Source organism: Opitutia bacterium KCR 482 (assembly GCA_029269845.2).
Lineage (GTDB): Bacteria > Verrucomicrobiota > Verrucomicrobiia > Opitutales > Intestinicryptomonadaceae > Merdousia.
Genome location: CP149973.1, coordinates 1152667 through 1268009 on the forward strand (window position 1 = coordinate 1152667; position 115343 = coordinate 1268009).

The 115343-nt window shown below is 55.9% G+C and carries 97 protein-coding genes and 3 tRNA genes (2 of these 100 only partly in view); 45 read left to right on the top strand and 55 right to left on the bottom strand.

The window, feature by feature from the left end; all coding sequences use genetic code 11:
• Positions 1 to 3, top strand: partial view of a cysteine desulfurase gene (locus P3B99_004765; GenBank protein WYJ06524.1) — the end only. 1221 nt of this gene lie to the left of the window's left edge; 3 of the gene's 1224 nt are visible here — the last part of the coding sequence; its start codon lies beyond the left edge, outside the window; its stop codon occupies positions 1 to 3.
• A gap of 92 nt (positions 4 to 95) precedes the next feature.
• On the opposite strand, the gene P3B99_004770 is transcribed toward P3B99_004765, so the two are convergent.
• The 4 genes from P3B99_004770 to ruvB form a co-directional block, all read right to left on the bottom strand.
• Positions 96 to 395 (bottom strand): hypothetical protein, encoded by a 300-nt coding sequence (locus P3B99_004770; protein WYJ06525.1) that lies wholly within the window; start codon positions 393 to 395, stop codon positions 96 to 98.
• A 51-nt stretch (positions 396 to 446) separates the two neighbouring features.
• Positions 447 to 4448, bottom strand: a complete 4002-nt coding sequence (locus tag P3B99_004775; GenBank protein WYJ06526.1) for a PEP-CTERM sorting domain-containing protein — start codon at positions 4446 to 4448, stop codon at positions 447 to 449.
• Between the two features lie 362 nt (positions 4449 to 4810).
• Positions 4811 to 5884 carry an FAD-binding oxidoreductase gene (locus tag P3B99_004780; GenBank protein ID WYJ06527.1) on the bottom strand — a complete coding sequence of 358 codons (1074 nt, stop codon included), beginning with the start codon at positions 5882 to 5884 and terminating at the stop codon, positions 4811 to 4813.
• Entirely contained in the window at positions 5884 to 6906 is a 1023-nt protein-coding gene (ruvB, locus tag P3B99_004785; GenBank protein ID WYJ06528.1) for a Holliday junction branch migration DNA helicase RuvB, read from the bottom strand. The genes P3B99_004780 and ruvB overlap by 1 nt, the downstream gene beginning before the upstream one ends.
• A gap of 58 nt (positions 6907 to 6964) precedes the next feature.
• Between ruvB and recF the strand changes: the two genes are divergently transcribed.
• Together recF and P3B99_004795 are read left to right on the top strand one after the other, a co-directional pair.
• Positions 6965 to 8038 (top strand): DNA replication and repair protein RecF, encoded by a 1074-nt coding sequence (gene recF / locus P3B99_004790; GenBank protein WYJ06529.1) that lies wholly within the window; start codon positions 6965 to 6967, stop codon positions 8036 to 8038.
• Entirely contained in the window at positions 8035 to 9009 is a 975-nt protein-coding gene (locus P3B99_004795) for an SAM-dependent methyltransferase (protein ID WYJ06530.1), read from the top strand. Before recF ends, P3B99_004795 begins: the two co-directional genes overlap by 4 nt.
• A 73-nt stretch (positions 9010 to 9082) precedes the next feature.
• Here the strand turns inward: P3B99_004795 and P3B99_004800 are convergent, their stop codons facing one another.
• The 8 genes from P3B99_004800 to P3B99_004835 form a co-directional block, all read right to left on the bottom strand.
• A complete protein-coding gene (locus tag P3B99_004800; protein ID WYJ06531.1) occupies positions 9083 to 10252 on the bottom strand; it encodes a lipid-A-disaccharide synthase in 1170 nt (389 codons plus the stop codon).
• Positions 10252 to 11205, bottom strand: coding sequence for a Gfo/Idh/MocA family oxidoreductase (locus P3B99_004805; protein WYJ06532.1), 954 nt, complete (start codon positions 11203 to 11205; stop codon positions 10252 to 10254). The genes P3B99_004800 and P3B99_004805 overlap by 1 nt, the downstream gene beginning before the upstream one ends.
• A 44-nt stretch (positions 11206 to 11249) precedes the next feature.
• Positions 11250 to 14087: an AsmA-like C-terminal region-containing protein gene (locus P3B99_004810; GenBank protein ID WYJ06533.1), complete on the bottom strand. Its 2838-nt coding sequence runs from the start codon at positions 14085 to 14087 to the stop codon at positions 11250 to 11252.
• Between the two features lie 4 nt (positions 14088 to 14091).
• Positions 14092 to 15957: a DUF4340 domain-containing protein gene (locus tag P3B99_004815; protein ID WYJ06534.1), complete on the bottom strand. Its 1866-nt coding sequence runs from the start codon at positions 15955 to 15957 to the stop codon at positions 14092 to 14094.
• Positions 15958 to 15967: 10 nt separating this feature from the next.
• A complete protein-coding gene (locus P3B99_004820) occupies positions 15968 to 17446 on the bottom strand; it encodes a GldG family protein (GenBank protein ID WYJ06535.1) in 1479 nt (492 codons plus the stop codon).
• A complete protein-coding gene (locus P3B99_004825; protein ID WYJ06536.1) occupies positions 17443 to 18204 on the bottom strand; it encodes an ABC transporter permease in 762 nt (253 codons plus the stop codon). The genes P3B99_004820 and P3B99_004825 overlap by 4 nt, the downstream gene beginning before the upstream one ends.
• Positions 18201 to 19238, bottom strand: a complete 1038-nt coding sequence (locus tag P3B99_004830) for an ABC transporter ATP-binding protein (GenBank protein ID WYJ06537.1) — start codon at positions 19236 to 19238, stop codon at positions 18201 to 18203. The genes P3B99_004825 and P3B99_004830 overlap by 4 nt, the downstream gene beginning before the upstream one ends.
• Before the next feature lie 117 nt (positions 19239 to 19355).
• Positions 19356 to 19715, bottom strand: a complete 360-nt coding sequence (locus P3B99_004835; protein ID WYJ06538.1) for an acyl carrier protein — start codon at positions 19713 to 19715, stop codon at positions 19356 to 19358.
• 114 nt (positions 19716 to 19829) lie between these two features.
• On the opposite strand from P3B99_004835, the gene P3B99_004840 reads away from it, so the two are divergent.
• Positions 19830 to 20579 carry an RsmE family RNA methyltransferase gene (locus P3B99_004840; GenBank protein ID WYJ06539.1) on the top strand — a complete coding sequence of 250 codons (750 nt, stop codon included), beginning with the start codon at positions 19830 to 19832 and terminating at the stop codon, positions 20577 to 20579.
• A gap of 344 nt (positions 20580 to 20923) precedes the next feature.
• On the opposite strand, the gene P3B99_004845 is transcribed toward P3B99_004840, so the two are convergent.
• Positions 20924 to 22063, bottom strand: coding sequence for an aminotransferase class V-fold PLP-dependent enzyme (locus tag P3B99_004845; GenBank protein WYJ06540.1), 1140 nt, complete (start codon positions 22061 to 22063; stop codon positions 20924 to 20926).
• A 150-nt stretch (positions 22064 to 22213) separates the two neighbouring features.
• Between P3B99_004845 and P3B99_004850 the strand changes: the two genes are divergently transcribed.
• Positions 22214 to 23461, top strand: a complete 1248-nt coding sequence (locus tag P3B99_004850; protein ID WYJ06541.1) for a hypothetical protein — start codon at positions 22214 to 22216, stop codon at positions 23459 to 23461.
• Between the two features lie 107 nt (positions 23462 to 23568).
• Here P3B99_004850 and P3B99_004855 read toward each other — a convergent pair whose 3' ends face one another.
• On the bottom strand, positions 23569 to 25149 hold the full coding sequence (locus tag P3B99_004855; protein ID WYJ06542.1) for a sigma 54-interacting transcriptional regulator: 1581 nt from the start codon (positions 25147 to 25149) through the stop codon (positions 23569 to 23571).
• Between the two features lie 67 nt (positions 25150 to 25216).
• Between P3B99_004855 and P3B99_004860 the strand changes: the two genes are divergently transcribed.
• The gene (locus P3B99_004860) at positions 25217 to 26254 is read left to right on the top strand and encodes a haloacid dehalogenase-like hydrolase (GenBank protein ID WYJ06543.1); all 1038 of its coding nucleotides are present in this window, start codon (positions 25217 to 25219) and stop codon (positions 26252 to 26254) included.
• A 113-nt stretch (positions 26255 to 26367) separates the two neighbouring features.
• A complete protein-coding gene (locus tag P3B99_004865; GenBank protein WYJ06544.1) occupies positions 26368 to 28413 on the top strand; it encodes a beta-galactosidase in 2046 nt (681 codons plus the stop codon).
• A gap of 69 nt (positions 28414 to 28482) precedes the next feature.
• Here the strand turns inward: P3B99_004865 and P3B99_004870 are convergent, their stop codons facing one another.
• The 6 genes from P3B99_004870 to P3B99_004895 form a co-directional block, all read right to left on the bottom strand.
• Positions 28483 to 29301, bottom strand: coding sequence for a hypothetical protein (locus P3B99_004870; protein WYJ06545.1), 819 nt, complete (start codon positions 29299 to 29301; stop codon positions 28483 to 28485).
• A gap of 939 nt (positions 29302 to 30240) precedes the next feature.
• On the bottom strand, positions 30241 to 31236 hold the full coding sequence (locus P3B99_004875) for a DUF6528 family protein (GenBank protein WYJ06546.1): 996 nt from the start codon (positions 31234 to 31236) through the stop codon (positions 30241 to 30243).
• Positions 31233 to 33206, bottom strand: coding sequence for a hypothetical protein (locus P3B99_004880; GenBank protein WYJ06547.1), 1974 nt, complete (start codon positions 33204 to 33206; stop codon positions 31233 to 31235). Before P3B99_004880 ends, P3B99_004875 begins: the two co-directional genes overlap by 4 nt.
• A gap of 116 nt (positions 33207 to 33322) precedes the next feature.
• Positions 33323 to 34156 (bottom strand): sugar phosphate isomerase/epimerase family protein, encoded by an 834-nt coding sequence (locus P3B99_004885; GenBank protein ID WYJ06548.1) that lies wholly within the window; start codon positions 34154 to 34156, stop codon positions 33323 to 33325.
• A 151-nt stretch (positions 34157 to 34307) separates the two neighbouring features.
• Positions 34308 to 35138 carry a sugar phosphate isomerase/epimerase gene (locus P3B99_004890; GenBank protein ID WYJ06549.1) on the bottom strand — a complete coding sequence of 277 codons (831 nt, stop codon included), beginning with the start codon at positions 35136 to 35138 and terminating at the stop codon, positions 34308 to 34310.
• Between the two features lie 460 nt (positions 35139 to 35598).
• Positions 35599 to 36420, bottom strand: a complete 822-nt coding sequence (locus P3B99_004895) for a sugar phosphate isomerase/epimerase (GenBank protein ID WYJ06550.1) — start codon at positions 36418 to 36420, stop codon at positions 35599 to 35601.
• 142 nt (positions 36421 to 36562) lie between these two features.
• On the opposite strand from P3B99_004895, the gene P3B99_004900 reads away from it, so the two are divergent.
• From P3B99_004900 to P3B99_004915, 4 genes are all read left to right on the top strand, one after another.
• On the top strand, positions 36563 to 37519 hold the full coding sequence (locus P3B99_004900; GenBank protein ID WYJ06551.1) for a TIM barrel protein: 957 nt from the start codon (positions 36563 to 36565) through the stop codon (positions 37517 to 37519).
• A 219-nt stretch (positions 37520 to 37738) separates the two neighbouring features.
• A complete protein-coding gene (locus P3B99_004905) occupies positions 37739 to 39928 on the top strand; it encodes a beta-galactosidase (protein WYJ06552.1) in 2190 nt (729 codons plus the stop codon).
• Positions 39929 to 40112: 184 nt separating this feature from the next.
• Entirely contained in the window at positions 40113 to 40496 is a 384-nt protein-coding gene (locus tag P3B99_004910) for a VOC family protein (GenBank protein ID WYJ06553.1), read from the top strand.
• Between the two features lie 178 nt (positions 40497 to 40674).
• On the top strand, positions 40675 to 41178 hold the full coding sequence (locus P3B99_004915; GenBank protein WYJ06554.1) for a hypothetical protein: 504 nt from the start codon (positions 40675 to 40677) through the stop codon (positions 41176 to 41178).
• A 305-nt stretch (positions 41179 to 41483) separates the two neighbouring features.
• On the opposite strand, the gene P3B99_004920 is transcribed toward P3B99_004915, so the two are convergent.
• The 8 genes from P3B99_004920 to P3B99_004955 form a co-directional block, all read right to left on the bottom strand.
• A complete protein-coding gene (locus P3B99_004920) occupies positions 41484 to 42695 on the bottom strand; it encodes a hypothetical protein (GenBank protein WYJ06555.1) in 1212 nt (403 codons plus the stop codon).
• Positions 42692 to 45964, bottom strand: a complete 3273-nt coding sequence (locus P3B99_004925) for a phage tail tape measure protein (GenBank protein ID WYJ06556.1) — start codon at positions 45962 to 45964, stop codon at positions 42692 to 42694. The genes P3B99_004920 and P3B99_004925 overlap by 4 nt, the downstream gene beginning before the upstream one ends.
• Before the next feature lie 12 nt (positions 45965 to 45976).
• On the bottom strand, positions 45977 to 46288 hold the full coding sequence (locus P3B99_004930) for a hypothetical protein (GenBank protein ID WYJ06557.1): 312 nt from the start codon (positions 46286 to 46288) through the stop codon (positions 45977 to 45979).
• 61 nt (positions 46289 to 46349) lie between these two features.
• On the bottom strand, positions 46350 to 47069 hold the full coding sequence (locus tag P3B99_004935) for a hypothetical protein (GenBank protein ID WYJ06558.1): 720 nt from the start codon (positions 47067 to 47069) through the stop codon (positions 46350 to 46352).
• Between the two features lie 15 nt (positions 47070 to 47084).
• A complete protein-coding gene (locus tag P3B99_004940) occupies positions 47085 to 47792 on the bottom strand; it encodes a hypothetical protein (GenBank protein WYJ06559.1) in 708 nt (235 codons plus the stop codon).
• A 25-nt stretch (positions 47793 to 47817) separates the two neighbouring features.
• Entirely contained in the window at positions 47818 to 48270 is a 453-nt protein-coding gene (locus P3B99_004945; GenBank protein WYJ06560.1) for a hypothetical protein, read from the bottom strand.
• A 4-nt stretch (positions 48271 to 48274) separates the two neighbouring features.
• Positions 48275 to 49018: a hypothetical protein gene (locus P3B99_004950; GenBank protein WYJ06561.1), complete on the bottom strand. Its 744-nt coding sequence runs from the start codon at positions 49016 to 49018 to the stop codon at positions 48275 to 48277.
• Positions 49011 to 49940 (bottom strand): hypothetical protein, encoded by a 930-nt coding sequence (locus P3B99_004955; GenBank protein ID WYJ06562.1) that lies wholly within the window; start codon positions 49938 to 49940, stop codon positions 49011 to 49013. The genes P3B99_004950 and P3B99_004955 overlap by 8 nt, the downstream gene beginning before the upstream one ends.
• On the opposite strand from P3B99_004955, the gene P3B99_004960 reads away from it, so the two are divergent.
• The 4 genes from P3B99_004960 to P3B99_004975 all read left to right on the top strand — a co-directional run bounded on the left by P3B99_004960 (position 49933) and on the right by P3B99_004975 (position 51984).
• Positions 49933 to 50079 carry a hypothetical protein gene (locus P3B99_004960; GenBank protein WYJ06563.1) on the top strand — a complete coding sequence of 49 codons (147 nt, stop codon included), beginning with the start codon at positions 49933 to 49935 and terminating at the stop codon, positions 50077 to 50079. The two genes, P3B99_004955 and P3B99_004960, sit on opposite strands and share 8 nt — an antisense overlap.
• Positions 50080 to 50197: 118 nt before the next feature.
• Complete coding sequence (locus tag P3B99_004965; GenBank protein WYJ06564.1) at positions 50198 to 50617, top strand: hypothetical protein; 420 nt, start codon at positions 50198 to 50200, stop codon at positions 50615 to 50617.
• Positions 50618 to 50632: 15 nt separating this feature from the next.
• Positions 50633 to 51229: a hypothetical protein gene (locus P3B99_004970; GenBank protein ID WYJ06565.1), complete on the top strand. Its 597-nt coding sequence runs from the start codon at positions 50633 to 50635 to the stop codon at positions 51227 to 51229.
• Between the two features lie 221 nt (positions 51230 to 51450).
• Complete coding sequence (locus tag P3B99_004975) at positions 51451 to 51984, top strand: hypothetical protein (GenBank protein WYJ06566.1); 534 nt, start codon at positions 51451 to 51453, stop codon at positions 51982 to 51984.
• A gap of 94 nt (positions 51985 to 52078) precedes the next feature.
• On the opposite strand, the gene P3B99_004980 is transcribed toward P3B99_004975, so the two are convergent.
• The 3 genes from P3B99_004980 to P3B99_004990 are packed head-to-tail and all read right to left on the bottom strand — an operon-like array spanning position 52079 to position 54393.
• Entirely contained in the window at positions 52079 to 53191 is a 1113-nt protein-coding gene (locus tag P3B99_004980) for a hypothetical protein (protein ID WYJ06567.1), read from the bottom strand.
• Positions 53191 to 53616 carry a DUF6876 family protein gene (locus P3B99_004985; protein WYJ06568.1) on the bottom strand — a complete coding sequence of 142 codons (426 nt, stop codon included), beginning with the start codon at positions 53614 to 53616 and terminating at the stop codon, positions 53191 to 53193. The genes P3B99_004980 and P3B99_004985 overlap by 1 nt, the downstream gene beginning before the upstream one ends.
• Positions 53617 to 53637: 21 nt before the next feature.
• On the bottom strand, positions 53638 to 54393 hold the full coding sequence (locus P3B99_004990; GenBank protein ID WYJ06569.1) for a hypothetical protein: 756 nt from the start codon (positions 54391 to 54393) through the stop codon (positions 53638 to 53640).
• Between the two features lie 290 nt (positions 54394 to 54683).
• Between P3B99_004990 and P3B99_004995 the strand changes: the two genes are divergently transcribed.
• The 3 genes from P3B99_004995 to P3B99_005005 are packed head-to-tail and all read left to right on the top strand — an operon-like array spanning position 54684 to position 59421.
• A complete protein-coding gene (locus tag P3B99_004995) occupies positions 54684 to 56291 on the top strand; it encodes a site-specific DNA-methyltransferase (protein WYJ06570.1) in 1608 nt (535 codons plus the stop codon).
• Positions 56292 to 56299: 8 nt separating this feature from the next.
• A complete protein-coding gene (locus tag P3B99_005000) occupies positions 56300 to 58933 on the top strand; it encodes a DEAD/DEAH box helicase family protein (GenBank protein WYJ06571.1) in 2634 nt (877 codons plus the stop codon).
• Positions 58930 to 59421 (top strand): hypothetical protein, encoded by a 492-nt coding sequence (locus P3B99_005005; protein WYJ06572.1) that lies wholly within the window; start codon positions 58930 to 58932, stop codon positions 59419 to 59421. The genes P3B99_005000 and P3B99_005005 overlap by 4 nt, the downstream gene beginning before the upstream one ends.
• 303 nt (positions 59422 to 59724) lie before the next feature.
• On the opposite strand, the gene P3B99_005010 is transcribed toward P3B99_005005, so the two are convergent.
• The 3 genes from P3B99_005010 to P3B99_005020 form a co-directional block, all read right to left on the bottom strand.
• A tRNA-Ser gene (locus P3B99_005010) sits at positions 59725 to 59809 on the bottom strand.
• A gap of 75 nt (positions 59810 to 59884) precedes the next feature.
• A tRNA-Ile gene (locus tag P3B99_005015) sits at positions 59885 to 59957 on the bottom strand.
• A 128-nt stretch (positions 59958 to 60085) separates the two neighbouring features.
• The gene (locus P3B99_005020) at positions 60086 to 60811 is read right to left on the bottom strand and encodes a tetratricopeptide repeat protein (protein ID WYJ06573.1); all 726 of its coding nucleotides are present in this window, start codon (positions 60809 to 60811) and stop codon (positions 60086 to 60088) included.
• A 195-nt stretch (positions 60812 to 61006) separates the two neighbouring features.
• Here P3B99_005020 and P3B99_005025 point away from each other — a divergent pair, with 195 nt between their 5' ends.
• On the top strand, positions 61007 to 62227 hold the full coding sequence (locus P3B99_005025; GenBank protein ID WYJ06574.1) for an acetylxylan esterase: 1221 nt from the start codon (positions 61007 to 61009) through the stop codon (positions 62225 to 62227).
• Between the two features lie 85 nt (positions 62228 to 62312).
• Here the strand turns inward: P3B99_005025 and P3B99_005030 are convergent, their stop codons facing one another.
• The 3 genes from P3B99_005030 to P3B99_005040 all read right to left on the bottom strand — a co-directional run bounded on the left by P3B99_005030 (position 62313) and on the right by P3B99_005040 (position 65626).
• Positions 62313 to 63206, bottom strand: coding sequence for a hypothetical protein (locus P3B99_005030; GenBank protein ID WYJ06575.1), 894 nt, complete (start codon positions 63204 to 63206; stop codon positions 62313 to 62315).
• 91 nt (positions 63207 to 63297) lie between these two features.
• Positions 63298 to 64701, bottom strand: a complete 1404-nt coding sequence (locus tag P3B99_005035; protein ID WYJ06576.1) for a carbohydrate porin — start codon at positions 64699 to 64701, stop codon at positions 63298 to 63300.
• Between the two features lie 61 nt (positions 64702 to 64762).
• Positions 64763 to 65626 (bottom strand): metallophosphoesterase, encoded by an 864-nt coding sequence (locus P3B99_005040; GenBank protein ID WYJ06577.1) that lies wholly within the window; start codon positions 65624 to 65626, stop codon positions 64763 to 64765.
• A 118-nt stretch (positions 65627 to 65744) separates the two neighbouring features.
• Between P3B99_005040 and P3B99_005045 the strand changes: the two genes are divergently transcribed.
• Positions 65745 to 65835 (top strand) — tRNA-Ser (locus tag P3B99_005045).
• An 85-nt stretch (positions 65836 to 65920) separates the two neighbouring features.
• Here P3B99_005045 and P3B99_005050 read toward each other — a convergent pair.
• Positions 65921 to 66403 (bottom strand): N-acetyltransferase family protein, encoded by a 483-nt coding sequence (locus P3B99_005050; protein WYJ06578.1) that lies wholly within the window; start codon positions 66401 to 66403, stop codon positions 65921 to 65923.
• A gap of 117 nt (positions 66404 to 66520) precedes the next feature.
• Here P3B99_005050 and P3B99_005055 point away from each other — a divergent pair, with 117 nt between their 5' ends.
• From P3B99_005055 to P3B99_005100, 10 genes are all read left to right on the top strand, one after another.
• A complete protein-coding gene (locus P3B99_005055) occupies positions 66521 to 67687 on the top strand; it encodes a fused response regulator/phosphatase (protein ID WYJ06579.1) in 1167 nt (388 codons plus the stop codon).
• A gap of 3 nt (positions 67688 to 67690) precedes the next feature.
• The gene (locus tag P3B99_005060; protein WYJ06580.1) at positions 67691 to 68104 is read left to right on the top strand and encodes an ATP-binding protein; all 414 of its coding nucleotides are present in this window, start codon (positions 67691 to 67693) and stop codon (positions 68102 to 68104) included.
• Positions 68101 to 68928, top strand: a complete 828-nt coding sequence (locus P3B99_005065) for an ABC transporter ATP-binding protein (protein WYJ06581.1) — start codon at positions 68101 to 68103, stop codon at positions 68926 to 68928. The genes P3B99_005060 and P3B99_005065 overlap by 4 nt, the downstream gene beginning before the upstream one ends.
• The gene (locus P3B99_005070; protein WYJ06582.1) at positions 68915 to 69712 is read left to right on the top strand and encodes an ATP-binding cassette domain-containing protein; all 798 of its coding nucleotides are present in this window, start codon (positions 68915 to 68917) and stop codon (positions 69710 to 69712) included. The genes P3B99_005065 and P3B99_005070 overlap by 14 nt, the downstream gene beginning before the upstream one ends.
• A 1-nt stretch (position 69713) precedes the next feature.
• On the top strand, positions 69714 to 71378 hold the full coding sequence (locus tag P3B99_005075) for a peptide ABC transporter substrate-binding protein (protein WYJ06583.1): 1665 nt from the start codon (positions 69714 to 69716) through the stop codon (positions 71376 to 71378).
• On the top strand, positions 71375 to 72301 hold the full coding sequence (locus P3B99_005080; GenBank protein ID WYJ06584.1) for an ABC transporter permease: 927 nt from the start codon (positions 71375 to 71377) through the stop codon (positions 72299 to 72301). The genes P3B99_005075 and P3B99_005080 overlap by 4 nt, the downstream gene beginning before the upstream one ends.
• Positions 72298 to 73131, top strand: a complete 834-nt coding sequence (locus tag P3B99_005085; GenBank protein ID WYJ06585.1) for an ABC transporter permease — start codon at positions 72298 to 72300, stop codon at positions 73129 to 73131. The genes P3B99_005080 and P3B99_005085 overlap by 4 nt, the downstream gene beginning before the upstream one ends.
• Positions 73128 to 74375 (top strand): aminoacetone oxidase family FAD-binding enzyme, encoded by a 1248-nt coding sequence (locus tag P3B99_005090; protein WYJ06586.1) that lies wholly within the window; start codon positions 73128 to 73130, stop codon positions 74373 to 74375. Before P3B99_005085 ends, P3B99_005090 begins: the two co-directional genes overlap by 4 nt.
• 278 nt (positions 74376 to 74653) lie before the next feature.
• A complete protein-coding gene (locus P3B99_005095) occupies positions 74654 to 75265 on the top strand; it encodes a YqaA family protein (GenBank protein ID WYJ06587.1) in 612 nt (203 codons plus the stop codon).
• A gap of 69 nt (positions 75266 to 75334) precedes the next feature.
• Positions 75335 to 76117, top strand: a complete 783-nt coding sequence (locus P3B99_005100) for an ROK family protein (GenBank protein ID WYJ06588.1) — start codon at positions 75335 to 75337, stop codon at positions 76115 to 76117.
• Positions 76118 to 76213: 96 nt separating this feature from the next.
• Here the strand turns inward: P3B99_005100 and P3B99_005105 are convergent, their stop codons facing one another.
• A complete protein-coding gene (locus P3B99_005105) occupies positions 76214 to 77338 on the bottom strand; it encodes a DUF5009 domain-containing protein (protein ID WYJ06589.1) in 1125 nt (374 codons plus the stop codon).
• A gap of 30 nt (positions 77339 to 77368) precedes the next feature.
• Positions 77369 to 78727 (bottom strand): acetylxylan esterase, encoded by a 1359-nt coding sequence (locus P3B99_005110; protein WYJ06590.1) that lies wholly within the window; start codon positions 78725 to 78727, stop codon positions 77369 to 77371.
• A 170-nt stretch (positions 78728 to 78897) separates the two neighbouring features.
• On the opposite strand from P3B99_005110, the gene nadA reads away from it, so the two are divergent.
• Positions 78898 to 79866 carry a quinolinate synthase NadA gene (gene nadA / locus P3B99_005115; GenBank protein WYJ06591.1) on the top strand — a complete coding sequence of 323 codons (969 nt, stop codon included), beginning with the start codon at positions 78898 to 78900 and terminating at the stop codon, positions 79864 to 79866.
• 105 nt (positions 79867 to 79971) lie between these two features.
• Here nadA and P3B99_005120 read toward each other — a convergent pair whose 3' ends face one another.
• The 4 genes from P3B99_005120 to P3B99_005135 all read right to left on the bottom strand — a co-directional run bounded on the left by P3B99_005120 (position 79972) and on the right by P3B99_005135 (position 86967).
• On the bottom strand, positions 79972 to 81984 hold the full coding sequence (locus tag P3B99_005120) for a right-handed parallel beta-helix repeat-containing protein (GenBank protein WYJ06592.1): 2013 nt from the start codon (positions 81982 to 81984) through the stop codon (positions 79972 to 79974).
• 208 nt (positions 81985 to 82192) lie between these two features.
• Entirely contained in the window at positions 82193 to 83737 is a 1545-nt protein-coding gene (locus tag P3B99_005125) for a sialate O-acetylesterase (GenBank protein WYJ06593.1), read from the bottom strand.
• Positions 83738 to 83748: 11 nt separating this feature from the next.
• Positions 83749 to 85320: a sialate O-acetylesterase gene (locus tag P3B99_005130; protein ID WYJ06594.1), complete on the bottom strand. Its 1572-nt coding sequence runs from the start codon at positions 85318 to 85320 to the stop codon at positions 83749 to 83751.
• A 90-nt stretch (positions 85321 to 85410) separates the two neighbouring features.
• A complete protein-coding gene (locus tag P3B99_005135; GenBank protein ID WYJ06595.1) occupies positions 85411 to 86967 on the bottom strand; it encodes a sialate O-acetylesterase in 1557 nt (518 codons plus the stop codon).
• 150 nt (positions 86968 to 87117) lie between these two features.
• Between P3B99_005135 and P3B99_005140 the strand changes: the two genes are divergently transcribed.
• Genes P3B99_005140 through P3B99_005150 form a run of 3 tightly spaced genes read left to right on the top strand, consistent with a single transcriptional unit; the run spans position 87118 to position 88444 of the window.
• Positions 87118 to 87387, top strand: a complete 270-nt coding sequence (locus P3B99_005140; protein ID WYJ06596.1) for a hypothetical protein — start codon at positions 87118 to 87120, stop codon at positions 87385 to 87387.
• Positions 87384 to 88136, top strand: coding sequence for a TlyA family RNA methyltransferase (locus tag P3B99_005145; protein WYJ06597.1), 753 nt, complete (start codon positions 87384 to 87386; stop codon positions 88134 to 88136). Before P3B99_005140 ends, P3B99_005145 begins: the two co-directional genes overlap by 4 nt.
• A gap of 53 nt (positions 88137 to 88189) precedes the next feature.
• Positions 88190 to 88444, top strand: coding sequence for a hypothetical protein (locus P3B99_005150; GenBank protein WYJ06598.1), 255 nt, complete (start codon positions 88190 to 88192; stop codon positions 88442 to 88444).
• Positions 88445 to 88524: 80 nt separating this feature from the next.
• Here the strand turns inward: P3B99_005150 and P3B99_005155 are convergent, their stop codons facing one another.
• The 6 genes from P3B99_005155 to P3B99_005180 form a co-directional block, all read right to left on the bottom strand.
• Positions 88525 to 89739, bottom strand: a complete 1215-nt coding sequence (locus P3B99_005155; protein ID WYJ06599.1) for an outer membrane protein transport protein — start codon at positions 89737 to 89739, stop codon at positions 88525 to 88527.
• 374 nt (positions 89740 to 90113) lie between these two features.
• Positions 90114 to 90785, bottom strand: coding sequence for a TetR/AcrR family transcriptional regulator (locus tag P3B99_005160; protein ID WYJ06600.1), 672 nt, complete (start codon positions 90783 to 90785; stop codon positions 90114 to 90116).
• A gap of 69 nt (positions 90786 to 90854) precedes the next feature.
• On the bottom strand, positions 90855 to 91361 hold the full coding sequence (locus P3B99_005165; protein WYJ06601.1) for a DUF2284 domain-containing protein: 507 nt from the start codon (positions 91359 to 91361) through the stop codon (positions 90855 to 90857).
• Entirely contained in the window at positions 91361 to 92866 is a 1506-nt protein-coding gene (locus tag P3B99_005170) for a sodium:solute symporter (GenBank protein WYJ06602.1), read from the bottom strand. Before P3B99_005170 ends, P3B99_005165 begins: the two co-directional genes overlap by 1 nt.
• A gap of 3 nt (positions 92867 to 92869) precedes the next feature.
• Positions 92870 to 93679, bottom strand: a complete 810-nt coding sequence (murQ, locus tag P3B99_005175; protein WYJ06603.1) for an N-acetylmuramic acid 6-phosphate etherase — start codon at positions 93677 to 93679, stop codon at positions 92870 to 92872.
• A 130-nt stretch (positions 93680 to 93809) separates the two neighbouring features.
• On the bottom strand, positions 93810 to 94949 hold the full coding sequence (locus P3B99_005180) for an AI-2E family transporter (GenBank protein WYJ06604.1): 1140 nt from the start codon (positions 94947 to 94949) through the stop codon (positions 93810 to 93812).
• 31 nt (positions 94950 to 94980) lie between these two features.
• On the opposite strand from P3B99_005180, the gene uvrA reads away from it, so the two are divergent.
• The 4 genes from uvrA to P3B99_005200 are packed head-to-tail and all read left to right on the top strand — an operon-like array spanning position 94981 to position 100010.
• Entirely contained in the window at positions 94981 to 97851 is a 2871-nt protein-coding gene (gene uvrA, locus P3B99_005185; GenBank protein WYJ06605.1) for an excinuclease ABC subunit UvrA, read from the top strand.
• A 51-nt stretch (positions 97852 to 97902) separates the two neighbouring features.
• Complete coding sequence (locus P3B99_005190; GenBank protein WYJ06606.1) at positions 97903 to 98760, top strand: MotA/TolQ/ExbB proton channel family protein; 858 nt, start codon at positions 97903 to 97905, stop codon at positions 98758 to 98760.
• Between the two features lie 9 nt (positions 98761 to 98769).
• Positions 98770 to 99180, top strand: a complete 411-nt coding sequence (locus P3B99_005195) for a biopolymer transporter ExbD (protein ID WYJ06607.1) — start codon at positions 98770 to 98772, stop codon at positions 99178 to 99180.
• The gene (locus P3B99_005200) at positions 99177 to 100010 is read left to right on the top strand and encodes a TonB family protein (protein WYJ06608.1); all 834 of its coding nucleotides are present in this window, start codon (positions 99177 to 99179) and stop codon (positions 100008 to 100010) included. Before P3B99_005195 ends, P3B99_005200 begins: the two co-directional genes overlap by 4 nt.
• Positions 100011 to 100205: 195 nt before the next feature.
• Here the strand turns inward: P3B99_005200 and P3B99_005205 are convergent, their stop codons facing one another.
• The 3 genes from P3B99_005205 to P3B99_005215 form a co-directional block, all read right to left on the bottom strand.
• The gene (locus tag P3B99_005205; GenBank protein WYJ06609.1) at positions 100206 to 101225 is read right to left on the bottom strand and encodes a DUF475 domain-containing protein; all 1020 of its coding nucleotides are present in this window, start codon (positions 101223 to 101225) and stop codon (positions 100206 to 100208) included.
• Between the two features lie 69 nt (positions 101226 to 101294).
• Positions 101295 to 102686, bottom strand: a complete 1392-nt coding sequence (locus tag P3B99_005210) for a diadenylate cyclase (GenBank protein ID WYJ06610.1) — start codon at positions 102684 to 102686, stop codon at positions 101295 to 101297.
• A gap of 3 nt (positions 102687 to 102689) precedes the next feature.
• Positions 102690 to 103076: an NADH-quinone oxidoreductase subunit A gene (locus P3B99_005215; GenBank protein ID WYJ06611.1), complete on the bottom strand. Its 387-nt coding sequence runs from the start codon at positions 103074 to 103076 to the stop codon at positions 102690 to 102692.
• Between the two features lie 104 nt (positions 103077 to 103180).
• Here P3B99_005215 and P3B99_005220 point away from each other — a divergent pair, with 104 nt between their 5' ends.
• From P3B99_005220 to P3B99_005230, 3 genes are read left to right on the top strand one after another with little or no spacing between them, the layout of a single operon-like run.
• Positions 103181 to 105394, top strand: a complete 2214-nt coding sequence (locus tag P3B99_005220; protein ID WYJ06612.1) for a RecQ family ATP-dependent DNA helicase — start codon at positions 103181 to 103183, stop codon at positions 105392 to 105394.
• Between the two features lie 54 nt (positions 105395 to 105448).
• Positions 105449 to 105613 (top strand): rubredoxin, encoded by a 165-nt coding sequence (gene rd / locus P3B99_005225; GenBank protein ID WYJ06613.1) that lies wholly within the window; start codon positions 105449 to 105451, stop codon positions 105611 to 105613.
• A 3-nt stretch (positions 105614 to 105616) separates the two neighbouring features.
• Positions 105617 to 106792 carry an FprA family A-type flavoprotein gene (locus tag P3B99_005230; GenBank protein WYJ06614.1) on the top strand — a complete coding sequence of 392 codons (1176 nt, stop codon included), beginning with the start codon at positions 105617 to 105619 and terminating at the stop codon, positions 106790 to 106792.
• Between the two features lie 154 nt (positions 106793 to 106946).
• On the opposite strand, the gene P3B99_005235 is transcribed toward P3B99_005230, so the two are convergent.
• Positions 106947 to 108419 (bottom strand): glycosyl hydrolase family 28 protein, encoded by a 1473-nt coding sequence (locus tag P3B99_005235; GenBank protein WYJ06615.1) that lies wholly within the window; start codon positions 108417 to 108419, stop codon positions 106947 to 106949.
• A 208-nt stretch (positions 108420 to 108627) separates the two neighbouring features.
• A complete protein-coding gene (locus tag P3B99_005240) occupies positions 108628 to 110655 on the bottom strand; it encodes an alpha-galactosidase (GenBank protein ID WYJ06616.1) in 2028 nt (675 codons plus the stop codon).
• 153 nt (positions 110656 to 110808) lie between these two features.
• Between P3B99_005240 and P3B99_005245 the strand changes: the two genes are divergently transcribed.
• The 4 genes in view from P3B99_005245 to P3B99_005260 are tightly spaced (at most 27 nt apart) and all read left to right on the top strand, a layout consistent with a single transcriptional unit that may run on beyond the window.
• Entirely contained in the window at positions 110809 to 111954 is a 1146-nt protein-coding gene (locus P3B99_005245; GenBank protein ID WYJ06617.1) for a Gfo/Idh/MocA family oxidoreductase, read from the top strand.
• A gap of 27 nt (positions 111955 to 111981) precedes the next feature.
• A complete protein-coding gene (locus P3B99_005250; GenBank protein WYJ06618.1) occupies positions 111982 to 113061 on the top strand; it encodes a Gfo/Idh/MocA family oxidoreductase in 1080 nt (359 codons plus the stop codon).
• A gap of 15 nt (positions 113062 to 113076) precedes the next feature.
• On the top strand, positions 113077 to 114795 hold the full coding sequence (locus P3B99_005255; GenBank protein WYJ06619.1) for a divalent metal cation transporter: 1719 nt from the start codon (positions 113077 to 113079) through the stop codon (positions 114793 to 114795).
• Positions 114795 to 115343: the 5' portion of an SDR family oxidoreductase gene (locus tag P3B99_005260; GenBank protein WYJ06620.1), read on the top strand. The gene runs 267 nt beyond the window's last position; the window shows 549 of its 816 coding nt (coding positions 1-549); the start codon lies at positions 114795 to 114797; its stop codon lies off the right edge, out of view. The genes P3B99_005255 and P3B99_005260 overlap by 1 nt, the downstream gene beginning before the upstream one ends.

Genomic DNA, 115343 nt, shown 5'->3' on the forward strand with positions numbered 1-115343 from the left:
TAAATTCAAACAGTTTTTGACAAATAAAAAAGCAAACGCCCGATTCCGCATTAAGGAATCGGGCGTTTTTGTTTTCGAATCGTAGAGATTCCGAACTAACCCATATAAAAAATCAGGAACGCCGCGTACATGCACGCAAGCGCGAGCATTCCCGACACTATCAAAATGTTTGTGGCAACTTTACGCTTCTTCTCGAACTCCGCGTAGGCGCGGAAGTCGAGCTTGTCGCCGCCGCTTTTTATGAACGCCTCCATTGCGTCGCCGTCCCTGTTGAACCTCAGAAGCGCGGCGCACAGCCCTATAAAGCACGACACTATCGCGGCGGGCACAAGCACTTCCGCCGAGAAAAACATCGACACTATGTCAGCCAAATTCGGCGATATGTTTGCGTTCATATTAAGAAAAAAAGGCGGCGGCAGACGCCAACCGCCCATTGTTAAACAATTCTACTTTCTGCGGCGGTACACAGCCAAGCCCAACGCCAACACGCCGAGAATCGCAGCATAAGTCGAAGGTTCGGGAATCTGCGAGAACGCGTATGAACTGAATCCGTCAACCATGATGCTTGCGATTTCGTCGGCATAGTCTATTGCCGTGTCGAGCTTTGTCCAAACGCCGTCCGCGCCCTTGTGCCACGCAAGCAGCTTGCTTGCGTCTTCAACCGCGCCGACGTGCGCGCTGAACACTACGGAATATGTGTTGCCGTTGTCGCTCAAATCGACGTCGAACGCCGCGAGAACGTCGCCCTTAATGCCGCCGAGGTCGGTAGAAGCCTTGATTTCGTTGACTGAGAGAGCCGCTTCGCCAAGCCCCGAAACGTCGAAGTCGAGCGAAAGCTTGTCGGAAAGTTTCACGCTCTGGACGTCGTTCGCGCCAGTGCCAACCGTGATTGCCGAAGACACGAAAGATTCGCTCTTGCCAGCCGTGAATGTTCCACCGCTGAGAATGCCGCCGTAAGCCTTGACCGCGCCTTCTTCGCCCGAATAGTTGGAGAGTGCGAATGTCGCGCCGTCGGCAAGCGTTCCGCGTTTGAGAGAAAGCGTGCCATTGTTCGCGACGGAGGCGTTTTCCAACGCGCCGTTTCCGAGCGCAACGCCGAGAGTAGCTCCGTTTGCAATGCTTACCGACTTCGCGCCGAGACCGTTATTTGCGTTCATCACGCCAGCGGAAACGATGAGCGATCCTTTGAAGTCAGCCATCGAGCCGTTGACGTTGAGCGAACCCGCGCCGAGTTTCGATAGCGTCGCCGATTCGACACCCGCGATAGAGTCGCTTGCGCCGCCCGTCGTGCCGATTGTAAGAGTTGCGCCGTCTGCGACGTTGAGCGAAACTTTCGCCGAAGCCGTGCTGCCCGCTTCGCCGTTGTCCATGTAGAGGAAACCGCCGTTTGTCGCAGTGTTGCCCGAGAATGTAGCAGACTTCGTCGCATTGAGAGTGAGCGTTTCGCCGCCTACATAAATCGCGCCGCCCAAGCCAGCCGAGTTGTTCGTAAACGCAGCGTCGTTGAGGACAACTTCCGCGCCTGCGCCGAGTGCTTTACCGCCCTTGAAACGTTTCACAACCGCGAGCGCGCCGCCCTTGCCCATGGAGGCATCGCCAGTATTTTCGGCTGAATTGCCGTCGAAGAGCGTGTCGGAAATGTTGACGATTTTTGCGGTGTCGCTTTGATTTTCCACATAAACCGCGCCGTTTGTGAGCTTAGAGCCGTTTGAGCCAATCGACTTGTTGCCGATGAACTGCGAGCCCTTTATATCCAAATTCTGCTTGTACGCAAACACGCCCGACGATTGGACTTGCGTTGCCGAAACAGTGTTGTTTTTCAGCACCGTGTTCACAACTTCGCCGCTGCCCGAACCGTTGTAATAGAGTATACCCTGAATTTTCTCGCCGTCGTTGCGGGTTATCGAGTTGTCTTCGATGGTCGTGCCGTCGAGAGCCATTTTGCCCGCGCCCCAGTGGAGGAATACGCCGTAGGAATTGTTGTTGATTGCGTTGCCCGAGAACGTCGAGTTCTTGAACGTGATATCGAGCGGCGCACTGCCGAGAACATTCACAAGATATTTTGAATCAATGTTTTTGCCGTCGAGGTTTGTGATGACTTCAAGCGTGCCCTCGCCGCCGAAGCTCATGGGTTCTGCCATATCGAATTTGAGGTTAGAGACGTTCGAGCCGTTTGTGAGAACTATGCTGTTGATGTTTTTGATTTTTCCGTTGAAGTCGCCGTCCCACTTGTCGCCGTTTTGCCAACCGCCGAAGGTGAGGATGCGCGTTCCCGCGACCGTGCCGCCGTCCTGACCCGCGCCGTCGACCGTGCCAGTGAAGTTGCTGTTCGAGACAAAGCGAATCGACGAATTGCCGATCACCTTGGAATCCGCGCCCTTGCCGCCGCCGTAAATATCGCCCTTGATGTCCGAATTTCCGTAGATTTCAATCTGCGTGTTGCCTTTGACCGTGTCGTTTTCGCCGCCACCGTAGACGTTGCCTGCAACTGTCGCTCCTTCGTAAGTTTGAACGTGGGTCTGCTTGTTTACAACCCCACCGTTTCTGCCACCGCCGTAAATGTCACCATTGATTACGCCTCCGTTGGCGCGCACCGCGGTCATACCCTCGACCGTGCTACCCTGCTGGCCGCCGCCGTAAACGTTGCCGTTGACTGTGCCGCCGTTGATATTTGTATAGGCGTTGTTCTTAACGACGCCGAACCTGCGGCTCCCGCCAAAGAGATTGCCGTTAACTGTGGCGTTGTCGTTGACCGAAAGCCAAGTATCCGTACCGACATAGGGCAAGTTGCCGCGCGTGTCGTTGTTTACACTGTTTGCGCCAGCGAAAACGTCGCCGTTGACCGTTGCATTCTCGGAAATTTTGATACTTACATGTTCTTTCACAGAACCGTAAGAACCGCCGCCGCCGATAATTGCAACACTTCCGTCGCCAACGACCGCATTGCCCTTTACGTTGACGTTGACATTGCCGCCAAGAACCATTTTTTCCTTGGCGATTTCTTCGCTTTCCTGCCTGTTTGTGTTGATTCCGCCACGAATTTGCCCGACTTTCGAATTGCCGTCAACGGTGATATAAATGTTGCCGTTGATGCCGCCGAATTTTGTTTCGTCCGCCTTATCGTAGGCATAGTTGGAACCGTAGATTTGATTTACAGTGGCGTCTTTTACACTAATCGTCGTATTGCCGTTGACCGTACCGCCAACGCCGTCCGCGCCGTAAATGTTGCCGACTTTGCCACCGTTAACTACGATAGTTGTCGCCCCATTGTGGACTCCGTTCAAGCCGCCGTAGATTGCGCCGATTTCGCCCGAATCGACAATAACCTGCGTATTGCCCTCGACCGTCGCGCCGTCCGCACCGCCGATTACGAGCGTGCCGATTTTCACGCCGTCCTCAACCTTTGCGCTTATGCCCTTAGCCGTCAACGCGCCTGCGCCTTTACCGCCCATAACTACATTGCCTGCGGAATCGCCGAGGACGGTCGTCTTGTCGAAGGTGTGGTTTACAAGGTCTGCCTGTGTGTATTCGTGGTTGCCGCCGAAGTAGATGTAGCCGCAATTTGCGTCGACCTTGCCGCCAGCGCGCGAATTATTGGCAATTATTGCCTTGTTGCCATACATAAACACGTTTCCGTTTGTTGTCGTGTCGGAATGGGAATCTATTGTTATGGTCTTTCTTGCGTCGCCCGCAGCACCCGCAAGTTCGAGTGTTCCGCCCGTATCGCCGACAAATACAACATTGTCGGCAAGTTTTGTTTCAAGCTTTATGGAAGAAGACTCTCTGGCAACATAAGAACCCGAAAAGTTCGAAATGTCGCCTTTAATCGCTACATTTGCGGGAGCGGCGTTTTCGAGGATTTTATCGCCCTCAAAATTGAGGTTTTCCCGCGTCCTTGCCGAAATTGTTCCTGCACCTTCGATTTTACCGTTAAGCGTGTAGTTGCCGTTTGTAAATGACAATTCCGTATTTTCTTCCAGATTAAAAGCCTTAATATTGGAGGGATTATTTGTGCCCGAAAGGAAATACGCTCCCGACCCCTTTCTGTTGCCCTGCTCGTTTACCGCGGTAAAAAGAGTGAGTGTTCCGCCGAAATTCGAGAAATTACTTTCTTGCGATATGTAAACGCCTCTGCCGAAACGGATTTCTCCCGCTCCCGAAACTTTTTTGACGTCATACAACCTGTATGTGTCTTGGTCGGAAGCTTTGACCTCGAAGATACCGTCAATCGACATACTGCCGACATTTACAACCGGACCTTTATGGAGTGTTCCGTCGGGCAAACCGCCGTCGCGATAATACGCGCCCGAAGCCTGCACATATTCTCCGTTCGCAATGTCGAAGCTTTCGACATCTTCGATAGACTCGACAGTTTTAGTAGGTTCTACCGCCATTGCCGCGCCCGCAAAGAGCGCGAATGTCGACAATACAATCAATGATTTTTTCATAGTTGCCACCTTGAATATTATGTTCTAATTTAAAATTGAATGGCGGAGCATAGTATTCAGAATACTATGGTTTTTCCCAATTTCACATTACATTGAAGCGCAGCAATTAAGATGAACAGATAAGCTGCAAAAAGACAACGCTGCCGTGCGGCCGCATTATTAAAGATTCACCACAACATACTAACGGTTAAGCACAAAAATCCGTCCGCTATAAAAATTATTTGACAGCAGTATTCTGAATACTATGTCCGTACAAATTGGTCAAAAAAAAATTTTTTCGGCAGTGCCGCAAAAAACGGAAAATCGGCGGGCGCGAAAGCGCGCGAGTGCGCCGAAAGCTGAAAGTCGGCGCGCGCCGCGAGTCAGGCCTTCGGGAAAAACTTTCTGGCGTGCCGCGCCAAGTCGGCCTCCGAATCGAGCGCGGTTTTGCCGTCGAGCCAGTCGCAAAAGTGCTTTGCGAAGTACGGGCTTAGCGCGTAGCCTTTCGAGCCGAAGCCGTTGAACGAAAGCAGCCGCGAATCGGCGGGGTGCGCCCCCAAGTGCGGGCGCGTCGTTGCGGTGCACGGCCTAACCCCCGCGCTGTGCGACACTACATCGAACGCGTATTTTTTGCCGAACATGTTGGGAGCCGCCGCCAGAAGCTCGGCGCGGGCGGCGTCGGTAGGCTCGGAGTCGAGGCGTTCCCTGTCCCAAGTAGAGCCGATTCGGAAGAGTCCGTCGCCGCATTTCATAATCCAGTTGCCCCTGTGTATGATATGCGGCGGAACTTCGGCGTCGGAGCGTATCGACAGAATTTCGCCCTTTGCGGGACGGTAGGGCAGCCACGAAAAATAGGGGTTTTTTTGCGCGCGCCAGCCCTCGCAGAAAACGATTTTCCGCGCGGAAAGCCCGCCGTACGAAAGCGTTTCGCCCGACGTGTCGAGCTTCGCATAGTCGAACCTTTCGCGGACGAGAACGCCGCGCGACTCGAAGTACTTTTTGAACGCCTCCATTGCCTGCTGCGTTTCTACCCACGCGGAATGCTCTATGAAAAACGAGCCGTTCGAGTCGTTGAGCGCGTCGAAAAAGCCCGCGGGGTGCGATTCGCCGAGAAATTCGGCGTAGTCGGGAAGTTCGGCGCGTGTTGTCCAAAGTTCGCGCTCTTCGGGCGAGCGGCATAGTTGGAGGATTTTTCTGTCGTGAAAAAACTCCGCCCCAAGCTTAGACTCCAACGCGCGGTAGAACTTTTTTGCGTAGGGGTGCGCCAGACCGCTCCGCCAGCTTTTGACAAGCCGCTTACCCGTTATCGGGTTAATGACGCCCGCGGCGACAAGGCAGGCGGCGTCGCGCCACGATTCGTCGAAAATTTCAATCTTTGCGCCGCGTTCGAGAAGCTCGAACGCAAGGCAGGAACCCGCAATGCCCTGCCCCACTATTATGTAGTCGAGCGTATCCATCAGAAAAGGTCGCCCTGCCGCGCGATTCCGCCAAGCCCGAGCACGCGCCAAGCCTTGTCGGTGAGCACGCGCCCCTGCGGGGTGCGCTTCACGAATCCCTCCTGAATGAGGTAGGGTTCGTGGACTTCTTCGAGAGTGTCGGCCTCCTCGTTGACGGCGACGGCTACCGTTCCAAGCCCGACGGGCCCGCCGCCGTAGTTTTGCGCCATGACGCGGAGCATGCGCTTGTCCATTTCGTCAAGCCCGTTTTCGTCGATTTCCAAAAGTTCGAGGGCGGAGACTGCGACGTCGCGCGTGATTTTCCCGCCCGCGCGTTCCTCGGCGTAGTCTCGCACAAAGCGTATGAGGTTGTTTGCTATGCGCGGAGTGCCGCGCGAGCGTCGGGCGATTTCGTCCGCGCCGTTTTTGTCGATGCGCACGCCGAGCAGGTCGCACGAGCGCAGGACGATTGAAACCAAATCCGCCCGCGAATAGTAGTCGAGCCGCGTTTGCAGCGTGAAGCGGCTGCGTAGCGGCGACGACAGCATGCCCGTGCGCGTGGTAGCCCCGATTAGCGTAAATTTCGGCACGTTCAGCCGCACGCTCCGCGCGTTCGGCCCCTGGTCAATCATGATGTCGATTCGGAAGTCCTCCATCGCGCTGTAAAGAAATTCCTCTACGGTGCGCGAAATGCGGTGGATTTCGTCGATAAAGAGAATGTCGCCCTCTTGGAGGTTCGTAAGAAGCCCCGCGAGGTCGGACGCCTTTTCTACGACAGGGCCCGAAGTTATGCGAACCTGCGCTCCCATCTCGTTGCCCAAGATGAACGCGAGCGTGGTTTTGCCGAGACCGGGGGGGCCGTGGAGCAAAATGTGGCTGAGGGTGTCGCCGCGTTTCTTCGCAGCTCCTACCATCACTTTCAGCCGCTCGACCGTCTTGGGCTGCCCCGCGAATGCGTCGAAGCCAGACGGACGCAGGGACGATTCGAAATCGTCCTCCCTGCGTTCGAGCGCGTCTTGGAGATAGTCGCTTCCTTTTTCCATTTTGCCGAAAATTTGCGTTGATGAAATTTGCGTCCACCCTACACTTCTTTCCGATTTTGTGAAGATTAATTTTGTAAGGCTCGAAAATTTCAGGAATGTGGAGTTTGCCGACGTGCGGCTCGACGCGCAAAGCGTGTGGATTCGCGGCAAAAACGCGCAGGGGAAGACCAACCTGTTGGAGTCGCTCGGAATGCTTTGCGCTCTGCGCTCGTTCAGGACATCGGACATGTCGGCAATAGTCGCGTGCGGCAAAGACGAGGCGCGGATTCTCGCGGGGGTTGAGCACGAAAAATTCGGCGAGTGCGAAATCCTGATTTCCGTTTCCGACAAGCGGCGCGTTTCGGTCAACGGCGAAGAGACCAAATTTTCCGACTTCATCGGCAAATTCCCCGCGCTCGCAATGGGCAACGAAGACATCAGGCTTCTGAGAGGCTCGCCCGAAAACCGCAGGAAAGACGCCGACATGTTCGTTTCATCGCTCGACGCCGAATATTTCGCCGCCCTCAAAACCTACCACGCCGCCCTCGCGCACCGCAACGCGCTTCTGCGCGGCGGCGAAACGGGCGAATCGGCGTACCTGCCGTTCGAAATTCAGATGGCGGAGGCCGCCGCAAAAATCCTGTCGGCGAGGCGCGGGATATTGGGAGAGCTCGGCAGGCGCGCTACCGAAAAATACGAAATCCTCGCGCGGGAAAACGGCGAAAGCGCGGAAATAAAAATCAGGCCCAACTGCGACGCCGAATCGCCCGCCGCCCTGCTGAAAATCCTCGCCGAACACAGGGCGAAGGACATCGAACGCCGCGCAACCTCGCACGGGCCGCACCGCGACGACTTCAAAATACTCGTCGGCGGCAGGGACGCGAAAACGTACGCGTCGGAGGGGCAGCAGAGGTCGGCGGTAATCGCGCTGAAACTCGCGCAGTTCGAAATTCTGCGCGACACTCTCGGCGTCCGACCGACCGTTCTTTGCGACGACATTTTGGGAGAGCTTGACGCCTCGCGCCGCTCCGCGTTCTGGTCTTGCGTGGACGCCGACGCGCAGATTGTGGCGACCTCCACAACCGACGCCCCGACCGACGCCGCAAGGGGCGTCTGGAAAACAATCACAGCCCGCGCGGGAACTTTCGAATGAACCCCGTTCTTGCAAAACTTTTCGGCGAACACGCCCGCGGGAACTCCGCAAAAATTCCGTGGGAAACTTTCATCGACGCCTGCCTCTACGACGCCGAATTCGGCTACTACCGCAAAGACAAACTGCGCGTGGGCGGCGACGGCGCGGACTTCTACACGTCGGCAAGCCTCAAAGAAAGGGTGTTCTCGGAGCTTGTGTTTGAGTCCGCAAAAAGCCTTCTGGCGGAGCGCGGCGCGGACATCGCAGGCTTCGAATTCTACGAAATCGGCGCGGAGCCGAACACGCGCATAATCGAAAACTCGAAAGTCGCGCGGCTCGGCGACCCAATCGAAATTCCGCCGAACGCCGTCGTAATTTCCAACGAGCTTCTCGACGCCCGCCCGTTCTCGCGCTTCCGCTTCGGCGGCGGCAAGTGGCGCAAGGGCTTTGCGGAAATCGAAAAGTCGGGCGGCGGATTCGGCGTTTGCGAAATTTTCGGCGAAGCGGACGCCGCCGAAACCGCAATGCTCGAAAAATATTTTCCCCGCGCGAAAGTGGAGGGGTTCAGGATAGACGCTTCGTTCGACGCCCTCGAACTCTTCGAAAAAATCTGCGCCCAAACGCGGCGCGGCGCGATAATTTTTGCCGACTATTTCAGAACCGCCGCCGAGCTTTCCGAACTGCCCTTCGGCACGGCGCGCGGATACTTCAAGCATGCGGATTTCGCCGACATCGCGCGGAACGCGGGCGACGCCGACATCACGTTTTCGCCGTGCTCCGACATGCTCGCAGACATCGCGGGCAAATGCGGATTTTGCGGAATTTCTACGGAGACGCAGGAGTCGTTTTTCATGCGGCGCGCGCGGGGAAAAATCCGCGAGATTGCCGAATCTCCCAACCCGCTCGACTTCCGCAAGCGCGAGCTTGCGCAACTGCTAAGCCCCGTCCACATGGGAGCGGCGTTCAGGGTGTTTTCGGCGGTAAAACTTTAAGCGTTCGACAGCGCGGAGGCGGGGAAAAAATTCGCCTACAACACGCGCAACTCCGCGCAAAGAAACCGCGCGGCTATTCCGAGACTCTCGCCAGCAGCCACTCTGCGGCGGACATTTTCGACGGAGCGCGGAGCACCGATTTCAGCGTGCCCGCGTAGGCAAGAAATTCCGCGCGCGCCGATTCGCCGAGGCAGCCGCGCATGTATTCGGCAAGCGGCTTCGGGGAGGCGTCGAACTGTATGAACTCGCGCCACGCGGGCTTGTCGAGAATGATATTTGCTATGCTTAAATATTTAATATTGACAAGCGCGCGCCCCACTATGTACGTCAGCGGGTTCGCCCTGTAAACAATCGCCCCCGGAATGCCCTCCAAAGAGCATGAAAGCGACATCGTTCCAGAGCTTGTCATCATCGCCTTTGCGGAGACAACTTCCGACTCGTTGGCAATCAGGCGCACGCGCGGGGCGACGTCGGGATTGCGCGAAAGCGTGTCTTCGAGAATTTTGCGGATTGCCTCCGTCGGGTACATCGCCACGGCGCGTTCTTCGGGGAGCATTCGCAACGCGCCGACCATCGTCGGGAAAATGCGCGAAACCGCGATTCCCCTGCTGCCCGCAAGCAGCAAAATTTCGCCGTTTGCGTCGTAGCGCACGGGCGGCTTGTATTCGGGCGAAAGGAAGGGGTGGCCGACAAACGAAGTTTCGAGGGTCGTGTCTGCGTAGCATTTTGTCTCGAACGGGAAAATCACCGCGAGCGAGTCGAGCACTTCCGCCATTTTGAAACGCCGTCCAGCCTTCCACGCCCAAATTTGTGGGCTGATGTAGTAGAGCATGCGCGTTCCGCCGCCGCCCTTTACGCTCACGCCGCGCTCTTTGAGCATTTTTGCGATGTGCAGGTTGAAGCCGGGATAGTCCACAAAGCACACGGCTTTGGGCTTGTATTTTACAATCCAGTCCACGACGGCTTCGGAAAGTTTTTTGAAAAACCCGTAGTTTTTGAGAACCTCGAACAGCCCGACGACCGAAAAGCTTGTCATGTCGAAGAGCAGCTGCGCCCCCGCGCGGGCGAGGCACGCGCCGCCGAACGCGCAGACTTTAAGGTCGGGATTTTCCGCGCGGGCGGCGGAGACCATGCGCTCCGCCTGTTCGTCGCCAGAATGCTCGCCCGCAATGACAAGCACGTCGCACGCGCCCCGTTCGGGCGCGGCAAACGAAAACGTCCTTGTGGCGAGAACGTCGGGCATTATACGGCGTTTTCCTCCGCCATTTGGGCGCGGATTTGGCGCGTGATTTCGAGCGCGACTTCGAGTGCGCTAAGCCCCAGCTTTGCGTCCACCTTCGGGCTTTTCTTGTTGACCACGCAGTCGGCAAAGCTTGCAAGTTCGGTTTTGAGCGGCTCGTGCCTTTCAATCGGCACTTCTTCGGGAATGATTTCCGTGGCGTCCTTGATTCTGATTACATGCCCCTTCTGGTTCATGTAGTCGAGCGACATGTACGTTCCCTTTTGGAAAATTCTGATTTCGCGCAGTTTTTTGAGGCTTACGCGGCTGACGTTGAGGTTCGCCACGCACTTGTTTTCGAATTGAATGCGTGCGTTTGCAATGTCCTCGCTCTTGCTCAGAACGTTGACACCCACTGCCTCGATTTTCGAGACGTGCGAGTTTGCGAGTTTTAGCACAACGCCGATGTCGTGAATCATCAAATCGAGCACGACGCCTACTTCCGTTCCGCGCGGGTTGAACGGCGCGAGCCTGTCGGCGGTGATGAAGCGCGGGTTGTCCACGCGCGATTCCATGAACTCCATGACGGGGTTGAAATGCTCTATGTGCCCCACCTGCACCACGAGGTTTTTCTCCCGCGCTTTTTTGACGATGAGTTCGGCGTCTTCAACCGACGTGCAGATGGGCTTTTCTATGAGGAGGTCGCAGCCCTGTTCGAGGAGCGGGAGCGCGACTTCCGTGTGGCGGTCGGTCGGGACGACGACGCTTACCGCATCGCACGCCGCGCCTAGCTCGGCGATTGAATCGAACACCTTGCAGCCCTCGTATTTCGAGGCAATCTCGATTGCGCGTTCGCGGTTGTTGTCGTAAACGCCGACAAGCTCCGTGGATTCAAGCTCCGCATAGATGCGGGCGTGGTGTTGACCGAGGTATCCGACGCCTACGACGCCGCAACGCAGTTTTCCGTCATTATTCATATGCCCGAAAATTACGCCGCCCGACCGCGCTTGACAAGCAAATATCAAAGCGAATCCCGCATATCTTCGAGAACCGCCTCCTCGCTTTTGAGGATTTTCACGGGGTTGACTTTCACGTCCACTTCGGGGTCCGACAGTTTGCCGTCGAGCCGCACTTCCACAGTGTTTGCAATCGGGTTGAGAATGGCGGCAACGCTCGAAACAATCGGCATCGTAAGCCCGCCGAACGGGCGTATCGCAAGCGAGGCGTCGAGGTCGTCGCGCACGAAGTCGTACGCCGCCGCGCCCTTGATTTGCATGACGGCCCCCCCCATTTCGAGCTTCGGGAACTTCACCGCCCCGCCCGAAATCTCGAACGGGCTTAGCGCGTAGGTTATGTCGAACGACCCGAACGGAAGACGCATTGCCGAGAGCGCGCGGGAGAGCACGCCGAAGAGGTTTAGCCTGATTAGGTCGGCGTTTTCGACGCCCGCGTAGCCGCTTCCGACGGCGTCCTCGAAATGCGCGACGTCGCCTTTAAGCGCAATCGACATCGACACCGTTCCGTTTTCGCCGCCGTCGACGATTGACTTCTTTTTTTGCGGCGGCGCGGCGTTTGCGGATTTCTCCCGCGCGTTTTTTTCGTCCGCGCTTCCGCCGTCCGAGCCGAGCGAGTAGAGGAAATCGGTAAACGCCGCCTGATTCATTTTGTCGGCGCGGAAGCTGCCGTCGAACTCCATCGACTTCTCCGTTTTGTGAAGCGCGACGGAGCCTTCGGTCTTCCCGCCGCAGAATTCGAACGACGCGTTTTCGATAAGCGTGTCGATTTTGTCGCTTCGGGCGGTAAACTTCGCCCCGACGAGAGTCGCGACGTTTTCCACGACGGTCTCACCCGCGACCTCCGCCTGCGCGTTAAAGATGTCGGAAAGTTTTTTCGGATTGTTTTCGGGGTTGCGCAGAAGCGCGGAAAATTTCAGCTTGGGCGGAGATTTGAATTGAACGACGTCGAAGACTTCGCGCACGTCGTCGCCGCCGAGCGCGACAAGTTCCGACGGCGACAGCTCCGAATCGAACGCAATCCGCTGCTCGTCGAACGACGTTATTCCGTCTTTGAGATAGAGCCACTCTATCGTGCCGTTCGCCCGACGCCCGCCCGCGTCGATGTCCACGTTGTAGAGCGAAATGCGCTCCGGCGCGACAAGCACGTTCAGCGAAAACGACGAGAACTCAGCTCCCGAATACTCCGCGTCCGCGCCCGATGCCCGCGCGTAGCACCACATGTATTCGGGCTTCCCCCATGTGCCCTCGACCGACACGTCCGCGTACGGGAAATTTTTGCCGCCCCTGAATTTAAAATCCTTCATCACGCGCGTCCACCAGTCCTCCATGAAATGCGCAATCGCCATCGGCCTTATGTTTCCGACGACGCGCACGCGGTACTGCAAAGTGTCGAAATTCTGAATAAACTCTCCGCCCACGCGCCAGCCCTCGCGCGCGGCGACCGAAAGGTTCTCCGCCCGCATTACCCCGCCCGAATACGAAACGTCGCCCGAAAGCGCGGAGACGGGAATATTCATCACAAGACAGTTGTCGGCGCGGACGCGCATGCGCACGTCGGCGTCGCCCGATTCCGCCGAGACCCAGCCGCCTCCCGAAAGCGAAATGCCGTTGGGGAAGTCGAGCTGTTTCAGTTCGGGAATGTCGGCAAGCTCGCGGCGGGCGAGCAGCGGGCGCGGGTCGAAAACGCCGTCAAAACCGAAGCGCACGCGTCCTTTTTCCGAAACCGAAAATTCTCCGCCGAACCTGTGCGCGCCCATGCTTGCGAAAACCCGCCAGCCCCCCCGCCAGTTCGCGGTGTCGAGGGAGCTTTTCGAGACCGCGACGTTCCCGATGTCGGTGCCGTCGTACGAAATTTTCTTTGCGGCAATCTCGACGTTTTCAAGCCCGACATAGCCGCCGTCGAAAACAACCCCCGCCCGCGCCGAGACGTTTTCGAACGACGGAAACTTTTCCCTCGAAAAATTCTCCGCCGACGCCGAAACCGAAAGCGAGTCCGTCCCGCGCGTTCCGTCGTACGAGAGCCTTACGCGGAAATTCCTTGCGTCGGCGTCCGCGCCGAGCAGGTCGAAAGTAGCCCCGCCCGCCACGAGCGCGGCCTCCGCCGAGCACGCGCCGCCGGCGTAGAAGACGAACTCGGCGTTCAGCGCGGGCGCGGAAAACATGTCGGCGTATTTTTTGAATTCGGGAAACTTCGACATTGCGGCGTCGAAGCGGCGCGCGGGCGTCGCGGATTGCCCCGCGTCCGCAGAGTCCGCGTCCGACTTCGCGAGAAGTCCGCCGAACGCCGAAGACGGGTCGAAATTTTCGTTCACAAAGCCCGAAAGGCTGACCGACACCCCCGCGGAGGAAAAGCGGCACGCGTTTATTTTCCACCATTCGCCGCGCTTGGAAGCGTCGAAGTAGAGCGATTTTAACGCGGGAGTTTTGTCTACGTCGGCATAGGTCGCCCCGACGCGCCCGTCGATAATCCGCAGGGATTCGGGCACAAACTCGCCGCGCAGCAGCGGCGCAAGACCGAGCGTTGCGCACACTTTCCGCGCCTTGAAAAAATCCTCCGGCGTGCCGTTGAAACGCGCCGCGACCGAATCCGCCTCAATGTTCCCCCTGAAATCAATCCTCAGCGCGGAAATTTCCAAGTCAAGCCCCGCCTCTTCCGCCGCCTCTTCGATTTGCTCGCGGACGAATTCAGGCAGGCTTATGCGGAAGTCGAAATAGACCGCCGCCGCCAAGGCGCATTGAAACGCAAGCAGCGCGTACAGAAACGCGTTCAATCCGTAGAGCGCGCGCCAAAACGAGTTCAGAAGAAACGTCGAGACGCGCAGGCCTGTCTTGGTTCGAGCCACAATGCTATTTTTTTGGCGGAGCTACGGGAGCGGGCTTGCGCAGCTCTTCGGAAACGACCGAGCCGCGCGTAAATTCGAAAAGCGCGTCGACGAAATCCGCCGTCGGCACGAACACGGAATCGCCGTACAGCCCGTACTGGGTGAGTCCTCCGAGGCGTTTTGTGAACTTCCAGCCGCGCGTTTCGGAGACGTTTGCGCCCGTGCCGCGCACTTCGAATTCAGCCGAAAGCGCGTACTCCCACGGGACGGTTTTCCCGCCGACGGAAACGCCGTTTGCGTCGAACGCGCAGTCGGCATAGTTTTTAACGGCAAAAAGCTTTACGGAATTTACGATTTTTTCCGCCGCGGCGCGTGTGCGGGCGTCGAGCTTCGAGACCGCCTCCGAAAAATCGCCGTTTTTTGCGTTCAGAGCAAACAGCTCCGCGCCGCCTTTTGAAATTTTCACGGAGGTCAGAACCGCCTTTTCGGGCAGCATTTCGACGATTTTCGAGCGGTAGCGCAGGAAGTCCGTATCGGCAAGGCTTGCGACGTCGCGGTCTATGCCGAAAACCGCGTCGGAGTCGGGCGTTTTTGCGTAGACAAGCCCCGCGCCCGAAGCGTCGAAACCGCTCCCCACAACAAGCCCCGCCGACGCGCCGTCGGACATCGAAACCGTGATTTTAAGCGATTCGGGCGTTATGCCGAAACGCGCCAGATTCTCGCCAGGGGCGTCGCTCACAAAGCTGCGGATTCGCGTTTTGGAAAGGTTTAACAGCAGCGCGCTGAGAGCGGCGGCGTCCGCCCGCGCAGTCGCCGACGCGCCGTCGCGGCGTTCGCCCGCGACGTCCCAAACGCCGTTTTTGAGCTTTGCAAAGCGCAGGGTTTTGCCGTTTTTGGAAATGTCCAAACCAGAAACTTTTTCTATGTCGAAGCGCACGGGGGTTTTGTCGCGAAGCGTCGTCTGCAAGTCGGCAAGGTTCTTGAACGCGGCGGCGTCGAGCGTGAAAATCGTCGGGTTGTCTTCAAGACGCGCGTAGATTTGCGAGCCGTCTTTCGTCTTGCCGCCGAGCAGCAGCACCTGACGCCTGTTTGTGCCTTCAAGCGTGATTGTGGTGGGCAGCGCCGACACCTCGAAGCCCGCCTCCGCGGGGCTTTCGTTCGAAAAGCTCTTTGCGGGCAGCTGGCAGATTTCGCCCAGGAACGCCTCCACCTCGTTGCCGTCGGCGGCGGCGACAATCGGGGTTTCGAACTTCCATTTTCCGCCGTCGCGCACAAGCCCGATTCTGCGGAAATTGCCCTTCATCGACCCCGCCGACTCCGCCGACGGCAGGCGTATTGAAAACGCGGAGACCTCGAAGCGCGGAATGTCAAAGACATTCTGGTTGCGCAGACGCTCGGTATCGACGACAAGGCTTTCGACAAACTCCCTATCGACCACGATTATCCTGTCGCCGTTTTGGTCGAGCATATAGATTCGGTCGCCCACGGGCGCGCTTTTGCCTATTTTTAGCGTGTACATCTTTTTGCCGTTGCCGTAGCGGAACGTGTAGGCGGGATCGTCCAAGCCGTATTCGGCGAGCCCGTGCCCGTGCTTGGAAACCTCGGAAAGCGAGAAGCTCGCCTCCCTGTCGAGAAACTCAATCTGGTTTCTGATTCGGTTGACGGCAAAGAGGTTCGCCGGCCAGTCGATGGGCGAAGTTATGCGCCACTTGTTGTTTTCGAATTTCAGCACGCGCGGCTTGTCTATGCCCCTGCCCGAAATTTCGAGAACGGTAAACGGCACGGTGTCGGCGGCGGGCGCAGCCGCCGACGGATCGCGTTCAAGCGACCACAGGGCGAAGAACAGCGCGGCGTTCGCCAAGATGAGAAAAATAGTGAGTCTGAATCGCATATAAACCTTTCTATCGGCGTCGCGCCGCAAAAACCACCATGCAAAGCAGCAAAATCGCCGCGGGAATCGAGAGGAATCTCCACGCCAGCGCAAACGCGTCCGACTGCGAAAGCGTCAGCGAAAACGTTTTCAGCGGGCGCGGCGGAATGTTGAGCCTGTTGTTTTCCTCGAACATCCAGTCCACGACGTTCAGCGCGAGCTTCGAGTTTCCGAGCCTGTTGAACCATTTGTTGGCGACAAAGTTTTCGTCGCCGAAAACCGCGAGCTTCCCGCCGGGGATATTCAGCCCAAGCTCGCCGCCCGCCGTGCGGGTTGCGACCATCGCGAGCGGGAAAGGCCCGGCCAAGTCGGAGGCTTCGTCGTATTTCTGCATGCCGCCGCGCGCGTACGATTTCTCGCCCCAGCTTGTCGGTCCGCCGAGAACTATCGGCGAAATTTTCAGTGTTTCGTCAATGGGCGAGCCCAAGTCGGGGCGCACGGGGCGGGTAGAGCCGAACTGCACGGGCGTGCCCGAATCTATCAAATACTTCACTATCGGGTGCGGATTTTTCGGGAACGACCTCGCGATGAGGTCGCCCGACGCGCTTTCGTAGTCGCCGCCCGAATCGAGCACAAGCATGTCGTCGCTCATGATTCCCCACTCGTAGAGAATGTCCTCCAAGCCGAGGAGCGAGCCCATTTCCAGAAAGAAAATTCCGCGGCCGTTCGACTTCAAAAGGTACTTTCTGAGCGCGTCGATTTCCCTCGGCAGGAAGGTCGATTTCGCGCCCGCTACAACCACCATGTCGGCGTCGTCGGGAACTTCCTTGGTCTCGCTCAAATCAAGCTCCTCGACCTTGTAGTTGCGGGCGGCAAGCGCCGACGCGTACTCCGACAGTCCCCTCGCGCCGTTCGCGCTTTTGACGCTCATTTCGCCGTGCCCTTTGAGGAAATATATCTTTGTGTCGCGCCCCGCCGACACGTTGAGAATCGCCGAGCTAATCAGGCTTTCTCCCTTGAAATCCCTGCGCGCGCCGTCCTCGACCCCGTAGAATTCGAGAATCGGAATGCGCTTGAACTTGTTGCCCGACGCCACAATCACGCACTCCTCCAAATCGCTGCCGAAACGCGCGGCAAGCTCTTCGGCGCGTTTGTTTTCTATGTGGGCGTTGACGAATTTTGCGCTGACGGGCGCGGTCTTGTTGGAGGCGTATTCGTACTGGCGGAAGAGCGTGTTGAAGTCGCGGACAATCGCCGCGCTTTCGTTGTCGCTGCGCCCCATGGACACCACCGCGTAAATCTCGACGGGCTTGCGCAGGTTCTTGACGTACGCCACGCTTTCGGGCGACAGCGAATTGCGCCTGTTTTCGGACATGTCGAAACGCTGGTAGTGGCGCGACGCCGCAAAATTCAGCCCCGCATACAGCGCAATTCCCAGCAGAATCTGAATCCACAGATTGAGGCTGCGCACGCGCGTGGTGATTTTAAAATCCTCGAATTTCCCGTTCATGTGTTTTTAGACTCCGTTATGAGCGACGTTATCGCCAGAAGCACCGCCGCCGTGCTTATGTAGAAGAAGAACGGGCGCGTATCCAAAACCGACGAGATGAAGTCGTCGAAATGCCTGAACGTCCTGAAATATTCGCCCGTTTCGGAAAGCCATGCCGCGCTTTCGGGCATGGGGAATTTCGAGACAATTCCGCCCCCTATTATGATGAGGAACAGCATGCAAAAAGACAGCATTCCAGCAACGAGCGTCGTGCGGGTGAGCGAGCTTGCGAAAATCCCCACCGCGACGTACATCGCCCCGCCCACCGCAATGAACAGGTAGCCCGTCGAAATTTGCGCGATGTCGAAAAAGCGCGGGTCGGCGGCAATCTGGGGCAGGTAGAAGCGCGAAATTAGCGGGTATGCGAGCGTAGACGCCCACAAAAGCAGGTAGAAAAAGTAGCACGCAATGAATTTTGCCGACACAATCTGGAACGCGGTTATCGGCGTTGTCATCAGCGCTTCGAGCGTGCCCGCGCGGCGCTCGTCGGCAAGGGTGCGCATTGTAAGCAGCGGCACCATGAAAAGCACGGGAACCCAGAACACCGAAAGGAAGTTCGCTATCGGCGAATTTTCGCTGGCGACGCGCCCCGCGTCCACAAGCGCAAGCAAGTACATCAACGCCATGAACGCCGAAAACAGGAACGCCGCAATGTATGTCGACGGCGATATGAACAGCTGCCAAATCTGCTGGCGGACGAGAATTCCGAATCTCCTCATTGTCTCTCCTTGTCTATTTCCTCGACCATTTTCGACGTTTCGGGAAGGTCGCGCAGTTGTTCCCAGCTGCGGCGGGTCGCCGCCATGAAAATCTCCTCCAACGAGGGTTTGCGGTACGCCACAAGGCGCGTTGCAAGCGCGGCGTCCTTCGACAGCTCGCCGATTATCGCCGCGCCGTAGTTCGAATTTTGCGGCGCGCGCAGAACGTAGCCGTAATATCCGAGCGCGTCCGCCCCCGAAGCCGACTCAATAGAAAGGTCGAGCTGCATGCGCTTCAAAATGTCGGCGAAGCGTTCGGGCGACGCCTTCAAGCCCACTTCGTACCTGTCGAACGGAATGAAGTCTTTGCGCAGGCTTGCGGGCGAGCCGCTCGCAACAACCGTCCCCTGGTTTATTATAATCACGCGGTCGCACACAAGCTCGATTTCGGGCAGGATATGGCTGCTGATTACAACGCTCATCTTGCCGCGCAACGAGCAGATGAGTTCGCGGATTGCGAGAATCTGGTGGGGATCGAGGCCGATTGTCGGCTCGTCCAAAATAATCACGTCGGGGCGCGAAAGTATTGCGTCGGCTATTCCCACCCTCTGGCGGAAGCCCTTCGACAGATTCCCTATTATCTTTTTCGCCGCCGAGCGTTTCAGCTGGCAGATTTCCATCGCCTCGTCAACCCGCTTCGAAATCTCCGTTTCGGGAACGTCCTTGATTCCCGCGCGGAAGCGCAGGTATTCGCCAACGCGCAGGTCTTCGGGCAGGGGGTTGTTTTCGGGCATGAAGGCTATGTGGCGGCGGGCGGAGTCGGGACGGTTCGCCACGCTTATTCCGCAGATGTGCACACTCCCCGACGTCGCCGGCATGAGGCCTGCGATTATGCGCATTGTCGTGCTTTTGCCCGCCCCGTTCGGGCCGAGAAAGCCGACGACTTCGCCCTTGCCTATGCGGAACGATACGTTTTCGACCGCCTTCACCTGTCCGTAGCACTTGGTGAGCCGCCGTACGATTACTGAATTGGGTATGTCGGGGTTGTCTTCCATTGAATAAACGGCAAAATCTTTCCGACGCTCCCGCGCGAAAAGACTTTTTTACTTTGAAATTGGGGATAAAACCGCCACTCCTCCCCCCGAATATGCGGCGGTCGAAAAAGTCCGCAGTTATTTGGACACTTTTTCCTTGATGAAGTTCTTGATGTCTCCGAGCGTGCGGAGTTTCTGAACTTCGTCTTCGGCGATTGTCGTGCCGATTGCGTCTTCCACCGCGAACACGATTTCCACCATCGTGAGCGAGTCGAGACCGAGGTCGTCGATAATCACGAGAGAATCTGGCGGATTTTTCAGGGCGTCGCGCTTGTCCGGCTCTACGAAGCGTTCGATAATGCCGATTACGACATCGCCGACGAGTTCGGGATTGCCCGTTTTTCTAAATTCCACCGCCTTTTCGATTGTCGCGGGGGAGCAGCGTTTAAGCGAGTCGCGGAGAGCCGCTTCGTCTTCCTGTGTAAATTGAGAATTCATGTATATATATCAACACATTGCCGCCCCGATTTCAACACATAATTTCACGCCGCCGCCGATAGCCGAAAATCTTTCTTTCAAAAGGGCGCAAATCTGCCATAGTGGGCGGAAATTATGAACTGCCTGATTTTCCCAACCCCGCCCCCGTTCAAGCTTGCGCCCGACAGCCCCAAGCTCGAGCATGTCGAAAAAGTCCTAAAAGCCGCCGACGGCGGCACGGTCTTTGCGGGTCAGGCAAACGGCGGACTTTTTGTATGCAAATTCGAAAAGCTCGCCGACGGCGGCGCGACGCTCACGCCCATTTCCGACGCCCCGAATCCCGCCCCGCTCGCGGCGTCCGTCGCCGTCGCATTCGCCCGCCCGCAGATTGCCCAGCGCATGCTCTTCGAAGCCGCGTGTTTCGGTGTAGAAAATCTGCTATTCTACGCCGCGTCGAAAGGCGAGGCAGACTACGCAAAAAGCGGGCTCTACGCGCGCGGCGAATACGCCAAATGGCTCGAAAAAGGCGCGGAGCAGGCGTGCGCGACTTCCATTCCCTCGTTCTCCACCGCGTCGAGCCTCACCGAAGCCGTCGAAATGCTCGACGCCCTCGCCCCGCGCGATTCCCTGAAAATCGCTCCCGACCTATACGAGGCAACTGCCGCTCTCCACGACGTTTTGGATAAATCTCCCGACCTCCACGTCAAGGGTATCCTCGGCAGCGAGCGCGGCTTCTCCAACCCCGACCGCAACCTCCTCCGCCTCAACAACTACACCCTCGTCTCCCTCGGCAACCGCGTCCTCCGCACCGACACTGCCCTAATCGCCACCCTCAGCAGGGCAGGCTGCAGCCTGCACGGCACGGAACTTCGTTCCTTTCTGTGATAATACGGCGCGGCTATAACCGCGCCTTTTCCCGATTAGTCCGTATTGCCTGCGGCAATTACTGGCGTTGGGATATGTGATATTGGGAAAGAAACAAATTAGAATAGACGCGCTTTGCGCGGAGAGAAAAAAAGCGGAAATCCGCAAAACATGGAATTTCCGCTTTTTTGTAAACTTAACTTTTATCCCAGCGCAACTTAAAAATCTTCCGCGCCGTGCGCTGTAATTTTAGGGGCGTCAAAATGCCCCTATAAGAGTGGCTTTCCTGTATTCGCAGGGCGCGTGGCGTACTTTCGTACGCGAGCGGTCTGCGAATACAGGGAAACGCTGTTAGAGGGGCGTTTTCACGCCCCTACCGAGGAGGCGATTTCATCACTTAGTGTGTGAGTGAAGTATTGCATTACCACTGCGTGCGACAACCTGCCCCAATGTTCGTCGTCGGAGCACGCAAGCGCGTATTTGTGCACAACTTCGTCCGCGGGTCTTTGGAATATAACCGTGTTGGAATACGGATTTTTCCACGCCTTCACGCCGCGTTTAAGCAGGGCGCGGTAGAAATATTCGGCGTTTTCGAGGACGGCGTTCGCCTGTTTGCGCATGCCCTCCCTGCCCGCGACGGATATGCGCCAGTAGAGTTTGAGGGCGTCGAAACCGCTTCTGGAACACGAAATTGTGGGAATCACCCCGTTAAGGTAGGGCACGGGGTTGTTTTGCACGTGCGACAAAATCTCCCTGCGGCAGACGAAAATTCCCGCGGGCTCGTTCAGCCCGTAGAACTTGTGCCCCGAAACGGCGATTGAGTCGAAGCCCATTACGCTTGCGTCGAGGATTTCGCGGGCTTTGGGGTCGTCGAGGAAAGGCAGATAGCCGCCAAAGAGCGCGGCGTCTAGGTGCTTGTAGACGAAGGGCGGATTGACTTTTTTGACGACCTCGTCGATTGCGCGCTGGTCGTCGATAGCCCCCTTGAAAGTGCCGCCGATTGCGATTGCGATGAGCGCGGGACGGTCGGGCGCAAGCTTTTTTTCGAGATCGGAGACGTCCATTTCGCCCGACTCGTGGGCGCGGATTGTGCGCGTTTCGATGTCGAGAATGTCGCCGAGTTTCTTGACCGAATAGTGGGCCTCGTCCGAAACGTAGAGGACGGGCGGAATGTCCGACTTCGCCGCGAGCGCGGTTCTGCCGAAATAGACGCCGTGCATGTTGCCGTCGGTGCCGCCGTTTGAAATCACGCCCCAGTGGTCGCCGCCGAAGCCGAAGGAGTCGGCGACAAAGTCGATGCACGCGCGTTCGAACTCGTCGGTGTGGAGCATGTCCCACTGCGTTTTGTAGGGGTCGCCGACGTTGATGAGGGTGAGGTCGCACAGCCCCGTATCGACGAGCCACTGGTAGAAGCCCGCGAGGCTCGTTTCCTGGTCGAACGGATAGCCAAGCTGCTCGAACTTGCGCGCGCGCAGGTTTGCGGCAAGCGCATCGAGTTTCTTCATTGCTTCGGCATTCGGTTTTTTGAATCTTTCCATGGACATATCGCGCCGATTTTCCGCGGCGGCGCGGGCGAGTCAAGCAATAACGGACGGCGGCGGGAAGCCCGAAAATTGTTTTGCGTTTCGGGCGGAATTTTGAAACACTCCCGACGCATGAGGACATTGTTTACGGCGGTCATGCTTGCGGTCGCGGCGGCGCAGGCGTTCGGGGTTTCGGCGGAAAAAATCGCCGACGCCGAACGCGTGATGTGGTCGCGCTTCTTCGTTCCCAAAACAAAACTTTTCTACGAATGCCTAAGCTCGTTCGACGAAAAAACCTGCCAGAGCCATCTGCCGACGGCGGAGGAGGTCGGGCGGCAGTACCCCAATCCGTGCGGATACGCCACGGGAATGGAAGACTGCGCGATTCTCGGCGGAACGGTTCTCGCCGCGCTCGCCGACAAATACGAGATGTCGCCCGACCCGCAAACCGCCGCGCGCGCAAAGCTCGTCGCCGAGGGGCTTGAAAGCCTCGTGCTTCCCGACGGGTTCGTCGCCCGCGGGCTGTGTGTAGAGGACGGCAGGAGCGTATACATAAATTCGTCGGTAGACCAGTACACGCACTGCATTCACGGACTTTGGAAATACTGCAAAAGCGCGGTGTCCGACGCCGAGGGGCGCGAGCGGGCGAAAAACGCGCTGATAAGAATAGCCGAACGCCTGCGCAGAAACGTGGTCGCCGAGAACGACTTCGACTCCCTGCGCCTCGACGGCAAGCCCTGCGCCCTCCGCATAAGCCGCTTCACGACGGAACGCCCGCATGTCGCCGCGCGGCTTTCGATGGCGTACGCCGCCGCGTGGGACGTTTCGGGAAAGCCCGAATATTACTCGCTTTACAGAAGCGGAATCGGGGAAGCGATCGCCGTTTCGGAGCGGATAAAAATCGCGCCGTACACGCCGATTTACTCTTTTTTGCAAATGCAGATTTCGCTCGAACTGCTGTGCGAAACCGAGAGCGACCCCATGCTGAAATCGCGGATAGAAAAACTGATGTCGAAGCTGCCGAAGCTGTGCGCCGAACTCGCGCCGAGGCTCGAAAAACGCTTCGACGCCGCCGAGCTTGAAACGCCCTACGGCGACTGGCGCAGGCCCGAAAAAACGGAAGTCAGAAACGGCTACAACATACCCAAGCTCGGAAAGTCGCGCGATGTCTGGCGGACAATACGCGACACGGGAGAAATCGCGCTCGTTGCGGCAATCGCCCCGCGCGGCGAAATTCCCGAACCGATAGAATCGCTCTACGAAAAGGCGGTCGCAAAAATCGACTACGACAAATGCGCAAGCTGCGGGGCAATCTACCACTGGGCGGCGTTTGTGGAGCTTCAAAAACGCGCAAAAAACCGCGCCTCCGAAACGCGATAAATGCAGGATTCCTGCCGAAACGCGCCCGAAAAAAAACGCTGCAAGGCGGGGACATTCAAAGCGGCGCGGGCGGCGCGAAACCCGAAAACGCGTCCGCGTTCATTAGCCTATTTTTTCAGGGGTTTGAAAGACTTCGGCGCAATGCCAAGCTGCGCTATTTTGTAGTTTAAAATGCGGCGCGAAACCGAAAGCTGTCGGGCTGCGGCGGAGGCGTTGCCGCCGTTTGCCGCAAGGACTTCCACGATGATTTCGCGCTCGAATTCGGCAACCATCTTGGCGAAGTCTATGTTCTCCTCCGTTTTCAGTTTGGAGGTATTTGTGGACTGCGGCGTTTGGAGCGACGGCGGCAAGTCGGACTCGGTAATCGACTGCCCCGCCGCGATTATCACCGCGCGTTCTATACAGTTTTCAAGCTCGCGCACGTTGCTCGGCCAGTGGTACGCGCAGAGCATGTTCATTGCGCCCGCGCTGATTGAAATCACTTTTTTGCCGCGCAGACGCGCGTGTTTTTGGAGGAAGAATTTTGCGAGCGCGGGAATGTCGCGGCGGCGGCGGCGCAGGGGGGGAATCGAGATTGTGAAAATCGAAAGCTGGTAGTAGAAGTCGGGGCGGATTATGCCGTCGCGCATGCGCCCCTCCAAGTCGCCCGAAGTGGAGGCGATTATCCGCGCGGAGGATTTCAGCGTCTCCGTTCCGCCGGAACGCACATATTCGCCCGACGCCAGATATTTCAGAAGCTTTATTTGAAGCGGCTTGCCGATAAGCCCTATCGAGTCGAGGTAGACAATGCCGCCGTCCGCCTTTTCGAGAAGCCCCGTGCGGCGGGGGCTGTCCGCGCCGAAAAGCTCGGCGTCTATGAGCGAGTCGCGCATGGTGGAGCAGTCGAGAATTTCAAGCGGCTTGTCCTTCCAGCGCGGGCGGTTTGCGATTGCCCGCATGGCGAAATCCTTGCCCGCGCCGACCTCCCCGCGCACGAGAACGTGCGAATTCCCCTCGCCCGCCTTCGCGATAAGCTCGTATGTTTTAATCATCGCGGCGGTGTTGCCTATCGCGTTTTCGGGGCGCAGTTGGAGGTCGATTTTGTTGCGCAGCTCGCGGTTTTCGGAGTTGAGCTTTTCGGTCTCCTCGCGCTCCAAGAAAAGGACGGTCACGGCGTCGGAAATGATGTTGGCGATTGTTTCGAGAAGTTTGAGGTCGCGCCGCAGGACGTATTTTGTGGGGTCGGTTCTGTCTATGCTGAGAGTTCCGATGACGTTGCCCCTGCTGAAAATGGGCACGCAAAGGAAGGCGGTTTTGGACGACATCGTGCGGCTCAGCGTGCGGTTGAGGAAGTCGGGGCTTTTGGAAATGTCGGGCACCACGCGCGAGACTCCCCGCGCGGCGACGTCGCCCGTAACGCCCTCGCCCATGCGGTAAACGCCGCGCTTGCGCTCTTCGTCGCTAAGCCCGTGCGAAGCGCAGATTGTGAGCAAATCGCCGTTGCGCAGGGTTACCGTGCCGCGCGTGAGGTTCATGCGGTCGAAGAGAATGTCGAGCACTTCGCGCAGAAGCAGCGAGACGTCCTTCATGCGGACGGCGGTCTTGCTGATGTCGTGCAAAACCGACACGACAAGCCCGCGCGCGCGGCGGTTTGCCGCGTTTTTGGAGCGGGGCGCAAGCCCGTCTTTTGTGTCCTTTGTATCCGACATATTTTCGCATTTTCAAAAAAACGAAGATACTTGCAAAGAAAAAAACATTCTGTTTTAGTTTGGGACGATGAATAGAAAAACCGACACTTCAATGCGTTCGAGCAACGTCGTCGCCTGCATTTGGGATTTCGACAAGACACTTATCCCCGCATACATGCAGACGCCCATCTTCAAGGAGTACGACGTTGACGAAAAAACGTTTTGGCGCGAAGTCAACATGCTTCCCCAAATCTACGCCGAACGCGGAATAAGGGTGTCGCCCGAAACGGTCTACCTCAACCACCTGCTGACATTCGTCAAGGCGGGCTACATGCAGGGGCTGAGCAACGCAAAGCTCAAAAGGCTCGGCGGAAAGCTGCAATTCTGTCCGGGGATACCGTCGCTTTTCACGTCGCTGCGCGACACCGTAAAGAAGATTGCAAAGTCGCGCAACGCCGACATTGCGCTTGAACACTACATTGTGAGCACGGGACTTGCCGAAATGATACGCGGCAGCAAAATCGCCCAGTATGTTGACGGAATTTTCGGCTGCGAATTTCTCGAAGAGCCGATGCCGCCGTATTTCTCTAAACAACCCGAATTCAAATTCGACGCGGCATCGACGCAAATCAACCAAATCGGCATGATTGTAGACAACACAATCAAGACGCGCTTCATTTTCGAAATCAACAAGGGCACAAACAAAAACCCCGCAATAGACGTAAACTCGCACATCGACCCCGCCGACAGGCGCGTGCCGATACGCAACATGATTTACGTCGCGGACGGGCCGAGCGACGTTCCGGTATTTTCGGTCGTCAAAAAGGGCGGCGGCAAAACCTTCGCCGTTTACAGCGAGGGCAGCGAGGCGGAATTCGAGCAGAACGACATGCTCCTCGAAAGCGACAGAATAGACGCCTACGGGCCGAACAACTACACGCCCGAATCGTCCACGGCAATCTGGCTGCAAATGCACGTCAGAAAAATCTGCGAAAGGATTATCCGCGAAATCGACGAAGACGTCGAAACGCGCCTCGGCAAGCCGCCGAAACATATACACAACCCGAAGTCGAAAGACGACTTCCCGCCCGAACTTCCGCCCGTCAACAGGGAATTCGAATTTTAAGCCCGCCGCGCCCAAAATTCCGACGCGCAGACGCGCAGAATACCCGTTTGCGCAAAACATACCCGTTTTTTAGTTTGGACAAAATCGGGACAAAATGCGATAATCTTCAATCTATGAAGAAGAAATACGCTTTGTTGGGGAAGATTTTCGCCGCCGCCGCATTCGTTCTCGCGCTGGCCGGCTGCGAAGAAAGAGGAATCACAATTTACGACGCGTCAAACTCTCCCGACGGCAAGCCGTTCGAGCTTACGCGCAAAACGCCGCTGGTAGTCAACGGCGAATGGGACTTGTCGAAAAACCTCGACTTCCTCGTGGAGTTCGAAAGCGTCGGCGAATCCGGCGACGTTGTGAGAATCAGAATCAACGACGGCACGGCGACGGAGCGCGACGGAAACCCGTCGGTCGCCTCCTACCGCGTCGCCAAGGGCGAAAAAGGCTCGGCGGTAATCTCCTACCCGCCCGTACCCGCGCACCCAGAAATTCTCGACGACATGAAAATCATGCGCACAAACCCGTTCTTCCGCGGCGACAGAATTTCGTTCCCGAAAGACTTTTCAAAAATCAAAAGGCTCACAATGTTCTCGCGCAACGCCGGCGCGAAAATCAGGATAAAGAAAATCGTAGCCCTCGACACTTCGGCGAAAAAATACCCCGAATACTTTTCGTACACAAGGGAGCAGTTCTTTCCGTTCATCGACAAATACGGACAGTTCAAATTCGGCGACTGGAAAGGGAAAATCCGCACCGACGCCGACATCAAAAAGGCGGTCGCCGAAGAAGAGAAAGACCTCTCCGCAAACCCGCAGTCGCCCGAAGGCTGGACAAAATACGGCGGCTGGGCGAACGGCCCGAAGTTGGAGGCAACGGGGCACTTCCGCGTGCAAAAAGTGGACGGCAAATGGTGGCTCGTAGACCCCGAAGGCAGGCTGTTCTGGTCGCACGGCATAGTCAGGGTCTCTCCGTCGAGCGCAATCACGCCCCTCGACGGACGCGAATACTACTTCGAAAACCTCCCCAAGAAGGACGACGAATTCGCCCTCTTCTACACGACAAAAGACGAGCTTCTCGCGCCCTACTACACCAAGCGCGGACTGAAAAAAACCTACGACTTCTCCGCCGCAAACATCTACCGCAAATACGGCAAACAGTGGCGCGAAAAATTCGCCGACTCCGCACACCGCAGACTCCGCAGCTGGGGGCTTAACACGATAGCGAACTCGTCCGACTCTTTCATATTCCTTCAAAAAAAGACTCCCTACGCCGAACGCTTCGAAATCCATTCGCGCCCGATTTCAGGACACGAAGGCTGGTGGTGGCCGATTGCCGACCCGTGGGACGCGTCGTTCGTCAAAAGCATAAACGACAACCTCGACCGCCGCGCCGAACAGCTCGAAGACCCGTTCTGCATAGGCTATTTCGTGGACAACGAGCACCACTGGGGCAGCCCAGATACGATTGGCAGAAATGTATCGATTTCGCCCGCCGACCTGCCCGCAAAAATCGAGTTCGCAAAAGACCTCAAAGCCAAATACGGCGACATCGCCGCGCTCAACAAGGCATGGAAGACAAACTTCAAATCGTGGGACGACTTCCTCGCCAACGACAAAAACCCCGTAAACGCCGACAAAAAAGACCTCTCCGCGTTCTCCGAAAAATTCATCGGCAATTATTTCAAAACCATTCGCGACACAATCAAGGCGCGCGTGCCGCACATGCTCTACATGGGCTGCCGCTTTGCGGGGTCGAACGAAATCGCGCTGCGGCAGGCGGGCAAATACTGCGACATCGTAAGCTACAACCGCTATTCAGACTCTCTCGCAACGCTCAAGCTTCCCGAAGGCGTGGACAAGCCAATCATGATTGGCGAATTCCATTTCGGCGCGCTCGACAGGGGGCTTTTCCACCCGTCGCTGGTGCTGGTGAAAGACCAGAAAGACCGAGGACAGCACTACTACGACTACGTCAAATCGGCACTTGAAAACCCCGCAATAGTGGGCACACACTGGCACCAGTTCTCCGACCAGTGCACGGCGGGACGCTTCGACGGCGAAAACTTCCAAGTGGGCTTCACCGACGTCGCCGACCAGCCCTACCCCGAAACGATAAACAAAGCGCGCGAAATAGGCTATAAACTCTATAAAACGCGCTACGGGAAATAAATCAAACACATCGCAACCACAAACGGCGGATATCTTCTCCGCCGTTTTTTTTGCGCCGCAATACCCAATTCAGTTCGGCGTTTCGGGAATGAATCGCAGAGTGCGCAGGTTGCCGATTTTCCTTTTGTTTTCGAGCGCGTCGCCGAGCGGCGAGGTTTGGCTTTCGAAAGTCTCTTCGCCGCCGCCGTAAACTTCGTACGATACTTTTCCCTCCGCGCCCCAACGCCCGTTTATCAAACCGCCTTTAAGCTCGGCGACGTTTGCGCCAAGCACTTCGCAGACTTTTTCGGCGCGGGGGTCGATTATGTATTTTTCATACTCCGACTCAAAGTATACCGCGCCGTTCCGCAACGCGTAGACGGAGAAATTTCCGCGCCCGCAAGTGTCGAGAGAAATTCCGACGGTTTTGCCGCTTTCAAATTTCACGCGCCTGTCGAATTCGGGACAAAGCGCGGGCTTTCTTTTAAGCTGCAATTCGAATTTCGGCTCGGCGGGAATTTCGACTGATTCCCACATCGTAAACAATGCCCACAGCGACACCGCAAACACCGCAGCCGCAACCGCCGCCGAAATAAGAACCCCCGCCGCAAAAGACAACAACGTTTTGAAAAAAGAGAATCCGCACTTGCGCGCGTAAAACATATGGGCAAGAAAGCCCGCACAAAACACAGGCAAAATTCCCGCAATAATCGGCGTAAGAAAGTTCGGAATTGGAGGAATGACGCGCCACGCGCCCACCACGGAAAACGGCGCAATAAGCCCCATCGCCGCACATACGGCGGGCACACTTTTGAGCGTGGCGGCAATAAAACCCGTGCCGCGGCGAAAGAAAATCCACGCGGCGGCGGAAATCCCCATAAGCGCGCAAGCTGCAATTAATGCCGACATCGCAGAATTTCTACCCTACCCCACCCGTCGGGTCAAGAAATACCGCCAACAATCATCGAGCAAAAGCAACGCAGGCATAACGAGACAAACGACGTACGCGTGTAAATATTCCCTCCTACACGAAAATGAAGCACGACAAATAAAATGCCGCCCCAGCCACACAAACGCAGGACAAACAACATAAGCGTACTACCTACCCTACGAATAGGAATGCGACAAAGCAGAATTCCCCCAACCGAGCAAGGACAAACAACAACGCAAGCGCGGCAATTTCCGCCGCAAAACATAAACGAATCGGCATAAGCTATCGCCCCTCCCAACGCGAAAGCGCAACAAGCGAAATACGCGCCCGCCCCACCCACGCGAGAGCGAAGCGACTCGCGCCTCGACGGAAACGAAATGCTCCTCGTTTTCGTTTCCGTCCTCCTTCGTGCGCATTAAGCGCACTCTGTTTTTCATCTACTCATAGGAATGTGGTGAGCTACAAATGCAAAAAAATCCGACGCAACCGCAGCACCCCACAAAAAATATCACCATGTAATATTAAAAAAACGCGATATTTCGGACAGCGTGAAAGTCCCAAATATCGCGTTTTTTCGCTAAACCTCCCGCGCGGCGGCTGCCGCGCTGTCGAGGCTTGCGAGGTTGCACGCAGAAATGCGGCTTTGCAAAGCAAGGCGACGGGAGTGTACTCTCGTACATGACCGAAGCCGCGCGAGCGAAACGCATTTATACGCCGACCCCGCAAGCCCTCCTAAATCTCCTTGCACGCATTAAGCGTGCCATCACTATCCCGCAGAAATGCGGCTTTGCAAAGCAAGGCGACGGAAGAGTACTCTCGTACATGACCGAATCCGCGCAAGCGAAACGCATTTATACGCCGACCCCGCAAGCCCTCCTAAATCTTCTTGCACGCATTAAGCGTGCCAACACTACCCCCTACTTTTCGGAGAATCCGTCCGGCAGGAACCATCGCGCCTTGTAGATTCTGCCGCCGTCAAGCGTCCCGACCCTGCGCGTTTTCGACGCGCCGAACGACACCGATGCGCTCCACCATTTGACTTCGGGTATGAGCGAAATTATTTCGCCGTCGGGCGACGAAAGCGACACGCTTTTTATCCGCCCCACCCCGCACACGTCGGCGAATTTGCGCGAGACGGAATCGAAAAGCACAACGCCCTTATGCCCCGTAATAAACATGATTTTCGACGACGGCAACGGGTACAAATCGTGCCCGACTACCGCTTTTTCGGGCAGCGGATATTCGGCGGTTTTTTCGAGTTCGGGCGAATCGGAGTCGAAGTTGTATTTGTAGGCTTCGAGAGTCTTTTTGCCAAGCGCCCACAAAATTTTCTGCGAAGCGTCCCACACCACGCCGTGCGCAAATTCGAGCGGATACGTTTTTTTCGACGCGCACGGAACGCCCTCCGCCGCGTTTTTTGCCGCAAAAACCGTCAGCATGTTGCCGTCGGACGACGCAACCGCGATATTTCCGTCGGGAAGCAGGCATGCAGAATGCACGTTCCCGCCGGCGTACATAAAGCGAACAACGCGCGAATCGCGCACGCGCACGAGCGCAACGCCCCCTTTCGACGCCGCGACTAAAACGTGGGTCGCGCCGAGCACCGGCTTTGCGTCGCTGGGATTGCCGAACCATTCGGCGTATTTCACGGGCATTCCGTCCGCCTTCAAGGGGTTCCAGCTCCACAAAACGGCGTCGGGAGAATTCCAGTCTTTCGAGGAGTCCAAAAGCAGAATTCGGCGCGATGCCTGTTCGGAGGCGAGCACTGCGGGAAGATTTTTTACGTCCACCGCCGAAGCGTCCGACATCTTCGCCGAAACGAACACTGCGGTTTCCTCCAACGAACGCTCGCCGACGCACGCCGAAAGCAGCGATACCGACGCCGAGGCAAGAAGCAGCGCAATCAGTTTCATGTGCCCCCCTGTCTTCTGCGGCGCGGAGTCTGCGTCAGGTGCGCGCCGAAAACGATGTTGATGTTCGCCTTGTTGTTGACCGCCCAGCCGTTGGCGTCGAGCAGCGGCGCAAGGTTGCGGAAGCCGAGCTTCATCGCCGCGATTATCACAGACGGAAGCGAAATCGCCAGAATCACGCCGACAATGCCGATTGGCATCCACGGTCCAAGCCTTACGAACGCGCCCAAAATCATGCCGAACGCCGTCGTAATGCCGCCGACGGCAACGCCCAGCGCGGCGACCGTGCCGATGTCGATTTTCTTCGTCTTGTCGTCCACGATTTTCCCGTTTTCGAGATTCGCCGCAACCGACTTGTCGGCGTCGAGGGCGCGTTTTGCAATCTGCTCGCTCACCCATTTGACGAGCCGCTTGTAGGGCGAGAAGAACGCCTGCGCGATGCCGATTGGGTTGTCCACGATTTTCACGACGGTCGCGTCCCAGTCGCGCCCCGCACGGTCGTAGAAAATTCCGTTTTTGCCCACGATGAGGTCGTCGGAATCGCCCGCTGTGACGACCGCCACAATGTTCATATCCGCCTCGCCCTTGCGTTTGCAGACGCAGTAGAGCAGGTAGCCGTAGGAGAGCGACGCCATCGCCGAATGTTTTGCGACGTCCTCGACTTTTATGCACAAAGAGCACATGCGCCCGTCGATGTAGAGCTGTCCGAACTGGAAAATTGCCTCAGCCTTGTCTTTGTAGAACGACTGGAAGCTCACGAAATTGCGCAGCAGCGGGCACAGGCTTTTGTTGAGCCGCACGAGCTTTTCGACCTTTTCGATTTCGGCGACTTCCGCAGCGACCGAAGCCTCCGAAACGAATGCGTCGGCGAAGCGCGTTTTTGCGTCGCCCGCGAGGATTTCGCGCAGGCGCGCGCCGCCGATTTTTTCGGCGTCGGTCGCGGGCTTTGCCGCGCGCCACGCGGCATACGGGGCGAAAGTATCGGCGATTTTCTTCCAGTCCGCCTTCGAGATTTTCGTCGAAGCGCAGACGGGCTTGGCGACGAGTTCGGCGAACGCCGCAAGCGGCGCGCGCCACGCGGGGTTGACGTCGCCCGAAAGGTCGAGAGTGCCGTCGGCGGAAACGAGAGCCGCGGGCAGGTTTTTGAGGGAGGCGTCGCACGGGCCGACTTCCTCCGACAGAATTTCGGCGAAACGCGCGGCGGTTGCGTTGACCGACGCGGAGGCGTCGGGGGCGAAGCGGAGGACGTCAACCCTCACGAAAAAGTCGTCGATTTTTTCCTTCACGGCGGAATACGCGGCGAAGGCGTCCGCCGTCGATTCCCCAAGCGGCGAAACCGCCGAATCGGCGTTGAACGCGTCGAGCCACGCCGTGTACGCGGCGGCGTCGGCGAAGAACTTTTCGACGTCGGCGGCGTCGATGCCGTCCTTTCCCGAACGGTCGGTCTTGGGAGTGGAGACCGAAAGAATGTCGGCGAAAACGGGTTTGAGGACGTCGTCGCACGAAAGTTCGGTTATGATTCCGTCGGCGTTGAACGCGCCCGCCGCGAAAATCTTTGCGGTGTCGGCGAAGTCGGAGACGGAAATTTTGCCGTCGCCCGCCTTGCCGAGATTTGCAAGAACCGTTTTCGCGGAGGAAAGCAGCGTTTTGCCCTCGCTTGTTTCGGTGTTTATTTGCGAAAGTTCGAGGGTGTCGGACTCTTCGAAAAGTCTTGAAACGTCGGAGAGCGAGGCGCACGTCCATTCGGCGGCGGAAACGATGTCGCCGTAGCGAAGCCGCCCGTCGGCGTCGGCGTCGAGCATGGAAAGCAGCTTCGAGTCGAACATCAAGCCCGACGTGGGGCATGCGAGCGCAGACCACAGCTTTTTGTCGAGTTTGCCGAGATTTTTGATGTCGTCGGCGGTGTTTATGGCTGCCTGATATGCGCCGCCCGCTTTAAAAAAGTTCCAACGGTGTCCGATTTCTTTTTTCATAATGTCGCCCCTTAAAATAATCTTTGCCGCGCCTGTATGTCAACTGCTTATTGCGAAGCCGCTCGGGCGCGGAAAAACTCCGCCGCGCGGAGCGGAGTTTCGGAGCGCGTCGGCAATCAGTGCTCCCTGAGGTATTTCAGATTTTTTTCAATAATCGGGAAGGAATCCCTGTATGTGCCGTCCTCTATCACGAAAAATCCGTCGAAGCCCTGCGAATCCACCTCTTTCAGAATCGCCTCCATGTCGAGAACGCCCTCGCCGTAGACCGCGCAACCGCTTTTGAGGTCGCCGAATTTCTGCTGGTCTTTGAGGTGTATTTCGATGAGCTTGCCGCGCACGCTCTTGAAACCGCCCACGACATCAAGCCCCGATCGCGACCACGCGCCGTTGTCGGCGCAAATGCCCACGTTTTTGTAGTCTTTGAGGATAGTCATCAGGAACGCGGGGTCGAAGTGGCGGTAGGCGGGGTTGTCGGGCTTGCGCTCGTGCGAATGCAATGCCATTTGCAGTCCGTACTCGGCGCAGATTTTGTTCCAAATCGGAATGGTGTCCTCCATAGCCTCGGTGACGACGGTCCTTGCGCCCATTTCAGCCGCGAACTCGCAAACCTTGCGGATATCGGCTTCGGTCTTGCCACCCACGCAGCCGTACGAAACCATCTGAATGCCGTTGTCGGCGAGAAGTTTTTTTGCGAACGCCTTTTGCTCGGCGGTCATGTTGTGGCTGAATTTTGCGTTGGGCAGTTTGTCGGAAAGAGACTGGCCGGGGTAGCATTCAACATACTTCACGCCCATCTTCGCCAATCGTTCGACGGAATAGTCGAATTTGTGGAAGTGCGTAGACCACATCTGAACCGCAATCTTGCGCGGCCGTTTTGTTTCGGCCGACATGCACGAGCAAAGCGCGAAAACCGCCGAAACCGCCGTCAAGACAAAGAGTAATTTTTTCATGGTAGCAGTCTACAAAACCGGCGCGGGGAATCAAGGCCAAACGTCGCGAACGGTGGAAAAGTCAAAATAGTGAAAGGACGCGGCTACAGAGCACAAAAAAGGCGCGGAATCGACCGCGCCCGAAATTTCGAAAGCCGAAGCGAAAGGATTTTTAGTGCGAGCGCAAGTACTCCACGCACTCTTTGACTTCCGCGAGGTTGTTCGCAAAATTGTCCTCGTACTCAATCATGAAGTAGCCGTCGTATTTCTGGCGGTCGAGTTCCGCCAAGAGCGCGGGCAGGTCGAGAACGCCCTTGCCGTATGGAACGGTCTTCGCTTTGAGGTCGTCGAACTTGCTCATGTCCTTGAAGTGGAGCATTGCGATTTTCCCCTCCAAAATCTTGTACGCCGCGACGCCCTGAATGCCCGAACGCGCGTAGTGCCCGTTGTCGGGGCATGCGTAGACGTTTTTATAGTCGCCGATTGCCGCGCGGGTGATGTTCGGGTTGAAGTAGGAGTTGCGCTTTACGATGTCGGAAGCGTGGTTGTGGAGAGCCATTTTCAGACCGTACTGCTGGCAGTATTTGTCCCATAGCCCGATTGTGCTGCCGACGGATTCCGTCAGAATCAGCGGAATGTCGAACTCTTTTGCGAATTCGCACATTTCCTTGATTTTCGCCTCTTCCGTGGGAGTGCGCACGCCGAAGCTTGCGATTTTTATGCCGTTGTCGGCAAGAAGCTTTTTCAGATACGCCTTCTGCTCGGCATTCATCTCGGGCCCCGTCTTGACCTTCGGGAATTTTGCGCTAAGCGCGGTGCTCGAAAGCCCGATTGCGTCCACCCCCATGTCTTTGAGAAGCGGAATAACCTCGTCGAGATTGCGCTTGTAGAACGTGAACATTGCCACGCCCACTTTGCGTTGCGGTTTTGTTTCCCCCTGCTTGCTCGGACAGCACCCGAACATAAGCAGAGCAGCCATCATGTATATCAATACTCTCTTCATACGTTTGAGATATTGAACCACCCCAGCCTAAAAAATCAAGCCTAAAGCAGGCTGCAGCCTGCACGGCGTCGGAACTTCGTTCCTTTCTGTGATAATGCGGCGCGGGTATACCCGCGCCTTTCCCCGTTTAGTCCGTATTGGCTTCGCCAATTACTGGCGTTGGGATTATTTTATGTTGGGAAGAAACGAATTAAAATAGACGCGCTTTGCGCGGATAAATAAAAAACGGAAAACCTAAAACAAAGGTTCTCCGCTAACTCATTAACTAAACTTTTATCCCAGTGCACCCTAAAAAACTTCGTGCGCCAGCACTCACTTATTAGGCGCGTCAAAATGCTTTCATAAGGGTGGCTTTCCTGTGCACGCAGGGCGCGTGGCGTACTTGACGTACGCGAGCGGTCTGCGGGTACAGGGAAACGCCCTTAGGGAAGTATTTTCACGCGCCGTCTCGCGCCGTATCTTAATGGTTGCGCAGATAGTTCAGACACTCCTTGACTTCCGCCAAGTTGTCTTCGAACTTTGTTTCGTACTCAATGATAAAGAAGCCCTTGTATCCCTGTCTGTCGAGCTCGGCGAGCATGCCCTTTGTGTCGAGAACGCCCTTGCCGTAGACGGCGGGTTTGTTCTTTGCGCAGATTTCGGACAAATCCTTGAAGTGGACAGACGAGATTTTACCTTCGTAGGTTTTGAGGGCGTCAATCGGGTTTATGCCCGCGCGCGCCATGTGCCCGACGTCGGGGTTCATCTTGACGAATTCATAGTCTTTCACGAGCGGGAAAATATACGCGGGGTTCCAATATTTGTTCGGGCCGTTGTGGTTGTGGATGCCCATTGTCACGCCGTACTTTTTGCCGACCTTTTCCCAAACGGGGAAAAGCCCTACGGGGCATTCGGTTAAAACGCGGTCGCAACCGAATTCCTTAACGAATTTGCAGAGGTCTTCGATTTCCTTTTCGTTGTTGGCGTACGCCACGCCGAAGCTTACGAGTTTGAGGTTCGCGTCTTTGAAGAGCTTTTTCATGAACGCCTTTTGCTCTTCGGTCATGTACTGGTTTGTGAGCACTCCGGGGAATTTGTCGCTGAGGCGCTGCTTGGGGTAGCACTCGACGCCGTCGAGACCCAAGTCTTTGACTTTATTGACGGCTTCCTCCAAGGTGAACTTGTTGAAAGTGTACATCTGCACCGCGACGTTGCGGTGTTTGGGTTGTTGTTCGGTTTTTTCGGACGACGCGCAGCCGAAAAGCAGCGTCGCCATTGCGAGTAAAGCGATAATTTTTTTCATACGGGTAGAAAAAATGGCGTCGGGACGCAACTCTTGCAAGGCAATTTTGTCGAAACTGAAAAAAAATGCTTCACAAAACTGGAAAAAATCGAAAGATTGGAATCTACTTTTAGCAATCCATATAACAACAAAAAAAGGCACAATGATGGACAGAAGACAATTCGCAAAGACGGCACTCGCGGCGGCGGCAACGGCAACATTCGCAAAGGGGGCGTTCGCGGCGGCGGACCCGAAGTCGATAGCATCGTCGACCGCGCCCTACAAATGCAAATTCTCGCCGAACCTCGGGCACTGCAAGGCGTCCACACAGGGGCTTTCGGAAGTCGACAAAATCAAGTTCTTCTACGACTGCGGCTTCCGCGGGCTCGAAGACAACGGCATGCCCAACCGCAAGGTCGAAATTCAGGAGGCGATGGCGAAGCAGATGTCGAAGCTCGGCATGGAAATGGGCGTATTCGTCGCGCACGCCGAATGGAAAAACGCGTCGATGACGGGCAACAGGCTCGACCTTAGCAAACGCGTTGTAGACAAAAAGGCATGCCGCGCCTACTGGAAGGAAAAAATGGAAAAAGCTGTGGAAGTCGGCAAGCGCGTCAACGCGAAATGGTGCACGGTTGTCCCCGGACTCGAAGACCCGATGGTCGAACCCGAATACCAGTTTGCGAACGTCGTCGAACACCTCAAATGGTGCGCGGAAATCGTGGAAAAGGCGGGGCTGATTATCGTGCTTGAACCCCTCAACATCAAGAACCACCCCAGCCTCTGGCTCAAACGCATTCCGCAGGCGTACGCGCTCTGCAAGGCGGTCGGCAGCCCGAACGTCAAGATTCTCGACGACCTCTACCACCAGCAGATTACCGAGGGCAACCTCATCATGAACATCGACGCCGCGTGGGACGAAATTGCATACTTCCAGCTCGGCGACGTTCCGGGGCGCAAAGAACCGCTCACGGGCGAAATCAACTTCAAAAACGTATTCCAGCACATTTGGAACAAGGGCTACCGCGGAATCATCGGCATGGAACACGGACAGAGCGACAGAACCGCCGCGGGCGACAAGAAACTGCTCGACGCCTACCGCGCAGTGGACGTCGCATAGGCGGCGATTCCAAGCAGGCGTTTTCATGGGCGGACTTCCCCGTTGCGGGAAGCCGCCTTTTTTGTTCCGCGCAACCGCCCCGCCCGCCGCACAATTTTGAGCAATAAACAAAAATTAGCTTGAAGTCGGCGCGCCATTTTTTTACATGTTTATATTTCAACAAAGAACGCGCGGAACGCCCGCCGTTCGGGAAAACACTGTTATCAACTGCTATCTATTATGAGAAAGAAACTGCCGACACTCGCGGCGGCGTTGCTCTTCGCCGCCCTGCCCGCGCTGGGCAACATGGAAACGGTTTTCGAGGAAGACTTCGAAAATCCCGAAACGAGCAAATTCGCGGAAGTCGCAAAATTCGAGCCTGAAATCGCCACGGAAGTCGCGGGCAGCAAGGCGATATCGGGCAACGGCTCGATGATGTTCGACACGCGCGGAAAAAACTGGGGCTGGCAATCTATATGCACCATTCCGCTGAACAAGGAGGGAATTTACAGACTCTCGCTAACATGCAAACTGCTCGAAACCGAAAATAACAAACACGTGGCAGTCGCAGTCGCCATGCGCGAAATCAAGAACGGGGAAAAGACGCGCATCTCCGCCCGCTGGATTCAGAAAGACAACAAAAAGGACCATAAAAAAGCGCAGAGAATAGAAGTCGCCGGCAGGCTTCCGTCAAATTCGGGCGAATTCGACATCGTCGCCGAGCGCGGAATTAAAATCGAAATCGACGACATCAAAATCGAAAAATTCACCGCCGACCCCAAGGGCGCGTGGATGTTCGACAACGACGCGTTCATCGGCATGACATTCACGCCCGCCAACCCCGAATTCCACAACTTCAAGGAGAAATTCCTGAACTACTCGAAGGAGGAGTTCTTCCCGTTCATCGACAAGTACGGACAATTCAAACACAAAGACTGGATTGACAAAATCACCTGCGACGAAGACTTCGCAAAACGCATGGAGGCGGAAAAGAAGTTCTACAAGAAAATCGGAAAAATCCCCAACCGCGACCAGTTCTGCGGGCTCGTTCGGGAAGACCAAAAATACGAAGCTACGGGGCACTTCCGCGTGCAGAAAATCGACGGCAAATGGTGGTTTATCGACCCCGAGGGCAACCTGTTCTGGTCGTTCGGCATAACCTGCGTCGGCAACCTCGACCTCACGCCGATTACCGACCGCGAATCGTACTTCGAAGACGTCTCCGACAAACGCTTCATGAAAAAATCGAACTGGGGACTGCACTACTATAAAGACAAAGTTTACGACTCCTACGGATTCCTCGAACGCAACCTCGTGGCGAAATACGGCGACAATTACAGGGAAGTTTACGGAGACGTCTCCGACGAGCGCATGCGCATGTGGGGCTTCACAACCTACGGGTGCTGGTCGCAACACTACATCATAAGCAGGGGCAACTTCCCGTTCACGGCGATTGCGACGTCGGGCAAGGCGGAAAGCTTCAAGACCGACGTAAAAATACACGCATATTGGCGCGACTTCCCCGACTTCTTTACGCCCAATTTCGAGGAAAACACCTTCAAACGCGTAGCGCAGCTTTCCAAACTCATAAACATGCCCGCATGCGTCGGCGTGTTCGTGGACAACGAACTTCCGTGGCAGTTCAAGCCGCTGACGACAATCAGGGCGCTGCTCGGCTGCCCCGCGACACAGTATTCGAAAATCGAATTCCGCAAGGATTTGGAGGCTAAATACGGCACAATCGAAAAACTCAACGAAGCGTGGAACGCAAAATACGCAAGCTGGGACGACTTCCTCGCCAAGCGCGACTTCTTCCCGAGAACAAAGGCGGGCGAAACCGACATGCTCGCATTCGAGGAGAAAATCTACGTCCGCTACTTCAAGACCTGCCGCGACGCAGTAAAGGCGGCGGCTCCGAATACGCTGTATCTCGGCTGCCGCTTCGCGTGGAGAAATACGCTTGTAGAGAAGGTCGCCTCGCGCTACTGCGACGTCATCAGCTACAATGTATACTCCGACAACATTACAGCATTCTCGCCCGTGAAGGGCTGCGAAGACAAACCGTCGCTCATCGGCGAATTCCACTTCGGGAACACCGACAAGGGCGTGTACGGCGGCGGGCTCAATCCGCGCGTGACGGTCGAAGCCCGCAAAAAGGCGTTCGAAAACTACGCAATCAGCGCATTCGAAAACCCGAATGTCGTGGGAGCGCACTGGTTCCAATGGTTCGACCTTTGCACGGCGGGACGCTTCAACGCAGCAAACTACGCAATCGGCTTCGTGGACATCTGCGACACGCCCGACTACGTGATAGTGAAAGCCGCCCGCAAGCTCTCGCAAAAGATGTATAAACTAAGACTCAAAGGCGGACAAAGCACAACCCAGAGCGTGGAATCGACAAAAGCCGTCATCGACCTCGACGAAAAATAATCCCCAAGGCAGCCACACAAATTTTCCACCAAACAAAAACGTCCGATTTTCATCGGACGTTTTTTTCGCCTTTTGCAGAAACGATAGCCTGCAAAATACAGGCGAATTGAACAATGAAAGCCCAAAACGCAATCCGCGCACAAAAAGCTTTATGTAAAAGTGAAAAATCTTATAGATTTTCCGCATGAAAATAGACCATGTCGCAATTTTTGTTAGGAATTTAGAGGCTACTAAAAATTTCTACGTTAAATATTTCAACGCCGCCGTAAACAATAAGTACCGCAACAACAAGACTTTGCTTGAAACCTATTTTCTCTCCTTCGACTCCGGAACGCGGCTTGAAATAATGTCGCGCCCCGACTTATTTGAAGGCTCAAATGAATTATTAAGAACGGGATTGATTCATCTTTCCTTCAAACTTGGCTCGGAAAAATTAGTTGATTCAAAAGTAAAACAACTGGAATCGGACGGATACAAAATTATCAGCAATCCCCGCACAACAGGCGACGGCTATTACGAAGCATGTGTTTCCGACAATGAAGGCAATTTCATTGAAATCATTGCATAGCTCCATTCCCCGCAACCACAGCATTAGCGCGCCCGCGCAGTTGTCTTCGGCGGGCTTGCCGTTTTTACTTTGACAATATCGGCATGCGTTCAATAGAATCTAATTTAATTTGGATAGTGGCGATGGCGCATTTTAATGCTTGGCGCAAAACCGAAGGCAATCGGCAAAAACTCTATATATGATAAACAAAAGGCTCTCAAAAATATCCGTTGGCGCAATAACGGCATCGGTCATTCTGCTCGCACTGGCTCATACTTCATATGCAAGAAATGCCGACGAAATAAAGCCGCAAAGCATTTGCGCGGCGTCGGGGAAGCCCTATCAAAAAGCAATTAAAACCGATTCCGGAAGCGTGCAAGCGTGGATTCTATCGGGCAAGGCTGACGAATCTGTTGAAATGACGCTCAAAGAAGCACCCGAAGGATTCCGCGGTCTCAGAATAGAAATTGAAACAGCTCCGCTCGAAAATGCAGACGCGTCGAAAGAGAACGTTTACAGAGCCGTATCTTACCAGATAGACCCGACGTCGGGAAAGGAAACAAACAAAATCAAAAGCCCGTTCGTAAGGGGAAAGATATCAGGCACTCCGTTTAAGGGCAAAAAAATGGAGTTGGAATCATGCTATCCGGCAAAAGCGGGCTTAGCAGTTAAAATAAGAATCGAGCGCTTGTACCGTAAGTAAAGATAGAAAAGGGTAATGGGAATGTTTGAAACGGGGGAATGGGAAAAGGGTTGGATTGGTTGTAATCGCGCGACGGTGGGTACGGTTTTTTTGTGTTTTTCGTAATCGGCCGCGTTCGGCGAAAGGATTGCCGTTTTCTTGCCGCGGCTTGGCGGAAGGGTTGCCGCCCTCTTGCCGCAATTTGGCGGAAGTTTGTTTTTTTTAGTGAGCCGCGGAGGTTCGGCGGGGGTACCGTTTTCAAAAGGGTTGCTTGCGCCTCGCGGTGTTTTTTCGTCCGCCCTCCGCGTGTGTTGCGGTTGTCGCGTCTATCGCGAAATCAGCCACTCGATGCGCGAGACGAAATCCTCGCAGTCGGGTTGGTTGTCGTTGCCGAGCGTCAGCGTCCGCGTGCCCGTCGCAAGGTCTATCGACTCCGACTGCACCTGCGCGTCGATTCCCGCGAGGTTGTCGCGGCTGTCCGCAATATTCAGGCGTTTACCCGCGTAGCGCATCCGCAGGTTGCGGTCGAAGAGCACAACGCTGCCCGTGTATTTGTCGCGGTTGACAATCGACTTCAACTGCGCGAGCAGCCCCTGCGCGTCGACCGTTTTATTCGAAAAATTGTCGTCGGAAATGTCTATCGAAACGACCACCACGTTGCGCTGATTCGCCGAAACTCCCTCGGCGGCGCAGTCGTCGAAGCCTTTGTAGTGCAGCCACGAACCCGTGCCGCCCGTCGTATTGCCCGTCTTGTTTTTGACGAGTCGCAGAATCACGCGCCGTTTGCGCTTGATGTCCTTTGTAAGAGAAATGTCGGTGCATATGCCGACGGGCACGCTCACGACTGCGCACTTTTGCGCCGCCTTAATCGAGAGCGTCGGCTTGTCGGCCGAGTAGTCGAAGGCGGACATCAGTTCGGGGTGCCACTTTGCGATGCTCGAAAAAATATCGGCGAACATTGGCGACTCCTTTTCCTCGTACGGAAGGAGGAGCTGCGAGTCGAAGTCGATGCCCGATTCGGGAATGTCGAAGAGCGCGGCGTTGTCGGTTTTAGCGAACGCCGCCAACACGTCATTTTTGAAGAACTGCTCCGCCGACCAGCTTTCATACTGCGGTTCCTCGTACTGCACCGGTCCGCCCGTGGAGCTCCACCAGTACTCGGTTTTTTTCCCGAAAAGCTGGACTTTCGTGAGGTCGCGGACGTTCGGAATGTTGCCGATTAGAATCGGCGGGAACCACGAATTTTGGTACGGAGTGGATTCGAACACGTCCCAGAAGCCTTTTGCGGAGAAGTTCACGGAGTCGCCGTTTGCCGATTTGCCGACGGTCGGCTCTTGGAGAAAGCCCGCGAAAATCCGCGCGTCGCCGTCGAAGACCTCGACGCGTGTTTCCGCGTCGCGCCAAGCGTTGCGGAAGCCGAGCTTGGGCGTGGAGAACGAAAATTCGTCCGCCGCGAAGCTGTTGAACGTGAGCATTGCCGACTCGCAGCCCCATTGGGGGAGAGTCCGTTTTTCGCCGCCTATTTTAAGAGTCGTCATTTTTTTGAGAGTCGCGAGACCGAGCCTTTAATGTTTCTTTCGAGGTCGATTATTTTCTTTACGAGGGTATCGATTTGCTTTGCGATTTCGGAGAGCGAGCTTACCGCCTCGTCGATTCCGCCGCCCGCGCCCTTTTCGGAATCTCCCGATTTGCCCGACGCTTTTACCGATTGTGTTTTCTGGGGCGCGGATTTGGGTGCGCGGCTTTCCTCCAGCCGTTCCGAAAAGGATTTTGCCGAGCGCGGGGCTGGAATACCGCCGGTGGAGAATTCGTCCGCAGCGCCCGCCGTCCTTTCGGACAGGCGCTCCGAATACGACTTTGCCACACGCGGCGCGGGAACGCCGCCCGTCGAAAACCTTCCCACCGTTTCAGAGACCGCTCCGACCGCCGCGGAAACCGCGCTTCCGCCCGCGCCCGCAACTGCCCGCGCGGTGTCCGACGGCGTTTTGATTGCCCCCGCCCTTGCGGCGACTCCGTACGCCCTTTGCGAGGTTTCCGCGTCGGACTGCGCGACGGCCTCCTTGCTCGTAGGGTTTACGAACTTCCCCGTTTTGCGGTCGATGCCCTTGTATTCGCGCACGTCGTCGTTGATTGAAATTCCGTAGCGTTTTTCGAAGCGCTCGGCCATTTTTACGCCGCGGCTGATGTCGGCGCGGGAGTCCGAGCCGAGCAGCTCTTTGATTTTGTTTTGCTGCCGCTCCATCTGCCCGACGCTCGCGCCGTAGCGGGCGTTTTTGTTTGCGGTTGCGGGCTTCTGCTTCTTTTGAATGTCGTCGATTTTCTTAATGTCGGCGAGCGCCTCCGAATACGAAGTTTTGAAGCGTTCTGCGTATTCGGTGGCGCGTTTGCGGATTGAAAGCGCTTCCGCTTCGACCTTTTTTCCCGACGCTTTGAGCGCGGAAATCTGCGCCTCCACAACGAGCATATTGCGCTCGCGGGCGAGCTTGTCGGCCTCGATTTTCGCCTCCGCTTCGACCTTCGCCGTAGCGATTTCCCGCGCGTCGGCGTCGGAGAGGTTGGCGCTTTCTTTGAGGTTCAGAATCTCGCGTTCGATGTCGAGCCTGCGCTGCGTCTTTGCCGCCGCCGCATTGTCGCCGCGAGCCTGCGCCTGCAAAATTTCGAGCGAAAGCCGCGCGGTTTCCGCCGCCGCGCGTTTCTTTTCCTCGTTCGCGGCCTTCGGTTCCAGCCGCGCGATTTCCCCGCGCAAAGCCGCCGTCTCTCGGAGCTTTTCGCCGAGCATATCGTAGGCTTTCGCGCGGTCGGCAAAACTTTTCGAAGTGTTGCCCGCGTCGCTTTCGAGCCTTGCGATTTCCTCCTCGACGGCGCGGAGGTCGCGTTCCCTCTCGATTTTCCGTTCGGTATCGGAAAGGGCTTCGAGCGCGACCGCGCGTTTGATTTGGTTTGTGCGTCGCGCGGCGGTTTCGAACGCCTTGCGGTCGGCGGCCTCCCTTGCGAGCGCTTCCGCCGACGTGCGCGATTCAAGCTCCGCCTCCTTGCGGGCAAGCACCGTCCGCACCGACATCATCGCCGTGTTTAGCGACTGAATCTTCCTGAAGAGAGCCGTCCGTGATTCGTACTCGGCAAGCTCGCCCTCGCCGTACTGCGCCCCTTTTGCGAAGTTCGCGTCGCCGCCGCGCCTGCGGTTGCGCTCGCGGACCTGCTCGCGCTTGTCCGCGCGGTCGAGCATCTGCGCGTGTCTTTCGTATTCCGTCTTGACCTGCTCGAAATAGTTCCGCAGGCGGCCGACGCTTTCGGTCGTCGCGTCTTCGGCGGCGAAAGTGCGCATATCGGCGTTGACCTGTGCAACGCCGCTTTGGACGGCGCGGAGGGCGGGCGGAAGCTGCTCGTACGCCGAGCGCGCGCGTCCCGCAGCCTCCGCGCTCGAAATGAACTTGTCGGCAAGGTATCCGAGACCGACGGCAAGGGCGCCGATGCCCGTCATCGCCAACGCGCCGCGAAACGCCCGCAACGCGATTGTCGCCGCGGTAGCCGCGCCCGCGTTTGCGGTGAACGCCACGGATAGCGCCCGCAGACCCGCCGCCGTGGAAACGAATACGCGCGACATCGTGCCGAAAACCGCCACAAGGCGCGTCGCCGCGAAAATCGCCGGACCGATTGCAGCAACGGCAAGCCCGACCGACGCGGCGAATCTCTTTGTTTTGTCGTCGGAGGCGTTGAACGCGCTTACGAGGTCGTATGCCTGCATCACGACTTCGCGCAGCGCCTTTCCGAGCGACGAACTTTCAACCGCAATCTGCGCCTCTTCGACCGCCGACTTGATTTGGAAGAACGCTCCGCGCAGGTTGTCCTCCTGCTGTTTTGCGATTCGCTCCGTCGTGCCCGCCGAGTCTTTGAGCGCGTCGGAAAAGCGTTTGAGGCTGTCGCCGCCCATATCGGTGAGCGCGGCGACGGCGGCGGCCGCGCGGTCTCCGAAAATCCTGAAAATCTGCTCCGTGGAAATGCCTGCATCACCGAGGTCGCTTATGATGTCGAGAATCGGGCGCATTTTGCCCGACGCGTCCTTCGTATCGACGCCGAGTTCCGCAAGCACTTTCTGCGCGTCGCGCGACGGTTTGACGAGCGAGGAAATCGCCTTGCGCAGCGCCGTGCCCGCCATCGTGCCCTGCAAGCCCGCGTTGCCGAGGGCGCCGACTGCCGCCGTGATGTCTTCGATACTCTGCCCCGACGACCTCGCGACGGGCGCGACGTATTTCATCGCGTCGCCGAGTTGGCGCAAGTCGGTGTTCGAACTCGTGAACGCCTTTACGAGAACGTCGTTTGCGTGGGCGAGTTCGCCAACGTCAAGCCCGAAGCCGCGCAGGATGTTCGACGTGATGTTTGCGGCGGTGCCCATATCGAGCGTGGCGGCTGCGGCAAGCTGCAACACCGACGGCATAGAGCGCGTCATTTCCGACACCGAAAAGCCCGACATCGCAAGGTACGACATTGCGTTTGCCGCGTCGCTTGCCGAAAAGCGGGTTGTCGCACCGAGTTCCCGGGCCTGCGCGGTCAGGGCTTTCAGCTCGCCGGCCGTCGCCGCGGAAATCGCGCCCACGCGCGACATCTGCGCCTCGAAGTCGGTGAAGAGTTTGGCGGCGAGCGTGCCGAACGCAACAAGCGGCGCGGTGAAGTACATCGACATCGACTTGCCGAATGTCTCCAAGCCCGCGACCTTTTGCGAGATTCTTCCGAGCGCGTCCTCAACTTTCTTCCCGCCGCCGACGTCGGAATCGAGCAGAAGCCTGATGATGAAATCTTTCGCCGCCATTTTTTGTTTGAATTAGAGGTTTGCCTTCATCGCGTCGTTGCCCGCGGCGATAATGTTGCCGAGGCTTTCGGCGGCGGCCGCGTCGAAGCGCGGAATGAATAGCGGCGCGAGGTCTTCGGCGGTCGGGTATTCGGCGCGGGAGTCGCCTTTGAGCATCGCCCACGCGAGAATTACCACCGTCGAAATTCTCGCCGCCGCAGAGCCGCGCTTGTCGGCGAGCGCCTGCATTTCCTCGGCGGTGCCGCCCGCGCGTTCGTAGCGGAAGTACGCCTGCGCGTCCCAGGCGACCGCGATTTTCTTTCCGTTGATTTCGATTTCCGTCATTTTCAAATTCCTTTCCGTTTGAAAAAATCCGCCGCGGGGCATTGCCCTGCGGCGGCGTATTTTATTTTGCGATTTTCGCGTCGAGCAGCCGTTCGGTCAGGTACTTGCCCACGGTCTTGATTTTTACAAGCGCGGCGTTGTCGGCGTCCGCGCCTTTGACGAGCATTTCGCACTCGTAGGCCGTGCAGAACTTTTTCGCGGCGGCGAAATCGGAGGAACGCAGAAGCATTTTCCGCGTGTCCTCCGCAAAGGACACAAGCCCCGAAAGCGGAATCGCCGCGAGCCTGTCGGCGTTGGCAAACAGCCACGCTTCGTCGCGTGCGGCGAACGCGCAGCCGGTTATCAGCGTTTCGGGCATCGCAACGCCGTCGATTTTGTAGCCGTCGGCCTTGATTTTATCCCAAGCTGTCGGGTTTTCGGCAAAGTAGACCTGCGGCACAAGGCGCAGCGCCGTGTTTGCGGGTACGTCGAGCTCGCGGGAGAGCACCCAGTAGACCGCCCTGAAGAACGCGCGGTTTTCGACGGCGAGCTTTTTCTGCTCGTCGGTCATCGACGCGTTTTGCGGTTCGCCCAGAAAAAATTTTGCGGCGTTCGTACTCTTCCAAGCGTCGAACTCGCGCACGAAGTCGGCCTTGTTTTCGGCCATATAGGCGCGGCGTGCGGCGCGGACGGTGTCGTTGTCCTGATAGGCGGGCATTTCGGCTTTAAGCTCCGCGAGCGTTTTTGCGTACGCGCCCAGCCCGCAGGCGAGCGCAAGAGTTGTGATAATGATTTTTTTCATTTGTCGGTTCCTTTCCTATTTTGAAATTTTCGCGTCGATGATTCGCGCAGTCAGCGCCTTGCCGACGGCTTGGATTTTTTCGGTGTTTTGGCAGTCGTGCAAAAGCATAGCGTTTTCGAATTCGTTGCAGACGGCTTTTGCCTTCGCGGTGTCGGCGGCATACAGGCACATTCTGCGGACGGCTTCGCACTTGGCGTCGAGCCATTCGGCGGAGCGGTTTAAAATTCCGTCGCGATAGCGGTATACGGTGTCGATGTCGCGCGTCGAGAGACCTATTTCGAGCCCGAACCAGAGCGGAATTTCGATGCCGCCCACCTTGTAGCCGGCGGCTTTGATTGCCGCCCAAGCGTCGGGGTTGAGCGAAACGAATTTCCAGCAGTTGAGCGAAATCTTCACGTCGTCGGGAGCGTCGATGTCTCCGTCGGCGGCGTAGAGGTGCGAAAACAGCGAGCGCATATAAAATTTGTTCTGCTTTGCTTCGGGCGAGAGCGACGCCCACTCCGCAACCGCGCGGGTCTGAAATTTGACGTACGGCGAGTTTTTGTTTTTCTGCCACGCCGCGCGGATGTCGGCGATGTTTTCGCGGACGTAGTTTTGGCGTGCCTCCTTGACGTTTTGGGACGAATCGAGAGCGCGGAACTCGGCGACAAGTTCGTCGGTTGATTTTGCGTATGCCGAGACGGCGCACGCCGCGGCGATGGTTGCGATGATGTATTTTTTCATTTTTGTTTTTTTGAGGTTCGAAATTTTATTCGATGCCGAATTCGTCGCGGAGCATTTGCAGTTTTTCGAACTTGTCGGCGCGGTCGAAGTCGATGCGGAAATAGCCCATATCGGTGGCGGGGCTTGCCGTGGCGATGTCTATGAAAACGCGCGGCTTTGTGTTTTGCAAAACCCACAGCCTCAGGTCGGCGAACCGCTCGGCGGAAAGCGCAAGCGCGGCGCGGCCGACCGCGTCTTTCGAAAATTCCGCCGCGCGGGCGAGTTTTGCGGAGTCTTTAAAATTCCGCGACGAGCGTACCGCGGCAACGCCGTCTTTTGCGGAGTCCGCCTCTTTGGCAGCCGACACGGCGGCACGCGCGGACTTTGCCGACTGCGCGAATTCAAGCGTTGCGAGCATATCGCGGTAATCCCGCGAAAGGTCGGCGAACGCCGCGTTTGCGGCGAGTGCCGCCAAAATCATAAAAGCGGTTTTTCTCATCGGTTTACTTTCGATAGTAGGTTATAATCGGGGCACGCCAGATGCGGCTGCTGTTTGCGCCGTCCATCTCGATTTCGTTCGAATTTTTGCGGCTTACCAAAATCGTGTTTTCGGGATTCAGGAAAATCTCGCGAATTGAAACGCCGTTGAGCGTTCCCGACAAGTCGGGGTAAAATTCGATTGTCGAAATCGAAACGGGTTTTGACGTATACCCGCCGTAAAACTGCCCCGTCGTGAATCCCTCGTACTTGAAAATCGAAATTCCGCTGCCGCCCGCCGAGCGTTTAAGCTCTTTTTTCGGCTTGGCGCAAATGCCCGTGGTCGGGTTCGGACCCGACGGGTAATAAAAAATTCGGCACTTGTCGTCCTCGATACCCAAGCCCTCGTGATAGCTTCTGTCGCGCCAGACCGTAGAAACGTGGTAGAGCAAAACGCCGGTTTTGCTCAAAACTTTCAATTCGCATTCCCACCAATATACCGCCCGAGAATTTGACGAGTTCGTGCCCGTGCGGAACATATCCACGCGGATGCAGAGCACCTCGTTCGAAACGAGGTTGTTGTCGGCGGCGAACTGCGCGGCGTTCGGCAGTTTGCCGCTCGTCATCAGCTTGTTCGCCGAAATGAATTTGGAGTCGGGCGCGAGCTTCGACGTTTCCGAATCCACGGGGAGCGGCGCGTAGCGCGCGCCGAATGCCGGCAGCGAAACCGCCGCGGCGGTTGCGAGTGTAAAGACGGTTTTTTTAAACATTTTCGACTCCGTTTTCGGACGGCGCAAGCATCAGCTGTCCGTCCACTCTTACAAGTTCAAGTTTGTGGTAAAGTCCGTCGCCGCCTTCCGTTTCGTCGAGCATATAAAGCCCGCGGTCCTCGCCGATGAATATGCGGTTGCCCGTAGCGACGAGCGCGGAATTGAGCTGCTTTATGATGCGCTCGTAAAGCGCGGTCGGGTTGGTCTGCTCGTTCACGAGCGCAAGGATTTGGTCGCGGGCGTCGATTGCCTCCTGCCGTACGCGGCGGATTTCGTCGAGGGCTTCGACGAGCGACGCGCCCGAAACGCCATTGTCGAGAATGTAGATTCTGCCCGCGTAGAAAGTGATAGCGTCCTCGCCCAAGACGAGGTTGACGCAGAGCCAGCGGACGCCCGCAGTCAGCGCGGTGTCCTCGGGCGTGAGCAGGATTTCGGCGTGGCACGCCGCGCCGCCGTTCCACGAGTCTTTTGTCAGTTGCGCGTTGAGCGTACCGAAAGTCTTTTTGACGACAACGCCGCCCTCCGCGTCGGGGTACCAGTCGCCGCCCGTGTCCTTGATTACGAGTTCGAGCGACGGGCTTTCGCCCAAAAGGTCGGACGGTATTTCGCCGCCGCGGAACAGCCCGATTTGCAACTTTGCGGAGTTGCCCGCGTGGAGTTTCAAAAGGTCGTTTGTGATGGTGTTGATTGCGTCGGTTTCGTAGCTTTGGCAGTCGAGGGCGACTCGCAGGCGCTGGGCAATCGCGCCCGTTGCGCCCGAGGGTTCGTCGGCACTGTCGCCGGCGACGGCGACAGTGCCGAGCGAAACGTCGCCCAACGGATTGTCGGCGTAGAAGCCGTCGAAATAGTATTTCCATTTGTTGGCGTCGTACGACAGCGAGCCGACCTGCCGGGTAAGCGACGCCACTTTAAACGTGTACACGGCGAAATCCAATCAGGCGATTTTCGACGAGCTCCGCCGCCTTTCCGACGGCGTCAACCGCGAGCTGCAAGACCTCAACAAGGCAATCGGGCGAATCGAGGGCAAGATAGACGCCCCGCAAAAACAGGCTTTGAAATGAACCCCGAACAGGCGAAGGAAAACCAGCAGTGCAGAACCGACGTGCTCGAATACCTTGCGGCGCGTCCGCGCGTAACGACGCGGACGTTCAGAATGCCGCGCTCGATTCCGCAAAGGGTATGGACGCTACCACGCTTGAAATCCACACGCGCAGGCTCAAAGCCTTCAAGGGCGAGGGCGGGGGCAATGCCACGGGCGAAGCCGTGCAGGGAGACCTGTTCGGCGTAGACGATTCGGCGATGCGTGAAATGGTTGCGCTTTCGAAAGCGGCGGGCGAGCTTGTGAAGCAGAACAAGCAGAGGATACTGGCGGTAAAGGGTGTAATCAAACGCCCCGAAATTGCGCGCGAGATGGGCGTTGACATCAACAACCCCGACGCTGTGCGCGCCGCAGTTGCCGCGCTTGAATACGAGAACAGCAGGCTGATGAGTCCCACGCCCGAACCCGAAATTATGGACAAGATACGCAAAAAAGCGGGCTTGTTCGATAAAGCGGAGAACAGCGAAAACATCGAACAGGGCGCGGGTGTTGAAACCTAAGAAGATACGGGCGGTTTGTTCGACGACGGCACGGCGGAGATGAGTTTCAGTCGGGCGATAAGGCGGAAAGAATGGAAGCCTACCGACGCGGAAATAAAGGAAGTCGAACGGCAGATAAAAGAGGTAAAAGCCAAGTGGACGAATCCCGACGGGAAGCGGAAGAAAGGCTATCTTTGTGCCCCGAATGGAAAAGAAAGCAGGCTTACGGGTTTGGACAAGTTTATTGTGCCCGAGTATTCGGCGAGCCGATATGTCCAGAAGTTTTACGAGGGCAAGACGGAATGGGCGCAGATTAAGGGTACGGTGAAGAAAGTAAGCGAGCACAAGCTTCCCGCGCGTACTTGGACGCCCGCGCAGATTCGGCGCGCGGAGTGGTACGAGGGCAGGCGCGACGGCGTGGCGATGTCGCGCGAGCGCGAGATAAATTTGGTTATCAAGTCGATTTCCGAAATCAACGCGGCGATAAGCGCGGCGAAAAATTCAACCGAGCTTACGCCCCGCCAAAAGCGCGCGGCGATTCTCGACAACAAGAAGAAAATCGACAGTCTTGCCGAAAGCGCGTACAAGGAGCTGATTTATTCCGAGGAAAAATATAAAAAATGGAAAAATTGATTTTTTATGCTTGCGTTTTAAAGAAAAGTGTTTTTTGTTGTTTGCCGTCAAGCCCGATAGGGTTTGTTTGAATTAGAACGAATCTAAATGTGAATGCGCATACATTGCAAAATGTAAATGCAAACACGCAACCGCAAGGTTGAAGGTCAGTCGCAAGACTGGGAATTAAAAGCGGGTAAGCTCGAAAGGGTTTGCCCGTCTTTTTTTTTGAAAGGTATGCTATGAAAAATATGTTGAAAGATAGGTTGATTGTCGCCGTGTTGATTGCGTCGCTGGCGGCGTTTTTGTCGGTTTGCGTTAGCTCTTGGGTTAGCTACAACAAAGACAGGTATTATATTTCGTGTAGTAAAAGGGGGTATGAATGGGGCTACGATAAAAATACGGGCGATTATTGGGTGAGCGATAGCGAAAATACCGAACTCAACTGGTCTTCAATGGAAAATCCGTTGCGCGATAAGAGGATTCGCGCCTACAAGCGTCTTTCTTGGGAGATGAAAAAGAAGCAAGAGGTCTCGCGGAGCGGCACGGAGAAGAACGCTCAAAAAAATGAAAAAAGTGCGGGGTTGGAATATCCCGCCGAATTTAGAGCTGCGGTTCGCGAGGACATTATCAAAAGAATCAATAACGAAAACGGCTTCGCGGAATTGCTCGATTCGATTCAGAAGGAACTTGGCGACGACGATTTGTTAAGGCAATCCGCCTATGAGGGATATGCAAAAAAGCCTGAGTTCAAGAAGTATTTGGAGAAAAAGTAGGCAAAGAAATAGGCGGCGCGGGGTTGCCGCGTCGCCTATGGAATCAAGCATAAGGAAAAGCAAAATGAACTTGCTTGTCCGAAATGTATTTTTGCTACAACGGTTTTATTGCCGTTAGCAGGTTTGCGTAATATTTTGTGGTTGTATTTACGCTATTGCCGATGAATTTTGATGCAAGAAAAATGTTTCCCGTGCGCTCGAGCATTTCGGAGCAAGCCATTTTTCGCATTTCGTGGAGCTTTTTTGTGCGGTCGGGAAGGTAGGCTTTGAGCCATTCGTTGGCGCGTTTGTAGGTTTGCGCGGCTTCGAAGTCGGTATTTTTGATTGCGGCGAGCCACTTGTCGAGGCGGTCGCGGTCGACGGGGATTTGGCGGTTTTTCGTTCCGCGCTTTGTGGTAAACGCGCCGTCTTCGGCTACGTTGATGTAGGTTGCGCCGCGTCGGCGGACTATCCAAGAGGGGCGGAAATGCTTGATTTCGTTTAGCGTCATTCCCGCGAAGCGCGCCATCTGGTACATTGCGGCAACGTCGGGCGCGGGTATGCCCTGCCCGCGTTTGCCGTCGAGCGCGAGCGCGGAAAGGCGTTTTAATGTTGCGTCGGTCTCTTCGTCTATTGGCGAAAAGCCGAGCTTTTTGGTCGGCGTGAGTTCGGGCGTTTCGGCAAAGTCGATTGCGTTTTGCGGTATGGTGTAGCCCGCGCGGGCGTACGCTTCTAGCGCGCGGCGCGAGAACACGCTTTTTGCCTGTCGCCACGTCGAATTTAAACTTGTGTTTTTGTCGGGGTTGGGAATGTTCCAGTTCAAGCCCGCTTTTTGATAGCAATAACGCCGCCACGTTTCGACGATTTGCGGCGTGAGTTCTGATAGCGTTATTGTTAGCGCGTCGAGCTTTGCCGCGCGGAGAATTAGCATAAGCGATTGCGCGTTTTTGTGCGCGGTTGCGGGCTTCAAGCTTGCGCCGCTGTTGTTTGCGGCGGCGAGCGTTTTGTAGACTGCCAAGATGTCGGCAAGCTTCGGATTTTTGCGGGCGGCGGCGCGTTCCGTGATTGCGTTTGCCGCCGCAGTCGCGGCGTTGCGTTTGCTGCTTGCCTCTATCGTCAGGCGCGTGCGTGCGCCGTCGATTGACGTGCGGGCGCGGTACTTTCCGCCCGTCTTTTTCAGGCGGGCGAAAAGCATTTGTTCGAGTGTTTGCTGGGTTTTCGTTTTCATTAGTATTCGGATTGAAGCAGAATTACGCCGCCGTGGATATAGAAGTTGAACGCGCCTGCGGGGAAGTCGGTATAGTCAAACTCCTGCGAAAAATCGGCTTGCCCGACGTTGTCGCGCGAGTCGATGGGCGTGCCGTCGTCGCGAAAGTCGAACGCTATTAAAAGCCTGCCTTTGTCGTTTTCGCTCTCCATTCTGACCGCCCACAAACTTGCCTTAAATTGCGGGTTGTCTATTGCGGCCGCGTGGATTGTGTCGAGCAGCCAGTACGCGCCCGCAAGTTCCGCCATTGCGCGGATTCCGTCGGTGTAGCGCAAGCCGCGCGCGCCGAATGTCGGGCTTGTGTAGTAGTGTTCCGTTCCGATGTAGCCGCTTAAAGCGGCTTCGAGTTCGGCGGCGGTGGTGGGTTCGGGTTTGGTTGTCTTCATTGTGTTTCCTTTCTGTTGATGTTATTTTTGAAGGTGTTTGATTCGTTCGACGTTTTCGGCGAATTGCTTTTTGATTGTTTCGAATGCGCGTTCGGGCGTGCCGTAGAGGTCTTTCATATGTTCGATGTTAAGCTTCCTTACCTGCGCTTTTGTGCGCCCGCCGTGAATAAAATCTTGGTATCCGTCGGGGAAATTGATTTGCCTTAGATGGTCGGGCGTGCCCGAAGGGGAAATTACTTCCGACGCGGCGGATTTGGCGCGTTGCCAATAATTAAATTGGCTTTCCATCATCATAAAAATGTATGTGCGGAAGAATGTCGGGGACATCATAAACGCGAATTTTCCGAGGTTTAGCGCGTCCAGATTAACGGGGAAAAGCGTTTGCGCGCTTGCGCCGCTTTTGTGGATTTGGCGGAAAGCGATTGCCGCCGAAACGCCCGCGCCGGCCGACTTTATCTGCTTTGCAAGCGCGACGATTGCGGCTGCCCTGTTTGCTATGCAATGCGCGGGAGTCCACCACGCGAAGGAATTGAAAATTGCAAGTTTGCAATGCGGCTTTGTCTGTACGGTCGGTTTGTAGTAGCATTCGGGAACGCCCTGCAAGTATTCGTCGCAAGCGTCCCAAAGAGTTAATACACGCCTTAATTTGTGGTTCTTTGCCCAAAATTCCCACATATCGCGGAAACTTACGTTCCCTCTGATAGACTCAATGTAGGAGATGTCCGAAATGGTATTTTCGTCAATTCCCAAAAGCGCCTCAAAAGAGCGTTTATCCAAATGTCCGTTAAGCCTTAGAAAATCGTCCCTTGCTTCTTCCGTTTCAAAGAACCTTGAATGCCTTACGCCTCGCTCAATCCAAAACAGTTGATAGGGCGATTTTCTGCCTTCGCAATATCTCTTCGTAATCTTCGCCATAGTGGCGTAATTATAACCCAAAACAACCCCATTTGTCAAGATTATTATAGATATATTATATGTTTCTTTGAGATTGGCGGAAAGAAGGCTTGAAGATTTTTTGCAAAAAGCTAGGCTACTTAAGAACGTAAAATTTTAAAGGAATCTGAGATATGCCTACACTGGATTGGATAGGGAAAAAAGCAGTATTAAACCATCATAGAGAAGTTCCGTATAGAATTATGACAGAAGAATCTACGCTTTGTTATGGGCAAAAGGATTCAGGAAATCTCATTGTTGAAGGAGATAATCTTGAAGCTCTTAGAGCTTTACTTCCTTATTATAAAGGTAAAGTAAAATGTATTTACATAGATCCCCCATACAATACTGGCGAAGAGAAATGGGTTTATAATGATAATGTAAATTCGCCAGAAATAAAGAAGTGGCTCGGGAAAGTTGTTGGTAGAGAAATGGAGGATCTTTCTCGCCATGACAAATGGCTTTGTATGATGTATCCTCGTCTTTCATTGTTAAAAGAATTTTTATGTGAAAATGGTGCAATTTTCATTAGTTTGGACGATAATGAACAACCATCATTGCGATTTATCTTAGATGAAATTTTAGGAAGTCATAATTTTGTCGCTACTTTTATTTGGAAAAAAAAGGGTACGTCAACAAATGTTCGAGGCGTTTCTACAAGTACACTAACTGAGTATATAACTTGTTATAAGAAAAAAAATTCAGCAATAAATTTACGAGTTAAATCCAAAAAAACAAGGATGCATCCTTGTTCTGATGAATTAGGAAATTACAGAACTACTGTAATCGAAAAAAAAGGAGAAGGAGAATATGCTCGTGCTACAATGTTGTTTGAAATTTTGGGACAAAAACCACGAGATGGGAAAAGATGGCAGATAGGATTAGAGTTAGCTCGTGAATTAGAAAAGAAAAATAGATTCATATTAGATAATGGTATTGTAAAATTAAAAATATACGACTTTGAAGAAAAAGATACATTTTCCGCACAACCAAATATACTTGAATTCGAGGATGAAGGAACTGAAGATATCTTAGAAAACGAAGAAAAATTTTGGGATAAATATGGTTCAACTGAAAAAGGAACAAAGGATTTAAAAGCAATAAATTCTTCTTTTAACTTTGATAATCCAAAGCCTGTTGAATTAATTAAACATATTATAAATATATCTTCTGATAAAGATTCTATAATTCTAGACTCGTTTGCAGGCAGCGGAACAACCGCTCAAGCTGTGATGGAATTAAATAAAGAAGATGGCGGAAATCGCAAGTTTGTCTGCGTAGAGATGCTCCCAGAAATCGCTGAAAACGTCACTTCTAAGCGAGCACAAAAGGTTATAGACAAACTTAAAATAAAAGATTTAGAAGGCTTCAAATTTGTTAGGCTTGGTGAACAAATGTTTTCTGCGAACGGCGACATCAATCCAAAAATTGGATACGCCGATTTAGCACGACACGTTTTCTTCATGGCGACAGGCACTCCGCTTGATTCAGCAAAGACTGAATTTGATTCTCCTCTTGTGGGAGTTTCAAATGATGTTGCTATTTACTTACTTTATAACGGTATTCTAAAAGATTCTTCTGTGCAAGGAGGGAATAGATTAACTCAAAAGGTTTTGGCAACTCTCCCAAAACATAACGGCGTAAAAATTATATACGGAACTGCTTGCGGACTAAGTGAATCAGTATTGCGGAAAAACAATATAGTATTCCGCCAAATTCCATACACAATTTTCGACAGATAGGTGTAACTATGATTTTGCTAAAAAACTATCAACAAGAAGCTTTAGATACGCTTACGGAATATTTTGATAATGTGGCTCAAACTCACGACGCAAGAAAGTCTTTTATAGACACTTTATATAATCGCTTTAAGGAAAATCGAGATTACAGAGCTATTGAAGGTTTTGACGCAAACATGCCATACGTCTGCCTTAGGTTGCCAACTGGCGGCGGGAAAACTTTATTAGCATGCCATTCTATACGAATTGCCAAGGATAATTTATTAAAACAAGACCACGCTTGTGTCCTCTGGCTTGTTCCAAGCGACCCTATTAGAGTTCAAACATTAAATGCCTTAAAGAATCCAAATCACCCATATCGACAAGCTTTAGATTCCACTCTTGGCGAAATTGAAGTTAGAGAAATTAAAGAATGCTTTGGTATTTCAAAGGCGACCTTAGACGGGGCAACAACAATTATCGTTTCTACTTTACAATCCTTTAGAGTAGAAAATGAAGAGGGACGTAAAGCATATCGTGAAAACGGCAGTCTAATGTCCCACTTTTCGGGGCTTGATTCAAGCGTTTCCGACAAGCTTTTAAAAGACGAAAATGGTTTAGTTGAATATTCTTTCGCTAATGTATTGCGTATGCGTCATCCGATTGTAATTGTTGACGAAGCGCACAATGCAAGAAGCTCTCTGTCGTTTGATATGTTACGTAAATTTAGTCCGTCAGCAATAATTGAATTTACGGCAACCCCCTCTAAGGGAACAAAAAAAAATACGGCAAGCAATGTTTTGCATCATGTTTCTGCTCGAGAGCTTTATACGGAAAATATGATAAAACTTCCAATACGTCTTGAGGTAAAACGTAATTGGAAAGATACGTTAAATCACGCTATTTCTGAATTAAACGTACTAAGTGAACTTGCGAAACTCGAAAAGATAAATACGCAGGAATATATACGCCCGATAATGTTGATAAAGGCGCAAAATAGAGAACAAGCGCACCCTGAAAATATCACGACAGACGTTATTGAGAAATATCTCCTTGAAGAATGCAATATTCCTAAGCAAGAAGTTGCTATGGAAGCATACGAGAGAAGTGAGTCAAAAGGTAAAGATTTACTTTCACCAGATTGCAAGATTCGCTATATAATAACAGTGGATTCATTGAAAGAGGGTTGGGACTGCCCGTTTGCATATGTTTTATGTTCTTTGGCAAATCAAAGTTCTGAAACGGCAGTAGAACAAATTTTGGGTAGAATTCTTCGCCTACCTCACGTTACGAAAAAGCAATCAATTCCATTAAATTGCGCTTATGCATTTTCCGTTTCAGATAATTTTCAACAAGCAGCAACAGCTTTAAGAGATTCGTTAATTGAAAACGGCTTTGAAAAAATGGAAGCAGAGGACTTTGTTCCAGAACAAGAACAAACTACGCTACCATTGAAATGTTCTATTCCTAAGAAAACTTGTTCTTTGAAGTCTAATATTACTACAAAGGATTTATCACAAGAAGCGCAAGAGACTATTGAATTTAATCCTGAAACGAAAGAATTGACCGTTACTGCGGTAGTTCCTCCAGAAGTAGAAGAGGAAATTTTAGGGCTTGTTTCCAATGAGGAAGATAAGGAAGCAATTAAGACTGCCATAGCGCAACAACGTGCACAAACGGAAGAAATTTTTTCAACTCCTGCGGATAGAAGTGAGCCATTTAAAGTTCCCACTCTCGGTGTACTTATTCAAGGGGAATTTGAGTTACTTGATACAGATACAAGGCTCTTTGATGCTGATTGGAACATTCTTGATTACAAGGACAATCCAGAAAATTTTGCATTCGACCCCAATCGTAAAGATTCCGATGTCGTACTTGGTACAATAGATAAATACGGTAAGGTAAAACTTGATTTTACGAGTGATATTCAACAAGATTTAAATATTATTACACCTACTGAAAATTGGTCGGAATCGCAATTAGTATCGTGGCTCGATAGAAACATTCTTCACCCAGATACTGATAGGTCTGCTGCAATAGCATTTATTGTTTATATTTTAAACGGTACAATTAAGTTACATAATGCGAAATTGTCTGACTTTATTCGTGAACGTTGGGGATATGTGAAGTTTGTGAGAGGACTTTTTCAAAAACATAAAAATACCTCTGAATCGTCATATTTCGAGAGGCAACTTGAATTATTGATAAATTCAACTGAAACGCCTTTGAGCCTTTCTGAAAATAATAGTTACGTTTTCAATTTCGCCCCAGATAAATATCCCGTGAATAAGCAAATAGAAAATACTTTTAAAAAACACTATTATAGGCAAGTAGCAGATTTAAACGCAGAAGAATTGGAATGCGCTCACTATATCGACAATTTGCCAGAAGTAAAATATTGGGTAAGAAATATTGAGCAAAAAGTAGATACATCTTTCTGGTTACCGACGGCAAATTATCGTTTTTATCCAGACTTTGTCTGTATGCTAAATGACGGCAGAATATTTGCTATCGAGTATAAGGGCGGACATCTTATTTCAAATGATGATTCCGAAGCAAAAAAGGTAATAGGAAATCTTTGGGCTGAACGCTCTAAAGGGAAATGCCTATTCTTAATGGCAGAAAAAGATACTTATCAGGTCGAAATTAAAAAAATGTTGAAATGAGTATAAACAAAAGAGAACGAGAAAAATTCAATAGGTATTATGAAGAAAACACCCTTTGGCTCTCAAAAGCAATTTTTACAATTTCTTGGGGAGCGATTGGATTTCTCGGAGTAAATGTTATGAAATATGAATCTAATAAAACATTATTTTCATTAACGTTTCTTCTTTTTGTTTTCTCTGCTATTTCTGAATTGTTCTCTACTTATCTTTCAAGACAAGGAAGTATAGAAGCCTTATCAGAAGAGAGTGATAATTCTAATATATCTTATGAACGTTCTGGAAAAATCGAAACATTTAGAAATATAACACTTGCATTAGGAATAATATCATTTGTCTTTTTAACTTTTTTTCAACTATTTATGTCAAATAATTCATGCGAAATTACAATGCCTCCAACTCAAAAAGAGAATCCAACAGCTGGATTGAGCCATCCTTCAACAGAACGTCCTTCTGTATCAAAAGATAAAACTCCTGAAAGAAAGGGATAATATGTCAGAAAAAAGAGGTCTTCTTCCTCCTAAATCCGAGCGTCCTAAACCGTCTCCAAAAGAAAAATAAAAACGCTCTACGTCAAAGATTGTGGTGAAGAAAAAATTTAAACTTAAAATCTCCTCACAATATCGTCGCCAAGTTGTGGTGCCAAGTGGCGGTTGCAGTTTAGTTGCACGTCTGGTGTGCTCTGGCTTTTGTTGAACCCTAATAATCAATTACTTGCAAATAGGGGTGTTGTCCCATAAATAAGCCCAGATTCAGAACTTGCTGAAAATGGGCTTGTTGCGTGAAATTTTAAACGGAGAGAGAGGGATTCGAACCCCCGGACCCTTGCGAGTCAACGGTTTTCAAGACCGCCGCGATCGACCACTCTGCCACCTCTCCTTGAAATTTTCTCTGCGGCTCATTTTACCGCCCCGCGCTTGAACTCAAAACACATCTATCTTTGCGGGTTATTTATGGGCCCGGTGGGGATTGAACCCACGACCAAGCGATTATGAGTCGCCTGCTCTGACCGCTGAGCTACAGGCCCTTATATAAAGTCTTAATTTATCGCATTTCATGCGTCCGCTTGCAAGCTATTTTTTCATAAAAAATCGAACGGCGCAAAAAAAAAATGCGCGGGGCTTTTCCCGCGCGTTTTTCGGTTGCGATTAAAAATTAATCGAGTTTCGAAAGTTCCATTTCCGCCATTCTGCCGAAGTAGCCCGCTCCCTTATTGTCGAGCGCGGTTTTGAATGCCGTTTTCGCTTCCGCGGTTTTCCCCGCCTTTGCGTAGTACAGCCCCAGCAGATAGTTTGCCTGTGCCGAGTACACTGCGTCGAGCGACTTATCCGCCGCGACTTTTGCGAAAGCTTCGATTCCCTTTGACGCGTCCTGCGCCCCCGCGCTTGCAGCCGCCCCGACGAGCGCGCGGCCTTCGAGCACCGTCTTTTTCAGGTCTTTGCCCGCGTTTTCGTATGCCGTTTGGGCTTCGGCGAATTTGCCGTCGGCAAAGAGTTTATCGGCGTTTTGGAGCAGCGCCACGCCCGCGAGTTTCTTGCCCGAATTCTGTTCGGCGAATTTTGCGAGTTCGTCCGCCGACTGCGCCGACGCGTATGCGTTTGCGAGTTCCGCCTTTGCGTTTGCCGCGTAAATCTTATAGCCCTGCACGCCGATGATGATTGCGAATGCCGCCGCTATCGACGTGATGATGAAATTCTTGTTGCGTTTCCAATAGAGCCACACCCTGTCTTCGAATTCGACGCCTTCGAGGTCTTCGTCGAGCACGACCGTTTTGCGTTCGTCCGCCGAGGAAACCGCGCCGTCGGCGAGAATTTCGACGTCTGCAACGGTGGGTTTGTTTTTCGAAGCGTGCGGGCCTTTTCTGAAATTGTTTTCGCTCATATGTCGGAAAAAATTGATTACTTAAACTACGAGTACACCACAATTTTGGCTTGTAATCAAGCAGAAAAACCGCATAAATTTCCAAAAACACCGCAATCGATTGTGTACGTTTTAGCGCGGAACGGCGAATATGTTTCGGCGTTCCGCGCATACGGGCGAATCGCGGCGGTCGAAAAATATTTAAACTCATATACAATGAAAAAACTGCTAATATCATCACTACTGTTCGTATCCGCAACGCTGTTTGCGGCAAACTCCTATTTTGTAGGCTCGTGCGACAAGGGCGCGCTCAGCTACAAACCGGGCGAAACAATGAAGTTCTCGCTCAATATCCAGAACGACAAGGGCGAAATCGTCGAGGGGCAGAAGGTCAAGTGGACGCGACGCGGCGACGACGGCAAGACCTTTTCGGGCGAAGCGGTTTCGGGCAAAGATCCCATCGTAATCGAAACGTCGATTTCGACCCCTGGGTTTGTCAGAATCACCGCGACTCCCGTTGACGAAAACGGCAAAAAGGTTAAGAACATCGACGTCTTCGACGGCGGCGCGTGCGCGGCTTTCGGAAGAATCGTCCAGAAGACTCCCGAACCCGCCGACTTCGACGCGTTCTGGCAGAGGCAGCTCGACGCCCTCAAAAAAGTCCCGATGAAGTGCGACAGAAAGGAAGTTGCGGGCAAAAAAGGCTTCAAGACCTACGTTCTTACAATCGACTGCGTTGGCAAGCCCGCCAAGGCGTACTTGACGATTCCCGAAAACGCCAAGGCGAAGTCGCTTCCGCTTTGGGTGAACGTCCACGGCTACGGCGTGAGCAGAATCAATCCCCCGTACAAGGACGGCTACATTATGCTTTCGGTGGCGCGCCACAGCTACGAGCTTGGGCAAAGCGGCGAATACTACAAGCAGCAGAAGGTAAAGCTTGCGCGTTTCGGGCTTAACGCCGAAAAGAACCCCGAAAACAACTACTTCAAATTCATGATTCTCCGCGACCTCCGAGCAATCGAATACGCCAAGACCCTCCCCGAATGGGACGGCAAAGACATCACGGTTTCCGGCGGAAGCATGGGCGGCTTCCAGTCGATTTTCGTTGCGGCTCTCGACAAGGACATCACGCTTTGCAAGCCCACGATTCCGTGGATGTGCAACCTCAACGCCGAAAACGAAGGCCGCCAGAAGTCGCTTTTCAAGCCCGCGTACACGCCCGCGGTGCTCTATTTCGACAGCACGAACGCAATCAAGCGCGTGAAGTGCCCCGTGGAAATCCTCGCGTACCTCGGCGACTATGTTTGCCCGCCTGCGGGAATCGCCGTTCTCTACAACAACGCGAACCCGAATACGAAAATCGTCTTCAAGCAGAACGGCACGCACGGCTACCGCTCGCCGTGGAAGAAGAATCCGACTTCCGTAAGGGAAAAGTAGGGCGAAAATCCCTCCTATGCGCGGACTCCCGCGCAAATCGGCTTCCGAAAAAATCCCGCAAAATTTTGCGGGATTTTTTTTGCGTCTAAAACACGGGGTGGAGGGGCTTGTCGGCGAAATAAATCAGAAGCACCAAGCCCGCAATCATCACGGCTGTCGGAATCATTTTGGGTCGGGTTCCGACGCCAGAAGCGGAATTCAGCAGAATCGTCCAAAGGGGCGTTGTGAGGGCTACCGCCGAGACGTACGCGGGGTTGGGCGAATAGAGGGCCGAGACGTTCCCGCAGAAAATCGTCGCCGCGCTTGCAATCGCCATCATCGCGCCCGCAAAAAGCGTCCTCTTGGAAACTCCGCGCGTCGCCTCCATCATGCCGCCGCGCAGAAAAGCGTAAATCGAAAGGTTGGCGACGCCGCTGAAAAATATGGAGCACACGCAATAGTAGGTCATTGCGGACATAAATTCGGCGTCGGTCATGATTTCCTTTCGGATAATCATCATCGCAGCCAAGACGACGACCGCGGGCAGCATGTACGAAAATTCCCCGCGGGCGAAAATGCGTTTCGCCGAAAGGAAGAATCCGCCGCAGACAAGCGCGAGCGAAAGCCATATGCCCGCAAAAGTCGCGGGAGACTCCGCAAGGGCGACGAACCTGCGCGGGAAGACAATCCACCAAAGCACAAGCCCGAAGCCTATCGAGAGCACGTTTATAAGCGATGTCGAATTCGCCCCGTACCGCGCCGACGCCTCGTAGAGACGCGCGTTGTAGAACGTCGAGACAAGCCCCTCGGCGGCAATCAGAAGCCAGAAGACGCCGTTTTTGGGAACGGGCGCAAAAAACAGCGCGGGCAAAAACAGCAGCGCAACGCCTATCCCGCGCATGCCCGACATCAGCCGTCCGTCCACCTTATACCGCTGGTTTATGAGCATTGTTATTGCGTTCAAGAACGCGAAAGCAAGACCTGCGGCAAACCAAATCATTTTCGGCGTATCGGACAATATCCGAAAAAATAAAATCGGCGGAAGACTCCGCGGCCGCCGCCGAAAAAACAATGCGCCCGCCCCCCGACGCCTACAAATTAAGCCCGAATTGAAGACCGAGCACAACGGCGTCGCCGTATTTTCCGCCGCCCGTGTTCAACACGTACTGCACGTTGGGCTGGACAAACGAAAACTTGTTTATCTGGAATTTGTAGTTCAGCTCGAAAACCGCCTCGTAAGAGCCGCGAATGTCGCCCGTGTACTTGTCGGAAAACTTGCCGTATGCGACGCCGAAACAGAGGACGTCGTCCGCGCGCGACTCGAACGGCGCGTTGAAGAGCACGCCGCCGTTGACGAAAATCGGCATGTCGGCAAGGTTTTCGTAGGGGTCGTACTGGAACGCGCCCCAGAGAATCAGCCCGCGGAGGTCGCGCCATTTGTCCTCATCGCGCACGATGTAGTAGGGTTCGTCCGCCTTGACGGGCCCCATGTTGTACACCATGTAGTCCGCCTGCACGTATACCGAACAGTTGAAGTACGAAATTTTCGAGGGGTTGTCTATGTGCGGAGCGTTGTACCACGACGCTATCACGCCAGCCGAAATGTTCGCGGGCGACTTTCCGCTGCCGTCGTGGTTGAAGTCGCGCCCTATTTCGAAATTCGCGTTGACTCCGCCGCCGTTGAACGACCAGTCAAGCCCGTGCATGTCGTCCTGCCTTGCGGTGTTGATTTTGTAGACGCCCGACTTTGCGTACGCGCCGTTTTTGTGTTCAACCTGCACATACGCCGCCCACGTCGAACCGGGGTAGGCGGAAAGTTTTGTCTGCTTGAACGCGCCCACGGGGTTGCCGTCGAAAGCGTTGTTTTGGTAGAGCCAGTAGATGGGCTTCGACATGAAGTTGTCGCCCGCGGCGAAGCGGCCGAGCTTGAATGTCAGGTGCCAGTCGGAGAGGAAATCCCTGTTGTAGGCGGCGAAGAGCGACTGCAAGTTCAGCGTCTGCGAGCCGTAGTTTTGCTGTACGTTGAACGCATTGCCGATTCTGTTTTTTGTAATGCTGTCGCCGAAACGCCACGCCCATGCGTTGCCGATTGTCCAGCCGCCGAGAGACTCTACGCCCGTGAGCTTGCGCAGGTCTATGCCCAAGCCGAGATTCACCGAGCTTGTGTTGCTCGCCCCGCGCGACATTCCCCCCGACACGTTCGAGGCGAAGTTGCCCAAATACGCGGCGGTCGGAACAATCCCGTTGTTTTCGGCGTAGCGTCGCGCGCCGTACATGTTGGCCAGCGCGTGGGGCGCGTAGAACCACTCCTGAAAGGTAAGCTCGTGGAAGTGCCCGCCGCCGAGCGGTTCGTCGTAGTATTCCGCGCCCGCCTGAACGGGGGCGTCGGTGCGCCCGTCGAAATTTTTGACTCCGAAATATTGTTTCGGTTCGGCAAAAGAGCCGCATGCCGCCGCGACTGCCGCGAACGCCGCCAAGATTTTCCGTTTTTCCATGAAGTGTCCGTTCTGTTTGGGTTATCGAAAAAATTATCGGAAAATGACGCCGCGCCGTAAATCACGCCTTGCGGATTGTGGCGATGGTGATTGCGGGTGTGCACATGAAGCGCACGGGTATGCGGCTTGTGCCCAAGCCGCGCGTTGTGTACGACGTTTTTCCGTCCTTTCGGTAAAGCCCCTCGACCGCGTCGCGCTCGAACTTTACGTTCTTTGCTGGGCGTATTCCGCGCGGCAGGCGCACCTGCCCGCCGTGCGTGTGCCCCGACAGCATAAAGCTCGCCGCGGGCGGAATTTCCCTGAAAACGTCGGGCGTGTGCGACATGAACACGACGGGCGCGTCTTTGGGAATTCCCGCAAAGGTCGGGCGGTAGAAATAGTTTTGGGTTATTGCGTCGGCGATTCCCGCAAGGTGGAAGTTCCCCTTGGGCGTCTTGATTTCGAGATTCGAGTTTTCGATAACGGGAATGCCCGCGTCGGACAGCATTTTCCTGATTTTCTCCCTGCCGTAGTAGGAGTCGTGGTTGCCGAGGACGGAATAGACGCCGAGGGGGGCTTTCAGCCCGCTCAAATATTTCGAATATGTCGACATCGGCATTTTCGAGTAAAACGGGTGTCCGTTCACGAAGTCGCCCAAAAGCAAAATAATATCGGGCTTTGCGGCGTTCGTCCGCGCCACGATGCGCCTGAGCCGCCAGTTTTCGGCGGGGCCCGCGCCCGCGTGAATGTCGGAGAGCACGGCGATTTTCAGACCGTCGAGGTTTTTGTCCCACTTTGGGACTGCGATTTCGACGTTGTCGTAGTCGAGCATTATGTAGGGTTCGACGACTATCCCCCACACCCACAGCGACAGGAGACACAAAACCGTTGCCATTTTCAACGCGAACTTCATTTTACGCGCACCATTATCTTTGCACTTTTTCATTTAGACAAGCAGAATATTCTTTTGTGTCCGAAGGCGGATTTTTGCGGAAATCGGCGATTCGCGAATTTTTTTCTTGCGCATTTGCGCCAAAATGTATGTGTTGTTTTACTTCAAATCAGGAGAGGTGGCGGAGTGGCCGATCGCGCTGGTTTGCTAAACCGGTGTAGGGATTTAAACCCCTACCGTGAGTTCGAATCTCATCCTCTCCGTGATTTGAATTATTTTTGGGCGGACGTTTCGGCGTCCGTCTTTTTTTTGTCCCCGAAAGGCGGCGGGCGGCGGATTTCGGGAGGGCTACAAAAGAAGCTCGAAATCCTCGACGTCGAGCATGCGCCCGAATTTTTCGCCCACACTGCGGAAGTGCGAGACTTTCACAAAGCCCAGCTTTTCGTGAAGCCTTACGCTCGGCGCGTTCCCTGCGGTTATGCACGCAACGAGCGCGCGGACTCCCCTGCGGCGGCACTCCTCCGCAAGGGCGCGGACAAGAGCCTCGCCAATTCCCCGCCCGACGGAGTCGGGGGCGACATACACGGTGGTTTCGAGGGTGCGGGCGTAGGCGGCTTTTTGCTTCCACGCGTGGGCGTGGCAGTAGCCCGCGACTTTCCCGCAGTCGTCGAAGACATAAAACGGGCAATGCGCCGAAATTTCGCGAATGCGTCCGGCGAAGTCGGGCGCGGACACAGGCTCGGTGTCGAACGTGGCGTCGCTTGCGGCAACGTAGCCGTTGTAGATTGCCGCAATCTGCGCGGCGTCGGAAATTTCGGCGGGTCTAATCATCGAAAGGGTATTTAGGACATCGGCGCGCGGCTTATCAACTTAAAATTTGCGCGGCGGAGCGCAAAATATAATTGCGTTTTCGGGGCGATTGGACGATATTTTTGCGGAATGTTAGAGATGCCGCAACATAAACCGATTACGGTGCTGCTGGTGGACGACCAACCGATTATCGGCGAAGCCGTCCGCAGAATGCTTGCCGACCAACCCGATATCGACTTCCGCTTCTGCGGGAATCCGACGGAGGCGTTGAAAACCGCCGAAAGCGTATCGCCGACAGTCATTTTGCAAGACCTCGTAATGCCCGACGTGGACGGGCTGACCCTCGTAAAATTTTTCCGCGCAAACCCGAAAACGCGCGAAGTCCCTATCGTCGTGCTCTCGTCGAAAGAAGAGCCGGACACAAAATACCGCGCGTTCGAAAGCGGCGCGAACGACTACATGGTGAAATTCCCCGACAAGCTTGAAGTTGTTGCGCGAATCCGCTACCACTCCCGCGCGTACACCGCGCTCCTCGAAAGGAACGAGGCAATGCGCAAATTGCAGGAAAGCCAAAACGCCCTCAAAAAGGAGCTTGACGAAGCCGAACACTACGTCAAAAGCCTCCTGCCCGAAAAAATATCCGACGCCGAAATTTCGACCGACTGGTACTTCAAAAGCTCGACGTCGCTCGGCGGCGACTGCTTCGGATACGGAAAGCTTGACGGCGGCCGCTTCGCGGTCTACCTGCTCGACGTCTGCGGGCACGGCGTGGGAGCCGCGCTGCTGTCGGTCTCGGCGGTGAACGTGCTGCGCTCGCAGAGCCTTGCGGGCGTAGATTTTTCAAAGCCCGACCAAGTGCTCGCGGGGCTTAACGCAGCCTTCGACATGGACGGGCAGAACGGCATGTACTTCACCCTCTGGTACGGCGTCTACGACAGACAAACCCGCAAACTCTCCTACGCTTCGGGCGGACACCCGCCCGCGATTCTCGTCGAAAACGGGCATTGGCAAAAGCTCATCACGGGCGGGCTTGTAATCGGCGGAATGCCCGACGCCAAATTCCCCTGCGCGTGCGTAGACGTTCCGCGCGGGGCAAAGCTCTTCGTTTTCAGCGACGGCGTCTACGAAGTGGAATGCGCCGGCAAACACAGAATGATGACGGTCGACGAATTCGCCGACGAGCTTGCAAAACCCGCCCCGCAGGGGAAGTCCAAAGTCGAGGCGATGGCGGAATTTTCCCAAAACGCGCAAAAATGCGAACAGTTCGAGGACGACTTCTCTCTCTGCGAATTCGATTTCAAATAAGACATGAAAAAGACCTACGCCGCAAAATTCGACAGCCTCGACGAACTCTTCGCCGATGTCGATGCGTTCTGCGCCGAAAACCGCGTCGACGCGGCGTCGGCGTACGCGCTCAACCTCTGCCTCGACGAAATTTTCACAAACATTGTAAGCTACGGCTACAAAAACGACGGCTCGCAAAAAATAGAGGTCGAGCTTGCCGCAGGGGGCGGCTTTGCGGAGGCAGCCGTGCGCGACACCGCGCCCGCGTTCAACCCGATTTCCGACGCGCCCGCGCCCGACACAAGCTCCGACGCGGAATCGCGCGACGTCGGCGGGCTCGGAATTTTCTTCCTCAAAAAAAGCATGGACGCCGTTTCGTACTCGCGCAAAAACGGCGTAAACGAGCTTGTAATGAAAAGGAGGCTCGCCGCGCAATGAACCTGCTCGACGTAAAAAACCTCGAAATTTCGTTTTGCTCGCGCGGAATCCGCACGCCGGCGGTGAAGGGCGTAGACTTTTCGGTAGGCGAAAACGAGTCTGTGGCGATTGTCGGCGAGAGCGGGTCGGGCAAAACCGTCAGCGCAATGAGCCTTGCGCGTCTGCTTCCGCCGCCGCCCGCATGCGAAACGAGCGGCGAAATACTCTTCGCAGGCAAAAACATCGCAAATATGGGCGACGCCGAACTGAGGAAAATCCGCGGCCGCCGCATCGCGTACATTTTTCAGGAGCCGTCCACTTCGCTCAACCCCGTGTTCACCGTGGGCTTCCAAATTGCGGAGGCAATAAAGCTCCACTTCCCCGAAGAGAAAAACGTGAGGGAAAAAGTTGTGGAGTCCCTCGCGGAGGTCGGCATACGCGAACCCGAAAAACGCTACGACGCCTACCCCTACGAGCTTTCGGGCGGCATGCAGCAGCGCGTGATGATTGCGATGGCATTGGCGTGCAAACCGCAGCTGCTCGTCGCCGACGAGCCGACTACCGCCCTTGACGTCACAATCCAGAAACAGATTATAGACCTGCTCAAAAGCGTGCGGCAAAAGCGGAAAAATTCGCTGCTGCTTATCACGCACAACTTCGGGATAATCCCGCAGCTGTGCGAGCGCGTGATTGTGATGTTCCGCGGCGAAATCGTCGAGCGCGGCACTTGCGAGCAGGTTTTGCACAATCCCCAGCACCCCTACACGCGCGCGCTGATTAACTGCGTGCCAAGGCTCGGCAACCGCTCAAAGAAACTCGAACCGATTGACTATGACAAACTCTGAACCGCTGCTTAAAGTCGAAAACCTGACAGTCTCGTACACGCTCGGCGCGGGGCTTTTTGCGTCGTCGAAAGAGAAGTTCAACGCGGTCGACGGCGTGTCTTTCGAAATATCGAAGGGCGAAATCGTGGGGCTTGTCGGCGAAAGCGGCTCGGGCAAAACCACGACGGGGCGGGCAATCATACGCCTCGCGCCCGTTTCTGGCGGGAAAATTATCTATGGCGGAGAGGATATTTCCAAGCTTTCCGACCGCGCGTTCATGCCGTACAGAAAGAAAATACAGATGATTTTTCAGGACCCGTTCAACTCGCTCAACCCGAGAATGGACGTGTTCGAAATCGTGTCCGAACCCCTCGACATACACTTTCCGAAAATGTCGGCGGCGCGGAAACGCGCGCGCGTGGCGGAGCTGCTCGGCACCGTGGGGCTTGCGAAAGCCCACATGGACAGGTATCCGCACGAATTTTCGGGCGGGCAGCGACAGCGCATAGGCATAGCCCGCGCCCTCGCAGTCGAACCCGAATTCATCATCTGCGACGAACCCGTAAGCGCGCTCGACGTCTCCGTTCAGGCGCAAATCGTAAACCTGCTCGAACGCCTTGCGAAAGACCTGAACCTTACACTGCTTTTCGTGGCGCACGACATCGCCGTTGTGGAATATCTCTGCGACAGAATGATGGTGATGACGCGCGGAAAAATCGTGGAGCAGGGAAAGTCCGAAGAAGTCTGCGCCCGCCCGCAACACCCCTACACACAGCGGCTGATTGCCGCAGTTCCGAAGTTCTGAGATGCGAAAAGGGTCGGGAAAATTTTTCGCTCGCGGAATACGCGCGGCACTTGCGGCGGCGTTCGCCGCGTGTATTGCCGTGTCCGCAACGGGCTGCGGAAAGCGCGAAACGCCCGCCGAAACCGCCGCGCGAAACGGAATTTTGCTTGTGGGCAACGCAGCAGATCCAGCGTCGCTCGACCCGTCTCTCGCCACGGGAAGCTCCGAAATACGCATTTTGCGCGGGCTTTTCGAGGGGCTTGTCCGCGCCGACACTAAGACGCTCGAAGTTCGCCCCGCCGCGGCGAAATCATGGACGGTCTCCGACGACGGGCTGACGTACCGCTTCAAAATAGACAAAAACGCGAAGTGGTCGGACGGCTCGCCCGTTTCCGCGCGGGACTTCGAATACGCGTGGAAGCGCGCGCTAAACCCCGCCCTCGGCGCGGAATACGCCTCAATGCTCCACGCAATAAAAAATGCGCGCCCGTACAATGCGGGGGAAATCGGCGACGCGTCGAAAGTGGGCGTCCGCGCCATTTCCGACTCCGAATTGGAGGTGGAGCTCGAACGCCCCGTGCCCTATTTCGAATCAATGCTCTACCACAGCGCGTTCTTCCCGCTCCCGCGCAAAACGCTCGAAAAATTCGGCGCAACCGACAGGCGCGACACCCGCTGGACGCGCCCCGAAAACATGGTCTGCAACGGGCCGTTCACGCTCGTAAAATGGAGCATTAACGACAAAATCTCGCTGAGGGCAAACCCGCACTACCGCACAAGGGAATTGCTCAAACTGAAAGGCGCGGACTTTTTCCCGATTTCCAACATCAACACGGAAGACAGGGCGTTCTCGGCTGGACAGCTGCATATTACAGACTCCGTCGCGCCGTCGCGCCTGCCCGCCGCCCTCGCCGCCGCGCCGCAAACCGTCAGGCGCGACAAATGGCTCGGCGTCTACTACTACCTTTTCAACACGCGCCGCCCGCCGCTCGACGACCCCCTCGTGCGCAGGGCGCTCTCGCTTTCGATAGACCGCCGCGCAATCATAGACTCCTTCCTGAAAGCGGGGCAGGACGCCGCCGGGAACTTCGTTCCGTCGGGCTGCGGGGGATATGTTCCGCCGCGCGGCGAATCCGAAAACATAGCCCTTGCAAAAAAACTGCTCGCCGAGGCGGGATACCCCGACGGCAAAAACTTTCCGCGCATAAGAATTTCGTACAACACGTCGGAACAGCACAAGCCGATTGCGGAGGCGGTTCAACAAATGTGGCGCAAAAACCTCGGAATAAACGCGGAGCTTTTCAACCTGTCGTGGCCTGCATACCTTGCGGCACGGCGCGAGGGAGACTTCGACGTCGCAAGGTCGAGCTGGGTGGGCGACTTCGACGCGCCCGAAAATTTCCTCGACCTCTTCCACTCCGCAAGCGGGCTGAACCACAGCGGCTATAAAAGCGCGGAATACGACGCGCTGCTCGCCCGCGCGCGCTCAGCAAAAACGCGCTCCGAACGCATGCGCCTGCTAGCCGAAGCCGAGGCGAAAATGCTCGCCGACGCCCCCGTAATGCCGATTTATTTCTACTCGCGCGTCTTTCGCATTTCGCCGCTCGTGCGCGGCTGGGACGCAAACGCGCTCGACTACCACAATTTTCTCGGCGTAAGCCTCGAAGCCAAAGGAGGCGCAAAATGATACGCTATTTCGCAAAACGCCTGCTCGAAGCAGTCCCCGTATTTTTTGCAATTATAACCGCGGTGTTCTTCATGGTGCGCTTCGTGCCGGGAGGGCCTTTCGACAGCGAACGCCCCGTTCCGCCCGAAACGCTCGCGGCTCTCGACGAATACTACGGGCTGAACAAGCCGCTCGTCCGACAGTACGCGTCGTTCCTCGGAAATCTGGCGCGGGGAGAGCTCGGGCCGTCGTTCAAATACGGCGGGTGGAGCGTGGGGGAAATCCTTGCGGAAAAGGCGGCGGTCTCGCTCGAACTCGGCGCATGCGCGCTGGCGGTTGCGCTCGCTGCGGGGCTTGCGCTCGGCTTTGCGGCGGCGGCGTTTTCGGGAACGAAATTCGGCGGATTCCTTTCGGGAATGTCGCTGTTGGGAATATGCCTGCCGTCGTTCGTGCTCGGCCCGCTGCTGATTATGATTTTCGCGATGAAGCTCGAATGGTTCAACGCTATGGGCTGGAACGCGCCGTCGGACATCGTTCTTCCGTCAATCACGCTCGCGTTTTTCTACGCCGCGTGGATTGCGCGGCTCGCCCGCAACGGCGCGCTCGACGAACGCCCGCGCGGTTATGTGCGCACGGCTTTCGCAAAGGGGGCGTCGCGCGGGCGCGTGTATTTTGTGCACATTCTGCGCAACGCGGTGCAGCCCGTGGTGTCGTACCTCGGGCCTGCCGCCGCGGCGTTGCTTACGGGGTCGTTCGTGGTCGAGACAATCTTCCAGATTCCGGGACTGGGGCGCTTCTTCATTTCGAGCGCGCTCGACAACGACTACACAATGATTATGGGCTGCGTTATGCTCTATTCGGCGTTCATAATCGGCTTCAACCTGCTGTCCGACCTCCTGCTTGCGGCGGTCAACCCACGGATAGCGCGGGAGATGAAAAAATGAGGCACGGCGCGTTTTCGGACATTATCGGGAACATCGCCCGCGACAAAACCGCGCTCGCCTGCGCGGCGTTCATCGCGGTTTCCGTCGCGCTCTGCTTTTGCGCCCCGCTAATCGCCCCCTACCCCTACGAAGAGCAGAACTTGGCGTTGGGCTGCGCCGCGCCGTCCGCCGCGCACTGGTTCGGCACGGACGAGCTTGGGCGCGACATTCTAAGCAGAATACTCTACGGCGGGCGCGTATCCTTTGCGGTGGGAATTCTTGCGACGGCGGTCGCCATGTGCGTCGGCGTGTGCTACGGCATGGTTTCGGGCATGGCGGGCGGAAAGACCGACGCCGCAATGATGCGCTTTGTGGACGCGGTATACTCGCTGCCATTTACGATTTTCGTGATTCTTCTAACGCTCGCGTTCGGCCGCTCGATTTGGCTGATTTTCGTCGCAATCGGGGCGGTCGAGTGGCTGACGATGGCGCGAATAGTGAGGGGCATCACGCTCGACCTGAAATCGAGGCAGTTTGTGGAGGCGTCCGTCGCGCTCGGACAGTCGAAAATAAAAATCATGGCGCGACACATTCTGCCGAACGCCTTGGGCTCTATACTCGTCTGCGCGGCGCTCACAGTTCCCAGCGTAATGCTCTTGGAGGCGTTCCTGAGCTTTCTGGGGCTTGGCGTGCAGGCTCCCCTGCCGTCGTGGGGAAGCCTCGTGAAAGACGGCGCGGAGCACATGGAGGACGCCCCGTGGCTGCTCGTCTTCCCCGCGTTCTTTTTCGGGGCAACGCTCTACGCGCTCAACCGCATAGGCGAATCGCTTTCGGGAAGGAGCGCAAAATGACGCGCGTCGCCATAATCGGCGGCGGCGCGGCGGGCATGTTCTGCGCGGCTAACCTTTCGCCCGAATTCGAAACAACCGTCTTCGAAGCGGGAGAATCCGCCCTGCGCAAGGTCTGCGCGAGCGGCGGCGGACGCTGCAATTTCACGAACGAAAACGCCGATGCGGGCAATCCCGCCGACTTCTACCCGCGCGGCGGCGGAAGCCTGAAAAAGCCGTTAAAAAGATTCGGCGCGGCGGACGCGCGGAAGTTTTTCGGATCGCTCGGGGTCGAGTCGAAAGTCGAGGACGGCGGGCGCGTGTTCCCCGTCTGCGACAACGCCCGCGCAATAGCCGGCGCGCTCTACCGCAGGGCGGCGCGCAACGGCGCGAAAATCGAATTTTCCGCCCGCGTTTCATCAATCGAAAAAAACGCCGACGGACGCCTTGTGCTGAAATACACAGGCGCGGACAAGGAGCCGTTCGACGCGGTAGTGGTGGCGGTCGGCGGAACGTTCGGCGGCGGCTTGAAAGAGTCGGTCGAAAAGTTCGGCATAAAAACCGTGCCGCCCGTGGCGTCGCTGTTTTCGCTCGAAACGGACACCGCAAAGGACCCCGCTTGGCGCGGATTGTCCGGAATATCCCTCGACGCCGAGCTTTCGTTCGCCCCCGAAAGCGGGCGCAAGATAGCCTCGCGCGGGTCGCTTCTGATTGCAGGATTCGGAATCGGCGGGCCGGCAACGCTCAAATTTTCCTCGTTCGGAGCGCGGGCTTTCGCCGAGAGAAATTACAGGTTCGAGTTCCGCGCAAACTTCGCGCCCGATTTCAACGAAGCCGCAGTCCGCAAAACGATAGCCGCCGCCCGCGAAAAATTCGCAAAAAGAAAAGTCGCAAACGCGCCGCTCTTCGGAATACCGCAAAAGCTTTGGGAATACTTGGCTGAAAAATCGGGCGCGGGCGAAACCGTCTTCGCCACCCTGCCTAAAAACGCCGAACGAACGCTTGCCGAAAACGTGTCGGCATTGAAAATTTCGGCAACGGGGAAGTCGGCGCACAAGGAGGAGTTCGTAATGTGCGGCGGCGTTGACAGAACGGAAATCGACTTCTCGTCGATGATGTCGAAGAAAGTCGGCGGACTTTTCTTTTGCGGAGAATGCCTCGACATCGACGCAATCACGGGCGGATTCAACTTGCAGGCGGCGTGGACTGAGGCGAAAATCTGCGCCGATTTCATCAACGAAAAATTCGACCAATGCGCAAGTAAATGAAAATCAGTTAAATATTTTTTCAACAAAAAGCTTGATTTCGGACGCAAAATTTACGACTATAACATCATAAAGAATTTCCTCCCCCCATCATATATAGATAGCGCGGCTTGAAGAACAACACTTCAAGCCGCGTCTTTTTTGTATTACAGCCACCGCGCAAAAACGCATTTGTTTCCGCCCGCGCCGAAATAGCTGGAAAAATTTTCCGAAAGCTGAAATCATACGCGGAAAAATTTTATGCCGCCGGGCGCGCGGCAAAACAACCACTCCCACTCCATATGGAAGACAAAAAACCCAACCTTCTGAAAAGACTTTATAACTGGACAATCTCCTGGGCGGAAAAGCCTCAGGGGCTTTGGGCTTTGGCGATTCTCTCGTTCGCGGAATCGTCGTTCTTTCCGATTCCGCCGGACGTTCTGCTGATTCCGCTGGTGTTCGGCGCGCCTAAAAAGTGGTGGAGAATCGCGGCGGTCTGCACGGCGGCGTCGGTTCTGGGTGGCGTTTTCGGCTGGTGCATCGGGCACGCGGCGTGGGGGGCTACGCAGTCGTTTTTCTTCGATTACATTCCGGGATTCACGCACGAGAATTTCGAATTCGTGGAGCAAAGCTACCAGAACAACGCATTTCTCGCGATTTTCGGCGCGGCGCTCACGCCCATTCCCTACAAAATATTCACGATTGCCGCAGGCGTCTGCAACGTGCCGATTGCGACTCTCGTTCTTGCGTCGCTGGTCGGGCGCGGCGGGCGCTTCTTTGCGGTCGCGCTCATCGTGCGCATCGTAGGCCCGAAGGCGCGGGACTTTATAGACAAATATTTCAACATTCTTGCGAGCGCGTTTTTCGTGCTGTTGGTGCTCGGATTCGTCGCGGTAAAATACCTTATGAAATAGGCGCGGCGGAATCGGCTTGGGCTCGCTTTTTTCTTGTATAGCGCGGACAATTCCGCATAAATTTCGGACATGAAAAAATCACTTGTCCTCGGCATAGACATCGGCGGTTCGGGCGTAAAAGGCGGAATTGTCGACATCAAAAAGGGCGAACTTGTCGGAGAACGCATGAGGATTCCGACGCCGAAATCGCACGAGCCGAAACTCGTTGTTGACGCGGTTTCGCAAATTGCAAAATCTTTCAACTGGAACGGAATCATCGGCTGCGGATTTCCGGGGGTGATACGCTCGCAAATCGTGGAGACCGCGGCGAACCTCGGCGGCAAAAAATTCGTGGGGACAAACCTCGCGCAGTTAATCGGCGAAGCGTGCGGCTGCGAAGCGTGGATTATCAACGACGCCGACGCCGCGGGACTCGCGGAAGTCAAATACGGCGCGGGGAAAGGCCGCGACGGCGCAATTCTCATGCTCACCGTGGGAACGGGAATCGGAACCGCGCTCTTCACCGGCGGACACCTCGTTCCCAACCTCGAATTCGGACACCTTAAAATGCGCGACAAAGCCTCGTCAAAAAACGTCGATGCCGAAAAGCTCTACTCCGACGCCGTGCGCAAAAAGCGCGACTACACTTGGCGCATCTGGGCGGAACGCTTCAACAAATACCTGCAATACGTCCACGCTCTTTGCTGGCCCGACCTCATGATAATCGGCGGCGGCGCGGCGGCGAAAAGCGACAAATTCATGAAGTACATCGACGTCGAGTGCGACATCGTCTGCGCGAAGCTCGAAAACCGCGCGGGGATAATCGGCGCGGCGTACATGGCGTCGAAAATGCTAAAAAACAAAAAGCTCTAAACTGCGTTTTGCGGAATCGCAAAAAAGCGGCGCGGCGGAATTTTTCGACGCGCCGCTTTTGCTTTGCCGAAATGCGTCGGCAAGCCCGCATAGCCGCTACACTTTCAAAAAAATCTTCCGTCTGAACATAAACAAAAGCAGGCAGAAAATTATCGCGTACTGGCAAAAATTGATAAGAAGCGGGTAGTAGTTCACGCCGCCGACAAGCAGAAACGGCTTTAAGCCGTAAAGCAGCGATTCGGGAATCGAGCGGAAATTCACCACCGCCGAAACCACATACGCAAAAATCGAATTCATGCCGTACATTTTCAGCCACGCGAGGCTTTTGAGCCAGCCCCTGCAATCGACGGCGTAGTGAAAAAACGCCATTGCGAGCATGCACAAACCGCCGCTGTAAAGGGTCATGGAGCTTGACCAAATCTTTTTGATAATCGGCATCTGCAAGCCAAGCAGCAGCCCTGCGGCAATCAGCGCGAGCGACAGGGCGAACATTTTTTTCGCGTTTCCCGCCTTGTCTTCGCCCGTCATGATAACGCCCGCAAACGCCCCCAACATCACCGTTGCCGCAAAGTTGAGCGAGCTTACAATCCAAGTGTAATGGTAGTATTTGCTGAACGACCATTCGCCGTTCGACCACGACACGCCGTCGCGCCACCTTCCGAGAACCGCCCTGTCTACGCGTTCGGCGAAATTTCCGTCGGGCGTAAAATCTCCGCCGAAAGTGAGCATCAGCCAATACGCGGCGAACAGAAGCGCGAACACCGCAACGCGCCCGCGCGTCTTGAAGTTCAGAAACACAATCGCGGTTATGAAATAGCCCGCGCCGATTGCTTGAAGCGTGTTCGAGTAAAGCCTGAACCTGTGGACGTCGAGAGACAGCAAGCCGCCCTGCACAACCATTCCCAAAACGAAAAGAAGCAAAACGCGCCTGAAAATCCGCAAGTACGACTTAAACGACGTGTCGTACTTGCGCAGCGAAAACGGAATCGCCGCGCCCGTCATGAAAAGGAAGAGCGGCATTATGACGTCATAAAAGCTGAAGCCCTCCCACGCGCAGTGCGAAAGCTGCGTTTTCAGAAATCCGCCGACAGCCGTTTGGGCGAGCGCGGTTTTAGAGATAATCCAAATAAACAGCGGTTCGAGCGCGACCAAAAAAAATATGTCCAAGCCCCGCAGAATGTCGAGCGAGTCGAGGCGTTTTGAAAGTTGCGAGTTTTGCATTTTCCTTCTCCTTTCGGGTTTGCGGCGCGTCTACCAAGTCGACTTTGGGTCAACCGTCATACGGACTTTCGGCGACGACTTCTTCACCTCGTCAACCGCCCATTTTTGAACAGTCTGCCATGTGCCAGCGGCGGGCATGTGGCGCGCCTCTTCGTTCGTCCAGAGCCGCTTTTCGCCCTTGATGTTGTTGTAGGCGGCGTAGCTTGAAGTCGGCTCGCAGACGTCGTCGGCAAAGTTTATGAGGTACATTGTCTTTCCCTTGATGCGGGCGGCGAAATTCACGGCGTCTACATAGCGGGCGGATTCAACGGCGACTTTGTTGTAGTTGCCGTTTTTGTCGAGCTTTGTGTAGTGGGGCCAGCCCGAAGTTCTGCCCGCGACGGGGCCGCTGTGGTCGCATATCGCGGGATAGCCCGCAACGACAATCGACACGCGGGAGTCCAAGCCGCCCATGGCGAGCGCCTGCCCGCCGCCCTGGCTTCCGCCGCAAACGACGAGGTTTTTGCCGTCCCACTGCGGTTGGGCGACAACAAAGTCTATCGCGCGCATGTCGCGCATGAAAAGCGTGCGGAAGAAAAGCCCGTCGCGGTCTTTCCAGTCGCCTATGTGGTAGTTTTTGAGCGCGCCCGCTTTGAGGTCTTTGTAGAATTGCGCGGGCTTGCCGTTGGGAAGCCCGTTTGCGTTGAAGTCGAACGCGAGAAATCCGCGCTTCGCCCACGCCACGACCCCATTGAAGCTCGAACCTCTCACGCCCCAGCCGTGGGTTGTGATGATTGCAGGCAGCGTCCCCTTTTCGGCGTTTTCGGGGTACGCCAAGTAGCCGCTGAGCTTGCCGTTGAAAGTGTCCGCCTGAATGTCGAAAACCTTTATTCCGCCGACCGACTTCACGAAAGTCGCCTTGGCGTTTGCGGGAATTGCCGCAAGGATTTTCTTTTGCTTCGCCCAGTATGCGTCGAAGTCGTCGGGCGCGGGGAGGCTCGGCTTGATTTTAAGCGGCTCGAAAGCCGCGCCCGCGAGCATATCGACGGCCTTCTTTTTGCCGTCGGCAAGGGGGATTTCGGCGCGCATGCGGCACTTCAAAAAGCCCGCCTCGGAAAGTTTGCCCGACGCCCTGAACACGCCCTTTTTCGTCTTGCCCTGCGACGTGTTGCCCATGTTCACGGTGTCTTTTGTGATTTCGGAGCGCACGTCGATTCCGTCGACGGGTTTGCCGTCTTTCGTGATATAGAGGGCGAACTGGGCGGTGTCGCCTATTTTGTATTCGGAACCGTCCTTGACGGCTTTCAGGCGGAGCGTGTAGCCGCCCTCGGTTTTGGTTTCGGCAAAAAGCGACGCGCAGAGCAACGCCGCAAACGCCGCCGCAAAAGTTTTAAACGCAAATTTAAGCATGACAGTTTTTTATTCGATTCAAACACCGGAAACCGCTCATCGCGGACTCCCCCAAATACGAGACGGAAAGTACCGCAACGTTCCGCCAATGTCAAGGCGGAAAAAGCTTAACTTCCTTGACAACGCAAGCCGCTAAAAAATATAATTCCGCGCTTTAACAATAACAGACAATGCAAGCAATAGTCTTCCCGCCCTACGAAAACTGCGACAAACCGCAGCTTTCGGACGTACAGAAAAAAATTCTGGAGCTCAAAGAAAAGCGCAACGCCGTAATTCTGGCGCACAACTATGTGTGCGACGAAATCCAGCAGATAGCCGACTATGTGGGCGACTCGCTCGGACTCTCGCGCGAGGCGAAGAAAACCGACGCCGACGTCATAGCGTTCGCGGGCGTAGACTTCATGGCGGAAACCGCGAAAATCCTCAACCCCGACAAGACCGTCGTCCTCCCCGACCACGCCGCGGGCTGCACCCTCGAAGAGCTTTGCCACCCCGCCGAGCTTGCCGTCTTCAAGCGCGAGCACCCGAACGCGATAGTGATTTCCTACATTAATTGCAGCGCGGGCGTAAAGGAGCTGAGCGACATAATCTGCACAAGCGGCAACGCCCTCGACATCGTAAAACAGATTCCCGAAAATCGGGAGATAATTTTCTGCCCCGACCAGCACCTCGGCTCGTGGATTGTCGAAAAGACCGGCCGCGACCTCATTCTGTGGCACGGCTACTGCTGGGCGCACACGCAGTACAAGGCGGACGAACTTCTTGCGCTCAAGCGCGCGTTCCCGAACACGCCGCTCGTCTGCCACCCCGAATGCCCCAAAGCAGTGCGCGACACCGCCGACTGCGTTTGCAGCACCGAAAAAATGATTTTGTACTGCCGCGAACACCCAAGCGACAAGTTCATAATCGCGACCGTCGTCGAAATGATACACCGCCTCCGCCGCGAAATTCCGAACAAGACGTTCATCGCCGCCCGCGCTTCGGGCCGCCCCAGCCAGCACTGCAAAAACATGCTCATGAACACTCCCGAAAAGCTCCTCGCGTGCCTCGAAAACCTCGAACCGCGCATCGAACTTTCAAAGGACGTCATGGACAGGGCGCGCAGGCCTATCGAAAAAATGCTCGAAATGTCGAAATAGGGACGTCCGCAAATTCGCAAAAAGGAAATCCCGACCGAACAAAAAATTCGGTCGGGATTTTTCATACACACATTTGGGATAGAAAAAAACGGGATTCCCGCGCGGCTATTTTTCGACCACTCTGTTGCCCGAAAAATCGCAGTCGGAATAGTCGCCGCGATTTGCCAGCACGCCCGCGTTCGGCATGTAGGGCGACTTCACAAAAGTGTTGTTTACAATCTTTATGTTTTTGCCGCTGCGGACGTAGAAGCCGCCCCTGTACCACTTGTCCCTGTCGGAAACCGACAGCGTGTCGCGGGCGTTCTCTATTCTGTTGTTTCTGAAAATTATGTTTTCGCACGCCGACGCAACCGCAACGACGCCCGCAGTCTCGTAGAATTTGTTGTTTTCGAAAAGCGCGTTCGTAATCACGGGCGTTTTCGGCTCTTTCGTGGACGGGTCTTTTTCGATGTACGCGGAAATCTGAATGTCGCGCGCAAAGCCGTGCGATTTTATTCCGCGCAAGTTCGAGTTTCTGAACGTGCAGTTGCGAACAACAACGTTGTCCACGCCCGTGCCCTCGCACCACTGGTTGAAAGTGTAGCCGGTTTCGAGCTTCAGCGCGCCCAATTGCTCGCGCTCGAAAAGCGTGTTTTCAATCAGAACGTCCTTTGCGAGAATCAGCAAGCCGCGGGCGCCGTGGCGGACGAATTTGCAGTCGCGCACGATGATGTTGCGGGTGTCGAAGCGCGTGTTGAAGCAGACGAAAATTCCGTCCGGCGAATTGGGAAGCGGCTTGTCGAATGTAATGCGCTCTCCGTCGATTGAGGAGATTTTCCCGACGTAGCCCGTGTTTGCGTAGTCGCCGTCGCGCAGGGAGATTTCGTCGCCGACGTTCGCGTCGAAGAACGCAAGCCCGCGGACGTTCGCCGATTCTAGCGTCTTTTCGCCGGCTTTTTTCATCACGAAAGAGCGGTCGTGGAAATTGCCCACGTCGTCGGTGCCCATTGAAAATTCGCAGCCAATCATCTTCATGAAGCCGCGCGAATTGACGATGTGGTGGTGGTCGGCGGAGCACGACAGGGCGCGGCGCGGGTCGTCGGGCGGCATGATTTTCACGTTGACGTACTGCCAAAACTGCTGTTCGCCGTCCACTTGGAACGCGTGCCCGCGGCACGAGAAAATGCGGATATTTTCAAGCGTCAAGTGGCGGTTCGAGAACATATCGAATGCGTTTTTGCCGTAGTAGTAGTGGATAATGCGGTACGGCAGGTCTTCCCTAAACTGCTTGACCCTTTCGGCGGCGACTTTCGGCGCACCGATTGTCCAGTAGTTGAAATATATGCGGATTGTGTTCGGCGAAATCCACTCGTTGGGAAAGCCCGACGTGCCCTCGCCCGCACCGAGCGGAGCGGGGTCGCCTCCCCAGACGCCCGCCGCGTCTTCGGCGAACGCGCTGAAATCGGCGCGGTACGGAGTGATGACAACCGTGGGCGTCTTCCTCCCGTAGGTCGGGTACTTTTCGTACTGGAAAAACTGGAAATCGACGTACGGATTTTCGGGGTCGGCGTTGCGCCCGACGACTTTCGCGAAGCCCGCAAGCGGGTCTCGCTCCCAATCCCAGTCGAAGTCGAGGTTCGCAACCCTCACGCGCTTGCAGTTCCTTATCTTGATGTTCGAAACGCCCGATTCGAGGGCTTTGTCCCACTGAGGCCTCATCTGTTTTACGGAGTCGCTTTGATAGACGAGCAGCGAGCCGTTGCCGTCGAGGGTGAAGTCTTCAAAGCCTTCGAGCATAATCGACGTCGCGTCGAAGCACTTGTACCGCCCTTTCGGAAGAACGAGCTTCGACGCGCCGATTTTTTTGCAGTGCGCAAGCGCGCTGTTGATAATGGTTGCGGCGTTTTCGACGCGTTCGTTCAATCCGAAATCGGCGGCGTTGACGACAGCGCCCTTCCCGCGCGGAAGCTCCACTTCAAACTCCCTTGCGCCCGTGGGCAGTTTGCCGAAATCGCCCGCAAAGGGCTTTGCGTCCGCGCCCGCGGGGTAGAAGTCGTAGCCGTTAAGCTCGCGCGGAGCGGCGGCAAAAACAAATGCGGCAAGCGACGCCGCGCACAAAAATAAAATTCCCTTTTTCATCTGTCCTCCTGTTCGGTTCATTTTCCCACATTCGGCGAATTTTGTCAACGCAGTTAAATAGGACATCTTTTGCATTTTGGACATCATCTAAAAAGCGCAAAAAAAAACGCGCCGAATCTTGACGGCGCGGAGTAATGCGTTTGAGTTTTTGCGGGCTTGCGTTGCGGCGGAAAAATACTCCGCGCACGACGCCGCAAACGCGCGTTGTTTAGCGCACGTTTTGGAACGGGAACGCGGGCAGCCCGTCTTTGTTGAAGAGGCTGGCGTCGGGACGCGCCCACTGTGTCCAGAGATAGCGCGCGCCTTCGGGCATCGAGCCGTCGGAGCTTTTGAGCACTATTTTCCCGCCGTCGAGCTTTGCGGCGGCTTTTTCCCATTTGCCTTTCGTCAAAACTTCGAAGCCGCGCGGCTCGCCCTTGAAAACGAGTCCGCGCCCGAAATCCTTGAACTTTATCTTCACGGTGTCGCCCTTGTACTGCGCGGAGACGAATTCGGGGGAACGCCCGTGGAAGCCAGCTTTTTTGTAGACGTCGGAAAGCGCGAGGAGCGCGAGCCTGTTGCCGACGGTCGTTTTGTCCTTCGGGTGAATGTCTTTTTCCTCGCCGCAGTCTATAATGCAGACCGCGCCGACATTCGGGGCGAGTTTGCACGCGGCAAGCTGCCCCGCGCGGGCTTCGGGCCACTTCGCCTTGTTTTCAAACGACGCCAGCTGGACTTGCAGGAACGCCATGCCGTCGTTGCCGAAAGCCTTGCGCCACGATTCGACGAGCGTCTTGTACTGCTCGGCAAAGCACGCCGCCGCCTTTTCCGCCGTATCGCCCTCGCCCTGATACCAAATCACGCCGCGAGCAGTGTAGCCCGCGATGGGAGCTACCATGCCGTTGTATAACATGTACGGCGTGGAATAATCTGCCCACGGAGTTATCATTGACGGCGCAACCCAGAACGGCCACTTGCGGCGCTGAACGGGCTTGCCCTCTTTGCGCAGTTTTGCGTCTTCGGCGCGGGCTTTTGCGCATTTTGCGTTGTGCGCGTCGAGCCGCTTTTGCGCGATTTCGGGCGTGAATTTTGCCAAGCTTTTTTTGAAGTTCGCAAGGTATCCCGCCAAGTACGGAACTTTTGCGTGGCATTCTTCGGGAATCCAGCACGTCATGCTCGTTGCGCCTTTTGCCGCGTACAGAATCGCGACGGGAACGTCCAGCTCTTTCATGATTCTTTCGGCGAAATAGAAGCCCACGCCGCTCCACGCCGAGATGTTCTCGCCGTCCGCCGCGCTCCATTTAGACTCTTCGAAGCTGTCGGCGCGGGGCGTCAAGGAAGCCTTTGTTGGCTGGTTGAAGTAGCGCATTGTCGGATAGTGAGCGCGGGCTTTCGCGGCGTCGGCGTCGGTTGTGGCGCGAAGGCTCCACCCCATGTTGCTCTGCCCGCCCGCAATCCAGACTTCGCCGACGAGCACGTCGGAAATCTTTTTGCCGGGCTTTCCGTTTTCCGAAACGCTGAGCTCGCGCGGAGTTTTGCTTGCGGGCATTTTGTCGAGCACAACGCTCCATTTGCCGTCCGCTCCCGCCTTCGCCGATTTTTTTGCGCCCGCGAACTCGACGTCAACCGACGCGTTCGCGTCCGCAGTTCCCCAGATTTTTACGGGCATGTCGCGCTGGAGCACCATGCCGTCCGAAAATATTTTCGGCATCTTGATTTCGCCGAACGCCGACGCTGCCGCCAACGCCGAAATTATCAGTATGTATTTTTTCATATGCTTATTTCCTATTTTTTAAGATTTTCAAAGGGATAGAGTGGAAGCCCGTTCGAGTCGAACAGACAAATTTCCGAGAGTGGGTCGTTCTTCCAGAGGTAGCGCACGCCCGAAACGTCCGCGCCGTCGGGGCTTTTGAGGACGATTTTTCCTCCGTCGAGCTTGGCGACGGCCTTCGCCCATTTGCCGTTCGCCAAGACCTCGAAGCCGCGCAGTTCCCCTCGCGACTCGATTTCCAACCCGCGTGTTTCGAGCAGAACCGTCGCCGCGCTGCCCGAATATTCGGCGGATTTAAACTCGGGCGCAAACGGGTTCGGCGTAGCTGCTCCGTAGACTTGCGAAAGCGCGACGTTTGCCATGCGCAGCCCGACGGTCGTCTTGTCTTTCGGGTGAATGTCGTTAGACTCTCCCCTGTCTATCGTGGGAATTGCGTACACGTTGGGAACGCTTGCGGCAACCGCAAGCTGCGCGGCGCGCGCCTCCGCCCACTTGCTTTTCGGGGACGAAACAAACGACGAAAGCTGCGCCATGATGAACGGCATGTCGGGGTTTCCGAAATATCCGCGCCACGCCGAAATCAGAAGTTTCAGCTGCGATTCGAAGTGGAGCACGGCGGGTTCGAGCGTGTCGGACTCTCCCTGATACCAGATTATGCCCCTTGCCGCCAAGCCGCGAAGCGGCGCGACTTTCGCGTTGTAATTCCATACAGGCGTGCGGAACTGCGGAACGGGCGAAATTTTGTTCGGCTCTTTGTAGTCCCACGGCAGCTTTTTCAGTCGAAGCCCTTGCTTCTTGCGCTCGGCGTTTTCCTTTTCGAGCGCGGCGACTTTATCCTTGTAAGTTTTGAGGGCGGCGCGGTAGGCGTTTTCGTCGTATTTGTCGGCGCGTTTTTTGAAGCTTTCGTAGACGCCTTTCATGTATTCGTTTTTTCCGGCGGCGGCTTCGTCAACCCACGCCGCCATTGCCGTCGCGCCGAGCGGCGTGCCCACAATGCCGACGGGAACGTCGAGAGCCTCTGAAATTTTTTCGCCGAAATAGAAGCCTATCGCGCTCCAATACAGCGGGCAATTACCGACGTCGGCGCGTTCCCACTTTGCGCCTTCGGGGGAATCCTCCTGCGGGGTTCGGGCAATCGCGCGGGGCGACTGTTTAAAATAGCGCAGAATTTTGTTTTTCTTGGCGCGTTCGAACGCCGCCTTTGCGTCGGTCGTGTTTTCGAGAACCCAGCCCATGTTGCTCTGTCCGCCCGCAATCCAGACTTCACCGACAAGCACGTTGCCGATTTTTGCGCCCGCATTTCCGTTTTCAAATACGGTTATCGCGCGGGGGTTTTTGTTTGCGGGCATTTTGTCGAGCACAACAAGCCATTTGCCGTCCGCTCCCGCCTTCGCCGATTTTTTTGCGCCCGCGAAGTCCACGTCAACCGACGCGTTCGCGTCCGCAATTCCCCAGATTTTCACGGGCATGTCGCGCTGGAGCACCATGCCGTCCGAAAATATTTTCGGCATCTTGATTTCGCCGAACGCCGACGTTGCCGCCAACGCCGAAAGCGCGGCAATTAAAGAGCGAATGTTCTGTTTCATGATTTGTCTAAAACGCGTCGGGAGAAAAACGCCGATGTGTGTTGTTGTCGATACCCCGCCGGCTCTCCCTGCGCCGCGCGGGCTGCTGTTCTATTTTGAAAACGGATACGCGGGAAGACCCGCGTCGTCGAAAAGCGATACGTCGGGCTTTGCCCAGTTTTTGTAGAGATAGCGAACGCCGTCGATTTTCGCGGATTTATCCGCCGCCGACACGACGACCGAGTTCCCGCGCAGTTTCGCCCCGGCGGGAAGCCACTTGCCGCCCGACCTCACTTCGAAGCCCCTCAAATTTCCGCGCGCGACAAGCCTGCCCTCCGTTTTGAAATCGACCGTCGCCGAATTGCCGTCGAAGCGGACGCCCTTTACCGAGGGCGCGGCGGAGCGCACGCCCGAAACGCGGTAGACTTTCGCCAGCGCAAGCGCGGCGGAGCGTTCGCCGACGGCGAGTTTGTCTTTGGGGTGGATGTCGTCGGCGTCGCCCGTGTCGATTGTAGCCGCCATAAACATGTTCGAAAGCTTGTCGGCGACAGCCTGCTGGCCCAAGCGCACTTCGCTCCAATTTTTGCCGTTGAACGACGGCAGCTGGACGAACACGAAGGGCATGTCGGGCTTGCCGAGCTCCCTGCGCCACACCTTCACAAAGCCACCGAAAAGCTCCCCGAACTTCGCGCCGGCGGCGGAGTCGGACTCGCCCTGATACCAGAAGATTCCGCGGGCGGTAAATTTTTTAATCGGGCTGATTCTTATATTATAGAGCATGCACGGGGTCGCCCACTTGTCGGGAGAGTCGCTCCACGGGCGCAGATTTTCGGAAACCGTCCACGCTTCGGGCGGGCGTTTGCCCTCTTTTTTGGCCTTTTCAACGCGGGCGGGATATGTGCGGACGTCGTCCTCGAATTTCGCGACGGCCGCCTTGGAGTCGTATCTTTTAAGCCGCGCCTCGAACGCCGCCTTTTCGCCCGCGAAGTCGGGGTTGTTTTCGAAATCGCCGCGCGGAATCCAGGATACCATGCGCGTTCCGGGGATTGCCGTGTAGACTATGCCGACGGGAATGTTGAGTTTTTTTGCGATGTCGCGGGCAAAGATGTAGGGAACGGCGGCGAACGAGTATTCGGCGTTTTTGGGCGAGCACACAAGCCAACCGGAGCCTTTCACGGTGTCGGGTTCGGGATTTTTCCCGATGCCGTCCATGCTCCGCATTTGCGGAGTTCCGCCCTGATTGAAATAGCGAATGAGCGCGTTGTTTGCGTTTGCGATAATCTCCTTCGCGCCCGCCATGCCTTTGAGCGAAAACGCCATGTTGCTCTGCCCGCCGACAATCCAGACCTCGCCGACAAGCACGTCGGAAAAGTTCTTTTTGGGCACTCCGTTTTCGGAAACAATCATGTTTCGGCACTCCTGCGAAGCCTCCATCGGCGGAAGTTTCAGGCTCCAGCCTCCGTCCGCGCCAGCCGTCGCCGACGTTTTCGCGCCCGCGAACGACACCTCTATTTTCGCGTTCGGCGCGGACGTTCCCCAAACGTTGACTGGTTCGCCGCGCTGGAGCACCATGCCGTTCGAGAATATGCGCGGCATTTTGACGTCGGCGCAAAGCGAAACGGCGAACGCAAAAAAGGAAACTGTCGCAAATGCAAATGTTTTTTTCATAGGTCAATCCCCCGCGGAGGGCAAAGCAAGGAAACATGAAGAATCCGACAAATCCCCCCGAAAAGTCGAAAATACATTAAAACGGCGGCGCGGCTTGTCAATCACTCTTTTGGCTTGAAAACGCGCGGTTTCGTCCGAAAATACCAAGTGATGATGATAGACGAAAACAGGGTTATCGCGAAGTCGAAGACCTACACAAAAGGCTTCAAGGGAATGGCGCCGACGTTCAAGCGCGGACGCGGCGGACTGCTGTTTGCGGCAATCGGCACGGCGATTGTCGCGGCGTTCCTCTTCGGGCTGGGCGCGCTTGTCTACACCCTGATTACCGAGGGCGGAACGGCTGTCGAAAACATACGCAACAGCGAAGACGGCATTCCGCAGTATTTCGAAATCACCTACAAACCCAAGCAGGCGAAATGACACGCGCCGACGAACTCGCCGCCGCCCGCGGGCTTGCCGAAAGCCGCTCGAAAGCCCGCGCTCTCATAGAGGAGGGCAAGCTTCTCTGCGGCGGAAAGCCCGTAGACAAACCCTCGCGCAAACTCCCAGACGACGCCGAGCTTTCGGTTGTGACGGACGCCCAGACTCTGAAATTCGTCTCCCGCGCGGGGCTTAAATTGGAGGGCTTTCTCGACGCGTTCGGAATGGACCTGCGCGGTGCGGAAATTCTCGACGCGGGCGCGTCTACCGGCGGATTTACGGACTGCGCGTTGTCGCGCGGCGCGGCGTGCTCGTACTGCGTGGACGTCGGCGCGGGACAGCTGCACCCAAAACTGCTCGCCGACCCCCGCGTGCGCAATTTCGAAAAAACCGACATTCGCGACGTGTCCCCCGAATTTTTCGACGGCAAACTCTTCGACTTCGTTTGCGCCGACCTCTCGTTCATTTCGCTCGAAAAGGTTTTCGACAGGCTCTGGAATGTCCTCAAACCGTCTGGAACTGCCGTATGCCTCGTGAAGCCGCAGTTCGAAACGTCGCCGTCGGTAATGCGCAAAAACAGGGGCGTTCTGCGCGACGGCGGCCTCAGGAAACAGGCTCTCGAAAAAATCAAAAAGCACGTTTCCGACAATTTCCCCGACGCCGAATTCGTCGGCGAGTGCGAGTCCAAAATCAAAGGCGGAGACGGCAATCTTGAATATCTTATAGGCTTCGAAAAAAAGCGGGCTTAGTCGGCTTATCCTTTCGCGTTTTCCGCCGACATCATGCGGACGAAAGGATAAACATGAAAAAAATCATAACGTTATTGTGCGCGGCATTCTTCGCCTGCGCGGCGTTCGCGGCATGCGGCGGGGAATCGTGCGCGGCAAAAACCGCGCAACAAACCCAGCAGTGCGGACAGAAAGACTGCGCGGGCGCGGCGAAGCAAAAGCAGAAAAAGCCCGAATGCAACGCGCAAAGCTGCGACAAACTGTCGAAAAACAAACACAACAGACAGGGCGGAAAGCTCAAAAACGTCGAGCGCGACACCCTCCATTAATCGGGAGCCGTCCGACAAAAAAAGAAGCGGCGGGATTCGCAAATAAATCCCGCCGCGATAGCATTTATACAAGATTTAGATTAGAACAAAAAGCTCAGCTGCGCCGAAATGACGTGAATGTGCCCGTAGTAGTGCGCCGAGTCTCCCGCCGAACCGCCGTACTGCGAGGGCGCGATTTCGCTGTTGCCGATTGTCATGATGTACACATACGCCATGTCGAGCTTGATGTTTTCGGCAAGGTCGTATCCGAAGCCCGTCGAGAACCAAATGCGGTCGGAACAGGGAATGCGTACGGTTCGGTACTGCGCGCCCTTTACGGGGCTTTCGTCGTAGCAGACGCCGAAGCGCAGGGTCAAATCCTCGATTTCTTCGGGATAGTAGTGCAAGCCGACAGACACGCGCGAGGTGTCCTTCCAGTTTTCCGCCGTGTGCGAAATCAGCGAAGAGCCCTGATAAATGTCCAGATTTTCGAAGCACGACCACGCCGTGTACGAGTAGTCCGCCATGACTGCGAAGTTTTCCAAGTCGCCGAAAAGACGCTGGTAGACGCCCACCGTGAAAGTCTGCGGAAGCGAGACCGACGCCGTGATGTCGCCGCGGTCTACGTCCATGAGCCTGAACGTGCCGTCTACGTCCTGACAAACTTCGCTGCGCCACTGGAAGCCGAAGCGTCCGCCCTCGGCGTATTCCACAGTAAAGCCGATGTTGCCGCCAACGCCCCAGCCGCTTGCGTTGAGCGCGATTGCCTCTCCGAACGGAACCGCGGCAATGCCCTGCGTCAATTTGCAGTAGGCGTACTGCGCGCTGACGCCGCCGCCGATTGTGAGCCAGTCGTTGACTTTGTACGCAACGCTGGGGTTGATGTCGATAGTCAGCATGTAGCTGTGCACGCCGTGCTGCCTGCCAATCCAGTTGGAGTCGTACTGGGATTCAAGGCCGAAAGGCGCGGTTACCGAAATCGAGCCGAAAAGCTCCTCGGTGAATTTGTGAACCGTAAAAATGTTCGGCACGAACGAATTGCGCGCGCAGTCATAGTTCTTGCCGTCCTTCGACATTCCGAGCGTCGGCAGAACCGCCGAAAGCCCCGTGGAGACCATCGTCTGCCCGACTTCCATGTCGATAAACGAAACCGCGGCGGGGTTGAGATACGCCGCGGAGGCGTCGTTGCTGGCGTTTACGGTAGCTCCCGCCATCGACGTTCCCATGTTCGACGCGCCCTGCTCGAGCACCTGAAAGCCCGCGCCGAACGCCGTTGTAGCGGCTAAAACCGAAGCCGCGAATATTGCCTTTTTCATGTCCTTAATTTTCATTGTACGCGCAGGATACACTGAACAATCGTTCAGTGTCAAGAAAAATACTGAATGAACGTTCATTTAGCCGCGCGGCGTGCAAAACGGCGGGAAAAGATTTCCAAGAGCAACCCCGCAAAAGCAAAAGCCGCAAAACGTCGGACTGCGGCGGAAGAAGCGGCATACTTTGCGCGGATTAATCCCGCCTGAGTCGCAGTCGATACGGCGAAAAAGAGGCTTTGAGCTTAATTTTCGTTGCGCATCTGCGCCGCGCACAAGCGTCGGAAGCGCGGAAATTAATATTGCGCCCGCCATTAAAAGATACCGAGCGGCGCATGCGCAAATTTCCGACGCTGCGCAAAGCGCGGGAGAGGGCCGCCCTACCGCGAAGACGCGCCGGCTTGGGTTCGCCTCGGCTTTGCGGCGGTTGCGCGGCGCGGTTTTGACGCCGCAGTTTGCGGAGCATGCCGCCCGCGCGAATCGGAGTCCGACTCTTTCACAAGGTCGTAGAACCGCAACAAATCCTCCGCTATGCGGCGGCGCACATAGTCGTCGCCCGAAGTTTCGGTAATATAGGTAGTGCGTCCGAGAATCGAAAGGATTGTCGCCCCCACGAAATTTGTGGGCAGCTGTTTTATTTCGCCGCGCTTTTTTGCGTTGTCTATCACGCGAACCGCCTTTGCGAACTCTCCCAACGCGTACTTTTTAAAGCGCGGCTCGCGCATGATTACGGCGGAATAAAGCGTGTTGTATTTGAGAATGTCGAAGCGCGTCCGCCCGCAACAGGCTATGTTTTTATGCACGTCTATGACGTGCAAAATGAAGTCGCGAAACGAGATTTCGTCCAAGTCGATGGTGGTGAGGTAGCCGTCGAAAAAGTACTGGGTGCACGCCGCCAAGATGAGGTCGGACTTGTTTTTGAAATAGCAGTAGAGAAGCCCGCGCGACATGCCAAGCTCCTTTTGAATGTCGCTTACGGATACGGAATCGTAGCCCTTGCGAATGAGGAGCATGAAGGTTTTTTCGAGGATTTTTTCGCGCGTGTCTTTCACAACAAACAGAGACTGCCAAATATCGGGCGGAAATCAAGCCGAAAGGCGGAACGCCGCGCGGCGCAAAATTCAGACGCGGCGGACGCCGTAAAAAACCGCGCCGAGAAGCGTGGCAAAACGCGGCTTGCGCGAATCCGCGCCCCACTCTATGCCGACGCCGAAAATTTCGCGCGAGATTTTCGAAACGTCGAAGCCGACCGCCTCCAACGAAGTCCGCATTTTGTCGGGGTGCAGGCACGCCCTGCCCGACGCGCGGGCGCATATTCCGCAAAGAATGCAGCTGCCCGCGTACATGCCCAAGCCGCCGAGCGCGGACTCCGCCGCGAGAATTTCGGCGTCGAAGCCCGCGCGTTCCGCGTCGTAGGCGTCGGCTATCGCCCCCGACGCCGCGACGCGCCGCAACAACAGCCGAACCGTCGGAAATTTCCGGTATCCGCACGGCGTTTCGAACGGCGGGCACGACCATTTTGCGCCGTAGTTCGGACAGCTTTTGCAAAGCTCCGACGACACGCTTTCGTCGAAAAACCGCGAGAGCAGTTCGGAAGTCGAAACGTCCTTTGCAAAAGATTCCGCCATTATCTTTTTCTGAACAGCCAGAGCGCGAATGCCGTAAGCGCGCCGTTTAAGATGAGGAGCGAGAAGCCCAAGTCGAAGCCGAAGAGCGCGGAGGTTGTCCAGTTGACGGCGAAGCAGAGCGCGGGGGAGGCAACCGCGATGTACGGCGCGGCGCGGTCGATTACGTCGTACTTTGTGAACATGCCGAAAAAGAACATGCCCAAGAGCGGCCCGTAGGTGTAGGCGACGAGCTTGTAGACCAAGTTCACGACGGCGTCGTTGCTTATTATGTAGAGCGCGACGATTATCGCGAAAAACAGCACCGCGAACGCCGCGTGCACGGAATTGCGCAGGAAGACCCTGCGTTTTTCGGAGAGGTCGGAGCGCGTTTCGAATTTGAGGAAGTCTACGCAGAACGAAGTCGTAAGCGCGGTAAGCGCGTTCGCCGCGCTCGGATACGACGCCGACACAAGCCCCACCAGAAACAGCGTTCCGCCGAAAAGCCCCATTTGGCGGCTCGCGACGGCGGGGAAAATTTCGTCGGTTTTTTCAAGCCCCAAGCCCGCCATGCCGCCGATTTTATCCACATAAATGCAAAGCAGCGCGCCCAAAAGCAGAAAGAAATAATTGACCGCAAGCTGAATCGCGCCGAGCGAATAGAAGTTTTTTTGCGCCGATTTGATGTCGGCGCACGAAAGCGATTTCTGCATCATCGACTGGTCCAAGCCCATCATCGCGACGGTTACAAACACGCCCGCCACAAGCTGCTTGAAAACGTTTGTAGCGGAGTCCCAGCGCATGTCGAACATGTCGCAAAAGCGCGTCCCCGCAACGTTGGGGTTGTCCGCCCCGGCGACCGCCGACGCCGTTTCCGAGAAATTCCAGCCCATGTTTTTGCACACGAAAAAAATCGTGAAGGCGACCGCAGCAATCATGAAAGTTGTCTGCAAAACGTCGGTCCAGATGACGGTTTTTACGCCGCCCCTGTAAGTGTACAAATAGAGCACCGCAAGAAACACGAACGCCACGAACGCGAACAAAAGAATGTCGGCGGACGAGTGCAACACCCAAGACTCCGACTTCGGCACGAAAGTGTAGAGCACGAGGATTACAACGAAAATTCTCACCGCCGCCCCAAGCACGCGCGAGACCATGAACACCGAAGTTCCCGTTTCGTGCGAAATCCGCCCGAAGCGTTTGCCCAAATACGCGTAAATCGACGTAATGTTCATGCGGAAATAGAGCGGCAACAGCAGCTTTGCTATCACGATATACCCCACAACAAAGCCGAACACGAGCGGCATGTAGTAAAAGTTCTGACGCATGACATTCCCGGGGACGGACACGAAAGTGACGCCCGAAATCGCCGTGCCAACCATGCCGTAGGCTACGACCGCCCACGGGGCTTTTTTGTCCCGCCCGAAAAACGAGTTCGCCGAACCGCCGCGCGAAGTCAGATGCGACACTCCGAACATAGCGGCTGTATAGACGCCGAGAACCAAAAGCAAAAGCCAAAGCGGATACATAAATCAATCCCCCCTGTATGCGTCTACCGCAGCGCGAACCGAGCCGTGCTCGAGCAGAAGCGACTTCGCTCTGTCGTAGTCGCCAAGCCCCGTTTCGTCCATAATCATTCTCGCGCCCCTGTCCACGAGCTTTTCGTTCGAAAGCTGCATGTCCACCATTTTGTTGCCGCGCACGCGCCCCAATTTTATCATGATTGAAGTTGAAACCATGTTGAGCACAAGCTTCTGCGCCGTGCCCGACTTCATGCGCGTGCTGCCCGTCACGAATTCGGGGCCGACGACAGCCGCTATCGGGATTTCGCATGCAGCCGCGATTGCCGAATCGGGGTTGCAGACAACGCACGCGGTGAGCATGCCGAGCTTCCGCGCGTTCTCAATCGCGCCCAGAACGTAGGGGGTGCGCCCCGAAGACGCAATGCCCACAAGAGTGTCGTTCGGAGCCGGCTTGTAGGCTAAAATGTCGCGCCAGCCCTGTTCGGCGTCGTCCTCGGCGTTTTCGACCGCCTTGCGTATCGCGCCGTCGCCGCCCGCAATCAGACCGATTACCACGCCGTCGGGAACGCCGTATGTCGGGGGAATTTCCGAAGCGTCCACAACGCCCAGCCTGCCGCTCGTGCCCGCGCCGATGTAGAAAAGCCTGCCGCCCGAGCGCATTCTCTCAGCCGCGCCGTCTACGAGCCGCGCAATCTGCGGAATGCATTTTTCGACCGCAAAAGCCACGGTTTTATCCTCGGCGTTTATGCCTTGCAAAAGTTCGAGCGTGGACATTTTGTCCAAATTCGAGTAGTGTGATGGTTGTTCTGTGATTCTCATTTTCGGAGATTAAAATTGAAAACTGCGCGGGGCGGCGCATGCGCCCCGTTGTCGGCGTATTTATTTTACGTTCCCGCGAAGGCGTCAAAGAATAAAACGCGCGATTTCGGTAAATGTCAAAATAGTCCAACTACTCCGCAGTTTGGACGGGGGAATCCGCCGAAAACCTGCGGAGCAAAACCCTGTCCCACGCCGCCGCCGCAAACGCCGTAAGCGGAATTGCCAAAACCATGCCCAGAATGCCGCCGAGGGCGATTCCCCAAAAGAACACCGAGAATATGATGACAGTCGGGTGAAGCCCCGTGCGGTCGCCCATGATACGCGGCGTGAGAACGTATCCCTCCAAGCACTGAACCGCACAGAAAACGCCCAAAGCCGCGAGAGCCGTGAGCCAGCCGCCGTCGGCCTGCAACAGCGCGACGGGCAAAATAGTTCCAAGTCCCACGACCGTTCCGAGGTAGGGAACGAGGTTCAAAATGCCCGCGAAAAATCCGAGCAAAAATCCGTACGACACCCCGACCGACAAAAATCCGACTCCGTACAGCACGCCCATAATCAGCGCAATCAGCAACTGCCCCCTGAAAAACGCCGACATTATTTCCGAAAACCTGCGTACGAAAAACACGATGTCGCCGCGCACGGAGGGCGAGGCGAACGCGAGGTTTTTTTCGAGCTTCGAATAGAAGTCGAAGTTTGAGGTAAGCATGTAGTAGAGGTAAATCGGCACGACCGCAAACGCCGCAAGGAACGAGAAGAACGACACAAGCCCGCCCGTCGCCGCGACCGCCGTTTCGAACACCTTTTTCGCGGCGGCAGCAGCCGCCGCAAACGACGCATGCTCCGCCGCCGCGCGTTTCATTTCGGCGACGTATCCGCGCAGGGTTTCGCGCGAATCGGGGTAGCGTTCGGCGATGTTGCGCGCCGCGCGTTCGGCAAGAGCGGGAAGCTCGCCGCAGATTTCCCCGATTTCGGAAACCGCCCGCGGAAGCGCGAACGCCGCAAGAGCCGCCGCGCACGCCGCCGCCGCAACGCAGACGATTCCGCACGCCGCCGAAGCCGACACATGCGCCCTGCGCGAAACAAAATCCACAAGCGGCGAGAGAATGAACGAAAGAATCAGCGCGGCGGCTACGGGAGCTACGACCGCTCCGAATTTCGACAGAAACGCCGAAAGAAGCGCGAACAACAGCACGACGAACGCGCCTATCGCGAAAATCGAGAGGCACGCCAACGCCGCGCCGAAAAGTTTTTGCTGGAAAGCGGTAAACATTTGTAAAAAATAAAGTGTCTATCGGAAAACAATGCAAACAAATTCGGATATTTCGGCGGCGCGCGGCGGTTTCGAAAAAATGGAGATACGCGGCGCGCGCGAGCATAATTTAAAAAACGTCAACCTCGACATTCCGCGCGGGAAAATCGTGGCGTTCACGGGTCGGAGCGGATCGGGAAAATCGTCGCTTGCGTTCGACACAATCTACGCGGAGGGGTACAGAAAATACATGGAGAGCCTCTCAGCCGACGCCCGACGGCTGCTCAGCCAGATAGACAAACCCGCGGTGGAGTCGATTCGCGGGCTGTCGCCTGTAATCGCGATAGAGCAGGTGAAGTCGCTCGGCTCGAACCCGCGCAGCACGCTCGCAACGCTCACCGAAATAGCCGACTACGCAAGGGTGCTTTGGAGCCTTGCGGGAGAGCAGCGCTGCCCCAAAGACGGCGGAAAAATCTCGCGCCGAAGCGTGGACGAATGCGTAGACGCGGTGCTCGCGCTTCCGCAAGGCTCGCGCGTTTACATTCTCGCGCCGCGCGGCTCGTTCAAGCCCGCCGCGGCGAAGGCGGAAATCAAAAGCCTGCGCCAGCGGGCGTGGCAGAGGGCGCGTCTCAACGGCGAAATCTTCGAGCTTGACGACCCCGCCGCCGAACGCGAGCTTTTCGAAAAATTCAAGTCCGAAAAACTTTTGAAACTCGACCTCGTGATAGACCGCTTTCCGCTCTCGTCGGCGGCGCGGGGAAGAATTGCGGACTCGCTCGAACTCGCGCTCCGCGAGGGCGCGGACAAGGCTCTTGCCGCGTACTCCGCCGGCGGCAAAAGCGGCGAGCTTGTGCTAAGCACGGCGTTTGCCTGCGAAAAATGCGGCGAAATCTACGCGCCGCTTACCGTGAGAAACTTCTCGTTCAACCACCCCGACGGCGCGTGCAAATTCTGCGGCGGAATCGGGCGCGTAATGCGCACGAGCGAAAAGCTCGCCGTGCCCGACGACTCCAAAAGCGTCGCGGGAGGCGCAATCAAGGCGTGGAGGGTCGGGGCGAAGAGCATAATAATTGCCCACAACAGGATTCTGCGGCAGCTCGCCGAACAAATCCCGTTCGACACAAGCGTTCCGTGGCGCGACCTCCCCGCCGAAACGCGGAAAATCCTGCTCTACGGGGACGACTCGCGGACGTATTTTCTGCGGCTCAAACGCGGAAACTGCAAGGCGGCGGAAGTGCATTTCGGGGGAGTCCTCGCCGAGGTGGACAGGCTCTGCGCGGAAACGACAAGCGACGGACTCCGCGCAAGGCTTTCGGTGTTCCAGATGTCGTCGGAGTGCCCCGTCTGCGGCGGCGCGAGGTTTTCGGAGCGCACGCGCAACGTGTTTGTGGAGGGCGTCTCGTACGACAAATTCTGCGCGATGAGCGTGGCGGAGTCGCTGGCGTTTGTGAAGTCGCTCGAAAGCCTGAAAAAATACGACAGCGTGCGCGACGCCGTAAACGGGCTTCGCGACAGGCTCGGATTCCTGAACACGGTTGGGCTTTCGTACATCTCGCTCGACCGCGAGGCGTCTACGCTTTCGGGCGGCGAGGCGCAACGCGCGAGGCTCGCAACGCAGCTCGGAATGGACCTGACGGGCGTTACATACGTCCTCGACGAGCCGACAATCGGGCTTCACCCGTCCGACGACGCAATGCTGATAGGCGCGCTCAAAACGCTCAAAGACAGGGGGAACTCTGTCCTGCTTGTCGAGCACGACGAAGCCGCCCTCCGCGCGGCGGACTGGGTTGTGGAACTCGGCCCCGAAGCGGGCGAAAAGGGCGGCGAGCTTACATTCAACGGAACTCTCGCCGACTGCCTGAAATCGAAAACGTCGCGCACGGGAATGTACCTTTCGGGACGCGCGAAAATCGGGCGTCCGTCGCCGCGGCTCTCGCCCGCAAACGGCTGGCTCACGGTCAAAAAGGCGAGGGAAAACAACCTCAAAAACATCGACGTAAAATTCCCCGTCGGGCTGTTCACCGTGGTTTGCGGGGTATCAGGCTCTGGAAAATCCACGCTTGTGAACGACATTCTCGCAAAGGCCGCCGCCGCAAAGCTGAACGGAGCAAAGGAAATCGCGGGGGCGCACGGCGGCATCGCGGGCTTCGACAACTTCGACACCTGCGTGCGCGTAGACCAGTCGCCGATAGGCAAAAGCCCGCGCTCGAACCCCGCAACCTACACAAAGCTTTTCGACCTCCTGCGCGAGCTTTACGCCCAGACGCCGCTTGCAAAAATGCGCGGCTACTCGGCGGGGCGGTTCAGTTTCAACGTCAAGGGCGGACGCTGCGAGCACTGCCGCGGCGACGGCTCAATCTGCCTAGACATGCAGTTTTTGGGCGAAGTCTACATCACCTGCCCGTCGTGCGGCGGCAAACGCTACAACCGCGAGACGCTCGAAGTGCGCTACAAGGGGCTGAACATCGCCGAAGCCCTGAACCTGACGGTAGACGAGGCGCTGGGCGTGTTCGCGGCGTACCCGCGGATTGTCGCAAAGCTCAAAACGCTCAGCGACGTCGGGCTTGGCTACATCAGGCTCGGACAGCCCGCAAACACGCTTTCGGGCGGCGAGGCGCAGAGGATAAAACTTTCGCTCGAACTCTCGCGGCGCACGCACGGACGCGCCCTCTACATTCTCGACGAACCCACCACGGGACTGCATTGGGACGACATCGACAAACTCCTCAAACTGCTCTTCGAACTGCGCGACGCCGGCAACACGATAATCGTAATAGAGCACCACCCCGACTTCGTGAAGCTCGCCGACTGGCTTGTGGAGCTTGGACCGACGGGCGGCGCGGCGGGCGGATACGCGGTTTTCGAGGGAACTTTCGACGAATTGAAGTCGGCGGACACTCCCACGGCAAAATTTGTTCGATAAATATAAAAAAATACTCGATTTTTCTTGCAGCGCCACATTATTATTTAAGGCATGGATTTTACTTCGATTTTCCCGACGCCCGTATTGGCTTCGTCGCCTGCGGATTATTTCATTCAGTCGAACTTCGCGGGGCAGGTCATTGTCGTGATACTGCTTGCGATGAGCATATACGCATGGGGAATCATGATTTGCAAAAAAGCCGACCTCTCGGCAATCGAGGAGATGAACGCAAAAACCGCGCGTCTGCTGAAATCGTCGAACCTCGTCGAGGCGGCAAGCTCGAAATCGATTCAGGGGCCTTTCGCAAAACTGCTAAAAAACGCGGTCAATGCGTGGCTTGAAGTCGGCATTTCGCCCAACGACAGGGCGGCGAGAATTTCGTATGTGGAAAACACGCTCGGGCGCACGCTCGCGCGGCAGCAAATGCAATACAACTCAAAAATGACGCAGCTCGGAACAATCGTGAGCGGCGGGCCGTTTCTGGGGCTGCTCGGCACGGCGTGGGGCGTCATGGACTGCTTCGGGTCGATGAGCTCGCAGGCGTCGGTCACATTGCAAATGCTCGCCCCCGGCGTTGCGGGTTCGCTTTTGACGACCGTCGCGGGGCTTGTGGTCGCAATCCCGTCGGTGTTCGGCTACAACATGCTCGCCGACAAGGCGCGTAAAATTTCGGTCGATACCGAAAACTTCGCAAGCCTCATCGCCGACAGAATCGAAATGGAATCGCGCGAGCACTCCGAGGAGGTCGAACCTGTCCGCCAGCCCGCAAAGCCCGCCCCCGTGCGCGAAATTCCGCAGGCGAAGGCGTCCGCGCCCGTCCGCACCGCGCCCGAAACGAAAATCATGGACTTTTCCCTCGACGACGAGGACGACGGCAGCCCCACCCCGCCCCGCCAATTCGACGAATAGCAAACGGCCATGAAATTCCGCACGAAAATAGAGCAGTCGGGGCTGACCGAACTCAACGTAACGCCGCTCATGGACTTGGCGTTCTCGCTGCTTATCATTTTCATGATAAGCACGCCGCTGCTCGAACAGACAATCCCCGTCCACCTGCCCAAGCAGGACAAAAACGACGCAAGCCAACGCCCCGACATAGACTTTCAGCTAATCTCGATTAAGGAGAACGGCCAGATTTACTGGGGCAAACAACCCGTGGACCTCGTGCAGCTCGACACCCTGCTCGGCGCGCTGGCGGGGCAGCCCGAACCGCCCGCAATCAGCCTGCGCGGAGACCTCTCGCTGCCCTACCAGAAAATAGTCGACGTGATTTCGGCAATCAAACGCCACAACCTCACGAAACTCCATTTGGACACGGAAGTCAAATGACGCCCGACAATACCAAGTTCGGCTATTACTGCTCGCTCGCGCTCCATATTTCGGTAAGCGTGGCGGCGATTGTGTCGGTGCTCGTAAGCTCGATTTTCAAGAGCGAGCCGCACCCCATTGACCCGAATCAGGTATTCGAAATGGTAGAGCCGCCAGAACCCGCGGCAGAAGCCCCCGCGCAGGCGGAAACCGCGCCCGAAGCCCAGCCCGACCTGGAACAGGACTTGAACCTTGAACCCGTCGAGCCTATCGAGCTTCCCGACCCCGCGCCCGAACCCGAGCCTACCCCGCCCGCGCCGAAGCCAGAACCCACACCCGCGCCTACGCCCAAGCCCCCGAAAAAGCCGAAGGTCGAAAAAAAGCCCGAACCGAAGCCGCAGAAAGTTTCGTATCAGGATTTCGCAAAGAAAAACCCGAAAAAACCGCGCAAAAGCGCGCAGACTCCGCGCACACAGGCGCCAGTGAAAGTCGGGAAAATCAGCGCAAAGACGGGCAACATCGACAACATCGCAAAACTCGGCGCAAGCATTTCGGGCAAGGCGGGCACAAGCGCGGCAATGCGGAACATGCTCGCCGCGTACATCGGCGAAATCAAGCGCAAGGCGGAATCGAACTGGGCGATTCCCGTTACCGCGCAAAACTCCGACCTCTCCGCAAAAGTCGAATTCAGGGTAAGCAAAAACGGCGAAATCAGCGGTCTGCGGATTATAAGAAGCAGCGGAAACGCGGAGGTTGACAACTCGATTCTCGCGGCTCTGCGCTCGATTTCCCTCACACCGCCGCCCGACAACGAACCGCACCACATCACGATTACGTTCTCGATTCTCTAATTTGCAAAACGCGCAGTTGCAGAAACGGCCGCGCGTTTTTTTGCGGGCGAAAATTTCGCAAAACGCCGCCCGCGCATTCGCAAATTCCGCCATGCAAACCGCAAAATTCGCCATGCGCGGCGGATGATGCCTGCGTAGGCAACGCGCCGCGCGCAATTCCGCAAAAAGCGGAGCGGAAAAGTCGCCCGAGCCGCCCTACGCCTTTTTAGGCGCGCGCAGGGACGACACGAGGGAGGCCGCAATCAGCGCAATGCCCGCAAGCCCCGTGATGATTTCGGGGACTTCGCGGACGGTCGAAACGAACATCAGCGCGGCGAGCGAGCCAATCGCCCAATACGCGCCGTGGGTGAGGTACAGAAGTTTGTCGAGCGTCTTTTTTTCGACGAGAACCACGGTCATGGAGCGCACGAAAAACGCGCCCACCGCAAGCCCGAGTGCGATAATCACGATGTCTTTCGTGAGAGCAAACGCCCCAAGCACGCCGTCGAGCGAGAACGACGCGTCAATCAGTTCGAGGTATATGAACGCCGCAAGCCCCGCGTGTTTGAGCGCAAACGCGTGCTTTTGCGCCGCCATTTTTTCGAGCTTGCCGCTGGCCCCGTGGATTGCCAAATGCGTCGCGATGCCCGCAACGCCCGCAAAAAACGACATCTTGATTTCGTCCGACGGAATGAAGAACTGGACGGCGCAAAGGGCGGCGAGCGTCAAAACGGTCGGCGCAATTTTGAATCTGCCGAGCCTGTGGAGGGGCTTTTCAAGAGGGGAAATCCAGTGGAGCGTTTTTTCGCGGTCGAACATGAACTCGAAAAACAGCATGAAAAGGAACGCGCCGCCGAACGAGGAAATCCCCACGTGGGCGTGCGAAAGGTGCGCGGCGTACTCGTCGGGATTGTGCAAAGCCAAGTCGAGAACCGCCCCGCACGAAATTCCCGAAAACGCCGCGACAATCACAATCGGGAAGACGAAACGCATTCCGAAAACCGCTATCGCAATGCCCCAAGTTAGAAAGCGTCTGCGCCAGATTGGCGGCATTTTTTCGAGCTTGGCGGCGTTGACAACGGCGTTGTCGAACGACAGACTCACTTCGAGCGCGCTGATGATGAGAGCAGCAATCAAATCCTTAAAGCCAAGCCCCGCCTGCACGGATTCCCCGCGCCAAAACGCGAAAACCATTCCGCAGATAAGGACGAAAAACGACCACTTAAAATACTTCATAATTGTTTCCATAATAAAAAATTTGCCGACTTCCGAAAAAGCCGGCATTTGAGTATATAAAAAATCGAATCACTCGCGTTTTTTCTCGGTAATGGGCAGCATTTGACCGCGTCTGAAAAGCGTAATCTGCCCCGTGCTCGACGAAACCACAAGCGAAATGCAGTTCGCCATGAGCGAAATGGAATACGCCGCCGCGTGGCGCGCGCCCAGCCCGCCGGGGAGCTGCAACTTGAAGTCGGGCGTGTGGATTAGCGAGCCGGCCGACTCCAAAATTCCGCCGCCGTCGATGATAAACGCGCCGTCGATGAGAGAATACTCCTTTACGGTTTCGTCCATGAAAGGGTTTAGAATGTTTCGGTCTTCGGGTTTGTAGCCGTAGAACGGGTTTAGAATCAGCTGTTTGATGTGCGGTTTAAGCTCGGCAACGTCGCCGATAACGAAGATGCAGCCGACGGGCTTGCCCTCGCGCCCCTCCACCGAAAGCTCCGTCGCAATGTCTATTACGCGCTCAATTACTTCGGGCTTCACGCCGTCGGGCAAAAGGTTTTTCTGCCCGATGAAAATGTCGGAGTATTCCTTTTCGATGTCGAGGATTACGATAGTGTCAATCTTGTCGCTTTCGAGAACGCCGCCGATACAGCAGATTTTCTCCTTCACGCCGAAGATTCCGCGCGTGATTCCAATCATCAACGCGCTCCTCAACTGCGAAAAGCGCGACTTCGAAAACGCCCTGACGTTCACGAGCTGCCACGACGGCGGAATCGGAAGCGTCGGGTTGTCGCTCACCACCACCACCCGCGAGCCGCCCAAGACTTTTGAGAGGTCGGGGAAGTTTTTGAAAGTGTCTCCCTGCACGAGAATCGTGGAGCAATTCGAAACTTTTGCGATTTTCACCGCCGAGCGCATGATGAGGTCGTTTGTTTTTACGACCTCCGAAAGTTTTTTGCGCAACTCGCGCGTGGGCTTGTCGGTCTTCGACGAGTCTCCGCCCGACTGCGGCTTGCCGAAAATCCCCGAAACCGCCGTCCTGAACGAGGACAAATCCTTTGCGCTTTTTATGCGCAGGGCCGCCTCGGAATCCGCCGAAAAGATTTTCGCGAACATCGAAAGCGTGTCCATGTACGATTCCACATGGTCGTTCGACAGCAGCAGGAACACCATGCAAAGCCGTTTCGGCTCTTCATTGTCCCTGATTTTCACGGGGTTTTCGCAGCGTCCCGCCGCGATTACATATTTTTGTTTAAGCCCCTCCACGCGCATGTGCGGCATGCAAATTCCGCTTTCGAGATACGTCGAGATTGCGTTCTCGCGCTCCACAAGCCCCTGCATGACGGCGTTTCTGTCCGCCGAACCCAGAGCGGAGTCGGGCACGGCGGCGAGAAGCTCGGTCAAAACGCCCCTGAAATCGACGCTCTTTACGTCGATTATTCTGGATTTTTTGAGGAATCTTGCGAGCTGCATGCGTTAGTTCGACTTCGGAATGTTCCAGTTGAGGGCGTCTTTTTTGACTTCGTAGAAAAGCCCCGCCGCCATGAGCGCAATGAAGAACATCACGGGAAGCGCAACCGGCAGTTTCTCCGAAACGAGGTCGGGATACGCCATCGCCAGCGGAAGCATGAAGACCACTTCGATGTCGAACACCACAAAAAGCATTGCAACCAGATAGAACCTCGCCCCGAAGCGCGGGTGCGGTATGCCTTCGGGCGCGTTGCCGCATTCGTATGCCGAATCTTTTACGGCGTTCGTTTTTGCGCGCTGTCCGAAAATGTGGCTCGCCGCGACAATCGCCGCGCCCATTCCGACCGCGACCACGATTTGCACCAATACGGGTATGTATGAAACCGGTTCCATATGTCTAAAAAGTCTTCACAGCGGCGTGTGTTTGTCAAATATTTTACTCCAAAAAGGTTGAAGGGGAAGCGGGCTGTTGTTTTATTGTTCGGCAAAAAATCGCAATGGCGGACAAAATTTTAACCGACGCGCTGAAAAAATACTTCGGGCACGACTCTTTCAGAAGCCCGCAGGACGAAATCGTCGCGTCGATTTTGTCGGGCAGGGACACGCTTGCAATCATGCCCACGGGCGGCGGCAAAAGCCTCTGCTACCAGCTGCCCGCAATGCTGCTCGACGGCATAACGCTTGTGGTTTCGCCGCTAATCGCGCTGATGAAAGACCAGGTGGACGCGCTGGCCGCCCGCGGCATTCCCGCGGCGATGATAAACAGCTCGCAGACTTGGGAACAGCAGTGCGAAGTGCTTGCGGCTCTCGAACGCGGCGAGCTGAAACTTGCGTACGTCGCGCCCGAAAGGTTCAGGGCGCAGTCGTTTTCGCGGGCGTTGGGCAGGGTGAAAATAGGCCTGTTCGCGGTGGACGAGGCGCACTGCATAAGCCAGTGGGGGCACGACTTCCGTCCCGACTACATGCGGCTCGGCGAGACGCTCGACAGGCTCGGACGCCCCGTGTGCGCGGCGTTCACGGCGACGGCAACCCCCGAAGTGAAGTCGGACATCGCCGAACAGCTCAGACTGCGGGAGCCGGCCGTGTTCGTCTCCGGCTTCGCCCGCCCCAACCTTTCGTTCAACGTGAGGGAGGTTTCGAGCAAGGCGGAAAAATTTACGCGGATTTGCGGGCTGATAGACAAATACAAGTCGGGCATAATCTACTGCGCAACGCGCAAGAGCGCGGAGGCTCTGTCGGAATCGCTCTGGCGCGACGGCGTAAGGCACACGCTCTACCACGGCGCAATGACGCCCTCGGAGCGCGACATCGCGCAGGAGGATTTCATCGGCAAAAAGACCGACGTCGCGGTCGCCACAAACGCGTTCGGCATGGGAATCGACCGCCCCGACATCAGGTTCGTCTGCCACTACGAGCTTCCGGGGAGCGTGGAGGCTCTATATCAGGAGTCGGGACGCGCGGGGCGCGACGGCGGAGAGTCGTACTGCGAAATGCTGCTCATGTACGCCGACAAGCGCGTTCAGGAATTTTTCATAGAGGGCGCAAACCCAGACCTGCCTTTCATTCGCAACACATACCGCGTTCTGCGCGAAAACGCCGACAATGCAAACGAGTGCTTCATGCCGATAGACAATATTGCCGAAGAAGTCGCCGACATCGCGCGGTTTTCGGGCGGGAGAAAGACGCCGCGCGGGAAATTCGGCGGGAGCGGCGCAAACTCCATGGCGGTTTCGAGCGCGATTTCGATTTTGCGCAGGTACGGCTTCATCGAACGCTTCGACGTTCCGTCGTCGAGGGTTCGCGGCACGCGCCTGCTAAGCCCCGACGCCGACGAAACGGCGGTCGTCTTCCCCGACGGCATGCTCGAAGAAAAGCGGCGGCGCGACGAATCAAAGCTCAGGGACGTCCTGCGCTACGCGTACTCAAAGGAGTGCCGCCAGCGGTGGATTCTCAAATACTTCGGAGAGCGCAGCGACGAGCCTTGCGGCAAGTGCGACGTCTGCCGCGAAGCCCCGCAAACGCAGGTTTTTGAAACGCTGCCCGAATACGAACTTACGGAAGTTCGCAAGGCGTTGAGCTGCGTGGCGAGAATGTCGGTAAAAGTCGCCCCGCGCGAATGGCGGCCGCGCTTCGGGCGCGAGAAAATCGTGAAGTGCATGCTCGGCAGCAAAGACGAAAAACTGCTCTCGGCGGGTCTCGACAAGCTTTCGACATACGGAATCCTCAAAGAGCACGGAACAAAATTCTGCTCCGAGCTGTTCTCGCGCATGATTGAAGCGGGGCTTGTGGAAATTTTCGACGGCGAATACCCGCTCGCGGGGCTTACGGACTTCGGGGTGTCGGTAATGCTCGGCGAAGTCTCGGAGCTTAAAATGCAGTATCCGCGCTGGGTGTCGAAGACGGGACGCGCAAAAATTCTCGCCGAAAAGAAGTCGGGCGGAGGCAAAGCCCGCGCAAAGAATGCTTCCGACTCCCCCGAACTTTCGACCGACGACCAAGCCCTCTACGACGCGCTCGCAAAAGTAAGGCTCTCGCTCTGCGCGCGCATGAAGATTCCGCCGTTTAGAATTTTCACCAACGCAGTCCTCCGCCAGATGGCGGAACAACGCCCGCAAACGCGCGAGGCTGCGCTCGAACTTAAAGGCGTGGGAGAGTCGAACGCGCGTTTTCTTCCGCGTTTCCTTGAAACCGTGTCGAAATTTGCCGATTAAAAAAAATCGACAAACACAACGGTTTTAATACCGTACAAAACAGAAAGGTTCGACATGGATAAATACAAATGCGAAGTCTGCGGCTATGTCTACGACCCCGCCGTCGGCGACCCCGACAACGGCGTAGACGCGGGCACTCCGTTCGAAAAGCTCCCCGAAGACTGGGTCTGCCCCGTCTGCGGAGTCGGCAGGGACAGCTTCGCGAAAGTCGGAAAATAGAATATGGAAAAAATCGCGGAAGGAATATTCTTCTGCGGAACATGCGACAGGCAGCGCAAAATTTTCGACCAGCTTGTCCCGCTTCCGCAAGGCACTACATACAACTCATACCTCGTCGTCGGCGCGGACAAAACCGCGCTCATCGACACAACCTACGCAAAGTTCGAAGACGGATACCTCGAAGCCATCGCGGCGTCGGGAGCAAAGATAGATTATATCATTTCGAACCACGCAGAGCCCGACCACAGCGCGGCGATTCCAGCCCTGCTAAAAATCCACCCGAACGCGGAGGTCTACTGCACGGCGAAATGCGCCGAAAACCTGCAAAACATGCTCGGCGTCCCCGCCGACAGAATCCGCGCTGTTTCCGACGGGCAGGAGCTGCCCCTCGGCGGCAAAACGCTGAGGTTTATGCCCGCTCCGTGGGTGCACTGGCCCGACACAATGCTGACATACCTCGAAGAAGACTCCATGCTTTTTACATGCGACTTTTTCGGCGCGCACTACACTTCTAACGGGCTTTTCGCCGACCTCTCGCCAGAGCTCGCCGAAGCGGCAAAACGCTACTACGCGGAAATCATGATGCCGTTCGCAAACTTCTGCGCAAAATACCTCGCAAAGGTGAAAGAGCTTTCCCCGAAGGCGATTCTGCCGAGCCACGGGCCGATTTACGCCGGCAAAGACTCGGTAGAATTTATCGAAAACCTCTACGAAAAATGGACGGGCGGAAGCTCCGCATGCAAGGCGGTAATAGCCTACGTTTCGATGTACGACAGCACAAAACTCATGGCGGACTACCTCGAAAACGCGCTCGCCTCGCGAGGGGTGCAGGCGGTCAAGGCCGACCTCATGGAAAGCGACGAGGGCGAACTCGCCGAACAGCTTGTGGACGCGGCGGGAATCGTCTTCGGCACTCCGATGGTGCTCAACGGCCCGCACCCGAAGTCGGTCTACCTTGCGTACATTGCAAACATTCTGCGCCCCAAGCTGAAATTCACGGCTGTGTTCGGCTCGCTCGGCTGGGCGGGCAAGCTCGACGCGCCGATTGACGCAATGTTCACGCAAATCAAGCCCCAAAAGCTCGAAACCGTTGCGGTAAAAGGCCGACCGACACCCGAAGACTTCAAGCGGCTCGACGCCCTTGCCGACGCAATCGCCGCGATTACAAAACCGCAATAGCGCAGGTCAAAAAATACCCGAACGCGGAAGAACGCAATTTGCGCTTCCGCTTTTTTTTTGCGCAATCAAGCAAAAGGCAATACGCAAAAAAACGCGCGGAGAAAACCCGCGCGTTCGCGTAAAACTTCGCATTCAAAGCGTCCGAAACGCCGCCCTACTTTATCGAAACTCCCGATGTGTTGTTTTTGCCGAGCTCGAAATGCTTGTAGTCCGCGCCGATTTTTTCGCCGAAGTATTCGAAGTTTTCGAGGCTCAGGTTTTTCACGAACGAATTTTCGTCGACGCCGTCGATGAAAATCGTCCCCTTGAAGTCGCCCTTTTTGCCGTACACTTTGAAGTTTTTAAGGGAGCAGTCGAAAACCTTGCCCGCCTTGTCGGAGTCGGCGTGTATTGTAAGCTTGATTTTGCGCGGATTGGCAATAAGCATGCACATGTCGTTCCCGTTCGAGCGCACGGTGATGTTTTCGAAGGAGACGTTGCGCATGGGCATGGCGTTTGCCGCCTGCAACCAGATTATGCCCTTCGACCAAAATGCCCGCGGGTCGCGGCAGTTGACGGCGTAGAACGGCACGTCGATGTTGCGCACTTTGATGTCCGCCATTTCCGACGCGGCGCACTCGAAGCCGATTCTGAAAATGTTGGCTATGTCCGTCCAGAACAGGCAGTTTTCTATCGAGATATTTTTGCACGGCAGGAACGCGCCGAACGCAGGCTTTCCCGAAATCACCGTGCCTACGGTGCTCTCCGCGCCGCCCATTCCCTTGACGGCGATGATGTCGTCCTGGGCGCGGGCGAAGACGTTTTTAATGGAGACGTCGGAAGTGTTGCAGAGGTCGATTGCGTCGTCGTTAATCATGCGCGAGGCGCAGAGCTTTACGTTGTCGATTTCCACGCCTTTGCTCGACCGCACGACGAACATCCAGCCCGACGGGTCTTTGCAGACGATGTCGCGCACGGAGAGGTTTTCGCATTTGTCGAAGTCGAGCATGTTGCCCGTGCTGAAACGCTCCGACAGCTCGCCGCTCAAAATTCCGCGCCCGCGAACGGAGATGTTTTTGCCCGTCGCCCGAAGCCTCGACTTCACGACAGCCCCGCCCGCGATGTACAGCGTCTGGTTGTCGGAAAGCTTTATTTCGTCGGGAGTGTGCACGCCCGCGCCGAAGTACACAACGTTTTTGTCGCCCGCTTTCGGCGCGTCCTTTTCGAGCGGATTGCCGAAGATTACAAGCGGCATGTTGCGCTCGTCGCGAATCACGACCGCGCTGAACGGCGGCTTTGCGACGTCGAAAACAATCCTGTTCTTTTCCGAAACTTTCGCCTTTATTCGGTTCGGGAACAGCTCCGCCTTGTCGAGGGGCTTGGCGGATTTCACGGTAATTTCGGCGTCGCGGTCGAAATCGAACATCGCAAAGTAGTACTCGCCGCCCTCGAACTGCGGCGACAACGCCTTGTAAATATCCACATTCTTTCCGTTGACGCTCACACTCCAGCTCGTCCGCGCCTTTTCCGAAGCGGGCGCGGGGTAGGTTATTACTGTCGGCTCGGATTTTGCGCACGCGGCAAACGGCAAAACGAACAGCGCGGCAAGCGGCGCGAAGAGTTTTGTTAACATCATTTTTTTCATCATATAATTCACTCCCTGTATTTACATTCAATTTGTTGCTCAAAAAATAAATTCAGACGCGCAAAGGAAAGTCAATAGCGTTTTGCGCGTTTAAAGCGGTTCGGAATACTGACGGCGCGGCGCAAGGATTGCCCTAAAACCCGCCGTTCTCGCGGAGATTTTTTGCGTTTGCCGTTGTCCGATTTTTTCGTTTCGGCAAAGCGGAGTTCCGCTATCTGGGCGCGGCCATCTTTCTGTAAAACAGGAATTGGAAGTCGCGCGGCGGAAGGTCTATGCGCAGGTCTTTGAAGTCCCTGCCCGATATTTTCGACTTCGAGCCGTCCTTGTTTTCGATTTCGTACACCGCGTTTTCGTCGATTCCGCGCGGACTGATTCGCAGGAAGCCGGCGGGGCTTTGCCGGCGGCGGAATGCCGCAATGAACCCCCCGCCCGATTCGGGGTCGTGCCCCTGATAGGCGCACCAATTTTCGAAGTTTTCGGGGGCCTGGGTAAGCCTGTAAAAATCGCGCGCAATGTATTTGCGTATGCGTTGAGCCCAGCCGAAATATTCGCGGAGAAGCGGAAGCCGCGACGCGTCTTTCAGCGCCCCCGACGACACGAAAAAGCCGGCGTTCATCGCGCTTGCCATCGCGTATTGGTCGTCGAGGCTCGCGCCGTTGCCGCCCGTATGAGAGGGCAGCCAAGACGACAGGTAGAAAGTCTGTATTTGGTTCGATTCAGCCGCGCCGTCTATCCGCCAGCATTGGGAATCGGAACGCCACACGACGAACGTGCGCGACATCGATTCGCAGTCGAGCCGCCTGCCGCCGCTTGCGCAGTTGTCGAACTGCATTTGCGGGTATTTTTGTTTGAGCGCGTCCCAAAGTTTCAGAACGCCTTCGGCGTGCTTGAGCATGCCGATTCCCCTGCGGTTCGGAGATTTCGAGTCGAGCAGGTCGAATGCGGCGGACATAGTGTCGGCGGGCAGATTGGAGTCCATTCGCCAGACGTCTGCGCCGTTTTCTTCGAGGGTGTTGGAAAGCGTTTCGAACGCGTAGTTCCATGCGTTTTTGTCGCCCAAGTTGAGGACGGCGCGGGAGTTGTCGGGAGATGGCGCAAGAAATTCGGGGTGTTCGCGCCAGAGCGGCGTTTGCGGCATTACGCGCTCGATTTCAATCCAGAGCGAAAATTTCATTCCCGCCGCGTTTGCGGCTTTTGCGAGAGGCAAAAGTTTTTGCGGGTGTACGTTTGTGTTTACGCGCCAATCGCCCGCGTTTTGCATCCAGTCGCCGAAAGCGCCCTTTTTCTTCGGGACGTGCGCGCCGCCGAACCAACCCGCGTCGACGCCGTACATCGAAAACGGCAACTCGTGAACCCGCGCGAAGTCGGCGATGTTTACGAGCTTTTCGGTCGGAATGTTGCCGCCTATGCTCGTATATATAGGGGCGCAAACGGGCTTGCCGACGGCGTCTTTGGGCGTCTTGTGTTCGAACACGAATTTGCGCCAGAGGTTCTGCGCGTCGGCAATGCGCATATTTTTCCGGCGCATTACGAGCACCGACGGCAAACTTACCGACTCTTCGGGATTCAGCGAAAAATCGCAGTCGGGAACGCCGATTTTAAGCGAGAAATTCCGCCTGTCTATTTCGAAGAGCGCGCTCCAGTTCCCGCACCCGCCGACGGCGAACAGCGCGCCGTTTAGCTCGTCGAAATCCGCGCCGAAATAGGGAAGCCAGACCGACGCGGGGTAGCCCGTTTTGTTTTCGAGCAGAAGGGAGTCGGACTGCGGGCGGCGTTCGAGCACTACGGTTTCTTCGGCGAAGTCAAACATTGTAGTTGCCGCGCCTTTCAATCTGCGGATTTTCACCTTGTCGCTTTTAATATTGTCGGGGTTGTTTTTCAGGATTAGCGAGTACACGCATAAGTCCGAAAGGTTTTTCGAAGCCGATTTTTTCGAAACGTTCCGCAGGGTGGTTTTGAATTCGGTTATCGGAAATTTTTTGTATCGGCGGATTTCCCTTTCCACTTGCAGCAGCCCGTCGGGCGAAGTGTAGACGAGCCGTTTCGCCGCGCATTCGGGAGTGTCTTCAAGCGGAGTTTCGGCGGGCGCGCCGAACGCAAGCTGTTCGCCTCCGTATTTTAGCGACGCCGACGCCGCTTCGGGCGCTTCGAAAAGCGGCGCATACTCCGCGGCGCGGGAAAACGCCGCGAAGATAGATGCGCCCGCAACGGCCAATATGGTGTGGATTGCTCTGTTCATAGGGTAAAACTACCAAACGCGGCGTTTTTCTTCAAGCAAAATGCGCGCCCGCGTTGCATGGCAAAAAAAATGTTTGACAGAGGAGCGCGATTTTTAAATATTTTCTCAATCGTTTGAGGCAAAAATTTTATAAATTCAGAAAAAGGCGAAACTATGGTAAGATTTGCGGTAATAGGAATGGGCCCCATCGGCTCAATGCACGTTGACAACCTCATGGGAGGGAAAATCCCCGAAGCGGAAATCGCATGCGCATGCGAGCAGCGCCCCGTGGAAGACCCAAAATATGCGGGGCTTAAAATATACAAAGAGCTTGACGACATGCTCGCAGCGGGCGGCTTCGACGCGGTGATTGTTTCGACCCCATCGTTCACGCACTATCCGCTCGCAAAAAAGTGCCTCGAAGCGGGCTACCACACCCTCGTTGAAAAACCCATCGCCCTCTGCACGGCGGACGCGATAGAGCTTCAGGAGTTCGCAAAAAAATGCGGAAAGAAGTGCGCAATCATGCTCAACCAGCGCACGACCCCGCTCTACGCGCGAATCAAAGAGCTTATCGACAGCGGCGAAATCGGCAAAATCAACCGCGTTTCGTGGACGATGTCGAACTGGTACAGACCCGACATCTACTTCCAGTCGAGCCCGTGGCGCGGGACGTGGAAGGGCGAGGCGGGCGGCGCGCTCATCAACCAGTCTATACACAACATCGACATTTGGGCGTGGGCGTTCGGAATGCCCGAAAAGCTCCGCGCGTGGTGCAAATTCGGCAAATACCACGACATCGAAGTCGAGGACGAAGTAGTCTGCCACCTCGACCTCAAAGGCGGCGCGAGCGCGACTTTCATAACCTCCACGGGCGAATACCCCGGCGCAAACAGGCTCGAAATCGCGGGCGACAAGGCGTTTGTCGTGGCGGAAAACGACGCGCTTACAATCACGCGCATCGAGGGCTCTTCGCTCTCGGAATACACCAGGGACACACTCTACATGTTCGGCTCGCCCGACACAAAGACCGAAACCGAAACGTTCGACGGCAAAGGCGAACAGCACGTCGGCGTTCTCAAAAACTTCGCCCGCGCGATAGACTCGGACGGGCGGCTCGACTTCGACGCCTCGCAGGGCGAGCTTTCGCTCGAACTCGCAAACGCGATGCTGCTTTCGGCGTGGACCGATTCGGAGGTTTCGTTCCCGCTCGACCACGCGAAATACAAGAAGATGCTCGACGGGAAAATCGCGTCGTCCAAGCTGCGCGACAAGCCGCGTCAGGGCGCGATTGTAGACTTCAAAAAATCCTTCAAATAAACGCAACCCGCAAACGAAAGGCAGAAAATGTCGAAACACGCAACGGGCTACGACTACGTCCCCGACGGCAACGCAAAAGACAAGACGGTCGCCGACGGCGAGCTTAAATTCGCCGCCGCGGGGCTCGACCACGGGCACATCTACGCAATGACGCAGGGCATGCTCAACGCGGGCGCGAACTGCGAATACGTCTGGGATACCGACGAAAAGCGCATTGCCGAATTCCTGAAACGCTTTCCCGACGTAAAGGTCGCGGAATCGCTCGGGCAGATTTTGGACGACCCGTCCGTAAGGCTCGTCGCCAACGCGGGAATCCCCGCGCACAGGTTCGACATGGGCAAAACCGTCCTCGAAGCGGGCAAAAACTTCTTTGTGGACAAGCCGCCGTTCACGACCCTCGAACAGCTCGCCGAAGCGCGCGCTCTCGCCGCGAAGACGGGGCTTAAATACATGCCCTACTACGCCGAACGCGTCCACAACGAAGCCGCCGAACGCGCGAACGCGATAATCAAAAGCGGCGGAATCGGGCGCGTGTTGCAGGTGCTCATCATGGCGCCGCACAGGCTTTCGAAACAGGCGCGCCCTAAGTGGTTTTTCGAGCGCGGCGAATACGGCGGAATTTTGTGCGACATCGGCTCGCACCAGTTCGAGCAGTTCCTCGAATTTTCGGGCTGCGACGAGGCAAAGGTAAACTTCGCAAGGGTCGCCAACATGGACAACCCCGACACCCCCGAATTGCAGGACTTCGGCGAAGCGTCGGTCGAAATGGCGAACGGCGTTTCGGGCTACTGCCGAGTAGACTGGTTCACGCCCGACGGACTCCCCGTGTGGGGCGACGGCAGAACTTTCGTGCTCGGCACGGAGGGCTATGTGGAAATCCGCAAATACATAGACTTCTCGCGCGAGGGCAACCCGCCGCAGACGCTCTACTGGGCGAACAAAACTGGCGTCGAGCGCATGGACTGCCTCGGCGACGGATTCCCGTTCTTCGGAAAATTCGCCCGCGACGTTCTCGACGGAACGGAGACGGCGATGACGCAAAAACACGCGTTCGCGGCGGCGGAGCTTTCGCTCTCGGCGCAGGCGAAGGCGGAAGGCAAAATTTAGAAAAAAGCAAATACCATGGCAGAAAAGAACGCACAAATAGAATCGCAACGCGCCCAAATACTCGAAGCCCGCAAACGCGGCAAATGGGCGACAATCGCAACTTTCGCAAAGTTTTCGGGCCCCGGCTGGCTTCAAAGCGCGACGACACTCGGAGGCGGGTCGCTGGCTTCCGCGCTCTACCTCGGAGTCCTCGGCGGATTCGGCTTCATGTGGCTGCAACCCGCCGCGATGATTCTGGGCATAGTAATGCTCGCGGCAATTTCGTACGTAACGCTTTCAATTAACAACAAGCCAATGCAGAGCGTGAACTCGCAAATCAGCCCGATTCTGGGCTACGGCTGGGCGATAGGCTCGCTGCTCGCGTGCCTCGTGTTCGCAATGCCGCAGTTTGCGCTGGGGGTTGCGGCAATCACGCAGAATTTCTCGGCTTCGACCGACGCGCCCTCGATGCTCACGGAAGTGGGAATCACTGCGGCGCTGTTCGCGCTGGCGACGGCGATGGTCTCCATGTACGCGTTCGGCGGCAAGGGCGTAAAATTCTTCGAAAGGATAATCAAGCTTTCGGTCGCGGCGATTGTAATATGCTTCTTCGGCGTGGTGCTCAGCCTCTGGTGGAACGGCAAGATTGACTGGTCGGCGGTGTTCGCGGGCTTTGTGCCGAACTTCTCGGTGCTTTCCGAACCCAGCGCGGACTTCATGAAATACATCTCGCAGCTCGGCGCGGAGGGTCAGAAGTTTTGGAGCGACATGATTGTATCGCAACAGCGCGACGTCGTGATTTCCGCGGCGGCGATGGCGGTCGGCATCAACATGACTTTCCTCTTCCCCTACTCCATGCTCAAAAAGGGCTGGGACAAGGATTTCCGCGGACTCGCGATTTTCGACTTGGCGACGGGGCTTTTCATTCCGTTCCTGCTCGCGACATCGTGCATAGTAATCGCGTCGGCTTCGCAGTTCCACGCAAAACCCGCCGACGGGCTTGCGATGGCGCAAATGGTTGACGGCAAGCTCAAGCCCGCGGTCGTCGGCGGAAAGGAAATCGTACCCGCCCCGAACCTCGTAGCCCCCTATATTTCGCTGCTCGATTCGAGAATCGGAAACGCGATGGGCGCGGACAAATTCGCCGCGCTTCCGCCCGTGCAAAAGGACGCCGTCCGCAACGCATTCCCGATTGAAGAGCGCAAAATGGCGGCGATGCTCGTAAAGCGCGACGCCTCCAACCTCTCCGAAACGCTCGCGCCGCTCCTCGGCGACGACGTCGCCCGCTACGTTTTCGGGCTTGGCGTGCTCGGCATGGCAATCAACGCGGTGCTCATGAACATGCTTATCTGCGGGCTTTGCTTCGCGGAAATTTTCGGAAGGGGGGCTTCGGCAAAATGGAATCTCTGCGGCTCTATGCTGATTGCCCTAAGCGCGACAGCCTCCGTATTCTTCAAGGGCGCAAAGATGTGGCTTGTAATCCACGCGGGGGTAATCGCGATGGTGCTTCTGCCGATTGCCTACGGCGCGTTCCTCGTGATAATGAACAGCAAAAAGATTCTCGGAAGCGAAGCCCCGCGCGGCGGCAAACGCGCCCTCTGGAACGCGCTCATGTGCTGCTCGGTGGCGGCAAGCTCGGTGGCGAGCCTCTACGTTCTCTGGAACAAACTCGGCTACGCCGGCCCCGCGATTTTCGTGGGCTTCCTCGCGCTGGTCGCGGTCTCCAACAAATTCATGAAAAAATCCTCCAAATAATGGAAAATCCATTCGACATTAAAAACAGGGTTATCGCGGTAACGGGCGCGACGGGCGTGCTCGCGGGCGAAACCGCAAGGCATCTTGCAAAATGCGGGGCGAAAGTCGCGTTCATAGGGCGCGACCCCGAAAAGCTCGCCGCCGCCGAAAAATTCTGCAAGGACAACAAGTGCGAGGGCGCGGCAATCCGCGCCGACGTCACGAACAAGTCAGACCTGATTTCCGCGCGCGACGAAATTCTCGGCAAGTGGGGCGCGCTCGACTGCCTCGTAAACGGCGCGGGCGGCAACCGCGCGGGAGCTACTATCCCGCCCGACAAAACATTCTTCGACCTCGACCTCTCCGCGTGGGAGGACGTCTTCAAGCTCAACATGGAGGGCACGCTCCTGCCGACCCTCGTCTTCGGCGAAATTTTCAGAAAGACGGGCAAAGGCTCAATCGTCAACTTCTCGTCGATGACGGCGCAGCAGGCGGTAACGCGCGTTCTGGGATACTCGAACGCAAAGGCGGCAATAGACAACCTCACGAAGTGGCTGGCGGTCGAATTT

What these genes read in the sequence shown, in the direction of transcription:
- P3B99_004900 (WYJ06551.1), top strand. Translation starts at nt 36,563, where the DNA reads ATGATGGACAGAAGACAATTCGCAAAGACGGCACTCGCGGCGGCGGCA.
- P3B99_004935 (WYJ06558.1), bottom strand. Translation starts at nt 47,069, where the DNA reads ATGAAAAAAATCATTATCACAACTCTTGCGCTCGCCTGCGGGCTGGGC.
- P3B99_004860 (WYJ06543.1), top strand. Translation starts at nt 25,217, where the DNA reads ATGAATAGAAAAACCGACACTTCAATGCGTTCGAGCAACGTCGTCGCC.
- P3B99_005105 (WYJ06589.1), bottom strand. Translation starts at nt 77,338, where the DNA reads ATGCAAAACTCGCAACTTTCAAAACGCCTCGACTCGCTCGACATTCTG.
- P3B99_005060 (WYJ06580.1), top strand. Translation starts at nt 67,691, where the DNA reads ATGAAAAAGACCTACGCCGCAAAATTCGACAGCCTCGACGAACTCTTC.
- P3B99_004775 (WYJ06526.1), bottom strand. Translation starts at nt 4,448, where the DNA reads ATGAAAAAATCATTGATTGTATTGTCGACATTCGCGCTCTTTGCGGGC.
- P3B99_005070 (WYJ06582.1), top strand. Translation starts at nt 68,915, where the DNA reads ATGACAAACTCTGAACCGCTGCTTAAAGTCGAAAACCTGACAGTCTCG.
- P3B99_004905 (WYJ06552.1), top strand. Translation starts at nt 37,739, where the DNA reads ATGAGAAAGAAACTGCCGACACTCGCGGCGGCGTTGCTCTTCGCCGCC.
- P3B99_005075 (WYJ06583.1), top strand. Translation starts at nt 69,714, where the DNA reads ATGCGAAAAGGGTCGGGAAAATTTTTCGCTCGCGGAATACGCGCGGCA.
- P3B99_005220 (WYJ06612.1), top strand. Translation starts at nt 103,181, where the DNA reads ATGGCGGACAAAATTTTAACCGACGCGCTGAAAAAATACTTCGGGCAC.
- P3B99_004890 (WYJ06549.1), bottom strand. Translation starts at nt 35,138, where the DNA reads ATGAAGAGAGTATTGATATACATGATGGCTGCTCTGCTTATGTTCGGG.
- P3B99_005135 (WYJ06595.1), bottom strand. Translation starts at nt 86,967, where the DNA reads ATGAAAAAAACATTTGCATTTGCGACAGTTTCCTTTTTTGCGTTCGCC.
- P3B99_005205 (WYJ06609.1), bottom strand. Translation starts at nt 101,225, where the DNA reads ATGAAGTATTTTAAGTGGTCGTTTTTCGTCCTTATCTGCGGAATGGTT.
- P3B99_004825 (WYJ06536.1), bottom strand. Translation starts at nt 18,204, where the DNA reads ATGAGGAGATTCGGAATTCTCGTCCGCCAGCAGATTTGGCAGCTGTTC.
- P3B99_005080 (WYJ06584.1), top strand. Translation starts at nt 71,375, where the DNA reads ATGATACGCTATTTCGCAAAACGCCTGCTCGAAGCAGTCCCCGTATTT.
- uvrA (WYJ06605.1), top strand. Translation starts at nt 94,981, where the DNA reads ATGCAAACAAATTCGGATATTTCGGCGGCGCGCGGCGGTTTCGAAAAA.
- P3B99_004975 (WYJ06566.1), top strand. Translation starts at nt 51,451, where the DNA reads ATGAAAAATATGTTGAAAGATAGGTTGATTGTCGCCGTGTTGATTGCG.
- P3B99_004840 (WYJ06539.1), top strand. Translation starts at nt 19,830, where the DNA reads ATGAACTGCCTGATTTTCCCAACCCCGCCCCCGTTCAAGCTTGCGCCC.
- P3B99_004985 (WYJ06568.1), bottom strand. Translation starts at nt 53,616, where the DNA reads ATGAAGACAACCAAACCCGAACCCACCACCGCCGCCGAACTCGAAGCC.
- P3B99_005200 (WYJ06608.1), top strand. Translation starts at nt 99,177, where the DNA reads ATGACGCCCGACAATACCAAGTTCGGCTATTACTGCTCGCTCGCGCTC.
- P3B99_004885 (WYJ06548.1), bottom strand. Translation starts at nt 34,156, where the DNA reads ATGAAAAAATTACTCTTTGTCTTGACGGCGGTTTCGGCGGTTTTCGCG.
- P3B99_005030 (WYJ06575.1), bottom strand. Translation starts at nt 63,206, where the DNA reads ATGATTTGGTTTGCCGCAGGTCTTGCTTTCGCGTTCTTGAACGCAATA.
- P3B99_005035 (WYJ06576.1), bottom strand. Translation starts at nt 64,701, where the DNA reads ATGGAAAAACGGAAAATCTTGGCGGCGTTCGCGGCAGTCGCGGCGGCA.
- P3B99_005020 (WYJ06573.1), bottom strand. Translation starts at nt 60,811, where the DNA reads ATGAGCGAAAACAATTTCAGAAAAGGCCCGCACGCTTCGAAAAACAAA.
- P3B99_005240 (WYJ06616.1), bottom strand. Translation starts at nt 110,655, where the DNA reads ATGAACAGAGCAATCCACACCATATTGGCCGTTGCGGGCGCATCTATC.
- P3B99_004995 (WYJ06570.1), top strand. Translation starts at nt 54,684, where the DNA reads ATGCCTACACTGGATTGGATAGGGAAAAAAGCAGTATTAAACCATCAT.
- P3B99_004830 (WYJ06537.1), bottom strand. Translation starts at nt 19,238, where the DNA reads ATGGAAGACAACCCCGACATACCCAATTCAGTAATCGTACGGCGGCTC.
- P3B99_005055 (WYJ06579.1), top strand. Translation starts at nt 66,521, where the DNA reads ATGCCGCAACATAAACCGATTACGGTGCTGCTGGTGGACGACCAACCG.
- P3B99_004870 (WYJ06545.1), bottom strand. Translation starts at nt 29,301, where the DNA reads ATGTCGGCATTAATTGCAGCTTGCGCGCTTATGGGGATTTCCGCCGCC.
- P3B99_004835 (WYJ06538.1), bottom strand. Translation starts at nt 19,715, where the DNA reads ATGAATTCTCAATTTACACAGGAAGACGAAGCGGCTCTCCGCGACTCG.
- P3B99_005050 (WYJ06578.1), bottom strand. Translation starts at nt 66,403, where the DNA reads ATGATTAGACCCGCCGAAATTTCCGACGCCGCGCAGATTGCGGCAATC.
- P3B99_004805 (WYJ06532.1), bottom strand. Translation starts at nt 11,205, where the DNA reads ATGAATAATGACGGAAAACTGCGTTGCGGCGTCGTAGGCGTCGGATAC.
- P3B99_004800 (WYJ06531.1), bottom strand. Translation starts at nt 10,252, where the DNA reads ATGCCCGACGTTCTCGCCACAAGGACGTTTTCGTTTGCCGCGCCCGAA.
- P3B99_005095 (WYJ06587.1), top strand. Translation starts at nt 74,654, where the DNA reads ATGGAAGACAAAAAACCCAACCTTCTGAAAAGACTTTATAACTGGACA.
- P3B99_005180 (WYJ06604.1), bottom strand. Translation starts at nt 94,949, where the DNA reads ATGTTTACCGCTTTCCAGCAAAAACTTTTCGGCGCGGCGTTGGCGTGC.
- P3B99_005100 (WYJ06588.1), top strand. Translation starts at nt 75,335, where the DNA reads ATGAAAAAATCACTTGTCCTCGGCATAGACATCGGCGGTTCGGGCGTA.
- P3B99_005125 (WYJ06593.1), bottom strand. Translation starts at nt 83,737, where the DNA reads ATGAAAAAATACATACTGATAATTTCGGCGTTGGCGGCAGCGTCGGCG.
- nadA (WYJ06591.1), top strand. Translation starts at nt 78,898, where the DNA reads ATGCAAGCAATAGTCTTCCCGCCCTACGAAAACTGCGACAAACCGCAG.
- P3B99_004950 (WYJ06561.1), bottom strand. Translation starts at nt 49,018, where the DNA reads ATGTTTAAAAAAACCGTCTTTACACTCGCAACCGCCGCGGCGGTTTCG.
- P3B99_005000 (WYJ06571.1), top strand. Translation starts at nt 56,300, where the DNA reads ATGATTTTGCTAAAAAACTATCAACAAGAAGCTTTAGATACGCTTACG.
- P3B99_005210 (WYJ06610.1), bottom strand. Translation starts at nt 102,686, where the DNA reads ATGCAGCTCGCAAGATTCCTCAAAAAATCCAGAATAATCGACGTAAAG.
- P3B99_005150 (WYJ06598.1), top strand. Translation starts at nt 88,190, where the DNA reads ATGAAAAAAATCATAACGTTATTGTGCGCGGCATTCTTCGCCTGCGCG.
- P3B99_005235 (WYJ06615.1), bottom strand. Translation starts at nt 108,419, where the DNA reads ATGATGAAAAAAATGATGTTAACAAAACTCTTCGCGCCGCTTGCCGCG.
- P3B99_004795 (WYJ06530.1), top strand. Translation starts at nt 8,035, where the DNA reads ATGAACCCCGTTCTTGCAAAACTTTTCGGCGAACACGCCCGCGGGAAC.
- P3B99_005250 (WYJ06618.1), top strand. Translation starts at nt 111,982, where the DNA reads ATGTCGAAACACGCAACGGGCTACGACTACGTCCCCGACGGCAACGCA.
- P3B99_004820 (WYJ06535.1), bottom strand. Translation starts at nt 17,446, where the DNA reads ATGAACGGGAAATTCGAGGATTTTAAAATCACCACGCGCGTGCGCAGC.
- P3B99_005130 (WYJ06594.1), bottom strand. Translation starts at nt 85,320, where the DNA reads ATGAAACAGAACATTCGCTCTTTAATTGCCGCGCTTTCGGCGTTGGCG.
- P3B99_004925 (WYJ06556.1), bottom strand. Translation starts at nt 45,964, where the DNA reads ATGGCGGCGAAAGATTTCATCATCAGGCTTCTGCTCGATTCCGACGTC.
- P3B99_004780 (WYJ06527.1), bottom strand. Translation starts at nt 5,884, where the DNA reads ATGGATACGCTCGACTACATAATAGTGGGGCAGGGCATTGCGGGTTCC.
- P3B99_004965 (WYJ06564.1), top strand. Translation starts at nt 50,198, where the DNA reads ATGGACGCTACCACGCTTGAAATCCACACGCGCAGGCTCAAAGCCTTC.
- P3B99_005255 (WYJ06619.1), top strand. Translation starts at nt 113,077, where the DNA reads ATGGCAGAAAAGAACGCACAAATAGAATCGCAACGCGCCCAAATACTC.
- P3B99_005170 (WYJ06602.1), bottom strand. Translation starts at nt 92,866, where the DNA reads ATGTATCCGCTTTGGCTTTTGCTTTTGGTTCTCGGCGTCTATACAGCC.
- P3B99_005040 (WYJ06577.1), bottom strand. Translation starts at nt 65,626, where the DNA reads ATGAAAAAGTGCAAAGATAATGGTGCGCGTAAAATGAAGTTCGCGTTG.
- P3B99_004880 (WYJ06547.1), bottom strand. Translation starts at nt 33,206, where the DNA reads ATGAAAAAAGAAATCGGACACCGTTGGAACTTTTTTAAAGCGGGCGGC.
- P3B99_005245 (WYJ06617.1), top strand. Translation starts at nt 110,809, where the DNA reads ATGGTAAGATTTGCGGTAATAGGAATGGGCCCCATCGGCTCAATGCAC.
- P3B99_005085 (WYJ06585.1), top strand. Translation starts at nt 72,298, where the DNA reads ATGAGGCACGGCGCGTTTTCGGACATTATCGGGAACATCGCCCGCGAC.
- P3B99_004930 (WYJ06557.1), bottom strand. Translation starts at nt 46,288, where the DNA reads ATGACGGAAATCGAAATCAACGGAAAGAAAATCGCGGTCGCCTGGGAC.
- P3B99_004945 (WYJ06560.1), bottom strand. Translation starts at nt 48,270, where the DNA reads ATGAGAAAAACCGCTTTTATGATTTTGGCGGCACTCGCCGCAAACGCG.
- P3B99_005190 (WYJ06606.1), top strand. Translation starts at nt 97,903, where the DNA reads ATGGATTTTACTTCGATTTTCCCGACGCCCGTATTGGCTTCGTCGCCT.
- P3B99_004845 (WYJ06540.1), bottom strand. Translation starts at nt 22,063, where the DNA reads ATGAAGAAACTCGATGCGCTTGCCGCAAACCTGCGCGCGCGCAAGTTC.
- P3B99_005090 (WYJ06586.1), top strand. Translation starts at nt 73,128, where the DNA reads ATGACGCGCGTCGCCATAATCGGCGGCGGCGCGGCGGGCATGTTCTGC.
- P3B99_005165 (WYJ06601.1), bottom strand. Translation starts at nt 91,361, where the DNA reads ATGGCGGAATCTTTTGCAAAGGACGTTTCGACTTCCGAACTGCTCTCG.
- P3B99_005195 (WYJ06607.1), top strand. Translation starts at nt 98,770, where the DNA reads ATGAAATTCCGCACGAAAATAGAGCAGTCGGGGCTGACCGAACTCAAC.
- P3B99_004980 (WYJ06567.1), bottom strand. Translation starts at nt 53,191, where the DNA reads ATGAAAACGAAAACCCAGCAAACACTCGAACAAATGCTTTTCGCCCGC.
- P3B99_004895 (WYJ06550.1), bottom strand. Translation starts at nt 36,420, where the DNA reads ATGAAAAAAATTATCGCTTTACTCGCAATGGCGACGCTGCTTTTCGGC.
- rd (WYJ06613.1), top strand. Translation starts at nt 105,449, where the DNA reads ATGGATAAATACAAATGCGAAGTCTGCGGCTATGTCTACGACCCCGCC.
- murQ (WYJ06603.1), bottom strand. Translation starts at nt 93,679, where the DNA reads ATGAGAATCACAGAACAACCATCACACTACTCGAATTTGGACAAAATG.
- P3B99_004815 (WYJ06534.1), bottom strand. Translation starts at nt 15,957, where the DNA reads ATGCGATTCAGACTCACTATTTTTCTCATCTTGGCGAACGCCGCGCTG.
- ruvB (WYJ06528.1), bottom strand. Translation starts at nt 6,906, where the DNA reads ATGGAAAAAGGAAGCGACTATCTCCAAGACGCGCTCGAACGCAGGGAG.
- P3B99_005025 (WYJ06574.1), top strand. Translation starts at nt 61,007, where the DNA reads ATGAAAAAACTGCTAATATCATCACTACTGTTCGTATCCGCAACGCTG.
- P3B99_004855 (WYJ06542.1), bottom strand. Translation starts at nt 25,149, where the DNA reads ATGTCGGATACAAAGGACACAAAAGACGGGCTTGCGCCCCGCTCCAAA.
- P3B99_005120 (WYJ06592.1), bottom strand. Translation starts at nt 81,984, where the DNA reads ATGAAAAAGGGAATTTTATTTTTGTGCGCGGCGTCGCTTGCCGCATTT.
- P3B99_005230 (WYJ06614.1), top strand. Translation starts at nt 105,617, where the DNA reads ATGGAAAAAATCGCGGAAGGAATATTCTTCTGCGGAACATGCGACAGG.
- P3B99_005065 (WYJ06581.1), top strand. Translation starts at nt 68,101, where the DNA reads ATGAACCTGCTCGACGTAAAAAACCTCGAAATTTCGTTTTGCTCGCGC.
- P3B99_005110 (WYJ06590.1), bottom strand. Translation starts at nt 78,727, where the DNA reads ATGCTTAAATTTGCGTTTAAAACTTTTGCGGCGGCGTTTGCGGCGTTG.
- P3B99_005145 (WYJ06597.1), top strand. Translation starts at nt 87,384, where the DNA reads ATGACACGCGCCGACGAACTCGCCGCCGCCCGCGGGCTTGCCGAAAGC.
- P3B99_004920 (WYJ06555.1), bottom strand. Translation starts at nt 42,695, where the DNA reads ATGACGACTCTTAAAATAGGCGGCGAAAAACGGACTCTCCCCCAATGG.
- P3B99_004770 (WYJ06525.1), bottom strand. Translation starts at nt 395, where the DNA reads ATGAACGCAAACATATCGCCGAATTTGGCTGACATAGTGTCGATGTTT.
- P3B99_004915 (WYJ06554.1), top strand. Translation starts at nt 40,675, where the DNA reads ATGATAAACAAAAGGCTCTCAAAAATATCCGTTGGCGCAATAACGGCA.
- P3B99_005005 (WYJ06572.1), top strand. Translation starts at nt 58,930, where the DNA reads ATGAGTATAAACAAAAGAGAACGAGAAAAATTCAATAGGTATTATGAA.
- P3B99_005215 (WYJ06611.1), bottom strand. Translation starts at nt 103,076, where the DNA reads ATGGAACCGGTTTCATACATACCCGTATTGGTGCAAATCGTGGTCGCG.
- P3B99_004940 (WYJ06559.1), bottom strand. Translation starts at nt 47,792, where the DNA reads ATGAAAAAATACATCATCGCAACCATCGCCGCGGCGTGCGCCGTCTCG.
- P3B99_004850 (WYJ06541.1), top strand. Translation starts at nt 22,214, where the DNA reads ATGAGGACATTGTTTACGGCGGTCATGCTTGCGGTCGCGGCGGCGCAG.
- P3B99_005155 (WYJ06599.1), bottom strand. Translation starts at nt 89,739, where the DNA reads ATGAAAAAGGCAATATTCGCGGCTTCGGTTTTAGCCGCTACAACGGCG.
- P3B99_004910 (WYJ06553.1), top strand. Translation starts at nt 40,113, where the DNA reads ATGAAAATAGACCATGTCGCAATTTTTGTTAGGAATTTAGAGGCTACT.
- P3B99_005140 (WYJ06596.1), top strand. Translation starts at nt 87,118, where the DNA reads ATGATGATAGACGAAAACAGGGTTATCGCGAAGTCGAAGACCTACACA.
- P3B99_004875 (WYJ06546.1), bottom strand. Translation starts at nt 31,236, where the DNA reads ATGAAACTGATTGCGCTGCTTCTTGCCTCGGCGTCGGTATCGCTGCTT.
- P3B99_004865 (WYJ06544.1), top strand. Translation starts at nt 26,368, where the DNA reads ATGAAGAAGAAATACGCTTTGTTGGGGAAGATTTTCGCCGCCGCCGCA.